Consider the following 113,522-nt stretch of genomic DNA (forward strand, 5'->3'; position numbering starts at 1 on the left):
ATGCGCGATCTGGCTCGGGCCATGATCGACGATCCGCAACTGTTGCTTCCCGCCCTGGTCGACAGCGCCATGGACCAGTGTGAAGCCGCGTCGGGCGGCATCAGCCTGTACGAGCCGGACCCCGCACCCGGAATTTTCCGTTGGCGCCACGTCCGAGGCGAGATGGAGCGGTTCGCCGGCACGACAACGCCGAGATTCTACAGTCCGTGCGGAATCACGCTCGACCAGCGGAGGCCGATCCTCCTGGCGCGACCCGAACGCGCTTACACCTGGCTGCAGGAAGCCAATATCTCCATTCCGGAATGCTTGCTCGTGCCTTTGTACCGGGGAGCGGACGAGCCGCTGGGGACCCTGTGGCTGATCGCGAAGGCCGAAGGCCACTTCGACGCGAACCACGCCGAGATCGCCACGGAGATGGCCTCGTTCGCCGGTTTGGCGCTTCGGGTGGCCGAGCATGATCGTCAGATCGAACAGTCCCTCCGCCGGCAGGAGATGCTCGCCCGCGAAATGAGCCACCGATTGAAGAACGTGCTCGCCGTCGTCCAGGCGCTGCTCAACATGGGCGCAGAGCAGCATCTCACGGGCCGAGACCTGGCGGACGCAATGAGGGGCAAACTGCAGGCGCTTTCGCTTGCGCATGATCTGGTGCAGTCAAGCCGAGCGGAAGAAACCAATCGGGTGACCAGTCTGGCCGTCCTTCTCCGCACCATCCTTCGCCCTTACCCGGTTGAGACGGTCCGGCTCGAAGGGCCGGAGATCCAGCTTGGCAGAAGAGCGACGAATTTCCTCGCGCTAGTGTTCCACGAATTCGCAACGAACGCTGCGAAATATGGAGCGTTATCGACGGCTGGCGGCAAGCTCGACGTCCTATGGCGCCAGGAGGCTGATCGCGTTTACCTGCAATGGGAGGAGAGTGGTGGCCCTGTCGTCCGGAACATTCCGAATTCCGCCGGGTTCGGGTCTCTCCTCGCCGCGAAGAGCATAGATGGGTTGAACGGCTCCCTGTCCCGTGACTGGCCGGAGAGCGGTTTGATCGCAAGGCTCGAGCTGCCGTTAGATCGGCTGACGTCCTAAGTTATCGCATGGGGTGAGATCGCCGGGGACGCAAATTGCCCTTCAGCAAAGTTGCGGTGCGTCTGACCGGGGTCCGGTCATCGGGGCAGAACGGACCGGATTTGGTTCAAACCAAGTTCTTCGCATTTCATCCATTGCGAAAATACCACCGCCCGGTCAATGCGGTGTCCCTGAGGGAGTGCGACGGAAGCCCTGCGAGGATATGATCCAGTATGGACCGCACCTTACTGGAACGGCACCTTGCGTTGGCCGAGCGGCATGCGGCCAACGGACTGCGCCTCATTGAGCATCAAGAGCGACTGATCACAGAGCTTGACAGGTGGGGACACGACACCGGGGCGGCCCAGTCGGTGCTGGCCACCTTACGCGATACACAACGAATTCACGAGCAGGATGTCGAGCGCCTTCAACTTGCGCTGGCCAAGCCGCTGTCTTGAGAGAGTGTTGGCGGCGCGGGTTTCCGGTTTCTTTGGAACTTTGTGCACTTTTGCACTTTTCTATCCCGCCGCGATGTCGCGCAGTGAGGATGGGGCCGGTGCAAAACGAAATGCTGCTCGTCCTCGTTCTTGAGGATGACGTTCTTGTTCAGGATATGGTTCGAGACGCCCTGTCCGACGGTGGATTTGAAACGCAGGTTGTCCCCTCAGGAGAGGAAGCGATTCAACTCCTCGAAGCAGACAGCACCAAACACCGCGCTCTATTGACCGATATCAACGTGCGCGGTTCGCTATCAGGCTGGGACGTTGCCAAACGCGCCAGAGAGCTTAATCCAGAGTTACCAGTGATTTACATGACCGGGGCCGCAGCAGACGAGTGGCCTTCTCACGGCGTGCCGAATAGCATTCTTTTGCACAAGCCATTCGCGCCTGCCCAAGTCGTGACGGCCTTAGCTCAACTGCTCAACCAAACGCCGCCCCCGCATGCGTAAAGCCATCGCAAAAGCCTCCCGCTCGCCGACCATCGGCCGCGGCCCAACGGCCGCGCTGGCGCCTTAACGAGATAGCGACTGCTTCCAATCTCTCGTGTGGTGTGCCCCAGCTTAGCGGCATCATGACGGACGAACCCTCGCTGCCAGCCGTGGTGCGAAGCACGCGCTAGTTTTGTTTGACGTCATTCTCTGGATTTAGCTGTCTTCGATATTCTCGCGCGATCGTGTCGTAACAGGTGCAGGAAACTTGCCGCAGCGCTTGAGAGTTGATGATGTTTACGAGCCCGCGCGAACTGTGAATCAACCCGTCCTTCTCGAGGGCATCAAGGCATTCGGTCACGCTTGCTCGTCGAACACCAAGAAGATGACCCAAGACTTCGTGGGTGAGGGGTCACTTTTCATCATCGAGTGCGTTGCTGGCAACGAGCAACCAACGTGCCAGCCGTTGTTTGAGGGAGTGCACCGCATTGCAGACGCCCGATTGCGAGGTCTGCAGTAAAACGACATCCACATATCTGAGAAGAGCCTTCCTTAAACTCGGGAGCGTCGGCATCATGGAAAGAAATTCAGGGGCGGACAGTCGTATTGCCGTCCCACCGACCTGCACTACTCTGCGATGAGGAGGGCTCTGATCGATCTCCGTCAGCACCAGCGGAGCGCCAATCATTCCCTCGGAGCCAATGAGCCAGGCTTCGATGAACCGGTCCTGCTCCACTCGCGCTGAAACGGAGACCAGTCCGTGCTCTACAAAGTACACGTGCTCCATCGGCAGCCGCCAATGATGCAAGATTTGGCGCGGCGAAATCCGGACCGTCTCCGATCTCGACATGACTTCCAAAAGCTCATGATCCGGGATGAGCCGTAGAAGCCTGTTGCGAACCGGGGTGCCACGAAATGTCCCTTGAGCGTTGGTGTGGATCATCTCCTGTGCGTTCCTGGTTCGTCGGCGAGTCAAACGGAACCAGCCACTGGAAGTTCCATCCAGCGGTCAGTGCAGCGATTCTATTTGCTGTGAAGGGCTCGATAGCACTCCAGCCCCATCTTCTGCTACCCGGGAAAGAAACTCTCACCGCAAAAGCACCGTTACACTCCACCCTCGCGCTGAGGGGATCGCTCGTGCTCCTCGCCTCGATCTGAAACCTTCGCGCTGAAGCGGAGCGCCGTGCGTACCAGCGCGAGGTGACTGAGCGCCTGGGGGAAGTTGCCGGCAAGCCGTCCCGCATGCACGTCATATTCCTCTGACAGCAAGCCGAGATCGTTCGCTGCATCGAGTAGGCGCTGAAAAGTCCTCTCGGCCTCGGCCTTCCTGCTCTGCATCAGTTGACAATCCGCGAGCCAGCCGCTGCAAGCGAGGAAAGCGGCTTCCCTCACCTCTTTCTTCGGTCCCCAACGGTGCACATAACCTTCCTGAACCAACTCCCGCTCGATCGTCGCGATGGTCTTGCGGACGCGTTCATCCGTCACCGGCAGGAAGCCAACAAGAGGGAGATTCAGCAGGCTGGCGTCGACCTTCTCGCTGCCGTAGAACCCGACAAAAGTGCCGAGCGACGGATCGAAGGCCCGATCGCAAATCTCGCGATGCATCCTGTCCCTCAGCGCGCGCATCCGTTCGAGCTGATCTAGAGCCGAGCCAGAATGAAGGTCTTGGCGTCTGACGAAGCGGTCGACGGCTGCCCAGGCAGAGACCTTTGAATAGGTGTAGTGACGCGGTTTTCCCCTGAGCTCCCACAGACCGTGATCCGGAAGCTCCCAAACCCGCTCGTCGTGTTCGACGACAGAAGTGATGAGCATGACCTCGCGGCCGGAAGGGCTGATCCCAGCCTTCGCAGCTGCGGAAACCGAATCCACCAGCTCTCCATATACGTCGAGTTGGAATTGGGAGGCTGCAGCGTTCCCAATGCGGACCGGTTCAGCCCAGTTGCATCCCGGCAGCCAGGATGCAACCCACTCTTCGAGGCGCCTTGAACCATCGACGCGATACATAATCCGCATCTTGTCCGGCTCGCCGGCGACCGCTCGGAGAAGCCAGTCCCGAAATGATTCAGCTTCCTCGTGATAGCCGGCGTCCAGAAGCGCACTCAGAGTGAAGGTCGCGTCGCGAAGCCAGCAATAGCGGTAGTCCCAGTTCATATCGCCAGCCATGGCCTCAGGAAGAGAAGTCGTCGGCGCTGCGATGATGCCGCCCGACGGGCGAAAGATCATAGCCTTCAAAGTCAGGAGAGAGCGCCGGACTGCGTCCGGCCATTTCGTCTGAAACCGGAATTGCTGGATCCAGGTGCGCCAATATTGCTGCGTTGCGGACAAACTGCTCTTGACCCCGAGCGGCGGCGGCGGATGGGCATTGGAGGCACCGTATCGCAAGCAGAAATCGACCTGTCGTCCTTCTTCCACCTCGAGCTCCGCCACAATGCTGGAGCCCTCACGTCGGAGCGACGTCGGTGAATGCAGCACGACCAGGTCGGGTCCGACGAACGCGATTGCCCGCACATCTTCGACTTCGATCGAAGGGCGCAACGATCCGTAATCGAACCGAAGGTCCAGCTCGCTTCGGACTTGCACCTTTCCTCGAACCCCCTGCACCACTCTCATGATGGCGCAAGCTCCATCGTGGACGGGCATGAAGTCCACCAGCCTGATGCACCCCGAAAACGTTTCGAGTTCGGTCTCAAGGATGAGCGTATCAGCCTGATAGCGTCGACAGCTACAGCGGTATGACGCGCTTGGCGCCACCTTCCAGCGGCCATTCGCGGGAGTACCCAACAGCGCGGCGAAACAAGCATCGGAATCGAAACGAGGCCAGCACAACCAGTCTATCGAACCTTTGCGATCGATGAGCGCAGCCGTCTGGCCATCTCCGATCATCCCGTAGTCTTCGATCAATCTTGGCACGATCAGCGCGCCTTCAGCCGGTCAGTGCGCCGCTGTTCCGCACGCGCGGCACTCGAGCCGCTGCGCTTCGTGCTCCAGACAAACAGCACCCCAAGCAGCGTTCCTGCTAACAAGGTGGCGGCATGAGGCACCCATCGGTCGAGCGTGCCGAAGGAAATCGTGGCAGAGGACGCGGATTCAGCGCTGAAGCTTCCGCGCGTGCGGTGAAGCGAACGCACTGGCTCGTACAGATTATCGATCCGATCGGGACCGATCGGATCGTCGGTCTGCTGGCCTTCGACGCAAACCTTGGCTAGATATCGATCCAGCAGCCCCGGCATGAGCATATTGCCGAGGATGACCTTCAGAGTGCTCAAGCCGATCCAATACTCGCGGGCCGGCCTGCACGCCGCCCGGAAGACGGCTTCCGCGATGGCTTCTGGCTCCACCACCGGAGCGACAGGCCGTGGAGCTCGCGCCATGTGCGCTCTCGCCCAGTCGAACTGGGGGGTATTGACGGCAGGGAGCTGCAGCATTGTGAGCGTGATCCGGCTCCGTTCGTGGATCAATTCGGCACGGAGCGAATCCGTGAAGCCTCTGATTGCATGCTTTGCTCCACAGTAAGCTGATTGCAGGGGAATGCCGCGATACGACAGCGCCGATCCAATCTGGATAATGGATCCTCGATTGGCCGGCCGCATGTGGCGGAGCGCCGCCATCGTGCCGTGAACGAAGCCGAGATAGGTAACCTCGGTCACGCGCCGGAATTCATCCGGCGTTATCTTCCAGGTGGGTGAAAAAACGGTCACCATCGCGTCGTTCACCCAGACGTCGATGTGTCCGAAAACCCCGGCCACTCGGTCCGCCGCGGCAAACACCGCGGCCGCATCGGCCACATCCAAGGAGAGGACGATAGCCGATCCTCCAAGCTTTGCGACCTCGTCTCGCACTTCTTCGAGAGCCGCCGGGTCGCGGGCGATGAGTCCCATGGAGAAGCCTGCCCGCGCGAAGCGGTGGGCGACCGCGCGACCGACGCCTGCGGACGCACCGGTGATCACGACCACCTTGGTCGGCTTGACCGGCAAGTCATTCATGCCTGGGCTCCCTCTGTGCTGGTGGTCGATGTCTCGACGGCAGGAAATGCGATGGTGGTAAGCAGCGCCATCGCGGGCTGGCGGGAATCGAGCCTCGTATGTTGAACGACCACGGGCGCACTCGCCTCGATGAGAGACGCATAGCTTGTGTCGCGCGGCACCGGTGCCGGATCGGTCAGATCGTTGAAACGCATGTGGAGAGTGCGTTTGGCGGGTACCGTGACCAGATATGGACCGACCGGCTCCCGCGTCTCGAAGAACAGGGTGATCTTCACCTCGACGTCGCGGTCCCCCGTGTTCAGGAAGCACGCCGCTTCGTGAGAGACGAGATCATGGGCGTCGCTGACGCTGTCGCTTGGAATGTAGCCTTCCGGGATGGCCCAGACCGCGGAGCCAATCTTTCCCATCCTAGTTCTCCAGCCGGATCAGGGCCAATCCGCTCTCGGGATCGTGCCTCTTTCGCAGATGTGTTGGGCTTTCCTCGATAAGGACCTCGAGCGTCGGCCGCACCACGGCCGACCCCAAATGTCCGGCAAGTGCGGTCCCGTCGCGCCTGCCGACCACCAGATGAACGTGAACGGAAGGCTCGCCCGAGGGATCAAGGGCGACATCACCGATCAAAGAAGCGACCTCGACCTGTTCGTCAACCCGGTTGTCCAAGTACTCCTTCCTTTCCCAGTCGAAGTACTTCAGGACGACCTCGCTGAAGGCTCCGATGCCGGTGATCTGTGCCGCAGATATCCGTTGCTCCTTCGCGAAGGACGACAGGCAGCTCATCGCTTCTTCGCCGGTCTCGAGCACTACAGCCAAGGTCCGCTGGGCTCCGTTCTTGCTCAGAACTTTGTGTCTCATGTCATCCCTCTTTCGATCCCCAAGATATTCGCGCGCATCAGTGCCGCATCTCTCCTTGACGGGCCAAAGCACGGATGCGATCAGCCGTCCGGCACGCGATCGCCTGGATCGTCAACGATGGGTTGGCGCCCCCCACAGTCGGGAAGACAGAGCCATCGCAGATCCATAAGTTTGGAATGTCCCAGCTCCGGCAGTCCGCATCGACGACGCTGGTGCTGGCATCGCTGCCCATGCGCGCGGTGCCGTTCAGATGGCAAGTGTCGTCGTCTTGGATCCAGATGTCGGTTGCGTCCACCGCCTCGAGCGCGCGCCTCATGAATTTGAGCGAGTGATCGATCAGACGTTTGTCGTTGTCGCACCAGGAATAGGTGATCCGGGGAATCCGCAGTCCATACTGGTCGACCTCGTCGGCCAGGGTCACCCGATTCGATTCCTGCGGCAGCATCTCGCCGACGATCTTGAGACCGACCACGTGATTGTAGTCCTTCATGGTCTCGACGAGGCTGTTCCCCCATAGGCCGCGAGCACTGAACAAGGTGTTGGCCCAGAGTTGCGGCAGCGGACCCTGGCTCATGTACGAATAGCCGCCGAAAAAATCCTTGCCCTTGTCTTCATAATTCCAGTGCTCGGTGATGGCGAGCGAGGGCGGCCCCTTGTATGAACGCACCTCCTGCGCGAGCCGCCCCCACACAGCCTGATTGGACTGCGCCATCAGGTTCTTCCCGACCAAACCCGAACTGTTGGCAAGGCCGTCCGGATAGCGAGGCGTCGCAGAGTTCAACAATAGCCGTGGCGTCTCGATCGCGTAGCCGGCGACAACGACGTTGCGCGCGCGCTGAAAACGCCAAGCGCCTTCCCGGTAATAGTGAACCCCGGAGACGAGGCCCGACGGCTCAACCTCGATGCGGCCGACCATCGCGAGATCGCGGATCTCCGTGCCAGCGGCGATCGCGCGCGGAATCCAGGTGACCAACGCGCTCTGCTTGGCGTTCGTCGAGCAGCCGGTGACGCAAAACCCGCGATAGACGCAAGGATGAGCCGGCCCTCGCGGCGCAGACAGCGTTGCGAGCGGCGTCTCCGTCCACTTGATGCCCAGCGCCTCGCAACCCTTCGCCATCGCCCAAGCCGCGCCGTTCAACGGGTGCGCGCGATACGGGTATCGCGGACGCGGCGGGCCCCACGGATAGGTCACTGGGCCGGCTATTTTCAGCGCCTGCTCAACTTCGGTGTAGTAGCCCCACATCTCGCGCCAATCGAGTGGCCAGTCGGCGCCGTAGCCAAGCACGGTGCGCGACTTGAACCATTCCGGCCGGAAGCGCAGCGAGACCATGGCGAAGTGCACCGTGGAGCCGCCCACGGCCTTGCCGCTATTGTTGCTGCCGAGCTGCAGCGGATTGGCGCCGTCGACGATGCGATCATCGGTCCAATACAGCTTGGTCTGCTCGGATTCGTCGGAAGCAAAATCCTCAAGCGGCCTGAAATAGGGACCAGCGTCGAGCGCAACGACCGAGAACCCGTATTCGGCCAGCTTGCAGGCGAGTGTGCCCCCGCCCGCGCCCGTCCCGACGATAACAAAATCGACCGGCTCGCTTTCCCGGTGTTGCCGCATCGGCACCCAGCCGCCAGGACGGAAGACGTCCGGCGCCCGGCCAACACATGCTCGCGGGTGATGCAAGGGATCATCGGACATGGCGATTGCTCCGGCGCGCTGCAGCCTCGTTGCCGTCTTTCGCCTCGGCGGCTTCCCAGGGGTCGCGCTCGTCCATATCGAGGCGCACGTAGCCGCGTGGGCTCGCGGGACCGCCCCAGCCGACCTCGCTCCAGGCGGTCGGGTGGGCGTAGTAGGCAAGCACGATGTCGCGGCCCAGGCGATGCTTGAAGAAGACCTCGCATCGCATTTCGCCCCATTCGCCTGAATTCAATTCCCCGGATTGAGCGGCATGTAGCAGCTTGGCCTGCAAGGGCTCCGGCAGCTCCGTAAAACGCTTGCCGTAAGCCGCTGTGGCTTCCGCGTTCAGCGCTCGCAGGCCATGACGCCATGCCTCGCCGTCCCTGGGCATGCCGGACCTGCGGTATCCGTCCATGACCTGATCGATCAGCTTGCGATCGACCAGCGCGGCGATCGGCACCGGCGGACGGTCGCACGGCTGCGGAACGATGCGATCGGCGATCGCCACGACGGCCTTGTATTCGTCCGCTGTGAAGAAGCGCGGCTCGGGCACGATCGCCAGCCGCCGTCTGATGACCTCACGCGTCTTGTCGTTCCAAGATGGACCCGACCGTTTGGCGAGAACGTCATATCCTGGATACCGATCACTTCGTTCATGCATCGGGTTGCACCTTCATGAGACCGAGTGCGGCCAGACCCGCAAGCGCGAGGCCTGCAAAGCTTGGCGGCGCCGGCAGCGGCGGTCCGTTCAGGATGTTCTGGCTCCAGTTGCGCCAGCCGCCCATATTTCGCGAGACGCCGTACGCGTGGAAGCCGACACCGGCCACGCCCATGGCGGTCAGCAAACGCATCCACCAGCGGGTGAACAGATGCGTTCTGGCCGCCCCGCTTCCAGCGGCCCACAGCAGAAGAGCTGCTCCGATCGGCGGCAGTGTCACCGGCAAAAGCATGAAGGGGTTGTGATAGGCGCCGCGAAAATGGAGCAATCCTGCCTCACCGGTCGTGCCGAGCAGGCCTGCGCCCGCGACCGCGGCGATCGTACGTCCCGCCGGTAGACCGAAGATGCGCGGGCGCGTCCGCCTCGCTCCACGCACCCGTTCCGAACAGAAGCCGAGCAGCCCCGACAGCAGAATCGCCATGGGTGCGCCGAGCGGCGCGCCGTAGAACAGATTTTGCCAGCTGAAGCCACCCACGCGCTTGCCGACGTTATAGAGATGGAATCCGGAGCCGACCAGGCCGGTCGCCGCCGCAAGCAGATAAATGGCATCGCGCGCCTTGTGCGCGAAGGGGCGCATGTCAGCGGTGCCGTGCAGGCTCGTCGCCATCGTGAGCGCCGAAACCAGCAGCGGCGTGTACATGGCCTTATTCTTGAACGAGCCCCGGTAATGTTCGACGCTGGAATCGGCGAGCACCGAGGCTGCGAGCGTTCCTGCAGCCCGGTTGAGCTTTCGCGCCGTTTCCACGGTTTGCCCACAGCTGGAGCGATTGCGACGCGGGGCCAAGCGGGTTTCGGATCTGCCAGCCGGCGCGGATGCGGCCGACAACAGTGAGACAAGGACGACCCCGGATGCCGCGATTCCGGCCATCACCATCAGGTCGCGTTCTCCGGGCGACCTCATGCGGCCTCCGGTACGGCGTAGGCAGCGGCATCGGCGCGCTTGAAGATCAGCCCATTCCCCGGGACGGTCAGATCGGGGGTAATCCGGCCGTCATGGGGCCGCGCCGCGCCATCGAAAAGCATATGCTCGATGCGGACGTGATCGTGAAACCATTCGAGGTGACGCATGCGGGGCGCGGCACAGGCGACAGGCAGATGCAGGGCCGGCGCACAGTGAGCAGAAAGGTCGACGTGAAAGGAATTGCACAACGCTGCGATCTCGAGAAAGCCGGTGAAGCCGCCGCATCGCGTCGCGTCCGCCTGCTGCACATCCACCGCACCGCTCGCAAGCATGGTGCGCACATAGTCGACGGTGTAGGCGTACTCGCCGGCGGCCACATCCATTCCGAACGGCGCATGTTGCCGCACCATCGCCAGTCCAGGCAGGTCGTCAGACGAGACCGGCTCCTCGAACCATCTGACGTCCTGCTCGGCGAAGATGTGCGCCAGCCGGATCGCCTGCCTGGGGGTGAAGGCGCCGTTAGCGTCCACGAACAGTGCGGCATCGCCGATCGCGCGCTTGGCCACCGCCACGCGATGGGGATCCCGCTCAGGCTCGGAGCCGATCTTCATCTTGACGAATGCGCAGCCGTCCTTCGCAACCCAGCCTCCGAGCTGCTGCTCCAGCTCCGCGTCGGAATAGGTGGTGAAGCCGCCGCTGCCATAGATCGGTATGGAGGTGTGGCGCGCGCCGAGAAGCACGGCGAGCGGCAAATCGAGTAGGCGCGCCTTGAGGTCATGCAGCGCGGTATCGATCGCGGAGATAGCCGTTGCCGCGAGGCCTGCGCGGCCAAGGTTGCGGACAGCCCGCTGCATGGCCGCAAAACAGGCTTCGGGCGCCAGGGCATCCTTTCCCGCGATCACAGCACCGAGCTTGTCCCGAATCAACCCGACAATGCAGGCGCTCGCATAGGTGTAACCGAGGCCGACCCGTCCCCCGCCCTCGACCTCGACGAGCACGATGGTAGTGGAGTTCCAGGCGATCGTGCCGTCCGCCTCGGGTCGATCGGTCGGGACCGTGTACGCCTCGGCGCGCACGCTACGGATTGGGACGTCGGATCGCATCAGTCTTTCCCAGGCAAGACACTCGTCAACAATTCCTTCGCGCTGTTCTTGAGCACGCTTCCCAGCTCCGGCTCTGACGGGATCATGCTGACGAAGTTCTTGGCATCCTTCAGCGTGATGTGCGGAGGCAGCGGCGGCACGTTGGGATCGGTATACGCTTCGAGGATCACAGGCCGATCGGCCGCGAGCGCCTCGTCCCACGCCGCACCGACGCGATCGGGATTGTCCACAAAGATGCCTTTGAGGCCGAGCAGCTCGGCGTAGCGATGATAGGGGAAGTCAGGAATGCTTTGGGTCGACTCGGTCTTACCCGCGCCGAGCTGGATGCGCTCTTCCCAAGTCACCTGATTGAGATCGCGGTTGTTGAGCACCAGCACGATCAGCCGCGGGTTCGACCAGCGTTTCCAGTATTTGGAAATGGTGATCATGACGTTGAGGCCGTTCATCTGCATAGCGCCGTCGCCCATGCACGCGATGACGGTGCGATCGGGAAAAGCCATCTTTCCTGCAACGGCGTAAGGCGTCCCGGCGCCGAGCGAGGCAAGACCACCCGAGAGCGACGCCTTCATGCCCCGCCGCATCCGCAGATCGCGCGCGTACCAATTAGCTACTGAGCCGGAATCCGCGGTGATGATGGCGTTGTCAGGTAGCCGCGGCGACAACTCCCAGAACACCCGCTGCGGATTGAGCGGCTCGGCGGAATTCATCGCTCGTTCCTTCAGCGTGTCCCACCACTCGGCCATGCCCTTCTCGGTGTCGCGGCGCCAGGACGAGTCCTTCTTCTGCGTGAGCAGCGGCAGAAGCGCGCGCAGCGTCGTCGCGCTGTCGCCAACCATGTTGACCTCCATGGGATAGCGCAGGCTCAGTCGGCCGCCATCGATGTCGATTTGCACGCCGCGCGCGGCCCCTGGCTTCGGCAGAAACTCACTATAGGGAAAGGCGGAGCCTACCATCAGGAACGTGTCGCAGTTCTTCATGAGGTCCCAGCTTGGCCGCGTCCCCAACAGGCCGATGGATCCGGTGACGAACGGCAGGTCGTCCGGCACCGCGGCTTTGCCGAGCAGCGCCTTGGCGACTCCGGCCTGCAGGCGCTGGGCGACTTCGATCACCTCGTCCGTTGCCTCCAACGCACCTGCGCCGACGAGCATCGCCACCTTGCTGCCTGCATTGAGAACATCGGCAGCGGCGCGAAGCAGCGCCTCATCCGGCAGCTTGGCCGGACCGGCATAACCGACGCCGGTGTGAGTTGCGCCGTGCGCCATCGGCGGATCCTCGTAGTCGAGCTCCTGGAGATCGTTTGGCAGGATCACGCAAGTTACGGCGCGCTTAGTGTGCGCGATGCGCACCGCGCGGTCGATCAGATGACGGACCTGTTCGGGCACGCTCGCCATAGCCACATATTCGGTTACGCCCTGAAACAAGGTCTGGAGATCGACCTCCTGCTGATAGCTCGCACTGATCGCGCTGCGTGCCTGCTGCCCGACGAGAGCAACGACCGGGACGTGGTCCATTTTGGCGTCGTATAGGCCGTTCAGAAGGTGGATCGCTCCCGGTCCGGAGGTCGCGTAGCAAAGACCGACCTCGCCGGTGAACTTCGCATGCGCCGAGGCCATGAAGGCGGCCATCTCCTCGTGGCGAACTTGGACGTACTCGATCGTGTCTTTGGCCTTTTCAAGCGCCACGTCGAGGCCGCCCACTCCGTCACCGGGATAACCGTAGACGCGCTTCAAACCCCACTCGGACAGACGATGCCAAACGAATTCGCTGATGTTCATTGGAGGATCCCGATGAAAAGCGCCGCACGCGGCGAAGTCACACGAGAGCCAACGTGCACTGTGCTCAAACGTTGCAGCCTTGCGCGGATTTCAGGTCGTGCAGAGCGCGAAAAACGCTGCGCATTGTACGGTACCGCACAGATGGTCAATCCCTTCGGTCCGCTTGCTCTGCGTTGAAGACACTGGGCGTGCGACCGTCTGACGCCCACCTCCCAGAATGCGCAATCGGAACGCAAGGTGGCGAGCCGCCGTTTCATCGCACACGACAACTCAAGGAGTCATGCATGAGATTGCCACGTTCTCTTCTGTCACTCACCGCCATCGCGGTCTCGCTCACCGCGGGCTCCGCCGCGCTCGCGGCGCCCATCGCGCCTTCCTCGCTCGTCCCTCCGAGCGCACCCGTAGAACAGGTGCAGTACAGACATTGGCACCATGATTGGCACCGCCCGTACTGGCATAGGCACTACGGTCCGGGCGCTGCGGTCGTGGGCGGGCTTGCCGCTGGAGCTCTCATCGGGAGCGCGATCGCTAACAGCGAGGGGAGGGCCGATGCGAGCGCATACTGTGCACAACGCTACGAATCCTATGACCCGGCATCGGGCACTTACCTCGGCTACGACGGTGCCCGCCACCCGTGCCCATAGCGGCGACGCGGGATAGAGGGCCTGGGGCTCTCCGTGGTGTCAACTGCGCGCCTTCGGTGTGCGACTTCAAGGAGGCGATCGGAGGCGCGCGAATGGACAGAGCGGAATTCACGAAGCGGGTTGCGATCGTGGTGGGGATCGCGACCGTTCCGTTTTTGCTGTGGTACTTTCGATCAGTGGTCCTAGTCGCGGTGGGTGCCGCGCTGCTGTCGGTCGTCCTGGATCTCCTCAGCCATCCCTTGCGCTGGTGCGGACTTCCGAGGGCCGCCTCCATCGCCGTGACCCTTCTCGTCGTGTTTGGATTTCTGGCGGCGGGCGGGTACGTGTTCGGCACCACATTGGCCAACGAGATGCAAGACGTGATCGATCGCGCGGACACCGCCGCCCGGGCAATCGCGGGCGACCTGCAGCGATCGGCATGGGGCACAACACTTCTGAAGCATATGGGCGACAGCCAGCTGTCGCTCGCAAGCTGGGCAGGCAACATTGCAGCCGTGAGCAGCAGCGTATTCGGCTCGATAGTGGTGATGATCGCTGCCGCGGGATATGTCGCCGCTCAGCCCGGGCTGTATCGAGCGGAACTGCGCAGGCTTCTTCCAAGAACAAGTGCCGAGCAAGGCGAAGCGACCGCGAGGCGAATCGTGCGGACGCTGAAGCTGTGGTGCATTGGGCAAGCACTTCAGATGCTACTCGTTGGTGCGCTGACCACGTTTGCCGTATGGCTGATCGGCTTGCCCTCGCCGCTCGCGCTGGGCGTTATCGCCGGAGTTGCCGAACTTATTCCCTACATCGGCCCCTTCATCGCGGCAGTCCCCGCGCTGCTCGTGGCGACCGCCCAAGGCTGGTCGACCTTGGGCTGGACCCTGCTGGCCTACATTGCCATTCAGCAGATCGAAGGAAATCTGATGCTCCCGATCGTCCAGCGGCGCTTGGTGGCGATCCCTCCCGCAATAATGCTGTTCGGCATTCTCGCCGTAGGCACCTTGTTCGGTTTGCAGGGGGTGGTGTTCGCGGCGCCGATCACCGTCATGATCTATACCGCGATAAGTCAAACCTACTGCAAACCGAGCGGCGCTTGTAATCACCACTGAGGCTGGCGCACCAAGGCCGCGGTTCCATGCGCCTCGTCCGCCGGAGGTCACCCGATGTCTCAAATTAGCTCCGACATGACCGAGTCCGACAGGCAACCAACGATCCTTTTCGGACTACTTGCCCTCGTTCCGATCTCCTTGGGGCTCAAATATGCGGATGCGCCCGAGCTCGCGACCTTCGTTGCGAGCGCGGGCGCAATTGCGGTGCTTGCCGAGTGGATCCGCCGTGGAACGGAGCAATTGGCGCGGCACGCGGGCCCGACGATCGGCGGTCTCGTCATGGTGAGCTTTGGCAGCGTGGCGGAACTCGTGCTGGCTCTGTTTATCCTTGTAAGCGGCGAGACATCAGTGGTTCAGGCCCAGATCACGGGCTCGATCATCGGGACAAGTCTTTTCGGCTTGGGCATAGCCATTTTGGTGGGCGGGGCGTCGCGACGGCGCCAAAAATTCAGCTCCAGCAAAGCGAGCCTACTCTCGACCTTGTTGATTCTTGCTGTCATCGCACTCCTATTGCCTGCAATATTTGACTATACCGCCAGGCAGGACCACCTGCACGATGTCCGTTTAACGGACGAGGAGCTGAGCCTCGGCGCGTCTGTCGTGCTGCTCGTCCTCTACGGCGGAAACCTCGCTTATACTTTGATCACCCATCGCGACGCCTTCGCCGATGACGAGGCTCATGGCGAGCCGGCGTGGGGTCTTGGGATGTCCATCGGTGTTGTCGTGGGCTGCACTGCGATCATCGCCGTCGAGGCGGAGATCGTGTCCCGCGTGCTGACTCAGACTGCGGCGGCCCTGAGGATCTCGACCGCGTTTCTCGGCGCGATCGTGCTCGCACTTGTCGGCACCTGCGCAGACCTCTTCGCGGCAAGCTGGTTTGCCCATCGCGACAGGATGACCATCGCATTGAGCATTTGCATCGGATCCGCGATTCAGCTGGTACTTGTCGTGGCCCCTGTTCTTGTCCTGATCTCAACCTTCATGGACGAGCCGATGAGCCTCGTGTTCGACAACCCGCTCTATCTCTTTGCCATCGCGAGCACGGCATTCATCGTCAATGCTGTAGCGCGCGATGGCGAAACCACGTGGTTCGAGGGCCTGCTTCTGCTCGGCGTGTACGTTCTTTTCGCGCTCGGATTCTTCTTCATCGGCCCTGGTTGACGGCTGCGCGGCGCCAGGTCGTCTCAGGCCCGTCGGAAGGCGTCGGAAGGTACATCGGGTATGGACCGCTTCCGCGCTTCCGCTTCTTGTGTTCGCTCCGGAGAATGTGTCGGCTCGCGGTCCCTTTTGAAGGCGCCTTTCATCGCCTGATAGGCGCAATCGCAGGCGTCTCCTTCCATTTGTCAGCGCCGTAGCATGCCGAGCGAGGACCAGGACGCCCGCGCACGTCAGCGGAACATGGGATCATTTTGTTTCTCCTGTGCCCTGCGCGGCCTCACTTGCAATCGATTTCCGCACATCGCCGACTTTAGATGCAGAGACCGGAGGCGCCGAATTTCCCCAGGCGTTCCTGATGTAGGTGGCGAGATCTGCAATCTGTTGGTCCGAGAGCTTCCATTTGAAGGCGGGCATCGAGACCTGCGTAGGGCTCGCATCGGTCGTTGCCGCATGAGCTCCGTTCAAGATCAGCCGCACGATGGTGGTCGGATCTCGGTCTTGGACGGCGCTGTCACCCTGGAGCCGAGGAAACATCGCCGGCACGCCCTGGCCTTCGACCTGATGACAGCCCGAACAATTGTCGACATAGAGCGCTTTACCGGCGGTCGCAGCCTTGGGATCAGGCCGGGTTTGGCCCTCGTTGTGCTCTCCGGCACCTGAAGGCACGTCCTTGAGGTAGGTCGCGATCGCCTTCAGATCTTCATCATTCAGTTTCGAAGTCGAGAAGGTGATGACCTCTGACATCGGACCGTATGCGACCGTGCGCGAATTTCGCCCCGTTTTGAGAAACGCCACGATCTCATCCACCGACCAGTTTCCCAAACCGGAGCGAACATCGGCGGTTAGATTGGGAGCATACCAATTTTCGAGCTTCCCGCCCTGCAGGGCGGACTGCTTCTCGGAAGCTCCGAGCACGTTGTTTGGCGTGTGGCAGGCCCCGCAATGTCCGAGGCCCTCAACCAGATAGGCTCCCCGATTCCATTCAGGCGATTTCTGGCTGTCGGGCTTGTAGGTACCTTCACGGAAGAACAGCTCGTTCCAGCCCTTCATCACGACGCGTTCATTGAGCGGCCACGCGAGCTGGTTCGGCGGGGGGGAGTTGGAGACGGGATCTAGCGAGCTCAAAAACGCCTTTAGAGCGTCGGCATCCTCACGCGTGACTTTAGTGTACCAGGGGTATGGAAAGGCGGGATAAAGATAGCTGCCATCGGCCGATATGCCCTGATGGAGGGCGCGGTAGAACTGATCGTCTGTCCAGTCGCCTATTCCATTCTTTCGGTCGGGCGTGATGTTCGCGGAGTAGATCGTCCCGAAGGGTGTCGGAATGGCGCGTCCGCCGGCGAACGGCTTGCCCCCTGGGGCCGTGTGGCAGGCCTCGCAATCTCCGGCGGCCGCGAGATAGCGGCCTCGCTCGACCTGGCCGAAGGACTGTTGCTCGCCGCGGGCGGGAAATACGCAGAGTGAGGCAAAGGCGCAGGAGCAAGCCAACGCGAACCTTACGAGCGCAATCATCGCGCCTCTCCTACGCTTGGACCAGCGGCCCGGGATTCTTCAGATATTGCGTTCTGATGGCCTGCGCGGACCAGAGGGCCAGTGCGGCTACGGTACCAGTCGGGTTGTAGCCCGGGTTCTGCGGGAAAGCCGAGGAGCCCATCACGAACAAGTTCGAGACATCCCAATGCTGCAGATATCGATTGAGGACGCTCTCGGCGGGATTTGAACCCATGATCGCACCACCAGTATTGTGTGTCGTCTGGTAAGGCGTGATGTCGTAATGTCCCTTCCGGAAATTGCTCCTGATCTCGCGAGGCTTCATGGCGCGCCCGATCTCCTCTGCCTTGCGAGTGAGGAAATCCGACATCTTGTGCTCGTTGTCGGTATAGTCGAACGTCATTCGCATTAGCGGCCGACCGAGGAAGTCGCGGTAGGTCGTATCTAAATCTAGGTGGTTTCCCCGGTGGCTCATGACCGCCCCATGCGTGGAGATCGACATCGAGCGCAGGTAGTTTTGCACAACGGCCTTCTTCCACTTAGACCCCCATTTGGGCGTTCCGTCCGGAACGAGGTGGGTCTCGATAGGACGACCATTCGTATTCCAGCAGGCGATGTAACCGCCTCCGACGAAGCCTAGATTCGTATGGTCGAAATTGTCTCCGTTGAACTCGTCGACGACCGTCCCCAGCGCGCCGGCGCCGATGAAGGGGTTCAGGATCTTGTCGTCGTAGAACACGTCGACGCTCGAGACGATCTGATAGGCGTAGTTCTTGCCGAGCGTCCCGGCTCCTGAGTTGGGGTCGTACGGAGTGCCGATTCCTGACAGGAGCAGAAGATGGACGTTGTGCAAAACGAACGCGCTGAGAATGATCAGGTCGGCCGGCTGCTCGTACTCTTCGCCTTGAGTGTCGACGTAGGTGACGCTGACCGCCCTCTTCCCATCGCTGTCCAGGTTGATCTTGATGACCTCACACTCGGTCTTCAACGTGAAGTTCTTCTTGCGAAGCAGGACCGGGAGGATGGTCGTCTGCGGACTTGCCTTGGAATAGTTACCGCAACCGAATTTCTCGCAGAAGCCGCAATAGGTGCACGGTCCGAGCTGCACGCCGAGCGGGTTGGTGTAAGCGCGAGACATGTTCGCTGATGGCGCGGGGAACGGCGTCAACCCGATATCCCGTGCCGCTTCTGCGAAGAGTGTCGGACCATAGGTCATCGCCATGGGCGGGTTCGGATAGTCTCTGGCACGGGGACCTTCGAACGGATTTCCTCCGGGTTGGGTCTGTCCCCTGATATTGCCGGCCTTGCCCGAAATCCCGCAGAGATATTCCCACTTGTCGTAATGGGGCTCCAGATCGTCGTATGTGATCCCCCAATCCTGGATCGTCATGTTTTCGGGTATCGCCGCTGCGCCATACCGGCTGCTGTTGTGGCTGCGCGCGACGAAGTCGCTCGGCAGGAAGCGCCAGTTCTGTCCATTCCAATGAATTCCCGCCCCGCCGACGCCTGTCCCGGGGAGGAAGGAGCCGAGTTGGCGCATCGGCAGAGCGGTTTCGTTTGCCGAGTTTCGGAAGGTCAGCGTCTCGCGTGCGGGCTCCTGGAAAAGCTCATGGCGGTAATAGTAGCGGAGTTCATCTTGGATGAACGTAGTGGCGAAATCAGTGGTGGTGTCGCGCCATCCTCCCCGCTCCAGCGCCAGTACGTTCAGCCCGGCATCGGTCAGCTCCTGACCCATCAAGGCGCCGGTCCAGCCGAAGCCCACGAGAAGCGCATCGACGGCCGGCAACTTGGTGGCCATATCGATCTCCTATGCTTTCGACGTCCAGTCGGGCCGGCCGTAGATTGCAACGGGCGGCAACGGGTAGCGCTTGCCGTGTTGGTCGACGAAATCCCGATAGTCGTATCTCGCACCGGGAAAGCCGATCATCTTCCAAGCGGCCATGTCCTTGTTTCCGCCGTACATGGGATCGGCGAAGTAACCTTCCTGCGTGTTGAGGAGGAATTGTTTGAAGAATGCCTTGGCATCCACGTTCTGAAGCTTGGCTTTACCTTCTTCGAGTTCCCCGAGGACCGTGTCCTGCTGCTCCATGGAGAGCTCAACAAAGGGCTTCCCGCCGAATTTGTCCCTGCAATAGGCGTCCATCGCCTTGATCGCCGCGCGGTACATCTGCGCCGGCGTCATCCTCGACTGGTAGCCTTGACTATCCGTGCCCTTTGACCAGGGTCCCGCCATATACCAGCGCTCAGCTCTGCCGTAGGCTCCGGCGAGCTGGCGATCGATAAAGAGTGTGACCCCGAGCTCTCGCGCGCCGGGACCCGTCTCATCTTGTGGTATCAGTCGTGACACGGCAGCATCCAGCCAAGCCGCCTCGTCCGCTGACAAGAACCGATATTCACTCCCTGCGACCGGAGATGGTTTGTTCGCCTCGCCCGGCGCCCAAGGGACTTGCTGCGCGATTGTATCTGCCGTTACAGGGGCGGTGGGAAGGGCCAAGGAGCCGGCAGCAAGCCCGGCGGTAAGCAGGTCGCGTCGATTGACTCCCTGCTTCGTCCCTCTTGATGTGGACATGATCGGAACCCCTGTGTGGCGGCGTCAACACTTTGAAGAGGCCGAGGGTTCAACCTGCTGCCCGCGGACTCCAAGGAAAGTTGGTACGCTTCCGCACCGACCCGACGGCCTATGTCTCCGTCAGCTCAGTTGCGGCGCAAATCGGCCTCAAGCAGCCGTACGAACTCAAAGACGTTCTGCGCTTGCGCTGCCTTGAGAAGACAGCGATCCCGTTCTTCGCCGGGCGGCAGCTCTTGCGCCGCTTGCTTCGCTCTTTCGGCGAGCTGCTTCAGTCGCTCGGGGAGCGGCAGCAAGGCTTCGGTGTGGCGACGGCGCCGCCGCTTTTTTGGACTCTTCTGGCGACCTCGCCACGCCAACCGCCTCATGCCGCTCTCCGATTGGACTAGGTCATCAAAGTACGACGCCTACTTGGAATTCCCTTGGTGGGATGAAGTAGAGCCGGTGGTGTTCTGAGATGAGCTAGGCGATTGACCGCCTTTGCTGTCGACGTTCATGGCCTCGAAGACCGACATCCCGTGAGGGCCGATCGTCATCACCACCGGATTTCCGTCCTTGCTCTTGGCCTGGACCACGAAGGACTCTGCAACCACCTTCACGTCCGTGAAGCCCGCCTTCTGGAGGTCCTGCTGAATCTGCTGCGCGGCTGCGAGATTCTGATTGGAGGTGCTCGACTGCTGGGAGGAGGTGCTGGGCTGTTGTGATGCGGCTTGAGACCCTTTCGAAGCGTTCTGAGCGAGCGCGGGGCTTGCGAGAGCAAGTGCTGCGAGTGCCGAGGCAGTGATGATTGCGTGTTTCATTTGGGGCCTTTCTGGTGGGAGAACAGATGCCTGAATAGTGATCGAGATGGCGATACGTTCCGACAGCCGGCCTCTGTCGCAAGTGAAGGTCGGTACGTCAGCGAACGGTGGCCGCCTCGCCCGCGGCCACTGCGGGAATTGTACGGTAGCGTGCCAACATTCTGATGCTCTGCCGCGGGCGGTAGGCACGGAGCAGTTTCGAAATCGTTGAGCGTCACCGCGGCTGCGGGCCGCAGCCGCCAATGGGGGTTTCAGCTCATGTCATCCAAAAGAGCCGTCGTCCAAACTATCGTCGGTGCAAACGCCATCTCGGCACCATTTGCGCGCGAGGGTCATGGATGCATGCTTCGCCGATTCGACGTCCCGCACCGACAAGATGGCCGACGGGCGCACGCGACGTTGAGATGTTTTCAGCCGGGCCAGGTGCATGCAGATTTTCCGCCCAGGCGCTGACACGATCGCGAAAGTTCTCCTGGCCTCGTGCGGCGCCATCCCGATCATTCTAGTTGGACTCGCCTACAGCATAATGAGTTCGCCCTACGCCACCGGACAAGATGTAACGCTAAACCAGCCCGTTCCCTTCAGCCATGAACATCATGTGGGCGGTTTGGGTCTCGACTGCAGATATTGCCATACCTCCGTGGAGAAGGCGCGGTTTGCGGGCCTGCCGCCGACCGAGACCTGCATGACTTGTCATTCGCAGCTTTGGACGAACGCCGAGATGCTCGCGCCGGTAAGGACGAGCCTCGCGCGCAACGCACCGATCGCCTGGCACCGGGTCAACCGACTGCCGGATTACGTCTACTTCGATCACTCGGTCCATGTGACGAAGGGCGTCGGATGCACCACCTGCCACGGTCCCATCGACCAGATGAGACTGACGCGCCAGGGGGCGCCGTTGACGATGCAGTGGTGCATTGATTGTCACCGCTCGCCTCAGAAGGCACTGAGGCCACGAGACGCAGTGTTCGACCCGAAATGGTCACCGCCGCAAAACCAGGAGGCGCTCGGTCGGAAGCTGATAGCAGAGTATCACATTCGCATCGATCACCTCACGGACTGCTCGGTATGCCACAGGTAAACGAGCTGCCCATCAAAACTGCCGCCCTCTCCAGCCCAAGGATCGACCGTCGGCGCGCCTTGAGCCTCTTGGCTGCTGGGATCGCGGGAGGGCTGAGCGCTTGCAGCCGGCCCGACGAAGAGATCGTGCCCTATGTGACGACGCCGGATCGCCTGGTGCCCGGAGAGCCGATGAAGTTTGCGACCACGCTGGCACTGTCGGGCTACGGGCGCGGGGCGCTGGTCACTTCGGTAGACGGACGACCGATCAAGATCGAGGGCAATCCGAAGCATCCAGCGAGCCTCGGTGCAACAGACGTCTTCATGGAGGCCGCCGTACTCTCCCTTTACGATCCAGATCGGTCCCGGGCTGTACTGCACGAGGGAGCCATCGCTGCGGCTGAGGCCTTTCGCCGAGCTCTGCTCGAGCAAATCCAATTGATGAAGCAACGCCAGGGAAAGGGACTTCGAATCCTCACAGGTAAGGTCACCTCCCCCACCCTGTTGCGGCAGATCGATGATCTGCTCGGTAGATTTCCGGAGGCTTCTTGGCACGCCTATGATCCGATCGACGATGCATCGGCGCGCGCCGGAACCCTCTTGGCTTACGGGCGGGAGCTAGACCTCGTGCCGCATTTGGAGCGCGCGAAGATCGTGGTCGCTCTCGATTCGGATCCGATCGGCCACGGTCCCGATCAACTGCGAAACGCCAAGGGATTCGCGAACGGCCGCAAGCAGCCGGCAGGCGGCTTCTCGCGTTGGTACTGTTTGGAGTCCGCTCCGACGCTGACCGGGGCGAAGGCCGATCATCGTCTCGCCCTTCAGCCTGCCGTCATCGAGGAAGTTGCGATCGCGATCGCCGGCGCACTCGGTGCGAGCGCGCGAGCTCCCGCGCTACCGGAAAACGTACAGCGACTCGTGCAGCAAATCAGCTCCGACATCGGCTCAGCGTCCGGCAGATCCGTTGTTCTCGCCGGGCGAACCCTTTCAGCCGAAACTCACGCCCTTGTTCATTGGATCAACGCCCGTCTCAACGCGCCTCTCGATCTTGTCGAGCGGATCGATCGCACGCCATCGGGTCGCCAGGGGAGAACGCTCGCGGAACTTGTTCGCGATCTAGATGACAGCGCGGTCGAGCAGCTCCTCGTCCTCGGCGTCAACCCGGCTTACGATGCTCCCGCCGACCTTGATTTCGCTCGTGCGGCTCGCAAGGCGCCGTTTCGCCTGCACATGGGCTGCTATGCCGACGAGACGGCCGCGATCTCGAAGTGGCACATTCCGCAAACTCATCCGCTCGAAGCCTGGTCGGACCTGCGCAGCCCAGACGGAACCGCGAGTCTCGTCCAGCCGCTGATCCGGCCTCTCTATCATACTAGAACGGATCACGAGCTCCTCGCCCTCCTCACGGACGGCCTCGACGCGAGCCCGCGTGATCTGGTGCGTCAGACTTGGCAGCCGCACGCCGGAGTCGATTTGGAAGCCTGGTGGACGCGCGCGCTGCACGACGGAGTGATTTCCGGCAGCGGCAGCCCACCTGTGGCGTCGCATGAGCCCAACCTACCCGACCTGCCGAGAGCGAGCGCAACGTCGGTCTTTTCTTTGGTGCTGCAGCCCGATGCGGCCGTCTGGGACGGATCATTCGCGAATAATGCTTGGCTGCAGGAATGTCCGAGACCGCTCACGAAGCAGGTCTGGGGCAATGCTCTGGCGCTCAATCCGCGCGACGCCGAGCATTTTGGCGTGTCTGCGGGCGACGTCGTCTCGATCCGATCCGAACACGGCACGGCGGAGGCGCCGGTGCTCATCGATCCGGCCGCCGCTGCGGGGGTCGGCAGCCTTACACTCGGGTACGGCCGGACTCGAGCGGGTGCGATCGGCGATGGAATTGGCGCCGATGTGAACCGGCTGCGCGCCGTCAAGGCCCCGTGGATGGTGGCGGCTGCCTCCATCAACAAGACGGCTCGAAAACAGGAGCCGCTCACCACCCAGAATATCGTGCGCGCCGCAGACCACGTCACCGAACTCTACCCGGTGCGCAAGCTTGGGCAAATCGCGCGCCCGGTCGGATCCCCCGATGCGGAGCACGCTTCCAGCCTGCTGCCCGCGGCGCCGCCCCGAAGCGGCGATGGATATGCGTGGGCCATGGTGATCGACACTTCTCTGTGCATCGGCTGCAACGCATGCGTCGTTGCCTGCCAGGCCGAGAACAACGTGCCCGTTGTCGGGCCAGAAGAAGTTGCTCGCGGCCGGGACATGCATTGGTTACGGGTCGATGTCTACGATCACGGAACGGCGCATGGTCCAGCACTCGGTTTCCAGCCCGTCCCGTGCATGCATTGCGAACATGCCCCGTGCGAACCGGTCTGCCCAGTTGCTGCCTCCGTGCACGACAGCGAAGGCCTCAACGCGCAGGTGTACAACAGGTGCATCGGCACGCGCTTCTGCGAAGCCAATTGCCCGTACAAGGTCCGCCGTTTCAATTTCCGCGGTTACGCCGACGGGCAGGAATACGCCAATCTCGGTCTCGAATCGTACCGCGCGCAGAAGAATCCGGAAGTGACGGTCCGGGCACGCGGCGTAATGGAAAAATGCACCTACTGCGTCCAGCGGATCAGCGGAGCAAGGAGAGCGGCCGAACGCGAGGATCGCCCCATCGGTATCGATGAAGTGCGGACCGCCTGCCAGAGCGCCTGTCCGACGAACGCGATCGAATTCGGCGACCTCAATCAGAGCGGCTCGGCTGTCAATCGACGAAGGTCTGATCCACGGCATTATGCGCTGCTTGCCCATTTGGACACTCGCCCGCGCACAACTTACCTGGCCGATGTCCGAAATCCTTCTCCGCGTTCCGACGGGGATGGCGAATGACCGCCGTTCTGGAACCCAACGAGGCGGCAGCCGCGCCCTGGATCTCCGCCGATCGCGCGAGCGATGTGGAGATCACGCAGGCGGTAACTAGCCCCCTCTTCAGGAATCCTGGCAAGATTTGGTGGATCGCCCTTCTTCTCAGTGCGCCCTTCATGGCCTGGTTCGTGGTGGCCCTCGGCTGGGTCTTTTACCGCGGCATCGGCGTTTGGGGCGTCAACTCGACGATCGTGTGGGGCGTCGCGATCGCGGATTACGTATGGTGGATCGGCATCGGTAACGCTGGGACGCTGATCTCAGCCATGCTGCTGCTCACGCGGCAGAGATGGCGCGCTTCCATCAATCGCTTCGCCGAGGCCATGACGTTGTTCGCGGTGGCGATTGCCGGGCTGATGCCGATCGTGCATCTCGGCCGTCCCATCTACGCCTACTGGCTCGCTCCTTACCCCAACACCATGTCGCTCTGGCCGCAGTGGCGGAGCGCGCTGGTGTGGGATTTCTGGGCGATCATCAGCTATCTGCTGTTCTCAGTGCTGTTCTGGTACGTCAGCCTCATTCCCGATCTCGCAACGATGCGGGACAGAACGAGATCGCGGACCGGGCAGTTGTTGTACGGCGCGTTCGCTCTCGGCTGGTGCGGCTCGGTGCGGCAGTGGCGCGCCATGAAGATTCTCCATACGACCATGGCCGCTCTTGGCGTACCACTCGTCTGCTCGGTGCATTCTATCGTCGGCCTGGACTTTGCAGCCAGCCTAATGCCGGGTTGGCAGGAAAGCATCTTTCCACCCTACTTCGTGGTCGGCGCCATGTACTCCGGATTTGCCATGGTGGTCGTGCTGGCCCTGGCAATCCGCTGGGGCTTTGACCTTCAGGCGATCATCACACGCGAGCATTTGGACGTGATCGCGCGTGTGCTGCTGATGTCCTCGATCGTGATGGGTTATTCCTACGCGACCGAATGGTTCATGGGGTGGTACGGCGGGGCGCGTAGCGATCGGAGCCTTGTGGCGTTCGAGTTTGCCGGCACATACGCTCCGCTGTTTTGGGCATTGCTCGGCTGCAATGTCGTGCTGCCTCAAGCGCTGTGGTTTCCGCGCGTACGCGGATCTCTCCTCGCTTTGTTCGCGATTTCTGTCGCAATCAACGTTGGAATGTGGCTCGAGCGCATCCTGATCGTCTGGAACACGCTTTCGCACGGCTATATGCCGAGCCTTTGGCGGACCTTCCACTTCACGATCTGGGACTTGGCCTTCGTGATTGCGCCCCTCGGCTTCTTCGCCTTCCTGTTCCTGATGGTCGTGCGGCTCATCCCTGCAGTCTCCATGTTCGACATGCGCGAGCTCGCGCACAGGGAGGACATGGCATGAGGGGGCCTCTCCTCGCGGAATTCTCTGATCCTGCCACCCTGCTCGCCGCTGCCCGGGGGCTGAAAGGCAGTCCGCGCTTCACCGTCCTCGATGCCTTTACGCCTTTTCCGGTGGACGAACTCGATAAGCTCATCGACCTCAGCCGCCCAAGAATACGGGTCGCTATGTTCTTGGCCGGGTTCTCTACCGCCGCGTTCGCCTTCGGCCTGCAATGGTACAGCGCGGTGATCGACTATCCGATCAACAGTGGCGGCCGACCTCTGAATTCGTGGCCGGTTTTCCTCCTTGTTCCCTTCGAGGTCGGCATATTCGCTGCAGCTCTCGCCGGATTTATCGCCCTGCTCTGGACAACGGGTCTGCCCCAACTGCACCACCCGCTGTTCGACGTGCCGAGCTTCGAACGTTCGACACAGGACCACTATTTCCTGCTCGCAAAAGGAGAGAACGAGGAGACGTCGCACGCTCTTCGGGAGCTTCTTCGAACTTCCGGCGCGCTGAGAGTTACCGAGGTACGAGTGCCATGATCGAGCGGCTCGCGATCCCGTTATGCGCCGCGTTGCTGCTGTCCGCGTGCGATGACATCTCGATGACCCAGCAGAAGCGCTACGGAACGTTCACCCGCGCCGCGCTGTTCGGAAACGGCACTGAAGCACAGCCGCTGCCGGAGGGGGTGGTCGCACAGGGCGACCTGGAGCGGCAAAGCAGGACTCTGCAAAGACCGCAGATCAATGCCGAGCTGCTCGGGCGCGGCCGCGAGCGTTACGACATCTACTGTTCTCCGTGTCATGGTTTGTCAGGGAACGGCGACGGAGTGGTCGTCCAGCGCGGCTTCCCAGCGCCACCTTTATATCACACCAGCCGTCTACGGGCCGCACCCGCCCAGCACTTCTTTCATGTGATCACCAACGGTCATGGTGTGATGTTCTCGTATGCCGCTCGCGTCGATCCGAGCGATCGATGGGCCATCGTCGCCTACATACGGGCGCTCCAGGAGTCTCAGGGGGCAAACGTTGCGGACACGCCCGAACTGCGGACAAGATTGCCATGACTGCGCGAGCCGCCACCTTTCATTTGCAGAAGTTGCGCCGGCGGCCCGCGGTATGCGGACTTCTGCTGCTGGGCGGCGCCGTGATAGCGACGGTCGCCTGGCAAGGTCCAGCTCTCTCGCGTGGCTGGCTCGTTGCATTCGCCGTCTGGAGCTGCGTGCCGGTCGGAAGCATGATGCTGCTGCTGATACATTCCCTGACCGGCGGCCGGTGGGGCGAGGAGACGGCAGCGATCTTGAGACCTTCGGCTGCGCTCACATCCGTTGTCGCCATCGCGTTTCTTCCCGTCCTGGTGAGCTTCGGTCAGCTTTACCCATGGGCACATGCCGCCTCATCGGTCGCGCAAGACGTCGCCCATCAGTATCTGAATGGGCGAGGCTATGCCGTCCGCGCCGCTGTTGCGCTGTGCGGATGGGCGGTCCTGGGGATCACGTTCTCACTGGGCGAGCGGCGTCCTCTGCTGGCGGGCCTGGGACTTGCCTTTTATGGCGCGACGATCAGTCTCGTTGCCATCGATTGGTACCTTTCCGTGGAACCGCGCTATGTCGCCACCGCATTTCCGGCGACGATTGCCATCCAGCAGCTTGCTGCGGCTCTTGCCTTCGTCGCAGTATTTGCCGCCCCATCACTGGATGAATCCGTCGCATCCGACATCGGGGCGCTTCTTCTCGCCGCCCTAGTCGGCGTCGTCTACCTGGAATTCATGACTTATTTGGTTGCGTGGTATGGCGACCTGCCGGACAAAGCGGCCTGGTACCTGAAACGGAGCCCATCCATCTGGACGGCGAGCATCGTCGTTGCATTCGCGTTTGGAGCCGTTTTGCCATTCTGCATCCTGCTGCTGCGCAAAGGACGCCGGAGCCGTCACGGTCTGCGGTCGGCCGGGATGCTCGTGCTGTTCGGCACGGCCCTCCACTTCTGCTGGCTTCTCGTACCCGCATTTGAAGATCAGCTGGACGTTGTAGTGGCGGGCGCCGGTGTCCTCGCTATCTTGGGCGTCGGGTCGATGCTCGTCGGAAGCGCCTTGATCCCGGAGGCCGGTCATGTCCGATCGTGAAATGGCAGACCGCGCGCTTCCGCGATCGGCGGACGTCGCCACCGGGCGTATTCTCCTCGCTGTCGGGGGTTACCTCGGCTTCGTCGCCCTCGGCATGATCGCGATGTTCTTTTACGTCAAGGCGGACGCGCCGGCAGCTTTCACGCCTCCGCTCGAACGGCGGTTTCCGCAACCCTCCCTGCAAACATCTCCGCAACAGGATCTAGCCGAGATATTGCTGAAACAGCGACAGCCTCTGTCGGAATACGAGTGGATGGACAAAAGCAAGGGTCTTGCCAGAATTCCGATCGACAGAGCGATAGACATTGTGATCGCTCGAGGCGAGCGGGGCTATGATCCACTCGCAGCTTCTCCCGCGCCGACGGACCAGACTGCTCCGGGAGCGCAACAATGAGGCTGCTTGCGCTCGTTGTTGTTCTGACCACCTGGTCGTCAGCCGCTTCGGCGGGACTGACCGAACAGCAGCTCAGCGGCTTGGGACTTGCACCGGCTCCTCGAGGGCAGGTGCCGATGGAGCTCGAATTCAAGGACATCGAAGGCAACGGTAAATCGCTGGGCGAGGCTGTGGGCGGGAGGCCGGCCTTGTTGCTGCCTGTCGACTTCACCTGCTCGCAGATCTGCGGGCCCGCGCTAACCATTGTTGCGGGCGCGCTGCAGGAGACTGGATTGACCGCTGGTCGGGACTACAGCCTCGTGGTGTTCGGGATTGATCCGCGCGATGATGCGACCGCGGCCAGGCGGTTCGTCGCCAGCCAGGTTAGCGGACCGGGAGTGTCCGTTCTTATCGGCGACGACGCTGCCATCGAGCAGCTCACGACATCCATTGGTTATCGCTTCCAGACTGATGGGCAGAACGAGGCCATCGCCCATCCCGCGGCCTTCGTCACCCTGACGCGTGACGGTCACGTGTCGCACGCCTTCTCCAGCCTTGGCCTGCAACCGTTCGATCTCAGGCTGGGTTTGTTGGAAGCTGGACGCGGCGCGATAGGAGGCCTTGGCGGGCGCATAGCCCTGCTTTGCTATGGATTCGACGCGGTTCACGGTGTCTACAGCGGGCAGGTAGGGTTCGCACTGAAGCTCGGTTGCGCCGTCACCCTCGCGATTCTAGTCGGAGCGATAGCCATGATGTGCCGTCGCTCGCGCAGCGGGGTGGCCGCATGAACGCGATATTCACGCTGCCAGAGGCCAGTACGCAGGCGGTGCGAGTGGATGGCATTCTCGCCGCTCTCGTGATCGTCTCGGCACTCACGCTTGCGCTCGTCTTCGGCCTGCTCGTCTCCTTCGCCATCCGGTACCGGCGCGGCTCCAAGGCCACACGGGGCCGATTGCCGGAGATTGTCAATCGCGAATTCGAAGTGGGTTGGACGGCCGCGACATTCTTCCTCTTCGCATTCCTGTTCTGGTGGGCTGCCTCGGCCGATGTCGGCGCGTTGACGGCGCCGGCAAACGCGCTAGAAGTGCATGTGCTCGCGAAACAATGGATGTGGAAGACCCAGCACGCGAACGGCGCCCGTGAAATCGACGAACTGCACGTTCCGGTCGGACGGCCCGTTCGGCTCGTCATGACCTCCCAGGACGTCATTCACTCGTTCTTCGTGCCCGCGTTCCGCATCAAGCAGGACGCCCTGCCAGGGCGTAACACCGAGACCTGGTTTCAAGCGACCAAGCTCGGCGTCTTCCCCCTGCTCTGCGCCGAGTATTGCGGCACGAACCATTCGGCCATGCGCGGCCGGATCACGGTGATGCGCGAGGAAGACTATGCCCGCTGGCTGAGCGCACAGCCGGAAGGCGACGACCTCGCGCATCTCGGCGCGAAACTCTTCGTCTCGGAGGGCTGTTCCGGTTGTCACGCCCCATCTTCAGCCGTGCACGCTCCCAAGCTTGAGGGTCTCTACGGCCGAACCGTCCAGCTATCAGACGGGCGGCAGGTCAGGGCCGACGACGCCTACATCCGCGATTCGATGCTCCAGCCGAAGCGCGACATCGTCGCCGGTTTCGACCCGATCATGCCCAGCTTCGCCGGACTGCTCGATGACGGCGAGATACAAAGCCTGACGGCATACATCCGCTCTCTTGGACAGGAACAAAGCCATGACTGATGCGGCTCTTGCAGGCGAACTGCCGTTTCCGCCCCGCCCCGACTACCTCCGCGCCGGGAGCTCTCTCCTGTCCTGGTTGACTACCACGGATCACAAGCGCATCGCCATTCTGTATGCGCTGACCATCACCGTCTTCTTCTTCATGGGAGGCGCCGCGATCACAGCTGTCCGCCTCGAGCTGTTCGTTCCGAACGGCTGGCTCCTGACTTCCGACACCTACAATCGGCTGTTCTCGTTCCACGGCATCATCATGGTCTGGTTCTTCCTGGTGCCTTCAATCCCGAACACGTTCGGCAATTTTCTCATGCCCCTGATGATCGGAGCGCCCGATGTCGCCTTTCCGCGCCTCAACCTGTTCAGCTGGTACTTGACCCTGGTGGGCGGAATATTCGCCGTTTACACGCTCATCGCCGGAGGCGTGGATACGGGCTGGACGTTCTACACGCCGTTCTCGACAATGTTCTCCAACACGCATGTCCTGACCGCAGCTGCTGCCGTGTTCGTCGTGGGTTTCGCGAGCATCGCGACTGGCGTGAACTTCATCGCGACTACGCATATGTTGCGCGCGCCCGGGATGACTTGGTTCAGGCTGCCGATGTTCGTGTGGTCAATCTACGCCACTTCGATCGTGATGGTGCTTTCGACGCCCGTGCTGGCGATCTCCCTAATGCTCGTCATAGCCGAGCGTTGGCTGGGGCTGCCCATTTTCGATCCCGCGCGTGGGGGAGATCCCATCCTGTTCCAGCACCTATTCTGGTTCTACTCCCATCCTGCAGTCTACATCATGGTGCTGCCCGCCATGGGCGTTGTTTCCGAGATCATTCCCTGCTTCGCCCGGCGTCGGCTGTTCGGCTATGATTTTATGGTCTATGCCATCGTCGCGATCGCCGGCATCGGCTTCTTCGTCTGGGGACACCACATGTTCGTGTCCGGACAGTCGCCCTACGCAAGCTTGATCTTCTCGTTTCTTTCCTTCGTCATCGCGGTACCCTCGGCGATCAAGGTCTTCAACTGGACCGCCTCGCTCTACCGCGGTCAGATCAGTTTCAACTCGCCGATGCTGTACGCGCTAGGCTTTGTCGGCTTGTTCACCACGGGTGGCCTCTCCGGATTGTTTCTGGCGTCCATCCCGGTGGACGTTCACGTGACCGACACCTACTTCGTCGTTGCGCATTTTCACTACATCATGGTCGGCGGCTCGGTGTCCGCCTTCTTCGGCGCCTTGCACTTCTGGTGGCCGAAGATCACAGGAAAAATGTATCCGGAATCCTGGGCGCAGTTTGCGGCCATCATCATGTATTTCGGCTTCAACATGACTTTTCTGCCGCAGTTCGTGGCCGGCTATCTAGGCATGCCGCGGCGGTACCACACCTATCCAGCCGAGTTCCAGGTCTACAATGTGATGTCGTCAGCCGGGGCAGCCGTTCTGGCGGTCGCATATCTTCTTCCGTTGCTGTATCTCACGTGGTCGCTTTTTCATGGCATGCGCGCTTCCAACAACCCTTGGGGAGCGACTGGATTAGAGTGGACGACGACCTCGCCGCCACCACCCCATAATTTCGACCTCCAGCCGCTGGTCGACCGCGCTCCTTACCAATACCACGCAGAGGGGGAGTCGGCGGGGACCGACGCCCCTGAAGTCCAGAACGCGAGGTCCCTGCGATGAGCGATGCATCCTCGCTGCTTCGAGAGCCCTGGGACCGCTTCGAGCGCCAGCGCCAGGCGGGCAAGTTCGGGATCTGGATCTTTCTTGCGAGCGAAACCCTGTTCTTTGGAGCTCTCATGCTCACGTATGCGGTCTGCCGGATCGAGCACCCGGACGCCTTCGCTGCAGCAGGTCGAGAGACCAATGTCTGGTACGGGACGATGAACACCGCCATTCTGCTCACGAGCAGCCTTACCATGGCGGTTGCCTCCCAAGCTGCGGCTCAGAGCGGACGCGTCAAGCCTCTGATCCTGTCCTGCCTCGGTGCCACTGTTGCGCTCGGCTTGGCCTTCATCGTCCTAAAGGGCTTCGAATACAAGGAGGACATCGATAAGCATCTTGTGCCCGGCGCGGGTTTCGCGCTGTCGCAGCCGGCACAGTTGTTCTATGGCTTTTACTGGCTGGTGACAGGCGTCCACGCTATCCATCTCACGATCGGCATTGCGGTTGTCGCCAGGCTCGTTGTGCTTGGACTCGCGAGGCGAATTCAATTACGTCGTAATCCCGAACTGGAAGTGACCGCGCTCTATTGGCACCTTGTCGACGTGGTCTGGATTTTTCTCTATCCCCTCATCTATCTGCCTGGGAGAGCCTGATGAGCACGGGAGGCGGGCGAAAAGAAAGGGGGTCCACGGGTTTATGGGTTAGGAATGCCTTCGTCTGGGCGGCATTGCTCGCGTTGCTCCTGCTCAGCCTCCTTCTGGCTTACGTCCCGATGGGATCGATCACGGTCGCTTCTGGGGTGGCCATCGCTGCCATCAAATCTGCCCTGGTGCTCGCGTTCTTCATGGAGCTGATCCGATCACGTGCGCTGGTCAGGCTTGCCGCCCTGGCCGGGTTGGTGTTCGTGGGGGTGATGTTCGCGCTGACACTGGCGGAGGTGCTGACGAGAACCGGGAAGATCTAGGCTCGCCGAACGGTCCGGCAGCGTACAATGCCTTGAACTCCCGCCGCGCAACCGCGTTGTACTCGCTAAGATGCCGCTCGGTGCAAGAGTCAAGCATGAACCTGCTATCGAAAAAGGATTCCCAGCTGGATGGTGGCTCTCTGAGAGAGCTCGCCGCGCTCGGGCAGCTGCGGGGCGCACTGACGGTCGACGAAATTCGGCACGCGCTCCCCGTCGATCGGATGAGCGACGAAGATATGACATTGGCGGTAGCTTACCTCGAGGAGAGAGGCATCGACATTGTGGTCGAGCCAAGCTTGCTGCGCGGCCCCGCATTGGTAAGGCAACCATCAGCGCTGGATCGTACCATCGGGGTGGAGCCACCGAGGACTATCGCTAAAACTACCGAATTAGACCAGCAGCCGGCGCATGGCGAAGCGGCGCAAGCCGCTACGCCAGCGGACGTTGGTCGCTCCGTCTCCCCGACGCTCTGTGTCTTGTTGGCGGCCATCGTGGTCGGCATTTTGGCTGCAATCCTCTTCTCGACGGTCTGGTGAGCCGCCCTAAGCCAAGCGCTCGACGTTGAAAATGCACGGGATGTGGATGGAGTAGCGTGTGATCCCAGTCTGGGGAAGCGCGGGCCTCTGGGGCCTGCTCGGAGCGTCTTCGTTGGTCGCCGGTGCAGCCGTCGCCTATCTGGTCTCGCTCCCAAGATGGCTTACAGCCGGCATCATGTCATTCGGATGCGGTGTCCTGATCTCGGCCGTCGCCTATGATCTTCTCGAAGACGGTTACCAGGAAGGAGGCATACTGGCGATAGTTGCGGGCGCTCTCGTTGGATCTGTGGCGTACGCAATCGCCGATCACATCGTCTCCAAAAAAGGAGCGCATCATCGGAAGCAGTCCGGAAATCAACAGCGACAGGCCAGCAAAGGAGGCGGTATGGCAATCGCTGTCGGATCGCTCCTGGACGGCATACCCGAAAGCGTCGTCTTGGGCCTCTCGCTGCTCAGCGGAAAAGGGGTGAGCGTGGCGATGCTCGCCGCAATCTTTCTCTCCAATTTTCCTGAAGGCCTATCTAGCGCGGTCGGTATGCGCAATGCGGGGCGAAGTGCTTCGTACGTGTTCGGGCTCTGGATCACGATCACTGCTTTGTCGGGCCTAAGCTCTCTTTGTGGTGCAGCATTCCTTGAGGGCGCCTCTCCGCAGCTGACAGCTGCGGTGAACGCGGTAGCGGCCGGCGCGCTTCTTACGATGGTGGTGAATACGATGATCCCCGAGGCGACCGAAGTGGAGCAGAAGATCACGGGCGTGCTTGTGGTGATCGGGCTTTTGGTCGCTTTTTCGCTTTCCAATCTTGGCGGCTAGGGGTTGGCGAGCACGGGCCCGCGGCCGATTCTGCGGGAAACAGAAGAGCGATGCGACGTTGCGGATTCTCGATGTAGCGGGTGCGGCGAGCAGCGGTCGAGTCGCACCAAACCCAGCGACAGTCGGTAGACGAACTCCCGCCGCTCGATTTGCAATCGGGCGCGAAGGGCACCCAGCAAGCCGTTTGCGTCGCGGCTCTCGCATCCTCACTTACAGGACTGCTGCCGGCGGGCGTCCGCGCATATGCGGAGCAGACCACCCTGCGAAGATGCCGAGCAGGTCGGGGGCACCGCGGTCTACGTGCGGCTCTCTGGACATTGGAAGCGATCGCGGGGTCGCCATCCCCTTGTCGTGGATAGGTCCTGGATGGTGGAGGAGGTCTCCGATTGCCATCCGTCGAGGACCGACCCGGCAACGCACACGCGACGGGGGCTCGAAATTCCCAGCCGGTCTCGCCGGTTTGGCGCTTAGCCAGCTATATCCCTACGAGCGCCGCGTCTCCGGCTTCGTTTCTCAGCTACAACCGCCTTCGCTCTTTCCTCGCACCGGGAACGCAACTCCTCCAATTCGTCGGCTGAGAGGTGCTCTATACCGACGAACGAGTTCTGCACCGTTCCGGTCCGAATGAGTTCGTCAAGCTTCACCTGTATTGCAGCGCTATCCCGGTTCTGCGAGTTCTGTATCAGGAAAACCATGAGGAACGTGATAATCGTAGTGCCCGTGTTGATGACCAGTTGCCATGTATCGGAAAACCGGAAAATGGGCCCCGTAACAGCCCATACGATCACAACAGAGCAAGCCAGAACGAAAGCCGACGCGCGGCCGGCTGCTTGAGAAGCTTTGTTGGCAATAGTCGGGAACAAGCTGCGACTGGGTCGATTCCTCCCCTGATCGGTCTCCCACATATCTGCCTCCTGGTCGTCGTTGATGGTCGTTGAAATACACTGCGCACAACAACGGTCTAATCGTGTGAGTTCCCATCCACGGGCGTCAGCAATCAAGCGCTCACCTTCACGCGGAGCGCGAGCGACGCGCATAGCTCACCCGGCTAGGGCCGTTTGGCGATCGAGCGGTGCAGGCCGCGCTTGTCGACGAATAGCGCGCTCGCATCCTCCGTTTGCGATTTCGTCTTCGACGGCGAGAACCCCGATGTGGTGAGCCATCTGCGTGACAATGACGGGGCGCCGCACCTGCTTTCTGCTTAAACGTCGGGGTCAGATTCTATGGAGCCTGCCACTCAGTCTCACCCTGCTCTTTGCCTCGTGAAGCGCTCTTGGCCCGGATGGGGCGTATCACTGCACCTTCGTGGAGGTGCCGTCTCATGCTGAGCGAGCAGCATCCGAAAGCGCCACGCGCAGCGAATTCGCCGATGGGATCGCAGGAGCAGTGTCTGCTGGCTCGGCTGCTAGACGTTCACCAGGAAGAAAGAAGCCGACGTCCTTCTATGCATCACGTCCCCTCCCCGCGTCAACTTACCCGTGGCTGGGACATGCAGCGCCGATAGAACGCCCGCGTTGACAGCGATCTGCACCGGCCCAGAAGCCAGCCCCTTCTGTTCAGTCCGCTACTGTACACAGAACGAAGAACCACCTCAGGAACGACCGTTGTAGAGCGTGATTGTGTTCCTGATTGGCGCGCCACTACAGGATTTGCACCGTGCGCACTCGTCGAAAATGCAGTGCGGATTTGGACCGCACTGCTGTTCGAATTCCCAAAGAATTCGGATGAGAACGTCTGCTCAAATCACCCGCTGGCGTGACAGTTCGCTTCAGCTTCGGTTGCAACTAGCTCGATGTAACGCCGCGCGGCTCCAAAAGACCGTAAGAAACCGCAAATGCAAGACTCCGTCAGAATCAAATCACCTCAAGATGGAGCAATGGCTCCCACCTTGAGTTCGGCCGACGATCGAATTGTTCTTACAAATTGGCTGCCGCCGCGGGTAGGGATCATTCCGCACATTCGCTTCGGTCAGCGGTGGGTGAATCTTCTCTGGGTCCTTCCAATTGGAGCTGCGGCATTAGTCCTGCTGATAGCTTTGGCCCAAAACCTGCGGGAGCTCTCGTCGGTCCAAGATTTCATCAAGCGATATCCCGGCATCGCGCAGAACGCACCATCCGTCGATACCGGCTTCCCCTGGTGGCTGCAGCTGCAGCACTTTCTCAATATGCTTTTCATGATGCTGATCATGCGAGCCGGCATCCAAATCCTGGCCGACCATCCCCGCCTCTACTGGAATCGAGACTGTACGCCCGGCACAGAGTGGTTTCGGTTTCAACACCCCGTTCCGAAGGGCCGGATCTGGACGGCAAAGGACGACGCCGTAACACTCCCCGGATGGCTGGGAATTCCTGGGCTACGCCACACAATCGGACTCGCCCGTTGGTGGCACTTCTCGGTCGATCTTCTCTGGGTTCTGAACGGCCTCGTGTTCTACATTATGCTTTTTAGCACGGACCAGTGGCTGAGACTTGTTCCCGTAACGTGGGATGTTTTGCCGAATGCGTTGTCGACGGCGATCCAATACGCGTCGCTAAACTTCCCTACGGAATCCAGCTGGACTCGATACAACGGGCTGCAGCAACTCAGCTACTTTGTGACGGTCTTTATCGCCGCACCGGTCTCGATTATCACGGGATTATTGCAGAGCCCCGCAATATCCAACCGCTTGGGTTTGCTCGGCTCAATTCTGAACCGGCAGGTCGCCCGTTCCATTCACTTCATTTCATTCATGTGGTTCGTATTGTTCATACTCGCGCATGGCATCATGGTGTTCATCACCGGCCTCCGGGAGAACACGAACCACATGTTCGCCGGAGTAAACAGCCGTGGATGGATCGGCTTTCCGATGTTCGTACTAGCGCTGGTGGCGGTCGGCTTGGCCTGGTGGGCCGCCTCGCCGTTCACCATCACGCACGCCCGTCTGGTGCAAAAGACGGGGCGGCTCATCGTCGGCTGGATGAAAGGGTTGTCCGAGTGGTGGGAACCGACCGCGGAGTTGAAAGAGGCCGAGATCTCTCCGCATCTTTGGCCGAACGGCACTATGCCGAGTTCGGCTGAATACGAGCGTCTACTCGCAGGTAAATTCGCCGATTACCGGATGCGCGTTGATGGAATGGTGGAGACACCCCGCGAATTCTCGTTAGCCGATCTCAAGAGCATGCGAAAGCAGCAGCAGATCACCACTCATTTCTGCATTCAAGGCTGGTCGGGCGTTGCCGAGTGGGGCGGCGTTCCTATGAGCGATATCCTCGAGCTCGTGAAACCCTTGGCTGGGGCCCGCTATGCCGTCTTCTACTCGTTGGCGGATGGATCGGACGGCGGCCGCTACTACGATGTCCATGAACTTTTCAACATGCGACACCGCCTGACCATTCTCGCTTACGAAATGAACGGCGAGCCTTTGAGCGTCTTGCATGGCGCCCCATTACGGCTTCGCTGCGAGAACGAGCTCGGCTTCAAGATGGTTAAATGGATTGCAGCCATCGAGTTCGTTCGCGACTTCAGTCATCTCGGCGCAGGACAGGGCGGCTACAACGAGGATCACGAGTTCTACGGCTACCGGATGCCGATTTGACCGCAGTCGCGCGCTTCCGGCGTTTTGTTCTGCCCGATTGAAGATCACGCCGCCGACGGACGAGAGAAACTGAGGGATATGATATGACGCAAACACCGACTCCGTCCAAGCAGTATGGGCTTTGGCTGCTGCTGGCCGGCAGCATCGCTGGTTGCATCGCCGCAGCAGTCGCCGCTTTCGATGAGGGCAATGGGATCGCCCATTCGGCAGGCGCCTATCTCGTGCTCGTCATGACGGCGCTTCTAGTCGTGGCCTCGGTGATACTCGCCCTGAGGAAACGCAAGCAGCGATGGCTTCTGGTCGCCCTGTCTGCCCTGACGTTGTTCGATCTCGTCGGCACAGGGTTTGCAGCCTACTTCCTGGAGACATTCCCCCTCGTGGCCTTCATGGCGGTCTGCCTGGTTGGTTGGCTCATTTATGTCGTCACGGGTCTGGTTGAAGACGATTTGACGCGGCACGCCGTAGGGAGGACCACATGAAAAAGCACGAGGGATTAGCTCTTGTCTTCACTGCTTCGATCTTGGTCTCAACGGTCCCGTTGACCCTCGCAAAGGCTCAAGTCGGGGGCGCCGCGGTGGGAGCATCTGCTGATCAGCAAGGAGGCCAACCGCAGGGAATTGGCAGCGGCTCTGGACAGGACCGGCAGCCCGGCCAGGCGACACACGGCTCTGCGAACGCCCCGTCTCCGGATGGCGCGGCAGAAACCACAACGACCACCCCAAGCGGCGGCACGATCAATACTCCTGCCGCCCAAGGGGCGGCCGACGAAGGCCCCTCTAACGCGTCCGCGGCGGTAGAGAGCTCACGCCGGCAGCCCGACAAATGGATGAGCGCGCCAAACACGTGGGCCACATTCAACGGCGACCTGAAGGCCCAGAAATTCTCGGATGCTGGCCAGATCACGCCAGACAATGTCAAAAAACTGCAGAAGGCCTGGGAATACCACACGGGTGACGTCTCGGATGGCAGCGGCGACAAGCCCATGTCTGTGTGGTCGGCCACGCCGCTCTTCGTCAACAACACGCTCTATGTCGGAACACCATTTTACAAGATCATCGCGCTCGATCCCGGCACGGGAACGCAGAAATGGAAATTCGACCCGCACGCCGTTCTTAAGGCGCTCACGCAACCGGATCTGAAGAACCGCGGTGTGGCCTATTGGCAGGCCGAGAACGTGCAAGCGGGCGTGCCGTGCCAAAAGATGGTCTATATCGGCACGATGGACGCGAAGTTGTACGGTGTCGATGCCGATACGGGCATACCCTGCTCCGATTTCGGCCGGCATGGCATGGTCGACGTCAATCAGTGGAACACGGTCAACTCGAAATGGCCGCTGTCGCTCTTGCAGCCGCCGACCGTTTATCACGATACCCTCTATCTCGGCTGGGCCGGAAAGGACTGGGCGAACGAGGAAGCACCGCCCGGCACTCTATTCGCATTGGACGCGCGCAGCGGAAAGCTGAAATGGACTTTCCACGCCCTCGCCCCCGAGACCGCCAAGCATAGCGGAACGGCGAATGTCTGGGCATCGATGTCGATAGACCCCGAAAGGGGCATTCTCTTCGTACCGGTGAGCTCGCCCAGTCCGAACTTTTACGGCGGAGATCGGAAGGAGAAGATTCCACTCGCGACGTCAGTGACCGCCCTAGACGCCGAAACTGGAAAGGTCGTCTGGAGCCGTCAACTGGTACATCATGACATCTGGGATCTCGACACGAACGCAGCCCCGACCCTTGTGGACGTCGAGAAGCACGGAAAGAAGATACCAGCCCTCGTGCAGACGACGAAGCAGGGCTTCCTGTTCGTTCTCAACCGCGAGACTGGCGAGCCGATCTATCCCATTGAAGAACGGCCGGTGCCGAAATCTGACGTTCCGGGCGAAGAGGCCTCCCCCACCCAGCCCTACGTGGCCACGCCGGCTCCCACGATCCCTGATGAATGGCCGGGCGTGTTTCCGCTCGCGGATTGGATCAGCTTCGGGGCGTGCAGCAGAGAGGCCAAGAAGCTGCGATACGAGGGCCGGTTCACGCCCCCGAGTTTGCAAGGCACCATCACGTACCCACCGACGACCGGAGGTACCGAATGGGGTGGCGGTGCAGTCGATCCGCGCACCGGCGTCTTTGTGGTGAATTCAAGCAGCGTTGTGCAGATTTACCGGCTTATCAAGCGCCAGGAGTTCCAAAAGCAGGCGCAACACGGAGAAAGCTCGGGGTATTATCCTCAGGAGGGTGCACCTTATGGATTTCAGCTCGAAACCTTCCTCAACTGGGCCGGTATGCCTTGCTGGAAACCACCTTATGGGACGATCGCGGCTTACGATCTCAAGACAGGTGAGCGCTTGTGGAACGAGCCGTTCGGCGAGGTTCAAAAGTACGGGTTCTACATGCCGGAATCATGGGGTTCAGTTACAATCGGAGCACCCGCCATCACCCAATCAGGCTTGATCTTTATAGGCGCTTCCATGGATTCCCGCGTGCGCGCACTTGACTTGAAAACTGGCGCAGTCTTGTGGAGCAGCCTGGTAGATGCACCAGCAGTCTCCATGCCCGCCATCTATAATTACAACGGCAAGGAATACGTCACCTTCGTTGTCGGCGGAAACTCTATTCTTCTTCCTAAAGTAAGCGATCAGGTTATCTCGTTCGCTTTGCCGCACTGAGAGAGCCTGCTGAGCGTGCGTGAGGGTAGCGAACGCTACCGGCCGAATCGCGTAAAGTGCCGCGATCGCGCACAGCGCCTCCGGAGAAAACTTTGCTCACCAGCAGGCCTTTGACTGCCTAACCACAGCCTTCCACGCCTGCCACAGTACTCCAAGGGCGTAGAACTCCTCGATCTGCGTCCGAGCAATCTCTCAGTACCTCCGCATGCCCGACCAACTTCTGAACGCAAGGAAATGAGGAGTTGGTAGCGACGAACGTCTGGTGCGCAACAAGCTGAGAAGGGCTTCACTCATGGGCCGACGACTGCGACCGTTCGACTGTATCGTCATGCGAAATTCCGAGTACAATTCCCATTGCGATTATGCCCAGACCGGCGAGCAGCAGAAGCCGTCTCTATAGCTGCCCGTGTGGTCTCTGAGCCAGCCCATCGCGAAGGGGCCGGCGAAGCCCGCTAGATTCCCTATGGAGTTGATCACGGCAATGCCGGCGGCGGCCGCTGCTCCGGACAAGAAGGCCGTCGGCAATGTCCAGAACACCGGCAGGCAAGCGAAGATGCCAAAGCCGGCAAAACAGAAGGCCAGCATTTTCAGGCTTGGATTACCTAAAAAAGCAGCTCCTACGAGTCCGGCAGATGCCATGAACAGGGGGATCGCCGCATGATAGCGCCGCTCCGCAGCCCAATCCGACCGTCTTCCCCACCAGATCATGGCGATCACGCCAACAACGTAGGGGACTGCAGAGACAAGCGTGGTCAGAAAAGTATTGAACCCGAATGCCTTGACGATTTGCGGCAGAAAAAAGCTGAGCCCGTAATTGGTCGCGACCGCACCAAAGTAGACTAGACTGAGACCGATTACGCGCGAATCAAATAAGGCTTCGGCTACCGTGTACATGCGCACAGCCTCCCGGCTGCGACGTTCGGCCATAAGCCGCTGGCTGAGCCATTCCCGTTCGTCGCTTGCCAACCAGCCGGCGTCTTGCGGGCGATCGGTTAGGTAGAAGAACACGACCACGGCCAGGATAATCGCGGGTATCGCTTCGATCAGAAAAAGCCATTGCCACCCGGCAAGGCCAAAGCCGCCGTGGAGATAGAGCAGGAGCCCTGAAACCGGCGCGCCGATCACGGTCGAGAGTGGGATGGCAGCCATGAAATATCCGACGATCCTGGCGCGATACTCCGCCGGGAACCAAAGAGTGAGATAAAAGATGATCCCTGGAAAGAAGCCAGCCTCCGCCGCACCGAGCAACACGCGCAAGAGATAGAAACTATTCTCATTGCCAAGTCCGGAGACGCGTGCGATCCAGGGAAGGCATGCCATCAATCCTGATAGGATGCCCCAGCTGAGCATGATGCGGGCAATCCATGTGCGCGCACCTAGACGTTCGAGCAACAGGTTGGACGGCACTTCGAAGATGAAATAGGCGATAAAGAAGATGCCGGCTCCGAACCCGAACGCCGTCTGGGACAATCCGAGATCCGCGTTCATGGTGAGCGCGGCAAACCCCACATTCACCCGATCTAGATAGGCAACAAAATAGCAAACCACGAGAAACGGCACGAGACGTCTGGTGACCTTGGCGATTGTTCTGGTCTGGAGGTTTTGCAGCATGTGAACCGTCCTCTGAGGAGCAATTCACAGTTGCGACGCACGTTCCTGGCTGCCAATCGACTCCCAAATTGGACGGTGGGTCAATATCGTGGACCGAATGACACCTGATATGAACTTCGTAGTCCTGTCCCTTGGCAACACGGGGGCGATCATGGCGGCGCATGGCGCGTGAGACGGTGATCCTGCTTTCAGATCGCGATGTCGCGCGTAAGTCATGGCCAGATCGAGATTGGGGCCACGTGTGGACAGCTCCTGGTTAGCAATCATTGCCTCGAACCATAGCAGATCGAGGGCAAAGTAGATCGAGCGGTCCTGGTCGCCTCTGCCGAGGTCTGCCTGCAGCTCGGTGAAATCGGTGCGGCCCTCATGGGTGACGACGACTTCGCCGTCGACGATGGCTTGTCCCTCAATATCGAAGGCGGCAGCGATTGTCGAGAATCTGCTGACCAAATTATAGCCGTTGCGGGCGTAGGGCGGCAACCGTCGCCGTTGATCCGGAGCTTGATGCGATACCCATCGTATTGACTTCGTGAGTCCATGTACAATCCGGAGGTGCGTTCATCTTCAGGGCCGCCAGTTGGGCGCTGATGAACCCCGGCATCTGCTGGCTTCTCGACGGAGGCGTCGCTCTTGGACGCATCGCCACGCTACGCAATTCACAAAAAACCGCCGCCGGGTTGGGGCCGGCGGCGGGCAGTCTCCTACCTTACTCAACGAGTCTCGCAACTTCGAAGGCGGCGAGGAGTTCCTACGGCCTCGCTGGTTCTCAAGCTTTCCAATATGAGCGACCCGGCCCGTGTTTACTGCAGTGCCAATAAGGCCGGTCCCCCGCATCGAACTCCGGACCTCGGCCCGCGTTGACTGGCATCATGTCAGACGCATTCGACTACTTCCGCGCCTACGCCGTTCGCGCCCTCTGCAAAGCGAGAGCGATGCCGCGTGGCAAGATGAAGCATCTGCAGCTGGTGGCAGGTCGGATCTTCAATCTCCTCAAGAAAGAGGCGGCCTACGGTCCCAATATCCACCACCTGGACGATTTCCGTGTAGCTCAGAAGCTCGAGCGCTCTCTCGATCGACGGCGAAGTAACCGCGCGGGCCGCCCTACTCCGGCGCCGCCGCACAGCGTGGACCGGGAGGCTCGCTGATGCCTTCGCTCGACGCTCGCGGTGTAGCAAGTCTCCTGCGAGAGTACGCGCAGCGCACCGCCTTGCGAGGCGGCAATCCCTACCGGGCGAAAGCCTACTCTCGGGCCGCTGACAGCCTGGCGTCTCTGGTCGTTCCTCTGGACGTGCTCATCGCCGAAGATCGTCTTACGGAGATCCCGGGCGTCGGCGATGCGATCGCCGACATCATCGCTAAACTTTACAAGACGGGCACCCATCCCAGCCTGGAAAAGCTCAGGACCGAAATACCAGCTGGCGTGCTCGAGCTGCTTTCTGTACCGGGATTGCGACCCGAGAAGGTGCTGCGGCTCTACAGGGATCTCGGTATTGCCTCGCTCGCGGAACTGGAGGCCGCCGCCAAGGACGATCGCATCAAGAAGGCGAAGGGACTCGGTGCCGCGCTGCAGAGCAAGATCCTGCAGAACCTCGCCATCGCCAAGAGCGCAGAAGGCCGCCTCCACCTGCACCGCGCCGCCGCCCTGCTCGCGCACGCGAAGAACTCCATCCGGAGGGCTCGGCCCGAACTCAAGCGCGTGACGATCGCCGGCGATTTCCGTCGAGGCTGCGAGCTCGTCGCCGACCTCGCCATCGTTGCGGAGTCTGACAAATCAGACAAGACAGCGATGACATCGTCCGAAGGACTGCAAGTCCGGGTGTCCGACCGCAAACATTTCGGCGCGGCCCTTCTCTTCGCCACCGGCTCCGCCGCTCACATCGCGCAACTCCAAGCCTTGGCCGCCGAGAAGGGCATGCGGTTGGACGCTCACGGCCTGCACAAGGGCCGCGCACTGATCGCCGGCGAGGAGGCTGACATCTACCAGGCTCTCGGGCTGCCCTTCATCGATCCCGAGCTAAGGGAAGGCCGCGACGAGGTCGAGCTGGCCTTGAAGGGCAAGTTGCCGAAGCTGGTCACCGACAAGGACCTGCGCGGAATCCTGCACTGCCACACCGATGCTTCCGATGGGACGGAGACTCTGGAGACCATGGCGAAGGCAACGCGCCAGCGCGGCTTCGAGTACTTCGGGGTCGCCGACCATTCCAGGTCTGCGCACTATGCCGGAGGTCTGTCGGTCGAGGAGATTCGGCAGCAGCACCTGGAAGCCGACCGGCTGAACGAGCGCTTCGGCAATGATTTCCGGATCTTGAAAGGCATCGAGTCCGACATTCTGGTGGATGGGTCGCTCGACTATGACGATGAGGTGCTTGAACGTTTCGACTTCGTCGTCGCCAGCATCCACGGCCGTTTCAAGCTGGACCGCAAGGCGCAGACCCAGCGCCTGCTGCGGGCCATTTCAGATCCTCACACGACGATCATTGGCCACATGACGGGGCGGCAGCTTCAGCGGCGGCCGGGCTACGAAATCGACGTCGAGAAGGTGCTGCGGGCCTGCGCCAAGCATGACGTTGTCGTGGAGATCAACGCCCACCCATGGCGGCTCGACCTCGATTGGCGTTGGCACCAGGCGGCCCTCGAATTTGGCTGCATGCTGAGCATCAATCCGGACGCGCACTCGATTCCTGAGCTCGACCACATGCACTGGGGCGTCGAGATGGCCCGCAAGGGCGGCGTCCCCGCTGACCGCATCCTGAATGCGATGACGCTTCCCGAGATCACGCGCTACCTGCACCAGAAGCGGCGCTCGCTCGCCCGCGCTGCCTGATGTCGCACGCGCTCGACCTTTCGCGCGAGGGAAGGGTGATTGCGGTGGCTGCCGATCGCGGTCACCACTTCAGAAAGCCGCCACGGGATCAGATCGTTCTGGTGGAAGGCCACGGTGTCGAAGGCGACGCCCACGCCGGTCCGGCAATTGGAAATGGGATACGCCGTCCTTCCCGATCGCGACGACGTCGCCCCGGCATCGCCGCCGAAGTCGGCGGTGGCGAGTACGCTTCGATCCCAAAAAGTCGTGCTGGACGTCGCGACTACGAAAGCTTGGTCGAAGGCCATCGCATTACCAAGATCCGCGCCGTGAAGTAGTTGCCGATGGCGCACACCTCACGTGAAGCGCCTGGCTGGCCTACTTCGCACCCCGGACGGCGCTCGAATATCCAAGGGATCAAACCATAGGAACGATGGTTCAAGGCGAGACTTGGCTTTGCATGCGTTTTCGACGCATGAGGCTCTCCCGTGGATAGCCTGAGCGGCCCCAGCCCTGGACCAACGTCCAGGCCTGGGGTCGTTCGTTCTAGACGGGGCCAAGATCAGCCGCCTCTTGTTACGCCTCGGCGCCTGGGAACGGCCCTGGCTTTGGGGACCTCGCACGTGCGCAGGTTCGTTTGGAGCGGGCTTGGGCCGGCTTCGCCAACCGAGGTCAAGCCTGGTTGTCACTGACGTACGGGTCGCACCAGCTGGACGGCCCTTTGAAAAGCTCGCCTGGTACCTCTAGCTCGCCACTTCGGGTCGCCCACCACTTCTGCTTGTCGGCCGACGGCGAACCGCGCTGGCTTGCGCAGTGCATTTACTCCGGGGATCGTGTTTCGCTCCATGCCGTATGCGAAGCGGTACATTGATCACCGTCAGGTCTTCATCTCCCATTCGGAGGAGTCGTGAGCGCAGACGGGCCGCCCGATGCGTATGCAGAAGGTGCTGGTACCAGCGATCCTTCACCACGTCTGGAATCAAGACTGCAATGCGCTTGCCCGGATGGTCGGTTTTGATCTCGTTGATCAACTTGACCATGGGGACCTGCAGGTTTCGATACTGGGATTGCAGTATTACGAGACGGGGCGGCGACATCCCTGCCCGGCTCAGAGGCTCTTCCAGTTGAGTCCGCCAGCGCTCCTCAAGTCTCCGCCGCTCTTCTTCCTGATCCGGCCCAGATAGCTTCAGAAGATGGATCGCTGTCACGTTCGGCGAGATGCTCATTGCGAAGGTGAGGGCATTTTCGCTTAGCTTGGTCCAGCTCTCGAACGCGACCACGGCAATGGGTGCGCTCAACGTGCTTAGCTCGATGGGCGCAGCGGCACGAAGCTCGTCGAAAAGCCGATCGTAATAGCTTCGTATGCCCTTGAGCAAAACGATGACGATCGGAAGCACCAGAATTGTAATCCAGGCCCCTTCAAGAAATTTTGCAGCCACGATGACAATCAGAGCTAGGCCTGTCGTGAGCGCTCCCACCGTGTTCACGGCAAGATGGGTCTTGTTTTCCCTGGTTGAATGTCCGGCTGCTATGCTCCTGCGCCAATGCCAAACCATCCCAGCTTGGGACATCGTGAACGTCAGGAAAGCACCGATCGCAAAGAGCGGGATCAACCTGTCGGTAATCCCTCCGAATGCAATCAACAGAATTCCGGACGTCACTGCCAGGTAGAGGATTCCGACGTCAAAGACCAGCCTGCGGCCTGCGATGGCGAATGATTTTGGCAGAAATCCATCTTCGGCGACGACCCGGCAGAGGCGAGGGAAATCTACGAAGCTGGTATTGGCTGAAAAGGCCAGCACGCAGAGGAGCGATCCGATTGTCGTGTAATAGAGAACGCCTTCCCCCACCACCGCGGCTGAGATCTGAGAGAGGACGCTGCGATATCCGTCTTGTTCTTGAGACATCGCAGCGATCCCATAGGCGCGAGCGAGAAACGCGATCCCAAGCAGAAGAATGCCCAGAATGCCGACGATGGCAGTCAGAGTTCGATGCCCGTATTTCACTGCGGGCTCCCGGAAGGCCGTCATGCCGTTAGAGACAGCTTCGACGCCAGTCATCGCGGTGCAGCCGCTGGCGAAGGCGCGCAAAAGCAACCATAGCGTCGCCGCCTCCGTCGACTCTCCCATTGGTGGCGGCGGCACGATGGCTTGTGGATGACCGCCGGACGAGAGCGCTCGATAAATTCCGAGACCAATAACACAGCCGAAGCTCACAACGAACAGGTAAGCCGGCAATGCGAACACGCGTCCGGCATCCAAGGTGCCGCGCAGGTTGACCAAGCTGACTATGGCGAGGATGGCCAAACAAAGAGGAAGGATATATGGATGCAGCGCAGGCGCGGCGGATACCAAGGCGCCCACCCCTGCGGCAATCCCAACCGAGACGTTGAGGACATAATCCACCATCAGCGCAGCCGCAGCCAGGAGACTGGCGTTCGTGCGAGATTGTCTCTCGCGACGATGTACGCGCCGCCGTTGCTGGGATAGGCGCGGATGGTCTGCCAGTAGGAAGCAAAAAGAATCGCCAACAGGGCCACTATCGGCAACATGACCCAGCCGGTATAGGATGTCGCACCTGCTCCCAGTGGGATCAGGATCGAAAGCGCGGCTTCGGGTCCATATGCGGACGAGCCAAGCCCGTCCAGTCCCATCGCCGGCACCCCTTCGAAGGCCCCGATTTTCCGCTCGCTGAACTCGCGATTGGCTAACCGTCTGCCGAGAATAAAGTCGAGTACGCTCACAGAAGTATCCAGAAATAAGAGACGAAAGGAGGTCTCTTAAAAACGACTGTCTATTGTTCTTTCGCCAGTCTCGCGTCTCTGTATCCGCCTCCTTCAACCGGCAGCCCCCTGCTCGCTCGCCCGGTCGCAGGCATGCGGAGCTCCCTCCTGGGTGGTTGGACTGCTAACCAATCTGACGCAGTGGTGAATATTCCTCATTTTGGAGAGGCTCGCGGACGGGCCCAGCTGGTGCCCGCTACGGAGCAGGAGCTATCGCCATGGCATGCAAACGTCGATGCGTCATCAAGGCGGCGGTTGCCCTGCGGAGCCAAGACATGCCAGCGTTCATGTCGCCTGGGAGAAGCAATGCGGCGGGTGAGATCTTGTGGACCGAAGAGGATCCTGGCCGGCCGCAAGCGACGACATCTTGATCGGTGCAAGGCAAACCGGCGATCTGGTGCTCCCCTCCTACGATGCCGCATGCCGCTGATGGGCCAGAAACTCCATCGTCACCTTCTCGACGTTTGAGTCGATCCACGTCGCCATACGCTGCTCTTCCTTCAAAGATGCCTCCAGTTCCGCCTTGGCCTCGCTGACTCCGGCGGCGCCGCAGAGCGCAATGAGCGACTTGTAGGCCGCGATCTCGAAGTTCTCGAATGCATTGTTCGCGAAGGTATTCTTGAGGATTTCGTCATTGGCAGCCGAGTGGGCCATCGCCTGCATGTTGGCCATGACTGACTGCGCGGTGTCCTTGAGGCTGGACGTGCTCTCGCGGCAGAATTCCAGGCACCGCTCGAGCCGTTTCAGCTGCTCGTTGGTCTCCTCAAGGTGAGCTGCAAGCTTCGCCTTGACCTCCGGATACTCGTCCAGCCGTTCCGACTGCCTTTCCATCAACTCCCTCGCCTGCACCTCCATCGCATGTGCATTGCGTAGTCCAACCACGAATGTGTCGCGCGCGGCATTCGTCATGTACTGTCCTCCTTTTGACTGTTTCCTTGCGCAACGGCGGCCCGCAGTGATCGTTCCAAAGCCGCACAATCCGCCTTTTAGCTTCCGCCTTTCCGAAACAGGACAAGCGCTTAACATGCGATAACCGAACATCAAACACATAGGCCCATGCAGGAACGCTCCTGTAGAACGCCTGTTCTCCGCCGGCTGACTTTTCGTTTGAGCCGACGGCGTCCCGAGGGCCCAATGAGTAACGCTCCTCCGCAGACCGATATTCCCCACGATCTGAGGCGACCTGGCAACGGCGCGCCAGCGAATTCGTCAGATCCGTACTTCATGCAAATTCGCGATGATCTCGCCGACAAGGGGTTTTTCACCGCCACGGCGGAGGAGCTGATCACCTGGGCCCGCACCGGATCGCTGATGTGGATGACGTTCGGGCTCGCCTGCTGTGCCGTCGAGATGATGCAGATGTCGATGCCGCGCTATGACGCGGAGCGCTTCGGCTTCGCACCGCGAGCGTCGCCGCGGCAATCCGACGTCATCATCGTGGCGGGCACGTTGACCAACAAGATGGCGCCCGCCTTCCGCAAGATCTACGACCAGATGCCGGAGCCTCGCTACGTCATTTCAATGGGCTCCTGCGCCAACGGCGGCGGCTACTATCACTACTCCTATTCCGTCGTGCGCGGCTGCGACCGCATCGTACCCGTCGATATCTACGTTCCGGGCTGTCCGCCGACTGCCGAGGCTCTGCTCTATGGCGTGATGTTGCTTCAACAGAAGATCCGGCGGACGGGCACGATCGAACGATAGCTGCAGGCAGGACATGACGCAGATCCCTCTTTCTTCCAGCGCAGAAGCCGAACAGGCCGGCTTCGATCTCGATCGAAATGACGACACAAGGCAGATTGTAGCCGATGTCGCCTACCGGCAATTGGCCATCGTCAACGTCATTTTCGTCGGCTTCGAGCATGCCGGCGACGGAAATTGGGTACTGGTCGATGCGGGCATTGCGGGATCTGCCCGGGCGATCCGCTCCGCGGCAAGCGCACGGTTCGGTGGCAGCGGTCGTCCCGCCTGCATCATCTTGACGCATGGTCATTTCGACCACGTCGGCGTGCTCGAGACGTTGGCCAAGGAAGGGACGTACCGGTCTATGCGCATGCGGCCGAGCATCCCTATCTGGACGGAACGCGCGCTTACCCGCCGGCAAATCCTGGCGTCGGCGGAGGCCTGCTCGCATTGATCTCGCCGCTGTTTCCCACCCGGCCCGTCAATGTCGCATCACGCCTCTACGATCTTCCCAGCGATCACAACGTGCCGTTCATGCCGGAGTGGCAGTGGATTCACACGCCGGGTCATACGCCAGGACACGTCTCGCTCTGGCGAGAGCGCGACCGCGTCTTGATCGCGGGCGACGCATTCATCACCACACGGCAGGAATCGGTCTATTCAGCGGCGACGCAGGCGCCTGAGATGCATGGACCGCCGATGTATTTCACGCCGGATTGGAAGAGCGCGAAGGAGTCCGTGCGGGAGTTGGCGGCGCTTGCGCCGGAGATCGTCATTACAGGCCACGGCGCTGCGATGCATGGGCCTAAGATGCGAGCTGCGTTGGAGACGCTTGCCGCACGTTTTGATGATGTCGCCGTTCCCCACAAGGTATAGCCGCGACCCTGGCCTGCACCTCGGTCTGCGAATTTATGCCCAAGGAGCGGGGTCGGCGCTGTGGCAGCGCGAGCTGGTGCCCGATGCAGGCGGAGCTGGCCCGGCGGCGGCATCTCGCATGCAAAGCGCGCGGCAGACGCCGCATCGATCCGCCTCAACATTTGCAACGGATTGACGCCGCTGATGTAATCGACCCCGCCGACGTAATGCGCTTTAACTTGGGCACTAGAAGAAGGCCTCCGGGGTCGGACCAGAGGCCTTCTGGCTCACTGGGTTACATCCGCCCTAGTGAACTTCACTGCGATTGCCGAAGCTCTCGCTCGATTTCCAAGGCTTGCTCTGGGTTGCGGACCTTCTTGAGAAATTCGTTCTTCTCAGTGCCGACCGGTTTGGCGGTCAGCTTACTCCTCATGAGCTCCGCGAATCCAACCAAGCGGTGCTCCAGAGAAGTTGTCTGCCTGATCCGCCTGCGCTTCACCCCCATAGCATTTCCTTTTCTTGATTTGATGAGGATATGCAATTGGGCACTAGGCCCCCACAACACAGGTTAATCTTAGGCGACCGCTTTATCTGAAGCGAGGATGCAACCACTTCATAACAAATGTTAGTAGCTGGCAGTCGATATCGAAGCGGAGCAACCATTCTGCACAATTGCTGTTTTACAAAGCACAGACGCACGAATAGAGGCAGCCGAGACATTTGCACGAGCCCCGTCCCACAATCGATCCGCACGACCCCGCCGCCTGCACTAAATGGGCGCTTCGCTTGGGAACAAACGTCAGGGAGCTCAAGGCTGCGATTCATCAATTCGGCAGCGCCGCGGATGCGGTGGCCTACGGGCTCCAGCAGTGGCGACAGCGCGCCTCGTCCCGGCAGTGGCAAGCGCGCACTGGCGCGCCGCAGGTGGGCATTCTCTCCGACACGATGGTTGCACGCGGCGAGCATCTGTCGTCAGTTGCGATGATTTGCGTGAATGCCATCGGGCTCGTCGCCGGAGCCGTGCCGCGGATCCTGCCCGCGTCTCGCGAAGCCGACATCGACGCCTATCTCGATGGTCTTGACGGTCTCTTCGTGGGCGGCGGGCAGACCAACGTTCATCCATCCCGTTACGGCCAAACGGTTGACGAGGCTCGCGACGGCCCATTCGATGAATTCCGCGACGAAGTAGCGCTGCATCTGATCCCGCGCGCGCTGGCACGGGGCATTCCCGCACTCTTTGTCTGCCGCGGCATCCAGGAGCTGAACGTAACTTTTGGCGGTACGTTGGCGAAGGAGCCAGATGGCCTGCCCGAAGACCAGCGCCACGGCACGCCCGATGCGGACAATGAAGATGCGCGCTACCGGCTGCGGCAAAAGGTGAGGCTGCGCAAAGGGGGGGGCTTGCAACAGGTCTGCGGCGCAGACGCCATCACTGTGAACTCCCTGCACAGCTTCCTGATCAAGGATCTCGCACCGGGGCTCATCGCGGAAGCGGTGGCGGAGGATGGCTCGATAGAGGCCGTTAGCGTCGCAGGCGCCGGCGCTTTTGCGCTCGGCACGCTGTTTCATCCCGACTATTGGGCAAGCACAGATCACGCATCAGCGCGGATCCTTTCCGCCTTCGGAGATGCGGCTAGCCTGTACGCAAAGACAAAGGGGACAGCTTAGGGCTATGCACCGCTACCGCTTCGGCATCGAGGAGGAATACTTCCTGGTCAACCGGCAATCCGCAGCCCCTCGGTCCGAGCTGCCGAAGGCCTATATGACGGCAGCTCAGAAGCGCCTCGGCGAACGACTGACCACCGAGATACTGCAATCGCAGATCGAGGTCGCAACTCCGCCGCTGACCAATTCCGCCGATGCCTTGGCTGAGCTCGCGCGCTACCGCTCCGTCCTCGCCGAAGTCGGTAAGGACCACGGTATCCGCATCATTGCCGCCGGCACGCACCCGCTGGCGCAGCCGCAGCAGCAGCGCATGACGCGCAAGCGCCGTTACAGTAAGGTTATCAGCGATCTCGGGATGGTCGGTCTCGGCAACCCCATCAGCGGGCTACATGTTCATGTCGAGGTGCCGGAGCCTGATCTGCGGGTCGAGATCATGCACCGACTGGTACCGTTCCTCCCGCTCCTGCTGGCGCTGTCGACCTCCTCACCGTTCTGGTGTGGCTACCCAACGGGGTTGCTGGGCTACCGCAATGCCGCCAACGACGCCCTGCCCCGGACCGGCTTTCCCGAGATGTTTCGCAACCTCGCCGAATACGAGACTTACGTGAAGACATTGGTCGACGCTGGCATCGTCCCTAACGCAACCTATGTCTGGTGGGCCTTGCGGCCATCCCTCCAGCACCCCACCCTCGAGCTGCGTATCACCGACTGTTGCACGGCGATTGCGGACTCGGTCGCGATCGCGGCGCTGTTTCGTGCGCTAGTCAGGCACGCCGTCCATCATCCCGATCTGAATGCGAACCATTCGGCAGTCCACCGCGCGCTGATCGAGGAAAACCGCTGGCGGGCGCAGCGCTACGGGACCGATGGCACCTACATCGATCTCGTGTCGTTGGAGCCGATCTCGTTCAGAAGCTGGCTGGACGCAGTGACCGCCACGCTGGCGCCCGATATCGAGCATCTCGGCGTCGAAGACGACATCCAGCATCTCAAAACCATTCCGAAGCGAGGCACCTCGGCGCATCTTCAGCTCGAATATTTCCGCAGCTTAAGGAAGTTCGGCCGCTCGCCGCGGGAAGCAATCGGCGACGTGACGAAATGGCTAAGGACCTCGACGGAGATCGGCAATTTCACTGCGAGGAATGACGAGCCGAAGACGGCGCGGGAGCGTTTCGCAACACCGGTGTCCTTAGGATTGGAGACAGCTTCAGGTGATATCGTGTCCAAGTAAAGGTCAAAGCGATCTATTCGACATGGCACTGAGTAAAGACCTGGGGTCTAATGTTACACGACTCTCACCGATCGACCTCGCCGAACACGATGTCCAATGAACCCAGAATCGCCGAAACATCGGCGAGCAGGTGCCCCCTGCAGAGAAAGTCCATCGCCTGGAGGTGCGCAAAGCCCGGCGACCTGATCTTGCATTTATAGGCTTTATTCGTGCCGTCCGAGACCAGGAAGACGCCGAACTCGCCCTTGGGAGCTTCGACCGCGACATAGATCTCGCCGGCGGGAACGTGGAAGCCTTCGGTGTAGAGCTTGAAATGATGGATGAGGGCCTCCATCGAGCGCTTCATCTCGCCGCGCCGTGGCGGCGCGACCTTGTTGTCCTGCACGAGAACCGGGCCGCCTCCGCCTGGAGACTTCAGCTTGGCGATGCACTGCTTCATGATGCGGACTGACTGCCGCATTTCTTCCATGCGGATGAGATATCGGTCGTAGCAATCGCCGTTCCTGCCGATGGGGATGTCGAAGTCCATCTCGGCATAGCAGTCATAGGGCTGGGCCTTTCGCAGGTCCCAGGCGGCTCCAGAGCCGCGCACCATGACGCCCGAGAACCCCCACGCCCACGCCTGCTCCAGCGTGACCCTGCCAATATCGACGTTGCGCGCCTTGAAGATGCGGTTAAGCGAGAGCAACCGGTCGAGATCGTCGACAACACGCAGGAACGGATCGCACCAGGCCTCGATGTCATCGATGAGCTTCGGAGGGAGATCCTGGTGAACGCCGCCAGGTCGAAAATAGTTCGCATGCATACGGCTGCCGGACGCGCGTTCGTAGAACACCATGAGCTTCTCGCGCTCTTCGAAGCCCCACAGCGGAGGCGTCAAAGCGCCAACGTCCATGGCCTGGGTCGTGACGTTGAGCAGGTGCGACAGGATGCGGCTGATCTCGTGATAGAGCACCCTGATGAGCTGCCCGCGCCGCGGCACTTCGATGCCGATCAGTCTTTCGATCGCAAGGCAGAAGGCATGCTCCTGGGTCAGCGGAGCGACGTAGTCGAGCCGGTCGAAATAGGGGATGGCCTGAAGATATGGTTTGGCCTCGATCAGCTTCTCGGTGCCTCGGTGCAGCAATCCGATATGGGGATCGACGCGGGCGACGACTTCGCCATCGAGCTCGAGGACGAGCCGCAGCACGCCATGCGCCGCGGGATGTTGAGGACCAAAATTAATGGTGAAGTTTCGCAGGCTGGCAGACTGTTCGGGCATCCTGATTCCGTTCGAGCTGACGCGGGCCTCACCCTAGAGGAGATCTGCACCCAGCGGCTTCACACAGGTTAACGGATCGCTCTATTCGCGCGCCTGCGTGCCGGATCGGCATGTTGGAACGCCGATGCGTGCGCGACGTTCAATCGACATGGGTGCGGACCAACCTCTCACGGCCATCGTCTTCGCCGGGGGCCTGGGGCTTGGCGCCTACCACGGCGGTGCCTTCGAAGCGTTCGCCAGCCTGTCCCTGCCGCTCGATTGGGTAACCGGTTCATCGGCGGGCGCGATCACGGCGGCATTAGTCGCCGAGAGCCCCCATGCCGATCGACTGCAGAATTTGCGCAGCTACTGGCATGCCGCAGGCGGTCCGTCCCATGGGCCGAATATCAGCCGGCATCCGTTTGCGTGGCTTAATGCCATCAACACGCGCCTGTTTGGCCAGGCTGGTTTCTTTCATCCACGCCTGCCGATCCCGGCATCTCACTTCGGCGGTCTCTACGATCTCGGCCCGACGCGCGAACGCCTAAGGGCCTGATTGATTTCGGACGCCTCAACAGCGGCGATCCCCGCATCACCATCTGCGCCACCGATGTCGAAAGCGGCGACGCTGTCCTGTTCGACTCTGTTTCAGCCAGGATCGAGATGGATCACATCCTGGCCAGTTGCGGCTTCCTCCCCGAATTCGCCCCGGTGCAGATCGCCGGCAGATGGCTCTGTGACGGCGGTTTCTCGCTGAACGCGCCGTTCGATCCGGTCCTGGAAACCGCAGGCTCGCTGCGCCTCTACGTCATCGACCTGTTTGCGCGCGACGGGAAGGTCCCCGACGGCCTCGAAGCCGCGGCCGAGCGAAAAAGCGATCTGACCTTCGGCAACCAGACTTTTCTGCGCCTTCGCCTTGCCCTGGAAGCCCGCAAGCTTCGCGCCAAGTTGCAGAATCTCGACCGCGACGACGCCCTCTTTCTCCTCAGCTACCGCCCCGGCGCCGAGGAAGCCGGACCAGAAAAATCCTTCGACCTCTCGGCAACAGCCATGGCGCAGCGATGGCAGGCAGGGCTTCTGGACATGCAACAGGCCGCGACGATGACCTGCATTCCAAATGGAATCTGCAGCGTCCGCCGGCCATGAATCCCACCGCGGAGCAACACGGCTTTATGCCAGACGTTGGCGGATATCCAGCAGGAAGCGGTTGAGACCTTCGTCGGCAGCCATTCCCTCCGGCGGCGCAATCGTCGTGATTCCCCAATTCGCCAGCACGGCCTCCTGCACCGGGTTGCGCTGCGCGACGAACACAAAGGATTTCGGCCGATCTTGGCGATGCCCGGACTCCTCCCATGTCTGCCAGATCCGGTGCAGCAGCAGCCGTATGTTCGGATCCGACATGCTGTATCCGATGAACAGCAGAGTGCTTCCCAGGGCATCAGCGCGAAAACGGACGTCGAGCGGAGAGTCGAACGCGAGGCGGTTGAGGAAGTCGGTCTCGGTCAGGACCAGCGAGGCATCATCGTCGAAGTCGCCATGAAACTTGATGATGTGGGTGACGCCGGTCGCCGCACTCGCGATCTCCTTCGCATTGCTGATCTTCGCGTAGGGCTTTTGCAGCACATCGAAGGCAGTCTCGAGATTGCAGTCGTAGTTCGTCGTGTAGATGACGGGAAAGTCGAGCTCGACAATAGTCCGGTGGAGCTCTGACGTCGCGATCCTGTTTGGATCGACGCGCCAGTTGCGGTCGAGCCAGCTGCGGAGCGGGCCGATGCCGCCGCGCTTTAACCGGTAATACTCCGCCAGCATCTGATATCCGCCGTGCATTCCCTCGATGACGTCGCCTTCGAGACCTAGATCATCCAGCAGATGCTCGATCAGCGTGCCACGATGGCAATCCCACCGCCATCGAGACTCCGGCGCCGACGAACAGGATGGCGCGGCGCCGCCGGATGGCAGCGGCAAGCACGTCATGCGGCGACTGCTGCTCAGCGACGAGTCCTGCTAATGGCTTGTTCATCCAAAGGGAATGAATGTGCAGGCGGCGCGTTCCTATAACAGGGGTGCCTCTCACCCCGCCAGGATGGGCGTGCTCTTCCCGGTCTGCGCCGCGAAGCGGTTGATCAATCGACGAAGCTGCGCCTTGTGCACCAGACGGGCGGCCGTTTCCGCCGGGACCCGGATAGCCTCCCGCTCGCCCTTCTCCGGCCACCAGCGCTCCTGACCATGCACCTTCATGGGAAAGACTGCGACGTTCAAGGTCCACTTGCGCTCACCCTTCCGCTTGCGATGCTTGAAGCTGCCAAGCGCGCGCTTTGCCACGACTCCGATCAGGCCGGCCTCTTCACACGCCTCCAGCGCAGCCGTATGATGCGGCTCCTTGTTGCGCATAGGCGATCCCTTCGGGACACTCCACCGCCGCTTCCGCCGTGTCGTGATCAGCATCACGTGCAACTCGGAATTGTCCACACGAAACGGCAAAGCGGCGAATTGTTTCTTGCCCATTGAGCGCCTCCAGTGAAGTGATAAGCGATTCGCAGAAGCCGTGGTTCCTTTGCGCCGGTCAGAAGGCGGCAAAGCAATGCAACTGCAGGAGATCGTCCAGCGACAAGCCGAACATGACGATGCGAAGCGCCGGCGCTATCGCAATTGCGAGCAGCAGCAGGAAGATCAGGTATACCGCCACTGGTGGTGTGTACTTAACGAACCTGTAGGCGACCTTCAGCATGCACGCCCTCCCGTACGCCAGCTCGCGCCATGGCGGCGCCTATCACCATCATCGCCGCCCCCCACAACAGGAAGCCGATATCCCAGAAGATACGCTGTCCCTCGGGCACCGCTTCGTTCACCCGATGCAGCCCGAGGATCTCGTGATCGACCACGCCTTCGACCAGATTGAAAATTCCCCATCCAAGCAACACGGCGCCGATACACTGCCCGCTTGTCCACCGTGGCTCGCTGCCGCGCGACCGCTGCCAAAGCGAATAAAGCCCTGCGAGCACGAAAACGTACGCCGCGCTATGAAAGATGCCATCCCAGGTCGTGTTCAGCCTGACGTTGTCGAGAGAGTTAAGGGGATACCAGCCGCTTAACATATGATGCCATTGCAGCAGCTGATGGAAGACAATGCCGTCGAAGAAGGCGCCAAGGCCAAGTCCGAGAAGGACGCCTGCGGATGTGGGAAAGCCGGCTGGTCTGCTGTGTAGCATCTGATGAACTCGTCTGGGACCGCGATGTGAAAGCAAGGACAAGGCGTTCTTCACGCCGCCGTTCCTACGGCAAGCTACATGCGTTGCGCAGACGATTGAAATTCGTGACCCTGCGGGCTCGCCACTAACATGCGTTAAATGGAGGAGTGCTCCACGGTGAGAGCCAGCGCCGCGCCGTCATCTTGATCGGTCGATAGGAACGTTCAACGTAGCGAAGCGTCTGTCGCTCACACGCGGAGATGAACATGCTGAGAAGATCATTCCTACTTGCCCTCGGAGGGCTCGGGCTTTCGACCTGCGCCGTTCAGGCCCGGACAAATCCGCAGAGGATTTCAGGACCGCCGACCTCATGGGCGGCGCGTTCGCCATGCAAACGAGTCAGCTCGCGCTGACCCGCACTGGCAATCCCGGCGTTATCAACTTTGCGAACGCGGAGATTGCAGAACAGGTGCAGGTGGCAAGCGCGCTCGGCGCCGCCCCAGGCTCCGCGCCCCTGCGGCCGGACCATGCATGTTGACGGCTTCAGGCCACGCCCTCGGGCCCGTTCGACCGGATGTATGTACAAGGACAGATTCGGGGCCATCACGAACTGCTGGCGCTCAACAATTCCTACCTGAGGTCTGGCGGCAATCCGAAGGAGCAGCAGGTCGCGCAGATGTCCCTTCCGATCATCCAGCGGCATCTCGCCATACTGAGCAGTCTCAGGGAAATGGCCTAGCGGGGGACAGAAACGAGGCTGCCATGGCATACGCTTTGTTCAAGGACGAGGAAAAGCTGAGCCGGACGTTTCCAACCAAAAAGGAAGCTCTGGAGAAAGCGGAGCAGGCCGGGCTGGTCGAGCACCCCGGGGGCCAGCCCGCGCTGCCTTGTTCGGCCGACCCAATCCCCCACGACTATGCAGATCTCGACTGGACGCCGGACAAACCGGCATCCTGATCCTGAGCGACGTTAACAACCCTGCAGCCGTGCGGCGTGTGGAGACGATGCTCTGCCAACGTCCTCCCAAGAACTTCGACTCTTCTTTCTTTCAGAAAGAACAAATTTCTTTGAGAAAGAGCAAAAGAACAAAAAGGGAACTGAGAGCCGAGACCAACGTTGGTAAGGGAGATTTGTAGAAGGAGATTCGTCATGGCTGACAACACGCAGAAGGACCCGAAAGATTGGGTGTCCGGCGACGATCCGATGACGGGCGCGCAGGAATCCTATCTCGCCACGCTGGCGGAGCAGGCCCACAAGCCCGTCCCAAAGGAGAAGCTGACCAAGGCCGAAGCCTCCGAACTTATCGAGAAGATGAAGCATGCGGCGGGCCTGGAGCGCCCTTCACGGCGCAGAGCTGGCGGGTCGTGACCAGAGCCGCCAGCATCCGGCATATCGCTGAATCAGGCAGCGCCTGCGCAGATCGGCGCAGGATGAATGCAAAATTGATTGATACGCGAATTGATGCACGCGGCAGGCTTGCCGATCACGCGGACCGCTTGCGCTTGCGCGCAATCCAATGCGAGTGCCGGGAAGGCAAAGCCCAAGCTCGATGGCACGGGACCTGATCGACGCAATTGGCCGTTTCAGCTTCACGATCATCAACGTCAGGCTCTTTCCGGTTTCGCACATGGTGCGAAGCAGGCGGTCGTCGTCTTCCGACCAGCGTTGGTGGTCATAGGTGCGGGCAGCCATCGTCAGCGCCTCTGAGGCCGGTGAGGCAAGGCCAGATCATAAGGGAATAAGAAGGGCCCGGTCTGGGGCTGTTGGCCGGGTCAGTTGAAGGGCGGCTTGTTACGCTGCCGCCTGTCACAGAGATAGTTCACGCACATCGCGTTTCAATCATTTTGCGGATTTGTAATCGTGAGCCTTGAGATGCACAGGGTCATCGCACATTGGCGATGATGGCGGCGACGCGCCGGGAATGCTGATCGACGATGACGAGATCCTTGCCCGCAAGCAAATACTGATCGCCCCAGAATCCGTTGAGCACCTGCGTGGCTTCAGGCGGCAGGTCAGCGGTCTTGGTCTGTTGCGGGACGGATGTGCCGACCATCATCTCGAAATTGGGACGATCCATCGCGGGCCCTTGCGCGGACGAGATGATCGAGCGAAGCTGCTGGCGCTGCTGATCGGAGACTGTCGCAGGCGCAGTGCTCTGTTGAATTTGCCGCGCGCGCTTGCCCGACGACTCCTCGACGCCGGCGGGATCCTGCTTCGCAGTTGTGCTGATCGCCTCGCGCTGCGTCGGAACTCCCGTACCGACGGTGGTTGCGGGCGCGTTGCTGTCTGCGCCCGTCGGTGGGCGGCCGAGATAATCGGTCATCCCGAATATCTGGGGCACTGCAAACCAGACCGCAAATCCGACGAACAGGATCGCGGCGAGCGCCGATCCCCACATCATCACCTGGCGGGTACCATCTCTCTGCTCGTCGCGGGGAAGATTTGCGGCCATCATGCATCGCTCCGTTGCGACTGGCCAACCCGTGCGTCACGCCGCCGTTCCTATCGGCTGTCTGGCGGAAGCCAAACAACATCGCCGGTTACGGCAAGGCGCCGCTTCTCGCCCCTTCCATCGAATGCGGCTTGTCGAGAAAATACTTGCGGTTGCCGGTACGGCTTCGGCGTACTGGTCAAGGGCAACGACGATGGCCTAGACGGGCGCGTGGCACCACCTTCCTACGTTGCCCCGTGGCGGACGTCCTGAAGAGGCGCTAACTAAGCCAACCGGCAGCTGATGAAGAGAGACGGAAGTCTGCGGAGCGACAAAGAGACAGTAGCGATAGCAATGGCACCCGGGGTTCCGCTATTCAGGGCAAGAACGTGACCTATGCCCGAGCTCGCTAGCCCCGCCTCCCATATGGCGGCGGTACCAGCCCGAACTATATGTCATTGTACGTCCCACCGCGCATTCCCCTTGAAGAAGCCATTGCTCATCTTTCTATTCCTCATCTTCGCGCCGATTGCAGCATCCGCAGCGCGCTACTTTTGGCTGGGCGACGGCCGGGGGAACTGGCAGACAGCCGACCGCTCGAGCGCCGGACTGTTGCCTTCAGCGGCGGCGCATCCCCAAGCGGTTATCCGGGTCTTTGCTGCACGAACTGTCCGCTGGCGCAGCATCTTCGCCGTCCACACCTGGATTGTTGTGAAGGAAAAGGACGCAAGGTCCTACACCCGTTACGACTACACGGCATGGGGTGAGCCGATCCGAACCAATGGCTTTGCGCCAGATGGCCGATGGTTTGGCGCCGTGCCGGAAACGATCGTGGCTGTCGACGGCGAGCGCGCGGAAGCGCTTATCCCCAAAATCCGGTACGTGATCGAAAACTACAAGTTCCGATCCTATGGCGATTACAGCGCTTGGCCAGGTCCCAACTCGAACACTTTCGTGCAGGCGGCTCTGGATTCCGTCCCGGAGTTGCGAGCAGTCTTGCCCCCCACCGCGATCGGCAAGGACTTCCCTTATGACGGCCGTTGGGTCGGGATCACCCCATCGGGAACGGGTATTTTCGTCACCCTCGCGGGTTATGTCGGCGTTACCGTTGGCTGGGTCGAAGGTGTCGAACTCAACTTCTTCGGCGCAGTCCTCGGCTTCGATCTGCGGCGCCCGGCACTCAAGCTTCCTGGCCTCGGCCGCGTCGGAGTTACTGCCGGGCTCTGAGCAGAGGGTCCGCCAGTTGATTGCTAAAGCCCTAAAGACAAGCAACGAGCGGCTCGATGCCTATTACGAATCCGCGTGCCGTTAGCCGGCGGCTCCGCCCTGCTTGAAGCCAAGCTGGTCACGCGATGCGCTTGGGCCCTCACCGTTGACCAACCCCTATGCCGCGCGCTCCCGCGCCTCCTCCCAGAGGTCCGGCAACATATTCAAGACGCGGGCCATCCCCGCTGGCGCGCAAATAATTTCTGCCTTGCCAAAATCAATCGCAGCGCTCGGCATCTCAAAGCGGCGAGAACTGCGATCTTGAGCCATGGTGACTCCGCCGCCCTGCCTGACCACGCGAATGCCTTCGATGCCCGCGGGGAGCATCCCGCTAAGCACGATGGCAGCTGTGCGGCTGCCGAAGCGAGCGAAAATGCTTCGGATCATCTGGTCTCCGGAGGCCAACCAGCTGGCTGACGGTGCGGGAAGCACGTCGATTTCGATACCGGTGAGAGTCAGGAGAATGCCTGTTCCAGGCGGAGCGAGATAAATGCCTTTGAGGCTCGTCAAGGGTCCTGCCTCAGCCCATCGCACCGGCAGGCTTGTGTAGCACGCCAGGGTCTTATCCAGCGGTAGCGGAACGCGCGGCAAGTGCTGCGCGATGAATAGCGGGATTGGAAAATCGGTCCCGAGGGCGCCGATGATTTCGATCAGAGCTGGAATGCCGCCGGCCGACGCAATCATACCCACGGCTCCTGGACAGGAACGATCTGGGAATGCGCTGCTTGGGACAGAGACCATTGTAATCCAGATTACATAATCAATCCTGTCGCGAGGAGTTCCGCTTTGGACAACAAGCTTCTGGCAAAGCTTCCCGCGCGGGAGCTAGATCTGATCAAGCCCCATCTTCAATCTGTGGACTTACGCTACATGCAGGTGCTGGCCGAGACCGATGAACCGATTAACCATATGTATTTTCCCACCCGAGGTGTCCTCTCCATGGTGAACGAGCCGGAAGACGGAGACATCGTCGAGTTTGCAACAGTCGGCAATGAAGGGATGTCCGGTGTTCCCCTCCTTCTCGGCACATCGACCATGCCAAGCCGTGTTTTCGTGCAAGTCGAAGGCGCTGGCTTTCGCGCGGACGCCAAAAGGATGCTCGACGTCCTGAAGGAGACGCCGATATTTCACGCCCGGCTGATGCGCTACATCATGGCGCTTCTCAACCAAGTCGCTCAGGGAGCGTCGTGCAACCGACTTCATGAAGTCCAGGAGCGGTGCGCGCGTTGGCTGCTGCATACCCACGATAGGGTCAACGGCGAGAGCTTTGTGCTGACCCAGGAATTCCTGAGTCAGATGCTCGGGGTACACCGTCCTACAGTGACAATCGCCGCGCGGATGCTCCAGCAAGCTGGGTTGATCCGATACAGCCGTGGCCAAATCGAAGTGATCGACCGGCCCGGTCTCGAAGCCGCGGCATGTCCATGCTACCGCTTGATTATTGATCAATATGCTCGGTTATTGGACGAGACCTGACCTGCTCGAGCGACGATCGCAGAACTTGGTAGCCCTCCGCAGCTGCAAGCCATGAGGCTCGCAGCAGGGGATCCCTGGCTCCCTCTGCGGCCATGATGCAGCGCATGTGAAGGCGACGAAATCGCAGGGTGTCATTCAGGAATCTCTCGGTGGCTGCAGGCCCGAAGAATTGATCCATCCTTGTTCCCGCCGTTGCCAGAGTGTCTGCCCCTTCTTTTCAAGCAACAGCCGGCTATCCGGTTTGAGCATCCGTGAGAGCAGGCGGTACCAGAGCAGAAGGCATTTCATGCCGTGGGTTAGCGGGAAATCGGCACAGCGTCGGTCATGTACCGAACGGATGACTGGAAGATAGTGGCGAATACAGCAGTCGCGCCGCGCAAACCTCTGCGTTTGTCAGTCGGCTAAGTTGCGGAATCGCGCCGCCGCGAATCGGCGTATTGCCGGAGAGATCCGACCTCGTCGGGGTAATCGGCTCGCTGCTTACGACCTCCGTTACTTAACATACTTAAATACCCGTAACCCGGGAAACGGCTACATTGATTGGTCAACGGGCAAGAGATGAGCGTGCTCCGCCTGCGAGGCGAAGGAGCATTGCAATGCCACACAAGAAGCTGATCGAGCGCTTGCTTGCCATAGGTAACCTCTCCAACAACGAGCAGGCAGCGTTAGCCGGTCTTCCCTACACGGTGAGCAACCTGGCGAACGGGGACATTGCCGTGCATCAAGGTCGCCAATCGTCGGGGTGCACGGTCGTGATGGCAGGCTTCCTGTCACGCCAAAGGGTCATTTCCGATCGAAACCAAATTTCGGCGTTCTACGTGCCCGGAGATATTCCTGATCTTCACACGTTGCACTTGCCGATGATGGACCACGATCTGTGCAGCACCGGGCCGTCGACCGTCGCCTATGTTAGCCATGCTGCAATCAGACAGGTGTTGCGGGACTTTCCTGGGCTCACCTACGCCTTCTGGGGGGAAACCGTTGTTCACGAAGCCATATATCGCGAATGGGTGGAAAACTTGGGCGCGCGCCAGGCGCTTCCCCGTGTCGCTCATCTGATCTGCGAGATGGCCACCCGACTGAGGCAAGTTGGCTTGGCGAGGGAAGGCCGAATTGAACTCCCGTTCACACAGGCTGATATCGCCGATGCCTGCGGCCTGTCGATTGTGCATGTCAATCGAACCATCCAGGAACTTCGTCGTCGCGGGCTGTTGGAGTGGGAAGGGAAAGCAGTCAACCTGCTTGTGCAAGACAACCTTGAGCTACTTGCCGAATTTGATCGCAGGTACCTACGTTGCACACATCGACCTAATTCGTCCGTGCTTGATTCCTCCACCACCATCTAGCCTTGGAGCCCTTCAGCGACATCGGAAGGCTGAAGCTTCTCCGCCGCTGTGGGCCTCTACAGACATCGGTCCGCCAGCCGCTTAGACGTGGCGAGCTCGCGATTATTCGCATGATGAAGCGGACGTACGACGAGCACATATCCAAGTGCGACAGAGCTCAGTCAGTGGTCAGGCATGATGCCGGTTTTGGTATTCCCTAAATCCTGTACAGCTTGGTTCATTGTACTGTCGTTGACAAAACCACTTGCCGCCGATGACGAGCTCGGATTTGTCCGCTCGTTAGGGGTATTGCCCAGCCGGCTTCCTGTCGTTCTATGACTGAGAGCATTGCTCGTGTTTGGTCCGGGCGACCCTCCACTCCCGTTCACCGATCCAGGAGTCGACATCGACCCAGCGGCCGTGCTGCCCGAGCCAGCACCGCCACCGGCCCCGCCGCTGCTTTGTGCATGGACGATGGTGTTTAATGCGCTGAGGAATAGTACGGCCACTCCAGCCCGAGCTCTCATGGCAGGACCCTCATTGTGCTACGCTGACAAGTGCGAGGGTTCGCGGGCGTTCCAAGGAGCGAGCCGATGTTCGCCGAAGACGTCCCTTGCTGACAATCCGACGGCCGTTTCTCAGCGACAGGGACGCGTCGTCTGCATCAGGGTTCGATATGCGGCGAGTGTTGCCCCCGGGGTCCTAGTGCTCTGGCGTATTCGCACTGATGCGCCACACCGCGTTGCCTGTATCGTCGGCGACGAGTAGCGCGCCGGTACGGTCAAGTGCGACACCCACGGGCCGGCCCCGCACCGTGTCGTTGTCGTTGCCGAGAAATCCTGTGACGACCGGGACGGGTTTGCCCTCCGGCCGCCCGTTCACCAGCGGCACGAAAATAACCTGATAGCCGTTGACAGGGCTGCGGTCCCAGCTGCCGTGCTCGCCGACAAAGATGCCGTCACCAAATTTGGGTGACAGCTTCTCGCCTTTGCTGAACGCAAGACCAAGGGCGGCCACGTGCGAGCTTAGGCCGTAATCGGGCTTGATGGCCTTGGCCACGAGATCCGGCCTTTGCGGATGGACACGTATGTCAACATGTTGGCCCCAATAGCTGTAGGGCCAGCCATAGAAGGCGCCCTCCTGCACCATCGTGAGATAATCGGGCACCAAGTCCGGGCCGATCTCGTCCCGCTCGTTCACGACCGCAAACAACCGCCCGGTGTCGGGATCGATGGCGAGATTGGTCGGATTCCGTGTGCCCGACGCAAAAATGCGTTTTGCACCCGACGAGCGATCCACCTCGTAAATCGCTGCCCGCCCCTCTTCTGCGTCAAGGCCGTTTTCGGTGATGTTGCTGTTCGAGCCGACGCCGACATAGAGCTTGGATCCATCCGGACTGGCGACCAACGATTTGGTCCAGTGGTGGTCAATCGGTCCGGCTGGAAGGTCTGCAAGCTTCGTACCTGGCTCAGTGATCTTGGTCTCCCCGAGCGTGTACTTGAAAGCCATGATCGCGTCCGTGTTGGCCACGTAGAGCGTGCCGTCCACATAAGCCACGCCATAGGGCGAGTGAAGGTGGTCGACCAGAATCGTCTGTTCTTCCGGCTTTCCATCTCCGTTGGCATCGCGAAGCAGGGTGATGCGGTTGCCGCCCTTGCCGGCTGTGCCGGCTCGCGCTTTTACCTTGCCTTGGATGAAGTCCTTGGGCCGGAAGGGTGTGGTGCCGGGACTGTTACCCTCCACGACCAGGATATCGCCGTTCGGCAAGGGATAGACGATACGGGGATGCATCAGCCCCGTCGCCATCGCCTGCACTTTCAACCCATCAGTGGCCGTCGGCGTCTCCCCTGGCTTCCAGCCAATTTCCTTCGGGACGCTCATGGGCGGCAGCAGATAGTTCTGGGGCCCCGGGAGATAGGGATCAGCCCCGTATTGCCGCATGGGATCACCGCCCTGGTCGCCGCAGGCGGTCAGCGCGAGCAGAGTGCAAATGGCTGGCAAGGCACGAAGTGCATGAGTCACGGTCTCTCTCCGATCTCGGTCGTGCGAACCGTGCTCACCTTCCATCCGTTGAAGGCGGCCATCAGCAGCAGAATGGTCACAATTCCGGAGATCGAGATGCCCTGAGGCACGACTGAGGTCCAGGCGTCACGGCTGTGAATGAAAACGTTCAAGAGCGAGAGAAGTGCGGCCAGCGCGACGAGCGCGAAGGCGATCCAGTCGATCCGCCCCGCCCGGCCTGCGATAAAATCGACTATCAGGGCAATTGTCGCGACGAGAGCCAGAACCAGGCCAGCAGTAATGAGCCAAGCCGACAAATTGGCCCACTGCCCGTTTGAGGTTTCCCAGTACATGAGGTCGGTGACCAAGGCGGCAATCAATAGGGTCGCTCCCGCGCAGATGAAGCCGGGGTGCAGCAGCGATTTGGGACTGATTCCGGGCGATCTCGCCATGTGGTCTCCTCAACTTCCCTACCGCTCGCTGGCGACTGCCGTTCGTTCAAAGGATCGCGAGGATCGAATTCCTCCCCGTCGATCTGCCCACCAACGGAACCGGAAGGGGTGCGTTCCTAACGGAAATGAGCCAGCAAATGTTGCGCGGCGACCCCAGGTCGACCGTGACAGTCACGGTTGTCCGCAGCAAGCAAGAGCCCTTCGATGTCACACTCACCCGCCAAATCATTACGGTCGATTCGATCAAGTCGAAGCTCGAGCGCGGCGACATCGGCTTATATACGAATTAGCCAATTCGGAGACGACACTACGGACGGATTCAAAAAGGCGTTGTCCGGACTTAAACATCGTGCGAACGGCCGGATTGCTGGTCTCGTACTTGATCTGCGCGATGATACCGGCGGTCTTCTCGATGCAGCCGGTTGACGTGGCCGGAGATCTCCTCGACGGCGCCGCGGTCGGCATCCATGGCAGAGAGGCAGGTGAGGATCACGCTTTCGGACTACGCGCAGCTGAAGGCTGCGCTCGCGTATCTAGACCATGTGGCCAGCACGAGAGCGGATTCACATTGATCGGCTCCTATGGCCTTTCGCCGAAAGTCTATACCGCCGAAAGCCCGCAGCCGGAACCCAAGGGCGAGACGCCCATTGTCCACTGGGTAACTTGAATGGCTCGGATTGAAGACTACGCGTTCATCGGCGATTGTGAGACCGGAGCCCTGGTTGGGCGCGACGGATCGATCGATTGGCTCTGCCTCCCTCGTTTTGATTCCGATAGCTGCTTCGGACGGCTCCTCGGCAACGAGGAGAACGGGTACTGGAAGCTTTGCCCGGTCGATGCACATCCAAGCGAGCGCTTCTACCGGCCGGGCACCCTGATCCTCGAGACGGTGTTTACGACCGACCGGGGGCGTGTCCGCCTCATCGATTTCATGCCTCCGAAGACAGACGTTTCAAAGGTCGTGCGGGTCGTCGAGGGCCTGGAGGGCAAGGTCGACATGCGCAGCGAACTGGTCGCGCGCTTCGACTACGGGATCAGCGTGCCCTGGGTCAGTCGCATTGAAGACGGGGCGCTCAGCCTGGTTGCGGGCGATTCGATGCTGCTGCTCAGAACCGAGGTGCCTGTGCGCGGCGAATCCATGAAGAGCATCAGCTCGTTTTCGGTCAGGAAGGGCCAGCGCGTCGCGTTCGTTCTTTCCTACCAGATTTCGTACGAGGAGCCTGCGGCTGCTGAGGATCCCGACGCGCTATTGCACGCAGCGGAGCGTTTCTGGCGTGAATGGTCTGGCCGCTGCGAAGCGGCAGGAGCGTACTCCGAGGCCGTTCAGCGCTCTTTGATCGCCCTGAAGGCGCTGACGTTCGCACCAAGCGGCGGTATGGTTGCCGCGGCGACGACCTCCCTTCCTGAGCAGATCGGCGGCCCAAGAAACTGGGATTATCGGTTCTGCTGGGTGCGCGATGCCACGCTGACCCTCCTGGCCCTCATGGGAGCGGGCTACTACGACGAGGCGCGGGCCTGGCGAGATTGGCTCGTCCGCGCGGTGGCGGGAAGTCCCAAGCAACTCCAGATCATGTACGCGGTCACGGGAGAGCGCCGGCTGACCGAGTGGGAGGTGCCGTGGCTCTCGGGATATGAGAACTCCAAGCCCGTGCGCATTGGAAACGCGGCGCATTCCCAGCTTCAGCTCGATGTCTATGGCGAGTTGATGGACGCTCTCTATCAGGCGCGCCGCGGCGGGCTTCACGAAAACAAGCGGGCATGGGCGATCCAATGCGCCCTGCTCGATCACCTCAAGGGCATCTGGACCGAACCGGATGAAGGCATTTGGGAGGTCCGCGGCGGCGCCAAGCATTTCACCTACTCGAAGATCATGGCGTGGGTCGCCTTCGATCGTGCCATCAAGTCGGCGGTTGAATTCGGCATGCATGGTCCCATACGGGAGTGGGAAGCACAACGCGCCGCGATCCACGAAGATGTGTGTCGGCACGGTTACGATGAGCAGCGGCAGAGTTTCGTCCAGGTGTATGGCGAGCCGCAGCTCGATGCCAGTCTACTGCTCATTCCAGCAGTCGGCTTCTTGCCGCCCGATGATCCACGCGTGACCTCGACTATCAAGGCGATCGAGCGGGAATTGCTTCAGGACGGCTTCATCCGGCGGTACGACACTGGCGCGACGAACGACGGCCTTCCACCCGGCGAGGGCATGTTCCTCGCCTGCAGCTTTTGGCTTGCTGACGCCTATCACCTCACTGGCCGCGACGCCGACGCCAAGGCCTTGTTCGAACGGCTCCTGGCGCTGCGCAATGACGTTGGCCTGCTCTCGGAAGAGTACGACGTCCAGCGACGGCGCCTCGTCGGAAATTTCCCGCAAGCCTTCTCCCACATCGCACTGGTGAATACCGCGCACAACCTCACGCACCGCGAGAAACCGTCTGAGCACCGCGGCGGCAAGAAGCCGGTTCCCAGCAAAGAACGGCAAGCGACGAACTCGATTTAGGAGGCAAGCATGGCCGACACCGCGACCGCCCCCACATCACCGGCCCTCCCCACCGAGCGTCGTCGACCCGCAGCCCGCTTTCCGGTCGTGCTGGAGGGCCAGCCAGCCCTCGTCACCGGCGCAAACTCGGGCATCGGCCGCGCGGTGGCCTTGGGTCTCGCCGCCTCTGGTGCCGATGTCGTCGTCAACTACATCGTCGAGCCGCAAGCGGCTGAAGACGTCGCGCACCGGATCGAAGCGTTGGGCCGGAAGGCGATCACGGTCAAGGCGGACGTCAGCAGCGAGGAGGACGTACGTTCTATGTTTGCCAGAGCGGTCGAGCACTTCGGGACGCTGCACATTGTGGTGAACAACGCCGGACTGCAGCGGGATGCCCCCTTCCACGACATGAGCCTGGATCAATGGAACAAGGTTATCGGCGTCAACCTTACCGGTCAATTTCTCTGCGCCCGGGAAGCTATCCGCGAATTCAAGAGGCGAGGTGTCGTGAAGGACGTCTCTGTCGCAGCCGGCAAACTCATCTGCATGAGCTCTGTGCATCAGGAGATACCTTGGGCGGGACACGCGAACTATGCCGCCTCGAAAGGCGGCGTCATGCAAATGATGCGAAGCGTGGCTCAGGAGGTGGCTCCGTTCGCCATTCGTGTCAACGGGATTGCGCCGGGCGCCATTCGCACGCCCATCAACCGGCCGGCCTGGGAGACCAAAGAGGCCTACGAAAGCCTGATGACCCTGGTCCCCTATAAGCGCATAGGAGAGCCAGACGACATCGCTCAGGCCGTCGCCTGGCTGGTGTCGGATGCTGCCGACTACGTGACGGGCGCGACCCTGTTCATCGACGGGGGAATGATGCTCTTCCCTGGCTTTGCGACCGGAGGCTAGGTCGTGCCGCTGATGCGCGTCTCGGCCGCCTCGATGTCTGAGTTCCCCAACATGCCGGCAGCAACCGGCGACCGCTTCGCGCGTTACGCATCTGCTCCCTGCGGATCGCGTAGAGGGACATTCGGCTATTCCAACTGGCAAGCGCTTGCACGATAAACGAGGCAAATGACTCGAGCGGTCGTCAACATCGTCGATCTTTGCGTCCGCCGCTGGCGAGTCACCATCCTCGTGGGAGCGCTCTTGCTAGTTGCCTGCGCGTTCTACGCCGCAACGCGGTTTTCCATCAACACCGACATCCAGACCCTCGTATCGCAGAACCTTCCTTGGCATCAGCGCCAGGTCGAGCTCTCGAAAGCGTTTCCGCAAAAGGGAATCTCCGTCGTCGTGACCGCGACGACGCCGGAAAATGCTGATGTTGCGACCGATGAGCTTGCACAAAGGCTGAAGGAAAACCCAGAGCTGTTTCGCGACGTCGTCCAGCCCGACAGCGGCGAGTTCTTCGAGCGCAATAGCCTGCTGCTTGGCTCGACAGCAGATGTGCAACGGACGGCCGACGGGCTGTCTCGCGCCCGCCCCTTCCTGGAGGCCCTTGCGGCCGATCCAACATTGCGCGGCGCAGTCGAGGTACTGGGCTCGGCTGCGCAAGCCGTCGCGGCAGGTCGGCTGAAGCTGGAGCAGCTCGGCTGGCCACTTTCGCTCACGCGAAAAGTCTTGGATGACGTCCTCGCCCGCAAACCTGCATTCTTCTCCTGGCAGGCGCTTCTCCAAGGGCACGCGCTTGCCGATCGGCAATCGCGACACTTCATCGAGATTGCTCCGAAGCTCGACTTCAAAGCACTTCAACCCGGCCGGGCGGCAACCGACGCAATCGGGAAGGCAGCCTCCGATCTTCAGCTGAAGCAGCGTTTCGGAGCTGAGATCAGCCTCACGGGCGAGGTCCCGATGAATGACGATCAGTTCTCGGTGATCCGCGCCAGCGCGGTGCGCGACACCTTCACGGCGTTGATTGGCGTGCTGGTGATCCTTTGGCTTGCACTCCGTTCCTTCAGGCTCATTGCCGCAGTGTTCTTCAGCCTGGCTGTCGGGCTCGCCGCAACCGCCGCTCTGGGACTTCTCATGGTTGGCTCCTTCAACCTGATCTCGATTGCGTTCTTCGTGCTGTTCGTCGGGCTGGGCGTCGATTTCGGCATTCAGTTCAGCGTGCGTTACCGGACCGAACGGCACGAGCTGGATAACCTCCGTCACGCGCTGCGCTGCGCCGCGCACAAGGCGGGAGCGCCACTCGCGCTCGCGGCGGCCGCCACCGCGATTGGCTTTTTCGCTTTCTTGCCGACCGACTATCGCGGTCTGTCCGAGCTCGGATTGATTGCCGGGTTCGGTATGCTGATCGCTTTCGCCTGCAGCGTTACGTTAGTACCGGCGATGCTGACCGCGCTCAATCCGCCAGGCGAACCCGCCGCGGTGGGCTTCAAATGGCTTGCGCCCGTCGACGCATTTCTGCAGCGCCACCGCATCGCGGTGATCGTTGGCACTATTCTTGTCGTCTTAGCCGGCACGCCACTGCTGTTTCACCTCCCGTTCGATTTCAACCCCGTCGACCTTCAGAACCCCAATTCTCCATCGGTGGTCACCTACCGGAAGCTGCAATCGGAGCCCGAGACCAACGGAAACGATGCCGAGGTGCTGGCGGCATCGCAACAGCAGGCGGATCAGATCGCTAAACGGCTTTCGTCGCTTCCGGAGGTCGCGCGCGTGATGACGCTGACGAACTTCATTCCGACCGATCAGGAGCAGAAGCTCGCTGCCATCCATGCCGCCGACCGCGCGATCGGGCCGGCGCTCAATCCGCGCGGCAAGAGGCCCCAACCGAACGACGAGGATACCGTGAACGCGCTTCGCAACACGGCACAGGCGCTCTTGAAGGTGGCAACCGGCGCCAGTGGCACGGTGGGGGACGACGCACGCGCCGTCGCTTCGCAGTTTGATCAGCTGGCAAGTGCCTCGGCCGACGTTCGCCGCAAGGCCGATGCGGCGGTGGTTCCCTCCCTGAACCACGATCTGGACCGCCTTCGCAAGACCCTTTCGGCTCAACCGGTGACGCGGGAACGCCTCCCTGCCGACCTGGTCCGCGACTGGCAGTTGCAGGACGGTCGCGCGCGGGTGCAGGCGCTAGCCAAAGGCGATGCCAACAACGTCGATGTGCTGCGAAAATTCGCCGAAGCCGTTCTTACCGCCGAGCCTGCCGCTGCGGGGGCCGCGGTCAGCTACTACGAGTCCGCCAGAACAGTAACCCGCGCTTTCGTGGAAGCTGGAATCATGGCTCTGGTTGCGATCGCCATTCTCCTCGCGATCGCTTTGCGACGTATCACCGACGTCCTGCTCACTCTGATCCCATTGCTTGTCGCGGGGGCGCTCACGCTGGAGCTGTCCGTCCTGCTTGGTCCGCAGCTCAATTTCGCCAATATCATCGCACTTCCGCTGCTGCTCGGCGTTGGGGTGGCGTTCAAGATCTACTACATCATGGCCTGGCGGGCCGGCAAAACCGGACTGCTGCAATCGACATTGACGCGTGCCGTGGTGTTCAGCGCCATGACCAATGCGGCGGCTTTCGGCAGCATGTGGGCCTCCAACTACCCGGGCATGTCGAGCATGGGTAAGATGATGGCGCTGGCCCTCGCCTGCACCATGGCCGCCGCCGTGCTATTTCAGCCGGTTCTGATGGGGCAACCACGCCAGATCAAGCCGCATGCGGAGGTGCCTCCGTTGCGAGAGGCGGCGGAATAGCAGTCCGGTGAATGGATTCCCGTGTGGACAGCGTTCATCGCTGAGCCAGCTGAGAGACGTCAGCGATGGACAACTTGACGCTGCGGATTTGTCCTGCGCGGTCGAGGGTCAATTCGATCTGCTTGCCGATGCCCTCATCCTCTAGGATCGAAGTCAATTCCTCCATGCTGTGGACGGGCTTGCCGTTCACTTCGGTAATGACATCCCCGATCACTCCGTCCTCACTCACGCCTTCAATCCCAGCTTTAGCGGCCGGAGAGCCGGGCAAGGTTCGGAGGACTATGACGCCGTCAATTCCGAGGCTTGTTGCCTCGCCTTGCTTGGCCGCCACGATGCCGACCCCCGGCAAGGGAACGTGACCGCTACGGATCAACTCGGCTGCGACGCGATTGACGATGTCGACTGGAATGGCGAATCCGATTCCGGCCGATGCGCCCGAGCCGGAGATGATAGCGCTGTTCACTCCGATTAAGCGACCGCCACTATCGAGCAGCGGACCGCCGGAATTTCCGGGGTTGATGGGCGCGTCGGTCTGGATCATCCCCTTGACCTCGCGCGCAGTCACCGACGGCAGTGTTCGAGCAAGCGCACTCACGATCCCAGAGGTCAGAGTCTGGTCGAGCCCGTAGGGGTTTCCGATCGCAAATGTGCTCTGGCCTACCTGCAGATCAGCCGAACGGCCGACGGCAATCGGATGCAGGGCTGACCTTGGCCGCTCCAACTGAAGAACAGCGAGGTCGTAGTTTGGAGCGGCGCCGACGACATGCGCCGCGACGAATTCGCCTGACGTGAGTCGAATCCCGATCTGGGCGGTGCCGCTGATGACGTGATTGTTCGTGATTACATGCCCCGCGAGATCCCATATGATGCCTGACCCAGATTGCACAACACTGTCCTGTTCACCGGAAAATACGGACGCGCTGGGCCTGCCACGGGCAAACACATGCACGACCGACGGAGAAACCTCCTTGAAGAGACGGACAGTCGCCTGCTCGCTGGCAGCGAGCTCGGCGCGAGGTGTTACAGTCCTGGGAGTAGAGGCGGAAAACCAGAGCGCCGACAGGTACGGCTGCATCACCCAGACGGTTGCCAATACGAGCAACCAAACGATCGCCGCGCGCAGGAAACGAATGGGCATGTGACGCCTCCTTGCAGGAGCCCTCCCTTCTTGCGACCGTTTAGCGCGCCTAGCGATGGCTCAGTGCCTCTCGCAAATGACGTAACGCGCTTCGGGGAACAGGAAATGGGTGAGGCCACGCGTATGCCGCGGCCTCACGCGACCTTACTTTTGCGCTCCGGAACTGTTGGTATTGCCGGGCCCGGCGCTGCCCGCACCCGATCCCACAGTGCCTGATGAGCTGCCGGAGGTCATCGCCTCGAAAACCGACATGCCATGCGGACCAATCGTCATGACTACCGGATTCCCGTCCTTCGATTTCGCCTGCACGACGAAGGACTCGGCCACGACCTTCACATCGGTAAAGCCCGCGGCTTGCAGATCCTTCCTGATGCTCTCGATCGCCGACTTGTTTTGGGCACCGCCATTGAACTGGGCAGCATCGGCTGGGCTCTTCTGATCGTGGCTAGCGGACGCTGCGTCCATTTGCGAGCTGTTGGCGGGCGCCGTGGTTTGGGCAAAGGCCGGGACCACGAAGCAGGTGAACAGCGCAGCTGCCATAGCGAGTGTTTTCATGGAGCTTCTCCTGAATTGATGCGCGTGGCGCTTATGCGACTTTGAGCCGCAAATCAGAGAAGCAAGCTGCCGGTCCGATCGTTCCAAACATTCCACACTCGATAACTGGGTTGTTCGCCGCGAGAGATCGAGGCGACCCCAATAGGAACGCTTCTTTTCTCCTCGCCTTCTGATATCAAGGAGGAATTGACATGACCTATCCGAACGACAATCGACCTGTCGGCAATCTGAATCGGCGGAACAACTGGGGAGGTTGGGCAGCTTTGGCCATCTGCGCGATTCTGATCATCGTGGGTGCGTTCTACTATTCGGGCCGGCACAACACGACCGCATCGAACCAAAGCACTTCGCCAGCAACGACGACAGGATCAAACGCGACTGGTCCAGCAGCGCCGAAGAAATAGCGGCCCAAGGCCGGCCCCCCAGCCGCAGAACTAGTCGAGCCTAGCAGCACTGGGAGGCCGAACGGCTCAACAAGTGCTTCGGAAAGGCCGGTGCCGACGTGGCCGATGTACCGCCAGGCGTCGCTTTCGTGTAAACGCTGATCGAGTTCGGGCCCACGGCGATCATCGAGTTGAGGGGCCTTCGGACGCCCTGTCTCGTGATCGAACGTCTTCGAGCCGGCCTGAAAAGGCACGTGCTGTCGTCGGCGGAAACGGGGCCTCCATTCAAGTGCGGGGTGCTGGGAGTGGTTCGGGCCGGTGGAGCGGTAGCGGCCGGCGACATCGCGCGGGTGCGCCTCCCGTCCACCTCCTTTGAAACCTTGCCGGCGCTCTAAGAGCCCGGTGTACAACTCGGCCAATCGATGGCCGAATCGAAAAGCGCTCGGTAGATCGGGCTGGCATGGCCGCAAACAAGGTAACGGCGGTACGCTTGGGGCTGGGGAAGCAATCGACGGTCCGGGACTATCAAGCCGTCCAGCTTCGCTGGCGGCTTTTTCTTTGGCTCGACCGTCCCTCAAGAGGCATTCGCCCTCGCTCGTTCACGGGCCCCACGGCGACGCTCCCGGCGCTCGCGGCGACGCTTGGCACGATCGGCGGGCTGCGGCAGAGGAGGAACTTCGCGACCTCCATTGCAGCTGTAGTCTCCTCGACCACCGACGTCTGGCTCGGCTCGGGTGCAGCAGGGTGGGCCTCCATGAACTCAAGCGCCGCCCGTCCTTTGGACGTGATCTTCCAACCGCCGCTGGTGCGTTCGACGAGCCCTTGTGACCAGATGTCGAGATCCGGAACCCGCGCCGCGAGGCGTCTGGTCCGGTCCGCCCAATCGCGTCCGCTGGTCGCCAGGATCGCCATGTCCCTCTTGAGGTCCTCCATCACGGCAAACCCATCCGGATATGCCACCAGGATCTTGAGGACGGTCACCTGGAAGTTCACGTCCGCTCCTCCGGATCAGCGCCACATCGTGGGCGCGCGCGAGAGGGCATCGCGACCGCCCTGCTTAAGAGCCGCCGGAGAAATCTCGCCCCTGGTAGCGGCCTCCAGAATCTTCGAGCCGACGTGGGTACGAGCACCGATCTCGCGCTGCGAGACGCATTCGCAGACTTCATCGAGGACCGCGCGCAAAAGCGCGGTGGTTGCCGTGTCGAACATGAGGTGCCCCCAAGAGGGAAACGCCCATCCTAACCGGTCTTGCCGGCTTGTGGATTCAGGAATGTTAAGCTTCGCGGCAAGTACAGCTTCGAATTGGCGAGCAGAATTGTCACAACGGCCGCTCAGAACGTCGGCAGCGCACGCTGTGATGTTGCACGCCCGAGCTTTGGGACCTGGGCTCGCCATCTTCTTCGAGTGTCGCACGGAACTCAGGATACATACCACTCGTTCCTCCCGATCTCTCGTCCCGTCGTCCAGCCATGGCTCGAAAATCAGCCCTGCCTCGCCGCCTGCAGCCCATGCTGGCCACGCTGACCGATTCACCGTTCGACGATCCCAATTGGGTCTTCGAGGATAAATTCGATGGTTTCCGCATGGTCGCAGAAATCCGGGGTGGTCGGGTCGCGCTCTATAGCCGCAATGGGAAGATCATCAGCCACTCCTATGTCGAGGTCGCGAAAGCACTTGAAGGCGTGAAGGCGGACGCCGTCATCGATGGCGAGCTGGTTGCGATCGGAAAGGATGGCGTATCCCATTTCCAGTTGCTTCAGAACGCCCTGCGCCATGAGGCCAAGCTTTTGTACTGTGCGTTCGACCTCATGTTCGCAGACGGGGAGGATCTGCGTGCGCTGCCGCTCCTCGAGCGCAAGAAGCGGCTCAAGGCCATCCTCCCGCGCCACAAGCTGATCGCATTCAGCAAGCACCGCAAAGGCAGCGGCACGAAGTTCTTCGCAGAAGCCGAGCAGAGACATCTCGAAGGCATCATGGCCAAGCGGGCCGACAGCCCCTACGCGTCTGGACGCCGGACCGCCGACTGGCTGAAGGTGAAGACCGCGCAGCGGCAGGAGGTCGTGATCGCCGGCTTCACGGCGCCGAGGCGAACCCGGCCGTTCTTCGGCGCCCTCGTGCTGGCTGTACGCGAAGGCGATGCATGGCGGTACATCGGGCACGTCGGCACCGGCTTCAGTCACCAGGTTCTGGAACAGCTTCACGGCAAGCTCATGAGGCTCAAGACTGCCAAGTCGCCCTTTCCTGCCAAGGTAAAGGATGAGCAGGTTACGACCTGGGTGCGTCCTGCGTTGGTCGCAGAGGTGAAGTTCGCAGAGTGGACGAGCAAGGGCGAGCTACGCCAGCCGGTCTATCTCGGACTGCGGTCTGACAAAAAGGCCGCGGACGTCGTTCGCGAAAAGAGCTGGTCGCGAAAATAACTCCGAGACAAAGCGGACGACTTGGAATTCAGCCGGCTTCGCGCTCGGATGTCGAAGGCCACGGCGGCAGGGGCGGCAACCCGAGAGCCTTGCGTACCGGTCCGAACGACCGCCGGTGAGCTGCGCATGCGCCAAGTCTGGCGAGCGCATCATAATGAGCGGGCACCGGGTAGCCCTTGTGATCCGCAAATCCGTAGCCGGGGTGACGCACGTCGAGCGTCCGCATAACTGCGTCGCGCTCGACTTTCGCGAGAATGGAGGCGGCGGCGATGCTGGCGGACTTGGCGTCGCCTTTGATGATCGCCTGCTGAGGAATGTCGATTTCCTTCAACCGCTTCGCATCGATCAGCAAATGCTGCGGCGTCAATCCCAGTCCCCGGACCGCACGCTGCATAGCCTGGATGCCCGCCCAATAGATATTGATCGTGTCGATCTCCTCGACCTCCACGAACGCCACGCACCAACTCTCAGCCTTTTCCTTGATCTCCTCCGCGAGTGCTTCGCGAGCGGCGGCATCGAGTTTGTTCGAGTCGTCGATTCCCACTATCCGCGTGCCGGGTTTGAGGATCACGGCGCCAGCGGAGACCGGCCCGGCGAGAGGGCTCATTCCAGCCTCATCCACGCCTGCCACGGCATGATGGCCGCTCTCCCAGAGAGTGGTCTCGAAGCGAAGCATCTTGCGGAGGCGCTGCCCTTCGGACCGATTTTCGAAGCGCCGTTTATCGATTGCAGCCAGGATCGCACGCGCTCCCGCGCGGCTGTCGGCCCGCAAGATCTGCTCCACGCTGGCCTCGAGCGGTCTTTTCTCGATGACATAGCGCTGACGCAATACATCGAGTGAATACTGGGACATAACGGCCTTCGTGAAGACTGATTGTTGAGGAGCGTGTCGGTGAACTTTGTGGCGATTGTCTGAAGCACCGATGCCGCCTGGTTGCCTGCGCAACGCCCTCTCGAAGGAACCGGCCGGCTCTCATCTGGGCCCGATTTCGCGCCACCGGCACCGCGTCCATCAGCCTCAGAGGAACCAACTCGTGTGTTCATCCCGAGCGAGGCCAGTACGTCATGCAAGCGACGGAGAAGAGGCGATCGCGTGGTAACCGCGCTAGTTCGAGTGCTCGCTTAACCTCTTCCACGCCCCTATGCGCCGTTGCTTCGGCTTCGCCGCCCTGGCGCCGCGCACCCCTCGCCGCGCCATCTCAGCCTGCCGAATGATCTCACGTGACATAATCGGGTGGGATTTGCCATCCGCCAGAGCCTGGCGCGAGGACGACGTAGTGGCCGTCCGGCGTCACCAAATGCTTTACGACATACCTAAGCCGATTTCCGCTGCGGCTTGACCGCCGGCTTCTTGGCCGCGGCCTCTTTCGCAGGCTTCTTGCCGGCAATCGGCATCAGCATTTCCTTCTGCCCAGCTGCGGCCTTACGTGGCTTTTTGCCTGATTTTTTGGGCGCCTCCGTCGCGGCCGCAGCCTCTCGTCCGATGCTCTTGCGCAACGCGTCCATCAGGTCCACGACGTTCTCACCTCGAGGACGCGCTTTCGCAGTGATGGGCTTGCCGGCGCGCTTCTGATTGATGAGATCGATGAGGGCGGTTTCGTACTGGTCTTCGAACTTGTCCGGGTCGAAACGGCCCGCCTTTTGATCAACGATGTGTTTGGCGAGATCGAGCATTTCCTTCGTGACTTTGACGTCCTGGATTTCGTCGAAATACTCCTTCTCGGAGCGGACTTCGTAGGGATAGCGCAGCAGCGTTCCCATCAACCCTTTGTCCAGCGGATCGAGGGCGATGATGTGCTCCCGATTGGTCAGTACCACCCGCCCGATCGCGACCTTGTTCATCTCTCGGATGGTTTCGCGGATGACGGCGAAGGCGTCGTGGCCAACTTTCCCATCTGGCACCAGATAGTAGGGACGGATCAGATACCGTGGGTCGATCTCGCTCCGATCGACGAACTCGTCGATCTCGATGGTTCGCGTCGATTCCAGCGCGACATTCTCGAGTTCCTCCTTCGTCACCTCGATGTAGGTATCGGTGTCGACCTTGTAGCCCTTGACGATGTCCTCGTTGTCGACCTCTTCGCCGGTGTCGGCGTCGACCTTGGCGTACTTGATTCGATGGCCGGTCTTTCGGTTAAGCTGGTTGAACGAGACTTTTTCGGATTCCGAGGTGGCCGGATAGAGCGCGACCGGACAAGTGACGAGGGAAAGACGCAGGAAGCCTTTCCAGTTAGCGCGCGGGGGCATGCCGGGGGAACTCCGATACTGATACCGGATTCAAGACGAACGACCGGGCTTGGTTCCGACATCCCGACGCGCCTCATCGGAGGATTTTTCTCAGCGGCTTCCTGGTTGGACTCGACATTTGTTCTTGTTATGTTCTAATTCGGGCATGACCGACCGACCCGCGAGCTGGCGCATGCCGACCCCGAAACAGATGGAAAAACTGGCCGCTGAAGCCGCCCGTAGGCCGAGCCCCTCCGCTGCGGGTCCAAATGCTCCCCTCCCGGCCGAGTATTGGGAAGCTGTCCTCAAAGATCCTCGCGCCGGCACGACCGTGGCCCAGGCCCGACAGAGACGTCTTTCGGAAATCAAAGGCCACGTGCTGCGCGTCTCCTGCCGCCGCTGCGAGCGGACCGTGGAAATCCAGACCGCCGATGCCGTCCGCTTGTATGGCGCCAACGCAGCCTGGAAGGACGTGGCGCAGCGATTGCTCGACAACACCTGCCAGCAGCGCACCGGTAGGCATGAAGAAGACGGGTGCTGGCCAGCGTTCGAGACGCCGTAGTCGCTCTTGATATGCCGATCCGATCTCTTTGCGCCTGGATGTCCGGATGGCCCCGAAGTATCACCCTACGCCCCTGTCGGGCGGCGATCGCAAGGCTCTGGCGAAAGAGCTCGGCAAGGCACGCGCGATGACGAACATCCTGGCGACCCGATCGGCGGAGATGCGGGCCAAAGGCGAGGCAATGATCCAGCAAGCCGACAGGCTACTTTGCGAAAGCTGGAATGAGCGAATGTGGAGTGATGGCGAGCCAATCAATCCGTCGCCAACCATCGACCAGGCCGTGAACGGGGGATTCGCCTGGCTGGAGATCAGATGCGCGCGTTGCAAGACGCCGAGCGACGTAGACCTCGCGGCGATGAAGCACCCGCCGACCACCTTCGTGCACGATCTCGCCAGCCGACTGCGCTGTCGCAAATGTGCCAAGGCGGGCCGGCGTCCATCCGCGACTCTGCTACAGTTGACGTGGCAGCCGCGCCACCCTCGAACCGAATCCTGACCGATGTGCTGGTGTGGACGGCCTCTCATCCCCACGGTTCTATGGCGCTGTCAGCGTCACAGCTAGATGAGAGGAAAGTCTGATGAATCTTCCTGTTCGCATCGGTATGGACACTTCCAAGTCGGTTTTCCAGCTTCATAGTGTTGATGAGAACGAGGTGGTGGTGGTCCGCCGCCAGTTCCGGCGAGCCGAGATGATCCGCTACTTCGAGCGGCTTCCACCGGTTCTCGTCGCCATCGAGTCCTGCGGCAGCTCGCATCATTGGGCGCGCCTGCTGCAGTCGTTCGGTCACGAGGTGAAGCTGATCCCACCTCAGTACGTGAAGGCTTACGTGAAGCGCGGCAAGAACGACGCGGCCGATGCCGAAGCGTTGTGCGAGGCGGTCACCCGGCCGAATATGCGGTTTGTACCGGTCAAATCGAAGGAACGCCAAGCGGCCTGCATGTTAATGACTGTGCGGGAACGCCTGGTCAGCGTGAAGTCGCAGCTTTCCAATGCTTTCAGGAGCTATGCGGCTGAGTTTGGCATCGTCGGCCCCGCCGGTCGGCAGAATGTCGCGCAACTTATCAAGCGGGTGCTCGAGGATGATAGCTTGCCGGAAATGGCAAAAGATCTCTTCCGACTCCAAGCAGAGGAATATGCCGCGGTCGAAGCCCGCCTGGCAAAGATCGAAGCCAAGCTGATGAGGTGGCACCGCGACGATGATGTCAGCAGGCGGATCGCGACGATTCCCGGCGTCGGTCCGATTGGGTCGTCCATGCTAAGCATGAAGGCGCCGCCGCCGGAGACGTTCAGGTCAGGCCGCGACTTTGCCGCTTGGCTCGGACTGACACCCAAGGATCATTCGACGGGCGGCCGGCAAAGATATGGCGGAATCACAAAGGCCGGAGACTCAATGCTCCGATCGACGTTGATTGTCGGCGCGACCGCGCTGCTAAGGCACATTCGAAAGGGCCGTCATAGGCCGACACCCTGGCTTGCATCGCTACTGGAGCGAAAGCCGCCGAAATTGGTGGCGGTGGCCTTGGCTAACAAGTTCGCCCGTATCGCTTGGCGATTGATGATATCGGGCGGAGTATACAACCGACCGGTAGCCGCCATGCCCGTCTGATCTGAAATCGGCACCGCGAGCGAGGTTGCTCGGCGGATAGCCCACGAACTTGCAGGACGCAGTAGATGGAAGGACCGATCGGTCGATACGCGCGAGCTTCCGTAGATTACACTGGCATCATCAAGGTCGCCTATGTGCTTGGAGCGTGCGTAGCGAACACCATCTTGGCCAGCGGACTTTGTCCGCGCAAACAGGCCGGACATCTGATAGCAAGCGATCAGGTCAAAAGTCTGCTACCATCCTGACAAGTGGGGGGCCGTCCACATCTGCAATCTTTATTCGATCACGACCAACCAAGCCGCGATCACCGCGCTGTTCCGCGTCGTGAACCGATACGTTGGAAATCTGGCGCCGATGCCCGGCGTATTTCCCGACTACAAGGCACCGATCGTGCGGAACGGAGCCGAGGGCCGCGAACTCGCTACGGCGCGATGGGGTATGCCATCATCGTCAAAAGCGCTGATGGATGCCACGAAGAAACGAGCCGTAAAGCTGCAGGGCAAAGGCAAGGAAGTGGATTTTAAGGAATTGCTCAAAATGGAGCCGGACAGCGGAACGACCAATATCCGCAACGTGACGAGCAAGCACTGGACTCGCTGGCTCGGCGTCGAAAACCGCTGCGTGGTGCCGTTCAACTCCTTCAGCGAGTTCAACAAGGCCGAGGGTGGCGATATCTGGTTCGCGCTCGACGAGACCCGTCCGCTCGCCTGCTTCGCCGGCATCTGGACGAATTGGACGTCCGTCCGGAAGGTCAAGGAAGGCGAGACAACCAACGACCTCTACGCGTTCCTCACGACGGAGCCGAATGCAGAGGTCGGCGCCATCCACCCCAAGGCGATGCCGGTGATCCTGATGACGCCCGAAGAAGTCGATGCCTGGATGACGGCGCCTCCGGAGGCGGCGCTGAAACTGCAGCGGCCGCTGCCGGATGGATCGCTCCGTCGCCCGCGGCGTGAAGGAAGATCCAGCCGCGTCGGAGGAAAAATTTCGGTCTTGAAAGTTGAGGCGTAACTCCCTCGGGCGCAACACGCTGATCAAATCGCCAGCAACACGCCGCGAGCCGGCAACCCGGTCGACGCACTCACGGCCCTCGAATACAGTTGCACCTGCCGAACGTAACGATCACGGGCCTCAGAAAGCTCCCGATCCGTCTTGAAGTCCACGACGGTCCATCCGGCGAAATCGGGCAGTTCCTCTCGAAAAGCGAGGTCAACGACCCCTTCGATGAGGACTTCGTCTTGCAATAGCATTACCGGGATTTCCCGGCGTAATCGGCCGACTTTCGCCGCGGCCGCAGCTCGTTGCAATAGCGGATGCGTCTTGGCACGAGAGACAGTCGCAACCGCGGCGTCGATCTCTTCCTTCGTCGCGCCGACTATCTTGCCCTGAACAGCGGCAACCGCCGCTAGGTCAACACTGGACGACTGCAGGTCGATCAACGCCAGCACAGCGTGAACGAGTGTTCCAAAGCGTCGCCCCCCAGGACGATCAGTGCCATCCCTTGCCACCACGTGCACCTCGACAGGCTCAGCGTGCGGCTCTTGTGCTTCCCCGTCTTGAGCCAACGAAGTGATTGTTCGCATCCGCAATGTAGGCAGAGATGCTTCTGCCAACATCGTAAGACGTTGCGCCTTCCAGGTATCATGTCTCCGAACGCTGTCAGTGGCAGCAATCTCGCCGGGATCCGCTTCCAGAAGTCTCTGATGGCGAAGCGGCGCCAATTCTTCGGTCTGGAGACCGAGGGCAGCGGGGTCCCACCATGTGACCGGCACGTTACCAGGCTCCCGCAGATGCAGGCCCGGCCTCACCGATCCCGATAATGGCGGTTTGCCCTTTGGACCGCGGTCGAGGACGCTCTCTTCTCCGAAAATTGGGCATCCAGCCGCCGGAAGTGATCTCCGGCGCGTGGCATCCGCCGGATACAAAAGAGGGTTGAGGCTTTCGAACCATCCATCGATCGGTCCATCGCCGCAGGTCGGGACGACTAGAAGATCGCGGGCCCGCGTCGCAGCCACGTAAGCTACGCGCACAGCTTCAGCCCGATCACGCTTCAGCTCGAGATCACTAGCTTCCAAAAGTTCGACTGGCGATGCCCCGCAGATTTGCTCCAACCAGATAGAACGGTTGGCATCAATGTGTCGGCTTGGGCGATCGCGCGAGGAGGGACAGGTTGGATCGCCAAGAATCACGACAGGAAACTCCAATCCTTTAGCCTTGAACACGGTCATTACGCGAACGCCTTCAGTCCCCTCCTCTACGATGGGAGCTTCGTCAACTCCACCACGCTCGGCGTCGGTTTCGATGCTCTCGACGAACGCGCGGAACGAGGACGCGGTTCGCTCAAATCGCCGGGCTGTGTCTATCAGCCGTTGGCAATTTGCGAGCGCCTGTTCACCATTCTGCCAAAGAGCAATGCCAGCCTGCGCCCGGACTGCTTGCAAAAGCATCGTCAACGTTTCCGCAATTGGTCGGCTGTTACGGCCAGCATGAAGTTGCCGAAGGAGATCAAGGGCGTCGGCCACCTCCAGCGCCGCCGGCCGGAGAGTGGCGCGATCGGCAACGCGCGTTGGATCGAGCCGCCGAATTATCAGGTTCCCTTCTTCGTTGATTGACTGGCGATAGAGAAGAAGTGACTCGTCGCTCAAGGCGAACAGGGGGCCCCGGAGAGTCGCAAACACTTTGAGTTCATCGTCCGGCCATTCGATCGCTGTGACAGCATTTCGCAGCGCGACGACCTCCTCGCGGTCATGGAACGACCGACCGCCCACCAGCACGTGGGGTATGCGTCGGGCTTCCAGTTCGCGCACATATGGTCGCGTCACGTCAGTCCGGAAATTACGGAAGCGGCGGAATAGAATGGCAATATGGCGAGGTCGGATCGCGGTTTCCTGGCCTGCCTCTTCGACCGTCCACCCGCTTTCGTTGACTAACCAATCAACGAAAGCACCCACGGCGCCCGGTAAGGATTCATTGATGCGCCAGTCGGTAACTTTACCGAAGTCGCCGTAGGGTCGTGGGGCAGGCAGTGCAACGATCGTCGGGCGGCCGCTCACCTCGGCTCGCGCTTGTTCGAGCGCAACGTACCCGTCAGCCTCTTCATCTGCGGCGATGGCGGGCGCGAACGCCGAGTTGATGAATGCCTGAATCGACGGCGTCGCGCGAAAGCTCGTAGTCAGATGAAGCAATTCAGCGCCGACACCGAGCAGGAGCCTCTTGATTTCTGCGTACAGAGCGACGTCCGCGCGTCGAAACCGATAGATGGACTGCTTCGGATCGCCGACAAGAAAAAGCTTTCCGGGCACCGGCTTGACCGCCCGCCAATCCGTTGCCGCGTGATCGTCAGCGGCAAGCAACATAAGAATCTCCGCCTGAAGCGGATCGGTGTCTTGAAACTCGTCGACGAAGAAGTGAGAGAAGCGGCCCTGCAGTTCCTTTCGGACCTTCTCGTCGTCGCGGACGAGATTGCGCATCTTGATGAGTAGGTCCAGGAAGTCGAGAGAGCCCGTCTTCGACTTCAAGGACTCATAGACCACGATCGCCTCTTGCAGGGCGTCATGCACCAGAGGAGCAAGATCGGCGTCACTCGAGGCTACGAACGCCTTGAGCTTAGTCCGCACACCGTCCCGGCGCGCCAGCACCTCGTCGCGGGACAAACGTCCGAATGTCGTCCTCGGTGCGCCCTTGTAATCCCAACCCTTGAACCGTCGTCGGTTCGTGGCAAGGTCGCGGAGATCCGCTTCGAGTCCGTCGTAATCGCGTCCGCGGACAGCTTCGAGACGCGTCGCCTCCCTGACGAAGGAAGCGATTTCAGCCAGATTGCGCGTGAGATAGTCGTCCGTCCACGAGCTCAAGGACGCCAGCTCGCCAACTTCCGCCAACTCGTCGAGCAAAACGTCGATTGCCTTCTGGCGATCGAACGCATCCCGCCGCCAAGCCTGCGCGAAATCACGATGGTTGCACAGCGCGTGCATCGCCGTCCGGAGCTGCTCGTGCGGAGGCTCGCTGCCGGACCTCCTTCGCAGGATTCTCCTCGGGCCCTCCGGCGGATCCGCCAGGATCCTTTGCAGCCATCGTTCGAACGCCTGATCCGCGATCGCTTCGGCCGCCGTGTCATCGAGCATCTTGAAGGCAGGATCTACGCCTGCCTCCACCGGCCGCTCGCCCAAAAGGTCCCCGCAGAACGCATGGATCGTCCCGATATGTGCGAGCTCAAGCTCTTCGAGTGCTTTATCGAGGCGATTCCGCTCCGCCGGGTCGGCATGGAGCCGAGCCTTTTCGAGCTCGAGCCGAAGCCGCAGCTTCATTTCGCCCGCGGCCTTTTCCGTAAACGTCACCGCGACGATGCGGGCCAACGTCCCTTTTCCGCTACGGATCAGGCCAACGATCCTGCCGACCAAGACTGTCGTCTTCCCCGTCCCTGCCGCAGCTTCGACGAAGAGGGTCGTTTCGTAGTCATTAAGAATCCGATCGCGCGCCTTCGCGTCAACTAGTTCGGTCATTCCCAAGCCCTCAGCGTCTGCAGCGTGTCAAGGTCGCTTTGAGGCTTTCGTGCCGAGCGAATCTCCTCATAGGGACCGCAAACGGCCCGATAGTCACACTGCCCGCACTGCCCTTCAGCAGGCGCCGCCGGGAGGAAAGGCCTTTCGATGGCCCGTCCGATGATGGTCGCGACATCGAGCGCAGCGTCGCGCGCGCGCTGGTCGAGAGCAACGATTTGCTCAGAAAACTGGCCTGCCGACGTGCAGAAGTACAGGCGGCCCTCGGAAACCTTGTCGTCCTCGAACATTTTCTCCGCAGCTAGCGCGTACAGGACGGGTTGCAATGACTTCCCGCCCTCGATGACCGCCTCGCCTACCCCGGCGTTCCTGCCGGTCTTGTGATCTACGACCCTGAGCAAGCCGCTCGGATGGCGCTCCACGAGATCGATCGAGCCGCGAAGCCGTATGCCGCAGTCCAGCAGAACAGCGTCCGATACCGATTTCGGGTCTGCCTCGCCCCGGTCGGCACGCCGAGCGAGCCCGAACGAGAGTTCGAAATGCTTCGGAACGAAGCCTGACGTATCCTCGCTCATCCGCCGCAGCCACTCGCGGAGATCGGCCCGGATTTCGGTCACGGCATTCTGCCAAACCTGATCGATGGCCGGCGCTAACTCGTCCTCGTAGCGATCGGTCACCCCTACCATGACCTCTTCGAGCAAGGCTCCCGCCCGTTCGAGATTGCCCGGGCGTACGGGCAATAGCCTCTCCGCAGTCAAGCGGGCGAACAAGGCGAATTGGACGTCATGGATCAGGGAGCCACGCTGGAGCGGATCAAGATCGTCGATCGCAAATGCGATATCACGAGGTGCGATTCTCTGAATGGCGTGAAGAAAGAAGCTGTATGGGCAGCGCGAGAAGGTCTGCAGCGCAGTCGGCGAATATCCACGAGCGTTGAGCGCGTGCTTGGCCATCAGAGATCGGACATCGGCCGAGGAACTGAGTAGCCCGTCCGCGACCGTCCAGCCCCGATTCCAACGCTGATAGCGATTGCGCAAGGCTCGGGCGAGATACGGATTAGCCCCCAAGAGATAGCGCGCGCGGCCCGCGCCCCCGTCCGTCAGACCCATCAGCCCGCCGAGGACCGCGAGATCGTGCTCCGCGTCGTCGATTGCCTCGTTCGGATCGTCCGGTGCCGGCCAACCGAGCCGGCTCGCAGCAACCGTCTCCGCTCGGCGCGTGAGTTCCGCGAAATCCGGAAGCCTGCCCTCCGCCGATCTCACAGCTTCCAGCGCGTAGAAGGAGGGAACACGCGGACGCGATTGATCGAGATCGACGCGTGGGTAGGAGAAAAACATGCGCCGTTCGGCGGCGCCCACGGCAAGCGCCAGCGCAAGCCGCTCCTGGTCGAGTCGGGACCGATTGGTCGCCAGACCGCTGCCGAGCCGCGCGCGGACGACGTCGAGCAGGATCGGCTCCTCGACGATTTTCTTGGGAAACATCTTTTCCGCCAAGCCCGGGACGAAAACCGCCTCGAAGCTCAGTCCTCGGGCCGATTCGATAGTTCCAACAAAGAGCTTTCCGTGCCGCTGCGAAGACGGCGGCTCAGCCGCCTCCAACAGAAGGCTTCTGAGAACGGCAAGAATCTCGTCTAACGTCACCGGCCCCACCGACGCCATCGGCTGTAGCTCTGCCAGCACGGCGAGCACGCGCTGCGGCCGCCTGAGGCTTCGAGCCGCGAGGGCGCTCAAACGGTCGAGCCATTCTCGCCAAGTCGCGGAGATCGGCAGGTTTTCAAGTTCATCGATGAGCGGGAGGGCAAAGCAGGAAAACGCTGTGAGGTCGTCCAACTCACGGGAGATCGCAGCGGCTTGCGCGTCCTCCTGTCCTTCAGTCGCATCGAGTCTACGGCGTAGATCATTCGCGAGGCCGTCAAGTCGCCTCCGCCAACGATCGCTGCCACCTATTACCGCGGCCTCCACGAGCAGCCGTTCCCATCGCCGTGGCGCTCTGAGATGCCCATCCCGCACGGGCCGGTCCGACGGTTCCGAGACAGCTCGGCTCTGCGCTGGCACCGTCGTTGAGTCGCTCGTGCCAGCTATCGTCGAGATGGGAGCGGTCTCGGCGTCGGGCGCGACCCACAGATCGCCCTGGAGCGGCGCCTCGGGAGGTTCACCCGCGACCGCATCGGGCACCTGGCCTAGCGAAAGGTATTCGGCGAATCTTCCCGCCGAAAGGCCTTCGCTGGCACAATCGAGCAAACAGCAAAAGGCTCGCCCGGCGGGCTCCGGCCTCACGGCTCCGCGCGCAAAGTGAACGGGAATCCCTGACCGCGAAAACGCCTCCGCGAGATGCGAACGATAGAGATCGGCCGACCGCAATAGAACGGCCATCCGATCGAACGGAAGACCGTCCCGAGCAAGCAGTAGAATGCGGCGCGCGATCTCGACGCATTCGCGCCCCTCTCCCGGCGCCGAGAAAATCTCGATCTGATCGCCACTCTCGATCTCGGGCGGCTTCTCATGCTCGTTGAAGAGATGACGTTGGAGCCGCGCCAGAGCATCGTTCGGTTCGCCAGCAGACAGATCCAGATCGTTGACTTTGAAGCCCAATCGATCGCGAAATTGATGCAGAGTTTCCATATCGCCTGCAGGTACCGTTGCCAGCGTTTCCCGCGCGGCCGAGATGAATGCGGAAAGGAATCCGAATTCCGCCTCGTTTCGTATCGCGACGTCGAGCAGCAGCGTCGGCAGCCCGACGAGTCGATGCCTATCCTGTCCAGCGATCGCACTCGTCGCGAGCGCGAGAGTGCCGGACCAATCGATGAAGTCACCTTCCGCCAATTCGTGCTCATATTCGCGAACGATCGGCGCCAAATCCGGAGCGGCTGCATTGAGCTCGCCCGAGCGGACGCCGGCCAAGCGCAACTCCGCTATCACGCCGGCTATCGCTCGCGGAAAGCCGGGCGTTTCGCTCACGGAAGCGTACCGGCCGAGCTTGCGCTCGCCCCTCAGACGATGGATCAACCGCGTTGTGATCGCGTCCGCCCCGATTCTGGTGAGCGGCACGACCCCGCGGTGCGCGAGCTCTCGGGCCGCCACGATGGAGACGAGTTGCGAGAGACCGATCCGATGCCAACCGAAAGCCGCGCCCTTTCGAGACACAACCTGGCGCGCGAGTTCATTGGCGGCGTCGACCGTGGCGCCAACTACGAGGAGTTCCTCATCTGGCTCGCGCGCCTCAAGCCAAGCGCGTGCGCCCTCTAACCGGCGACGACTGGAGGCGGAAGTAACGGCAAGCAAGTTCATCTGAACAGGACCACACTTCAATGAATCAAAACAAGCAGTCCGATGCCACCTGAAATCCGGAGCTATTGCAGGGCACGCAGCATTTCGATCCGGTCGACAAGCCGCGCGAATTCCCTTTCTGGGTCACGATACCAATCCGTCGACCAAACCCGGTAGATGCGCCAGTTCAGACCTTCGAGCACGTCCTGCCTCAATCGATCGCGATCGCGCGCAGATTTCGACGAATGGTATGTCGCTCCATCGCATTCCACGCCGAGGATATAGCTCCCCGGCTTGTCGGGATGCACCACGCCGATATCGATCCGATATTTCGCCACGCCTACCTGCGGATGAGCTTCATAATTCGCCGATTTTAGTCGGAACAGGAACCATCGCTCGAAATCGCTGTCCGGCTCTTCCCCGGATCGTCGTCCAGGCGTAAACGAACCGCGACTTGCATATTCGAGGAACTCCTTGAGTACCCGCACCCCACGTCGGCTTCCATCGGCGACGATGCGCGCATGGTCGAGCGAAGTGAATACGGTCAGCTTACGTTTCGCACGGGTGAAAAGTACGTTCAGACGTCTATGGCCGTAGGCACGATTAAGGGGACCAAAATTCTGATGGAACACTCCCTCCGCCGTCGGACCATAGACCGTCGAGATCAGGATGATGTCGCGCTCGTCTCCCTGGACGTTCTCCAGGTTCTTGACGAAGAAGTCCTCGAGATTATCATCCCATCTTTCGCGATATGCCTGAATATCGGGATCCGCGGCTGCACGTTCGTCCATGAGCGTTTCAATGAGGTCCCGCTGAGCCTGGTTCATCGCGACGATGCCAATCGAACGATCGGCACGCGCACGCATCAGTCCGGCCGCCTCTTCGACAACTGCACGCGCCTCTTCCAGATTGCGGCCCTGCCCGACTTCGTAGGCTCCTTCGACCTTTCTGCAGGACACGCCGAAATCCGGGTCCTCGAGGACTGGACTCGGGTAAACCAACAACCGCTCCCCGTAGAACTCGCGGTTCGAATAGGCGATCAGGCTCTGATGACGTGAGCGATAGTGGACTTCGAGCATACGCATCGGGTGCCAGCATCGGCGGCCGAGCTCGAGGATGGATTCCTCCGGCGCGTCTTCCGCCTTTTCATCGTTCGCATCGACGGAGGTACTGAAGAAGTCCGTTGGCGGCAACTATTCCGGATCTCCCACGATCACCGCCTGATCGCAACGTAGCATCGCACCGAGCGCGTCCTCCGGTCGCATCTGGGAGGCCTCGTCGATCACGAGCAGGTCGAACTTATGACGACCCGGTTCGAGATATTGTGCAACCGACATCGGGCTCATCATCACGCACGGAGTATAAGCGCGAATCGCATTCCCCGCGTTGGAGAATAGCCGACGCAACGCGATCCGAGGCTGTTGCAGGCCGGTCTGATGCGTGAGCATCTCGTTCTCAGTGTAGTCGCGCGTAGAACCCGCACGTCGGCCGGGCGGAATCGGACGGGCATGAAGCTGGGCCGCGATCACTTTGCGATTGAGTTGCAGCATCTCGCGATCGAGGTCTTGGAAGCGTTTGCGTACCTGATCGTGGGTATTTCCCGCGTGCCGCGTCAACACCGGATGTTCCCGCATGAGCTTCTCCGCAACCGAGCGATAGAACGCGGCTTCGACGGCCTGCGCGACGCCAGCGTACCGAAGCCCCGCCGCGGGCCAGCATCGGACGAGATCGCTCAATCCGAGGTTGGCGGCTTCGAACTCCATCGATAGGAGCGTGATCTGCTTTTCGAGAGCATCGGGGGCTTGGGACGCCCGTTCGCACTTCTGCAACTGCAAGCGGATTGGCGCCGCATCCTGTGGCCCACCACACCATTCTTCAGGCCGCAGCATGAGAAGTTCGTCCGCCTTCCGAGCGGCCCCATCGACTTCGTCGATAGCGATCTTCAGAATTCGTGCGACTTGCTTCAACCCGGACAGCCGGTCGGCGTAGCCTTCTTGCAGAAGATAGCGCTTCACCGATGGCGGGAGCTCGCTCGCTTGAACTTTTCCGACAAAGCGGGTGGTAGCCAGAACACTTCCGGCACACTCCAATTCCGATCTCCCCGCCAGCGTAGCGCAGGCGTTCGTCGCCATGATGTCGGTTGCCATTTGTTGCCGAAGGCCCACTCATCGAGGGATTTTCGAGCCGCTTCGCCGGTTGCGAGGGCAAGGAGTCTCTCCTCGACCTCCGGTCCTGCCTCGGGCAAGCCCAAAATAACAGCCGCCGCGGCGAACGCCTCCGCTGGGGAGCTAAGTTCCTCCCACGAGCTCGTTGCAGAGAGCAACTCCATATTCTGGAGAAGCCGCTTCAGCGCCTCCGACCAACCCGCAACGACTTCGACCGCCTTGGCACGATCAAACCGGTTCAGATTGAGATTGCCAACACCGCGCCATGGCTGATGCGCCGGGTCGGCAGCATCCCCCATGGAAGCCGCCCAGTCGTCTAAAGCCTTGCCAGTTCCGACCAACTCACCGAGCTTGAAGCGGTCGATATCCAATGGATTCTGAAATCGAAATTCCAACGTTAGCTTTGGCGGCGCCGGATCTGGTGCGGCCCTGGTGAAATCGCCCCAAAGAACCTGATGCACGCTAAGGCCGGTGGAGCCCGCTGGGCTATTCATCAAGCCCGCATACTCAGTAAGGCGTTCTCGCGCCTGTCGGAGTGCTTCGCGGGCGCCTTCCGCCTCTTTGACGTTTGCGGCGCCACGCGGAGTTTCCATCCGCTCGCGTATCGACTTGAGCACCGAAGCCTTCGAGGCCTTAGCCGAGTGCACTTCCAAACAATAAAGACCAAGGCCCATGTGATCGAGCCGATCCTTAACCACCTTCAGCGCGGCCATCTTTTCGGAGACGAACAGGATCGTCTTCCCGTGCCACAAGGCGTTCGCGATGATGTTGGTGATCGCTTGGGATTTACCGGTGCCCGGCGGTCCCTGAACCACGAGATTCTTTCCGGCCGTGGCGTCGATGACCGCACTGAGCTGCGAGGCATCCGCTTCGATCACCAGTGCCGGCGCTTGCCGCTCGAGCTCCGGCTGATCGACGTCGTAGACCGGCGCGACGTTGTCGGTGTGTTCGCCTGCAACGTCGCCATACACGTGCCCTAGTAGCGCGTGCGCTTCCGGACGAGCATCTGCCGGCCATCGAGCCGAATCGAGATCGCTCCACATCGCCTGGCGGGCGAATGAGAAGAGGCCTATGGTCGCGAAACGTCGCACCTTCCATCGAGGCTTATTGTTGAGGCACCCTTCGACGCCGGAGAGATACGCTTCTACCCCCGACTCCGGATCGTATTCTGGAAGATCGATTGCAAAACGCTTCAGCTTTTCGCGAAGGGCGACGTTGCTGGCTTCGTCGTCGTCCCGCCCCATGATCGAGTAGATGTACTCGCCACTCGCTATGCGCTTCTCCATGTTGACGGGCAACAATACGAGAGGTGCGTAGGCCGGATCGACGGAATCGTCCTGTTCATACCACTCGAGAAAGCCGACGGCGATATAGAGGGCGCTGAGACCGGCGTCTTCCTGAAGGGCCCGCGCCGCGCTATGAACGCTTGAAAGCTTCGGTTCGAGGCGGTCCGGAAAGAAGAGGGTCTGCAGCGAATTGTCAGCATGGTGCCCTCGGCTCGCGCCCTTCGATGGCGAGAGGTCATATGACGGATCGATCCCAAGCTCGCGAGCCCGAGAACGCGGATCGGTCGCGACCCGCCACTCCGGCATTCCGAGCTGAGTACGCAACCGGTCGCGGAGCGCCCTTTCGGCCGCCTTGTCCTTCGAACGACGCCGATTACCAGCGGCACGGCGCGCGTCCTCGGCCGCCAACCATTCGGGATCGGCTTTCTTGGCGAGTTTTAGCGCAGCCCGGAATCCGTCGGTCTCTTCGTCCCGCGGGACTTGCTCCACAGGTGGGATCGGAATGATGTCGAGCGACTTGCGGGAGGCGAGCGCCCCCACCAGGAGCTCCAAGTCCTCGTCGACGATGCGGACGTGCTTCGCCGAAGTTTCTGAGTGCCGAAAGTTCAGCATGGTATTACGCATGCTGAGATCGATCAGCTTCTCCCGCGCTTTGCGAACGCCTTCCCGCACCAGATCGGCGACGGCCGCACCGTACTGACCGGGCGCGGTCTCATCAGAACGAAACGAAGTTTGCTTATTTGCTCCGAACGCTGCCATATCCCGAACTACCACCACAACTGGTCGGTCAGGCATGCCGCCTCGTTCTGCGCGAAATTGCCGAGTTCGGCCCCTCAGAACAGCGATGCCCCTTGATTTCACGTGCATAATGCATTGCCGACAACCGGCCTGCAAGTCAACGCGCCACCCCTTTTAGTTCAATCAAGGCTCCCAGACCTCCAATTTGGAGCCGGTGACGGGTAGAACTCCCGGACTCCCCTCGGGCCACCTATGCGCGCACTATTCCCGACCTTGGAACGCAGAACACCGCTTGCCGAGCTAAAGCCGGGAGCCCTATCGTCAATGGTTATGTGCTACTTAGACCGAGAGCTGAACTATCGGCCTGTCCAGTACATCCCTAAGCGACAAGCCCCATTAAGCTGTGCTGGTGATACAACGCTCTTTCTTCGCCTACTCGAAGCGGTTGTTACGATCCCTGTCCTCGTCCCGCTCGATCAATCGCTCAGCGTCGATGGTTTTTTGGACCCGCGCGTTTGCGGCTCGAACAATAGCGGCTAGCGCTGGGGTGGTTGCGCCCGGCAAGGTATTGAGCAGTTTTTGCCGTTTCTCCAACACGGTCGCAAGCGATCCACTCCACATGGACGGGTAGAGGCGCTGCACGATTTCATTCATAACCAATGTGGGATCGGGGGCTTTCTTGAGCAATTCACCAACAAGGGGCCGCCACTCCGTCGCGGCGTTCTCATCGTTACCGCTGAAGAGGATTGCCACGGAGGCCATGAGCGGATAGCGCAACAACGGCTCGCGATCACACCACTGCAGGATGGCCTCGTCGGTAACGCCGTCAAAAATATTCTGGCGGTGGCGCGAGAGGTTCTGAAAGAAGCCGACACTCCGCTTGATCTCCGTGGCCGTACCGGAGAAGAGTTCATCAAACACTTCCATCGAATGCACCCGCAACAGTGCGTTCATCAAATCATCATTGTCGTAGGCGCGGAAATCGCGGCTTGTTACGGCGGCGATCAACTTGCGGCTCAGTTCCCGCGCGACGCGGGCGCCTTCAGGTCCGCCGAGGGTACCCCGCACCACCACGCCGAGCTCTTGATCTTCGCGGCGAGCCCGGCCCTTTACCGGATGGAATTCGAATTTTTGAAGGATAAGACGGCCTGCCTCGCGCACCTCGCTCGCCGGCGGTCGCTTTGCTTCGGCATCAGAATGGAGCCGCATGGAAATGATTTCCAACGCAACGAGGATGCCGTCCGGCCGACGCGATATGGCAAGCAGCAAATCTCGGAACTCAGGCCCGGGAACGTTTTCGCACGCGCGGCCATAGGCTAGGCTGGTGAATGCTTCAATCGGAGCTTGGCCGAGCTCGAGGGATTTATGCAGGCGGCCAAGGGCAGCCCCATTGATCGGCGCCGACGCTTGGAGCAAGGGAAAGGACGCACCGAGCGTTGGGCTCGATAGCACTTCGTCAAGAATGACGTTCCCAAGCGCTTCATCGCGCTTCAACAGGCCCTGCAAGAATCCTCCGACCAGAGTCAGCCGCGCGTCCTTCATCCCTCCATACTGCTTGACCACCTGATCCCACATCGCTCGCGGGTTTTCCGCGTCCTCGGCAAGGGCCGCACCAAACATCCGCTCCTTATCGTTGCCGTTCATGAGCTCCGGCAGAAGGGTATGAAATGCATCTTCATCCGCGGCAACATCGTGAGCCAGTTCCCTGATCGCCTTGGCCGCGCGCGCCGCCCGCGCTTCATAGCTCTCTCGGGGTTTGCGAGGACTAACGGCCGCGCCTTGGGCGCCAGACGCTTCATCGTCTTCCTCATCCTCGAAATCTTCGAGATCGAGTGCCCCTCCGCGTTGCCCGCAAACGAGGCCTCGCACCCGGTTAACAAGGTCCTTCGGGCGAAGAAATTCCTCGAGATCCGTGAGCCGCTTTCGAAGCTCGGGCGTCATGGCGCTCCCGTCCAACCGGCGCGCCTCACGCGCCGCGACCCATCCATCGCGCCAGAACGTTGCGCCAGCGATGTCGCGGGCGAGATGATCAAGCTGCTCCGCCCGCCCCGAACGGCTCCACAGATCCCGAAACTCTTGCGTAAACGCCTTCTTGATGGCTGGTGCAACGGGACTGTTTGAGAGAGCCACGCTGCGCACCAACTTCAGCGTTGCATCAAACCAGGACCGGACTTCCCCGCCATTGGCCGGATGATAACCGTGATCCCGCGAACGAGCTCCGAAATCAAAATCATAGCTCGACATGAAATGATCGGTTTTTAGCAACGCCTCCAAGGCTGCGACGCCAACTACGCGCTCCTTCTCATCGGGGGATGACAAAAGCTCCCGAGCGACTTTAATCCGCATATCGATTGGCGCGTGGGTTCCGGACAGAACGATACAAAACAATGACGCGACTACCCGGTTGGCGTCGCTCTCGTTTTCGCTGTCGGGGTTGAGGGCCGCGAACCTCGTCAAAACAGCGATTGCGCGTTCAAAGAACCTTGGCTCGTACGCCAACGACCGCAACAAACGCACAAAATGCTTGCAGCGATTAAGCGTCTCCTCATCGCCTGACGCGACCGTACGTTCGATCGCCGTTAGAACGGCCTCGGGCGCGACAGGCGCGATATTTGCGAAAATAGCGCGACCGAGTTCATTGAGGTCGCTCACGTCGCCGAGAAGCCCGCCCGGTGCCAACCAGCCTTCCACGATGGCCTTTGCCGGCTTGCTGTCATCGAGATAACCGAGCCGCCTCGAGAACGACCGCAGCAAGCGCTCGGACGCATGATCGACCAGCAGCGACGTCACCCGGGCCTGCGGAAAGCTTTGAAGCGCCATTTTGGCAAGGCGGTTCGCAATGGCGTGCGGCAGAATCGCGCGCCATTGTGCACGCGCCTGAACAAGGTCGCGGTCAAGCAACTGGGCAACACCCCGATAGACCTCCTCGGCGGTTTTGCCAACTAATTGCCCGAGGATAGGAAGCTCGGCTTTGTCGTCATCCAGAGCTTCACCATCGAACGAATAGACCAACGAACATGCTTGCGCGATCAGCAGCAGCGATGGATCGGGGTCATGGCGCTGCTGGAACAGGCGCTTGAACAGCTCTTCATCGCTTAACTCAGAGACACGCTCGGTCTTTTCGATACGCGAGGCGAGTGCAAGCGCGACGCGCGCGTTGCCATCGGAAAACACGGCAATGGTACGCGCATCGACCTGGGAGAGGTCGGGATAACGCCGCACAACAAGCTTTTCGATCAACTCGATTGACGAGGTGTCGAGGCGGAATACATCGGTGCCTTCAGGCTGGTCGTCGCGAATGTCGTATTCGATCGTAATGACGCTGATGGAAGATCCCTGCGCGCGCGTCGCTTCCGAGAGCGTTCGGTGCAGCTCCGGCGGGCAGTTGTCGACCACGAGGATCGCACGGGTCTCATTGGCATTCAGGTCCGATGCCAAGCCAACCGGCGGTGGATTCGGCTCGTCGGCGACGTTAGTGTAGATCGCGAGGGACGGATCGAGAGCGGTATCTCCCACCGATGGATCGAACAACGCCTCTGCCAAACGGGTCTTACCCACGCCCGACAAGCCGGCCAGCCGGACTACGCGCCCTGGTCTAGACAACACCTCGCGGATCTTGTTGATGCCGTCGATGGCGGAGATGCCATCGCCTTCATCTTTGTCGCCTGTACGAATACGCGCGTGCGCGTCGAAGAGGTAGCTGCTCTCAGCACCCTCAGGCGCAAGTGACCATGACCCGAATGACTTCCATCCCGGCACGGCCTTGCCGACTTTCGCGCGTACCCATGGGATAACGCCGGCGTGGTCACGAACCCAGGTCGCCATGCGGTCGCGGTCGTAGAAATCAAGAAATAGCTTCCCCGTGGCGGATGTGCCGGCAAGTGCATCTACCATCGCGTCCCGGCGGTCGGTCAAGGCATTGTCCGTCACCGACCCCTTGGAGCTGACAATGACGTAGGCCCCGTCCATGTCGGCCAGCTCAATAATCGAGGGGCGCAGCGCCTTCCCAGGCTTAGGTTTCATCTCATTGAGAATATCGCCTCGCGCCATATCCTGGGCCTTTACCTGAAACCCGGTCTGGGCCTTGGGAATGAAGCCGCCAACGGTCGATCCGGCTGGTGCCGCCACCCGAACATCCAAGCCGCCATCCTTGGCAGTTTGATTTCCGCCGTAGGTTACCGCGGAGACCGGAAGGCCTCCTCGGCGCAACTCGGCTTCACACAGGCGACCCACGAGTGTGCGCAGGTCCGTGTCGTTCAAAGCCGCAATATCATCGCCGGTGATTTCGAACATGGTGCGAAGCTAGAAAAGCCATTCGATGTCGTCAATTGGAGATAGAAAGCGGCGGCACAGCTCAAGAGATTAAGCGAGCGCTCGCGGTTCAACTCCCTCAAGAGCCCGGCTACCCGTCGTTCAAGTCCCTACATTGCGACAGGCACATGCCCGAAGGCATACGGATCGACCTGCGTCGCTACGGTCTCGAAGGCCTCCAGCGCCGAGGCCGATCCAGCCGCCAGCTCGAGCGCGATGCCGCCGTGAAGCCGCCGCAGGAGTTCAGCGATCACCAAGACTCCAGCGATCAGCCCCACGAACGGGACGCCGACGGTCCGCGACGCAAGCTGGGTTAGACCGCACGCGTCCGCACCGGCCTTCTTCATAGCCCTGTAGGCCGGCATATCTTCGACATTTGCCGTCGCCGCGCCAATATCCTTGGACCAAATATCTTCGGCTCGACGCGACGCCGGGAAGGTGTGTACCGACAGGCTGCGGAAGGCCTCCGGTCCCGCACCGAGACCCGCTTCAACCACCAGCCCAAAGCCCGGATAGTCGAGCGCGGCACGCGCGATCGGATTGTCGACCCCGCACAGGGTCACGGCCGGATCCTCAATCGTGCGCGTGGTCCACTTTCCAAAGCGGCTCTCCAGCAAGTAGGTGTCGAACCCGCGGGCATCGAGCCATGCACCGATCTTGCGCGCTTTGCGATGGCCGACGTCGCCGACGAAGGACAGCAACGACGTGCTGTCGTTCGACCTTGCGAGCCGGTCGTCGTCCTGCAAGAGTAGCTTCACCATCTTGGGGTCGGCGTAAGGAAGCGCCGCCAACACCCAGGCAAAGGCCTGCCCAAGATTGCCAAGGCCAATAAGCCAAAGCGACGACGGGAGCCAAGCAAGAGCCGGCTCCGAACCGTCCGCTTCCAGCCAATCGGCACCGGGATTCCACAGCGAAAGGCCCAGGGGCCGATGGCCGGCCATCACGTGGTCCTTGGCGTGCCAGGCGAAGGCCTCGGCGGCGCAGCATGCCGCCGCCAGCACGGGTGCCAACGCAATCGCGGCATGGTTCGGCTCTGTGTCGCCCGCATCCGCCGGCACAACCCCGCCGCGCCAACCCGACCACCGGAGCCGCCAGGCGGGACGCTCTGTCTCCGGCTTCGATCTACGGCCAATGATGGCCACCGGCCATGCAGGGTTGGCCTGTGTTACGACGCGCCCCTTGTAGTCGGCGACGGCTCGGCCGAGCGAACGAGCCCGCGTCAAGCGCGTCAGCGGCTTGGCGTCCGGCAGGCCGACGACCTCGACGCCGCCAAGAAAACTTCTTCGTGCGACATTGACGAGCGTCAGCAACGCGATCTGCTCCTCGTGCGACGACGCGATCGACGCGTCGACCTGGATGGTGAGGCCGAAGCTTCGCAGCATCGCCATGGCTTCGTCGTGTGTGGCAGCGCGACCGCTGTCCATGAAGTATTTCGCGCCGCGATGAAGGGTTGAGGCGTCAAGCATCGTATTCCTCCATTATGCCCAGAAGCCGCGGTAGAAATACCGCGATGCCACAAGGCCACCCCGGTCGTGCCAGGTGTGGTCACCGACGTATTCGTAGACGCCGAGCTTGCCCGGCCGGATCGGCCAGCGCGCGAACTCAGGCACGATGATCGCGATATGGCCTGCGCGCGCGACCATCGGGTTCATACGATCGGACTGGCTCTGGAACGCCGCGCCCGGATGGGTGTGCGCATCCCCGACCACCGTCAGTTTCTTCTCACGGCAAAGGGACCAAAGCCGTGCGAATGCGTCGCCGTGCAGCACGCAGACGCCGGTGTCGTAGGCGTGAGCGTCAAGATCATCGTAGTAAACCACCTCCCGCACTTCCTTCCGGCCCCGGTCGTCGACGCCCAGAAGGAACGCACCGGCTTCGTGGCGACCTTCGCCGCGGCGTTCAAGTTCGGAAACGATCCCGCGCCAGAGCTGCGGTGAACACCGCAGCCGGTGGCTAGGCGCCGCGAATGCCCGAATAATCGCTTTCAAAGAAAAGGCCATTGAGTTGCTCCAGGTAACAGATGATCCCGCGATCCGGTTGCCAGAGCCGGCTCGGGTGTTCGTTGCGCCAGTTGTCATGTCCCTCGATCGACATGCGGTCGCACGGCAGATAGAGGCACTGCCCCTGCTTCCAGTCCGGCCGGAACACGGCCGAGACAAATTGCAGCCCCGTCGGCCAACGCGCCGGCGGCAGCGGCCGGCTGGCCGCGATATCCCAGGGCTGCGCCGTCACCGGCGTCCGGCGATACCCCGAACAGTTGAAGCGGAAGCCGAACTCCCGGGGCGCCCCGGGCCGCGGCGGAGCTGCGACGGCGATCACGACGTGTGGCCACTGCGTCGATACGTGGCAAAAGCGGCCTTCGATCTCGCCGCACCGGAACTCCGGTGCGACCAGATCAAGCTCAAGAAGAACGCGATCGGGAGGCAGCGGTGCGTTCATGTCAGCCCTCGACCCGCTTTTCCGGCACGAGATCGAAGCAGAGGGAGCAGCCGTGCCCTTCGACCAGCTCGTGCAACGGCGTGTCCGCCGCAGGGCGCTTCCTGGACTGGCAGATCTGGAGCACGTGCTCGGCCGCGTCTTTCGGAGTCAGCTTGAAGGTATGCACCGCCCACGCCTTCACCGCACGCACGCGCGCGCCGGGCGCAAACTCATGTTCGCCCGACCGTTCGAGATAATGGACGGTCGCCTTGATGCGCTTGCAGCGGCTGACATGCACGCGCATGCCACGCTTGAGCTCCGGCACCGCATGGTGATGCTCGCCGAGCAGGGGCTCTTCCGCCTCGTCGATGAAGATGTGGGTCTCGGCGTCGAGCGCCACGCCCACCGCTTCGATAGTGGCGCGCAGCTCGCCGATCGTCGCGGCTTCAATGACCTCCGCCTCGATGATCCCGGGCCGTTCCTGGACCTGAATGAAAATGATGTGCTTCGTCATGGCTTTCCTTTCTGGGGCCGATTGGCCCTCTTAAGGAAAGCGTCGCGACACTCAAAAAAACGGAAATCGCCTTAGGCGCCCGTGCAGATGAAGTAGCTGGGACAGTTCGGGCAGCGCCGCGCCTCGGGCACCGCGTGAAACTCGCCGCGCTCGATACCAGCGATCGCATCGGCATACTCGGCAAGAAGCTTGTCGTCGTTCCTAGCAGGTACCGGCGTCACTTCGCCGGTCGCGAGATAAAAGGCTTCGACAGACACCCGCCGTCCGCGGAACTCCTGAGCGGCGCCTTTGCGCAGCAATGCGTAGATGCGCTTGTCCGCCTCCGACTTCGTCTTCTTGCCGGTGCGGATACGCTGGACCCGAACCGATCCATCGGGATTGATGAAGACCCGGTCCGGCGTGATGAGCACGCGCCGCTTGCCGACCGGGATCGACCACTCACCGCGCGCATAGGTACCTTTCTCTGCGGCGATCGTCTCGGCCATCTTGCGCACCATGTCCTCGCCGTTGCGCCGATGGAACTTCTCGAAGGCATGACCGACCGGGCCTTCTTCAGCCCATACCTCGTCCAAATGCTGCAGCGCGCCGGCCACCGTCACGGGGTTTCCGCTTTCGTGCTGCTGTTCCAGCCAGCCGACCGTTATGTACACACAGCGATGAAACCGGATGTACGCAGATTCATCTCGGCCACCACGTAATCCGTCGATGAATTCGTTCCGATACCGTGCGGGGCACTGCACATAGATTTCGAGTTCACGCTCCGCGTAGGCGTCCTTCGCCTCAACCGGCGTACGCTCGCGTTCAGCGCCATAGTATTTGCCAGAGCCCGCAAAGGTCCGGGTCGATACGAAGCCGTTCAGCGTGTCGAGAAACTTTGAAGGCTTCGCTCCCCGGCTTGCCGTGTAACGCTCGGCCCGCGTCAACGACAACGCATCCCGCGCGCGGGAGAGCGCGACAAAAAACAAACACTCCTCCTCCGCCTCGTGTCCGCTCGGCTGAACCGCCAGCCGCTGAAGCGTCGGCGGAGGTTCGATACGCGCACCACGTCGGGGGCTCGGCATGTAACCCGTCGCGACGACCGCAAGATGCACCGCGCGGAATTCAAGCCCCTTGCTGCCGTGGATGGTCATCACCCGCACCGCATCAATCTCCGAGGCTTCCGATGATATCGCACGATACGCCGTATCCTCATTCAACGCCTCGATCCGCCGTATGCGATCGAGAAATCGCTTACGATTGGTCTCGTTCGTTGCGGCATACTCCCCGCACACCTTCAACAACTGATAGATCGCGATCAGTTGTTGCTGGGCGATCGCAGGTTGGCCTCCAAGCAGCCGGTGGAGGTAGTTACTCCGCTCGAATAGCCATGTCGTTAGAAGCAACCACGGCGAGGCGTGCTGGAGCCCATCGAGTTCGCTCCCCAGAAGCTTCAAGCCGTTTCGGCTTTCTTCCGAGAGTCCCTCAATCTCGTCTGTACGCTTCAGTGACTCGAAGATCGATTCTTTATTCTCCCGCGACCAGGCGATGACCGCCAGGGCGTCTGCCCTGGCAACGCCATAGTCAGGAAGGCCTGCAACACGGACGAGACCGATTCCCCCGCGCTCAGCATCGATGCTGACCAGCGACAGCAAATCGCGGACCTCTGCGCGCTCAAACAAGTCACCAAGATAAAGAAGAGGGACGCCGAGCTGCTCCAGAATGCCCGTAATGCGTCCGAGACTAAGGTGCGAACGCGCAAGGATTGCCTGATCGGCATAGGGAATGCCTGCTTTCCGCAACTCCTCGATCCTGCTACGGATTGCCTCGCCTTCAGCGGAGAGTGTTGGGGCTGATGTCATGGTCACTGCACCACCACCACCGCGGGTAGCCGTCCAGGCCCCTCTCATAGCACCACCGCCCATCGAACCCGAAAAGCGGGCGAAGGCGTTCACGATCGGCGCAAGCGAACGATAGTTGTTGGCCAGCGCTTGACGCTTGCCACCGAAGGTTGCCTCGAACGTCGACACGTTCGATGGCTCGGCGCCGCGGAAGCGGTAAATCGACTGACGCGGATCGGCAACCACCCAGACGTCTACGCCCGACTTGGTCAATGCGCGGAGGAGCTCGGCGCTCGCGAAGTTGACGTCCTGAAACTCATCGACAAGAATGTGTCTGAAGCCAGCAACGTAGGCCTGGACTTCGGGATGCTCCTTTACGAGTTCAGCCGCCATCGCGACCAGATCGCCGAAATCAACGGCATCAGCGTTCTTCAGCTCATCTTGATAAATGCGATAAATCGCCGCAACCTCAAGTGCGCGGTCGGCATCTTCATGCTCCTCTTCGGTGCGCGCTGTACACTTGAACGCCTCCGCGGCCGCTTCGTACTGATCGGGTGAGATCAATTCATCTTTGCAGCGCGAAATAACACGAAGCACCGGCACGAGTTCGTAGGCCGGTTCATAGAGGTTCTGAAAATGCTTGAGCGGCAACTTTTCAAGATTGGCTTCCAGCAATTCAAGCTGGCCCGTCTGATCCAGCGTCCGCACATTGCTGGTGCGCCCAAACCGCAATGGCCACTTCGTTACCAGTTCCAGCCCGAACTGGTGAAACGTCCCGACCCACATTTCGATAGAAGCATCGGGATTCATCCCAGCAATACGTTCGCGCATCTCTTCCGATGCCTTGCGGGAGAAGGTCAGCGCCAGAAACGAGGCCGGGTTCGGCTCTTTCTCTAGCTTGTGCTGAACCCGGCGGACAAGGGTACGCGTCTTGCCGGTACCGGGGCCTGCTTCTACGAGGAGCGGCCCACCGCTCCATACGACGGCTGCTTGCTGGCTGGCATCGAGATCGTGTACCACGGCCGGCGCAACTTCCGGAGCGGGTCCGACCGGCGGAAGCAAAACCGCGCGCACCATCTGGTTCAGCACCAGCGATACCGGCACGCCGAGTTCTCTTGCAATCGCCTTGGGCCGCCGGTTCTTCCTAACAAATTCCTCGCGCAACCAGTCACCGGGGCAAACGAGCTCGCCCGCGAAGATATCGGCTTGCACTTCCTTGCGCTCGTGCGGGGAATAGCCTTCGACTTTGCCCGCGCCGCTATCCACTGGATCACCACCCAAACCGTGCGACCGCGCGGTCACTTCGTTGTGGGGATCGCGGTGCAGATGGAAATGACCGATCTCGTGTGCGATCACCACAAGCTTTTCTGCCTCATCAAGGCCCTTCTTGACCTTGACCAGACGGAATGCGCGATCCAGCGCGCCCAGCACACCGGGCTCGAAGTCATGTCCCTCGACCTCAAGATCATCGAGTTTCAGTGCAGCGGCAATGATTTTGCCCGCCCGGCGGTCACCGTTCGTCTCTTTCAATGCCTTCGCATGGCATTCGCGCGCCTTGCGCCGTATGTCGATCCAGGCGTCCAAGAATCAATCCTCTTCCAGCCAATATCGCTGTCGCTCCGGGGTCATTGGACTGTCCCGGATTATATCATCGCAGTGCCGGGCACGAACGGTTGGCGCCGCGCTCGCCTTGGCGTGACCAAACCTTGGCTGGCTCAGGACAAGTGCCAGCGCCGCATCAAAGGCATCGCGCGTTATCGCAAGCAGACGGCAGACATGCTCAACGAGCCGCTGTCTGATGGGCGGCAACATCAGCCCGTTAAACAACGCCGCCAAAACACCGCGTGCGATGTCCATCTCGCGCGCCATCTGAACGACATCGATGTTGCGCGCCGCCGCCAAGTCCTGAAACGACTTAACATTTGCCTCGGCCTTTGCCCTCTGTTCGGCGCCGTAAAAGGCGTTCAACGCATTACTGAAGCCGCGGTCAAGCAAGGACTGGCTGACCTCAACTTCTGCGTCCGTCTCGCGCGCCGCCCAATCGAGGCTTACCGCCGCATGAGCCCGGATATCCTCGGCGTAGTCCGGGTACCGCTCAACCCAAGCGATGATCTGCTCCGTGGTCGGCCTCTCGCACTCCCGATGAAAGGCGATCAGGATGGCATCCCGTTCTTCCCTTTTCGCACTTTCGTTCATGATCTCTCTCCCACCTTCTTGCCTGTCAGTTCCTGGACCTCCCTCGTTTGCTTGAGGATGTCCTGAATCTCCTTGATCCATTTTTCGACGGTCTTCGAGCTGCGCCCGACGGCCTTAGCGATCGAGTAACCCTTCGTTGACCCGGCCGGGACTTTCTCCATATGCAGCCGAAATGCGAGGCGCTTGCGCCAATCCAAGTCCTTGATATGAGCGAGGACCCGCTCGACGTCCATGGTCTCTTCGAAATGCGTCAGCCCTTCGAGCAAGGCGGCACCGGGGTGGCCCGTGTTCGATACGGGGTCGTCGCCTACAAACCCGCTTACATCCTCCGCTTCTTCGTCCTGCTCGCTCGGTCCAACGAGCTGCCGGACCTCGGCCGCTTTCTCTTCGTCAAGCGGCACCTCGTCTTCGTTGGCTGTTCTCTTCTTCTTCGGCTCGTGCGTCAGCGGAATCCGGCTGTCGCGATATTCCTTGGCAATCGCGTCCTTCGCCCGGAACGACACGCGCGCCCAAAACTCGACGCGCAGCGCCTTTCCATCGGCGGACTTCTTGTCCAGCATTGCGACGAAGATATCGTAGTGGGTGCGGAGGATCACATCCTCGCCGCCGGCCGGATGGTTCTGGCCGATATAACGCCGCAGCCACCGCATCAGCATGAGGTTCAAATGCTGCGCGATCGGATTCCGGACCGCGGCGTCGAGACCCGGCCCAAGGTCTTGCAGCGCCGCCACCAGAGATTCGGGGGAAAACCGCGCGACCCGGCCGGACTCAGCCACCTTCCTCCAGCCGTCCAGATCACCCGGATCTGGAGGCGGCGTATCCTCGCCTTGTTTCGCCATCGCGCGATATACCTCGCTGTTGAACACTGCCTCTCAAGGAGAGCGTTCCAACACAGAAAAAAACGGAAGTCGTCCTAGAAAAGAATGCGGCGAGCTTGATACCACTTACAATCTGACGAAAATAAATCCCAATATATCAATACTTTAGACGGATGTCGCAGTTCAATACATTTTCTGTCGAAGCGCTTTACGCAGGAGGGAAATTCCGGCCCACCGCCCTCGTCGCGCGCTCGAGACCTCGTCCTGCACGGTCCGGTACTCCCCTTTCGAAGCGCCGTCAGACCCGGTCGAAGCTGATCCGCCCTTCCTGGTCCTGCTTGGCCTGAAACACCGCAATCTCCGGGTTGAGCGCCTTAGCCGTGGCGATGATCTCCTGCTTGTCGGCATCCGTCATGGCCGCACCGAGATAAAGCTCAGTGATCTCCTCGGGATGAAAGGGCTTCCCCGAACTCAGCAACGTCAGCATCCGCGAGATCGAGTCGATCACCGGCCACGGAGGGTTGCGCATCGAACGCGACATCCACTTCACGCGGACAAGTTTCTTTCACGCCTATGCCGAGGAAACGCGTCTTCATCAACGCACCGTGTCTTGAAGGGGCAACCATGACGAACACCGACCGCAAACCCCGTCGCGACATCTATCAAGAGATCACGACCCAGATCGTCTAAGAACCCGAAAAGGGCGTGCCGCCCTGGCACCAACATGGAATGCACGCGGGGCAACCCTTCCGCTGCGGAGACGAATTGCATATCGTTGTGGAGGTCGCTGCCGTTCGAACTGTGAAGGAGGTATTTCCGCGTGTGCGAGCGGATCGCGCTCTCAGAGTGTCGAAGGCACTGAACTTTAGCCGGCGATGGAAGCGAGAATAAGCTGCGGCTGCGCCAACTGATTAGCGTGACGGAGTTCGCAATTGTTCGCCGACGTTTATTCAACGGATATTCGACGACTTCTTCAGAACGGATCTAAGTCATTGAAATTGCTGGCGCTCCCTAGGGGAATCGAACCCCTGTTTCAGCCTTGAGAGGGCTAAGGATCTTATGCTGCCTTGCCGCGACTGATCAGAGCGGAACGGCAAAAGCCGCTGATGGCCATCTAGGCGCGATGCAGTGAATCCGAACTCGCTAAGGTCGCAGCCGTTCCGAGGATTAGATTACAATCCGAGTTCAAACGCTGCGAAAACTCGCTACAGCACGGCCGCAAGGATTCAAGCAGGTGCGGCCGCGCCATTTAAATTGCTTTAACTGACGTTTTCTTGGCGGAGAGGAACTCGCCCTCCGTCCCCACTTTTTATGATTCCCGCGCTCGCCTATCTGGTCGGCTCATCGCCTCGTGTTTTGTCGCGCCCCTCTTTACTGACGCCCTGCTCCGCGCCGCGCCGCCGCGTATTGGTAAGCTCCGAAAGCTCTCTCTTCAGCGCATGACGTCGGGTTTCGACAGCAGGCATGTCGTTAACGAATTGCCGAACTTGGCGAGCCAACTCGTGGTCTGCTGCCACTCCGGAGCGCTGTAGCTCGGCGGCATAGTCGAGATAACGCTGCCGGATCGCGTCTTGACGTGACTTGATCTGTTCGTCCCAAGGGTGTTTGGCAACCCTGCCCCTCACCTCCGACAGTACCTCCTTCCGGGCGAGCCGGTCGACATCGGGCGTGATCTTTCGCTTGCGCATAGCGAGGACCGCCCCGCGATCGGCTTTTCGAACCCGTCCGCGGGTTCGTCGAGGCGTTGCCTCCGCCGCGATCCCGCGAAGCCGGAGTTCGCCGGCGAACCGCTCCCGCCAGGCCTGAAGATCCGCCTTGCGGGGGTTGAGGCGCTTGCCGTCGTGGCCCCGCGACCGAACCGTCAAGTGCACGTGGGGATGTTTGTCGTCGAGGTGCTGGACGAAAACGTAGTCGTGATTATAGCCGAACGTCTCGACGGCAAATGCCCGAGCTGAATCCTTGACGGCGACAGCATCGGTACCAGCCGGCATCGACAGAATGATGTTGACCGAGAGCGACCCATCGCGGCGGCGCTTATCGTCGAGACCGGCATCATCCTCCCAGCGTTGCTGCAGATCTTTCAACCCTAAACGACCCGCTAGCGTCGCGCCCTGCTCTGTTTCCGCATCGAGCTCGCCATTTCGCGTGATGTATTCGAGGTGCGACTTGAGATGCGCCACGCTCTTGGTCCGACCGGTAATCTTGACCATCACCTCTGGTGCTCGACGGACGATGCGTTCGAGCTTTGCACGCATCGCCGGCGTAAGGCGGCCAGGAGCGGCCGGATCCGGGATATCCCACTCGGCCCGTCGCGGGCGCCGATTGGGCGTTTCCCAGACATACGAGATCGGCGGAAGTTCGGAGGCCAGGTCGGTCGGCCGCGGCGAGCGCCGGGTCATGGCCTTCCATCCCAATAATCCGCGTTGGTGTGCAGCGCACTGCGCAATTGCGCGAGCTCTCTTTCGATAACCGATTTGGCATCTTGAATTGCGGATAGATCGGGCTCAACCGCCCTGCCCTGCAGCACACTGGTGTTTGCGGCACGCGCGATCTGGTTGATGTTGCCGCCGATCCGGTTGAGCTCGCGAACGATCGCCCGAAGGGCGTCATGCTCATCCGGGGAATGCGGTACTGGTGACCCCAGTCGCGAGCGCACTAGTGCAACGATCCAGCCGGTTCGGGTCATGCCACGCTGATGTGACACTTCCGCGAGCTGCCGCATCTCGCTCTCGCGAAACCGCACCGTCACCTTTTCCGGCCGTCCGACCGGCATCGCCACGATGCGCGGCGCCGGCGCAGCGAGTGCATCAGCAATGAGACGCCGCAGCAGCGCGGATTTCCCGCCTTGGGTAGCTGCAAGAACTGAGAACTCCGCCGCGACTTCGTCGGAGACGCGAAGCGAGATCAGAGCCATGCTCTCCAATCCCAATCGCGAAGTAATACATCGCTGGCGCGAAGCCTATCCTGCACTAGAAAGCAAAAAAACTTGTCCCTCGATGTTGGTTCAAACCAACGCTCTCTGCATTCAGCGCTCGCCACTGTAAGGCGATCGAGGGCCCCTGCCCTCTGTGCCGAACTCCGCTCGCGGCGCTCGCTTGGCGGAGTAGGCATCGCGAATACCGATCCGCCGGCAACCGAGGAGACGAAGGCTCTAACTAACACCGGCACTGTCGACCGCGACTTTCCAGCAGCCTGCGGCCTCTCTACGGCGCTGTGGGGAGCGCGTTCGGCCTTCGGCTGCTGCGCTAACGCGCCATCCTTCGGATGGGAAAGTCGCTCCGCCGGCGCACACCGATGGTCTGCCGCCGCGGCAGCGAAAGTGTCGAACGAGTTCATCTCGACAGGATCTCCTCGATTGTAAGCGCCGATGCTGGAACTTCTTCTTCGTGGTCCGCGCCGTCGACCAACACCACAGCGTGACGGGAGCCTTGCGTCGCGAGCCGATCGACAACAAGCTGCCCGGTCCGATCCTGATACCGAACCCGGATTGCCAGAGATGCTGCCGACCTCGATTGCGCAACGACGCGAGTTTTTGGCTGAACCTCCGTTGCCGCTTCGCGGTCGTTCACAGTGTTCCGCGGGAGAAGTGCTTCCGGGAGGGGATCGGAGTTTTCGGATCGAGGGTACCCAACCGGTAATTCGTTCCGGGGATTGGCGCGGCCACCCTGCCCGCGAACGTCCCGGGCCAGCTGTCGAGCCTGTGCGTCGGTAAAGCTGTCCTGCGTCGCGCATCGCCGTTCGATCTCGTCGGGGTACGTGCGCCAGGCCTGATAGAGTTCATAAAGCGCACGGATCGAACTGCCCTCAAGTCGCGCCCGAAGGAATTCTGGCATGCTTTGGACCGAGGCGTAGCGCGACACCCAGTCTTTTGGCTTGCCCAGCTTGCGCGAGATCTCCGCCTGGGTATCGCCGGCGTCCAATCGGTCTGCGATGAACGTCGCGATCTCAGGCGCGCGCAGATCATCACGCTGGATATTCTCGATCATCTGAGCGTATCGGTCTGGCAGACCGAGGTCTTGAATGAACGCGGGTATTTCACGCAACCCCGCGCGCTGCGCGGCGCGGTAACGGCGCGCGCCCATGGCGATGACGTAGCGTCCACCCTCATTCGACCGGCGAAGCACGATGGGTTGCAGCACGCCATGTTCGGCAATGGATTGGGAGAGCTCCTCCAATTCCTGTTCGCTGAAGCTGCGGCGTGGTTGATCGGGATCCTCGTCAATGCAGTCAATCGCGACCAAAAGAGGCCGTCCGGTTGCGCCACCAGAGTTTGCAGCGACGTCGACGAGCTCCTTGAAGCTGAGATCAAGCGTCATTCGTCGTCTCCTGATCGAGCCGTTCTACGATCTTGGCGAGAACCGCGCGGATTTCCCGACCGGCTTCTTGCGCGGAGCGACGCTTCAAGCTCCACACCGGCACCCGTTCAGCTACGGCTTCGGCATAGCCGTCCCGTGCAACAATCTGGCCCGGGAACACGTACTTGCCGGCTTCGCGCAACAACTGCTCCAAGTGCGTTCGTTGACGCGGCGATTTAGTGTTGAAGTTCGACGGCAGCAGGCCGAGGAATTGCGTGTCCTGGCGACCGTAGCGTCGTTGCACCCCGATCACGGTCTGCATCAGGGCTTTGACGCCCTTTACAGAATAATCTTCCAGGTAAATCGGTGCCAACACATGCGAGGCGGCGACCAAGCAGGCGACGCTACGAAGGCCAAGCGATGGCGGGGTATCGATCACACAAACATCGAACCGGTCGGCGGCCTCAGTGAGATTCTGCTGCAGGGTCATGACAGCTGCAGCATTACCGCGATCGATATCCGTCAATGAGCTGTCGGCCGGCGCCAGTGTGATGCCGTTGTTTTCCGCAGCGACAACCCGGGCGGCCGGCTTGAAGAGGTCGGCCGCAGAAATCGACCCTGTATGGTGCTTGAGCGTGTCGGTCGCGTTGCCCTGCGCATCAACATCGATCATCAGAACCCGGCGGCCCGCTTCCGCCATGAACCAGGCCAGATGCACGGCAAGCGTGGTCTTGCCGACGCCGCCCTTTTGGTTGTTGATGACGATCGTGTTCACCGGGTCGACCTTGGTGCAACCATCTGCGCCCGCTTCATCCATGTTCCTCCAGACCGTGCCTCGCCTACCGGCTCGATCCTGATTTGACCGGCCTCTTCATCCTGGGTGTTGGTTTGAACCAACGCCCACTGCGAACCAGCACGCGGCAGAATCTTGAAAGCCAGGCAAAAAATCCCCTGCCAGAAGAGTCAGGGGGCAGCCACTAGGAACGAGGCGCTCAGTCGAAATGAGTTCGCATCGGTTGGGCAGGCGCACACCGGAGTTGAAGCAAGACAGCGAAAACCAAATGCGTGTGCCGCTAACCGTGTTGGTTCAAACCAACACGTTCTGAGGCAGCGCCACCTCGCAATCTCGTATAGTGTGGGAAGACGAGACGGAGCCGACGCCCACCAAACCTGGACGACGGTAAGAACCGCGCGGTGCTCTCGGGCGCAAATACAGCATCAACCTGCTGATGCTCTACCAGTTGATCGGATGCGCGAAGCCTCTGGCGACCGCGATGCGACGAGCAAATGGTTCGAAAGCGGCGTCCTGGATCTCGTTCTTGGCGATCAACGATTCCGAGACAGCGGACTATATCTCGAAGCGCTGTGGCGATACGACCGTGGAGGTCGATCAGCTCAGCCAGCCCTCGCAAATGTCGGCTTCGTCGCGGACACGATCGAAGCAACTCGCCCGCCGCCCGCTGATCATGCCGCACGAAGTGCTGCGCATGCGAACCGACGAACAGATCATCTTCACGGCCGGCAATCCGCCGCTGCGATGCGGTCACGCCATCTGGTTCCGACGCGCCGACATGCAGGCGTGTGTCGGTGAAAACAGGTTCTACCGGAAACAGGCTCAGGGACTTGAATGAGGATCGAAAGATGTGTCCACGGCCCGCGAGAGGATCGTCACGCGCATGCGCGGAGACCGCGCGCGGACTCCGGGAGCGCCGCGTTGGCGGCGCGAGTAGAGCCGTCCCCGAAGGGGCTCGCCCGATGCCCTCGGAGCGGTTATCGCGAGGAAGACGGTTCTGGGAAATTGGCGCGCAGGTACTCGGTCGCCGCCTCCGCCGTCGCGAACGAAGCGAGTTCAAGCATCTCCTCGTCGGGCCGCTGCGGCTGCCGGACCACCATCACCTGGCCTTCGTCAAGACAGGTACGCGGCTGCTCGCGGAACCGCAGCCATTCGGCCTGCTTGGCTTCGGCCAATGCGCAGGCAGCATCGTAGTCATCCGCAATGCCGAGACCCAGGCTCGGCCGTTCAGGCGCCGAACCTCGATGCGACCATCCGGACGGGTGAGGCCGTAGGGACGATCCCACCATTGCTCGAACTGTGCCTTGCTCCGCGCTTCGTTCGGCATCGCGTCAAAGGCCTTGGGCAGTTTTTCATGGTTGCCTTCATGGCAGCCGGCCTGTTTGCCTATCTTCAGCTGGAGCGTCAGGAGCATCCCAACTTCACCATCAAGACCATGGTGATCCAGGCGCAGTGGCCCGGCGCCGAGGAGATGACGCGTTAGGTCATCGACCGGATCGAGAAGAAGCTGGAGGAGCTCGAATCATGCGGAATGCCGCAGACCGATGCAGGCTCGGCTCTGACGGGGCTGAAGATCACGGCACACACGGCTGCAACGACATTGGTCCATGTCCGCATGTCAGGCCTACTATTCCCCATGACGACGTTGCAAGAATGCCGTTCTGTGTGACCGTTTTTGCGGCGTTGCAGGTGCCGGAAAAGCCTTCATTTCAGGCAGACGCTGAATGCAACACAGTCCGTCAGCGCGAGCTAACGGGTTGCCGCCACGATCGCACGCAGCAGTTTTGCGTTGCTGAAGCCGATATCCTCGCGCGTCATCCCCATGCGCAGGATCACCAGCTTGCGCGAGGGGATGATGGCGATCACCTGGCGGAGATGCCCTTCCATCATGAAGGTGTCGGCGGGAAGATCATAGCCCAGGCCCTTGGCCAGCCAGATCTGTCCGCGGCCGTAGACCGGCCCGTGGCCCTCGTCGGACACGGGAGATGGTGAGCGCATATAGTCGACGAAGCCCGCCGGCAGAAGCTGCTGGCCGTTCCAATTGCCGCCCAATCGCAGGAATTCGCCGAACCGCGCCCAATCATGCGCGGTGGCGAAAAGAAAACCTTCGCCGCGAAACGTGCCGACCTCGTCAGCCTCGAGCACGGCGCTGGTCATGCCCAACGGATTGAACAACCGCTCGCGCGGATAGGAGGGAGCGCCCTCGCCGACCGCGTCCTGCCAGAGCCGCGTCAGCAGGACGGTCTGGGCGCCGGAATAGTTGAATCGCGTTCCTGGCGGCGTGTCGAGCGGAAGGCCCCGCGCGAAAGCTGCGGCATCCCGCACCAGAAATTCCATGCGCCCGGGATCGGTGATGCGACCCTCGGCTTCGCTCCATTTCAGCCCGGCGGTCATGGCCATCAGATCGGCGATCGAGATCTCCGCGCGTCCGTCTCCGGCCCATTGCGGAAATAGATGCTTCTGCTCGAGCGACAGTTTTCCATCCTTGATGGCCATGCCAACCAGAGCCGCGGTGACGCTCTTGGTCATCGACCAGCCGTGCAGCGGCGTTGTCGCGCCAAATCCCTCGCCATAAGTTTCGGCGATGATACGCCCGTCATGTACGACGACGATGGCGCGCATGCCCGGCCCTTGCAGGGCCGGATCGTTCACCGCCGCTTGCAAGCGGGTATTCTCGGACACCTCCACCTTCTCGCCGGCGGGCCAGAGCGCATCCGCGCTCGCCCTGGGCGGAAGCGGCTGTGCCGCGGGGCGCTTCCAAGACTGGTCGTCCATGACGTTAGTGCAACCCCGGCCCTCGACATATTGGGCGTGACGTTTGGCGATGAACCCGAGAAGGGCGGCATCGACGCGGTGTTCAGCGGGGCTGACGTCGACCTTCACCAGATGAAAGATCTGATAGCCGAGGGCCAGCAGGTCGGCTTGCACGATC

The 113,522-nt window shown here is 61.1% G+C and carries 107 protein-coding genes, 1 tRNA gene and 7 pseudogenes (1 of these 115 running past the window's edge); 54 read left to right on the plus strand and 61 right to left on the minus strand.

Annotation, left to right across the window (positions count from 1 at the left end; translation table 11 throughout):
- The 3 genes from P6U28_RS39355 (at window position 1) to P6U28_RS39365 (ending at window position 2,002) form a co-directional block, all read left to right on the plus strand.
- The gene (locus tag P6U28_RS39355) at window positions 1-1,074 is read left to right on the plus strand and encodes an HWE histidine kinase domain-containing protein (protein WP_407123356.1); all 1,074 of its coding nucleotides are present in this window, start codon (window positions 1-3) and stop codon (window positions 1,072-1,074) included.
- Window positions 1,075-1,286: 212 nt separating this feature from the next.
- Window positions 1,287-1,511, plus strand: coding sequence for a hypothetical protein (locus P6U28_RS39360; RefSeq protein WP_407123357.1), 225 nt, complete (start codon window positions 1,287-1,289; stop codon window positions 1,509-1,511).
- An 89-nt stretch (window positions 1,512-1,600) separates the two neighbouring features.
- Complete coding sequence (locus P6U28_RS39365) at window positions 1,601-2,002, plus strand: response regulator (RefSeq protein ID WP_407123358.1); 402 nt, start codon at window positions 1,601-1,603, stop codon at window positions 2,000-2,002.
- A gap of 166 nt (window positions 2,003-2,168) precedes the next feature.
- Here the strand turns inward: P6U28_RS39365 and P6U28_RS39370 are convergent.
- The 11 genes and pseudogenes from P6U28_RS39370 to P6U28_RS39420 form a co-directional block, all read right to left on the minus strand.
- Window positions 2,169-2,381 (minus strand): annotated as a pseudogene (locus P6U28_RS39370) (helix-turn-helix domain-containing protein); the annotation flags it as partial.
- A gap of 12 nt (window positions 2,382-2,393) precedes the next feature.
- Complete coding sequence (locus tag P6U28_RS39375) at window positions 2,394-2,924, minus strand: Crp/Fnr family transcriptional regulator (RefSeq protein ID WP_407123359.1); 531 nt, start codon at window positions 2,922-2,924, stop codon at window positions 2,394-2,396.
- A 161-nt stretch (window positions 2,925-3,085) separates the two neighbouring features.
- Entirely contained in the window at window positions 3,086-4,891 is a 1,806-nt protein-coding gene (locus tag P6U28_RS39380; protein WP_407123360.1) for a glycoside hydrolase family 15 protein, read from the minus strand.
- Between the two features lie 2 nt (window positions 4,892-4,893).
- Window positions 4,894-5,955: an SDR family oxidoreductase gene (locus tag P6U28_RS39385; protein ID WP_407123495.1), complete on the minus strand. Its 1,062-nt coding sequence runs from the start codon at window positions 5,953-5,955 to the stop codon at window positions 4,894-4,896.
- Window positions 5,956-5,960: 5 nt separating this feature from the next.
- The gene (locus tag P6U28_RS39390) at window positions 5,961-6,371 is read right to left on the minus strand and encodes a sensory rhodopsin transducer (RefSeq protein WP_407123361.1); all 411 of its coding nucleotides are present in this window, start codon (window positions 6,369-6,371) and stop codon (window positions 5,961-5,963) included.
- A gap of 1 nt (window position 6,372) precedes the next feature.
- Window positions 6,373-6,816 (minus strand): PPC domain-containing DNA-binding protein, encoded by a 444-nt coding sequence (locus P6U28_RS39395; RefSeq protein WP_407123362.1) that lies wholly within the window; start codon window positions 6,814-6,816, stop codon window positions 6,373-6,375.
- A 37-nt stretch (window positions 6,817-6,853) separates the two neighbouring features.
- Complete coding sequence (locus tag P6U28_RS39400; protein ID WP_407123363.1) at window positions 6,854-8,506, minus strand: GMC family oxidoreductase; 1,653 nt, start codon at window positions 8,504-8,506, stop codon at window positions 6,854-6,856.
- Complete coding sequence (locus P6U28_RS39405; RefSeq protein ID WP_407123364.1) at window positions 8,496-9,146, minus strand: gluconate 2-dehydrogenase subunit 3 family protein; 651 nt, start codon at window positions 9,144-9,146, stop codon at window positions 8,496-8,498. The genes P6U28_RS39400 and P6U28_RS39405 overlap by 11 nt, the downstream gene beginning before the upstream one ends.
- Entirely contained in the window at window positions 9,139-10,077 is a 939-nt protein-coding gene (locus tag P6U28_RS39410) for a hypothetical protein (RefSeq protein ID WP_407123496.1), read from the minus strand. Before P6U28_RS39410 ends, P6U28_RS39405 begins: the two co-directional genes overlap by 8 nt.
- 23 nt (window positions 10,078-10,100) lie before the next feature.
- Complete coding sequence (locus P6U28_RS39415) at window positions 10,101-11,207, minus strand: enolase C-terminal domain-like protein (protein WP_407123365.1); 1,107 nt, start codon at window positions 11,205-11,207, stop codon at window positions 10,101-10,103.
- Entirely contained in the window at window positions 11,207-12,982 is a 1,776-nt protein-coding gene (locus P6U28_RS39420) for a thiamine pyrophosphate-requiring protein (protein WP_407123366.1), read from the minus strand. The genes P6U28_RS39415 and P6U28_RS39420 overlap by 1 nt, the downstream gene beginning before the upstream one ends.
- A gap of 284 nt (window positions 12,983-13,266) precedes the next feature.
- On the opposite strand from P6U28_RS39420, the gene P6U28_RS39425 reads away from it, so the two are divergent.
- From P6U28_RS39425 to cax, 3 genes are all read left to right on the plus strand, one after another.
- Complete coding sequence (locus tag P6U28_RS39425; protein ID WP_407123367.1) at window positions 13,267-13,626, plus strand: BA14K family protein; 360 nt, start codon at window positions 13,267-13,269, stop codon at window positions 13,624-13,626.
- A 92-nt stretch (window positions 13,627-13,718) separates the two neighbouring features.
- Window positions 13,719-14,717: an AI-2E family transporter gene (locus tag P6U28_RS39430; RefSeq protein WP_407123368.1), complete on the plus strand. Its 999-nt coding sequence runs from the start codon at window positions 13,719-13,721 to the stop codon at window positions 14,715-14,717.
- Window positions 14,718-14,771: 54 nt separating this feature from the next.
- Window positions 14,772-15,878 carry a calcium/proton exchanger gene (gene cax, locus P6U28_RS39435; RefSeq protein ID WP_407123369.1) on the plus strand — a complete coding sequence of 369 codons (1,107 nt, stop codon included), beginning with the start codon at window positions 14,772-14,774 and terminating at the stop codon, window positions 15,876-15,878.
- Between the two features lie 243 nt (window positions 15,879-16,121).
- On the opposite strand, the gene P6U28_RS39440 is transcribed toward cax, so the two are convergent.
- From P6U28_RS39440 to P6U28_RS39460, 5 genes are all read right to left on the minus strand, one after another.
- Window positions 16,122-17,387 (minus strand): c-type cytochrome, encoded by a 1,266-nt coding sequence (locus P6U28_RS39440; protein ID WP_407123370.1) that lies wholly within the window; start codon window positions 17,385-17,387, stop codon window positions 16,122-16,124.
- A gap of 10 nt (window positions 17,388-17,397) precedes the next feature.
- The gene (locus P6U28_RS39445; RefSeq protein ID WP_407123371.1) at window positions 17,398-19,164 is read right to left on the minus strand and encodes a GMC family oxidoreductase; all 1,767 of its coding nucleotides are present in this window, start codon (window positions 19,162-19,164) and stop codon (window positions 17,398-17,400) included.
- A 9-nt stretch (window positions 19,165-19,173) separates the two neighbouring features.
- Window positions 19,174-19,935, minus strand: a complete 762-nt coding sequence (locus P6U28_RS39450) for a gluconate 2-dehydrogenase subunit 3 family protein (RefSeq protein ID WP_407123372.1) — start codon at window positions 19,933-19,935, stop codon at window positions 19,174-19,176.
- Between the two features lie 125 nt (window positions 19,936-20,060).
- A complete protein-coding gene (locus tag P6U28_RS39455; protein ID WP_407123373.1) occupies window positions 20,061-20,228 on the minus strand; it encodes a hypothetical protein in 168 nt (55 codons plus the stop codon).
- Between the two features lie 111 nt (window positions 20,229-20,339).
- Window positions 20,340-20,732 (minus strand): hypothetical protein, encoded by a 393-nt coding sequence (locus P6U28_RS39460; protein ID WP_407123374.1) that lies wholly within the window; start codon window positions 20,730-20,732, stop codon window positions 20,340-20,342.
- A 427-nt stretch (window positions 20,733-21,159) separates the two neighbouring features.
- Between P6U28_RS39460 and P6U28_RS39465 the strand changes: the two genes are divergently transcribed.
- The 14 genes from P6U28_RS39465 to P6U28_RS39530 all read left to right on the plus strand — a co-directional run bounded on the left by P6U28_RS39465 (window position 21,160) and on the right by P6U28_RS39530 (window position 34,184).
- Entirely contained in the window at window positions 21,160-21,813 is a 654-nt protein-coding gene (locus P6U28_RS39465) for an ammonia-forming cytochrome c nitrite reductase subunit c552 (RefSeq protein WP_407123375.1), read from the plus strand.
- On the plus strand, window positions 21,801-24,659 hold the full coding sequence (locus P6U28_RS39470; protein WP_407123376.1) for a 4Fe-4S dicluster domain-containing protein: 2,859 nt from the start codon (window positions 21,801-21,803) through the stop codon (window positions 24,657-24,659). Before P6U28_RS39465 ends, P6U28_RS39470 begins: the two co-directional genes overlap by 13 nt.
- Window positions 24,656-26,023, plus strand: a complete 1,368-nt coding sequence (nrfD, locus tag P6U28_RS39475) for an NrfD/PsrC family molybdoenzyme membrane anchor subunit (protein ID WP_407123377.1) — start codon at window positions 24,656-24,658, stop codon at window positions 26,021-26,023. The genes P6U28_RS39470 and nrfD overlap by 4 nt, the downstream gene beginning before the upstream one ends.
- Entirely contained in the window at window positions 26,020-26,547 is a 528-nt protein-coding gene (locus P6U28_RS39480) for a DUF3341 domain-containing protein (RefSeq protein WP_407123378.1), read from the plus strand. The genes nrfD and P6U28_RS39480 overlap by 4 nt, the downstream gene beginning before the upstream one ends.
- On the plus strand, window positions 26,544-27,071 hold the full coding sequence (locus P6U28_RS39485) for a c-type cytochrome (protein WP_407123379.1): 528 nt from the start codon (window positions 26,544-26,546) through the stop codon (window positions 27,069-27,071). The genes P6U28_RS39480 and P6U28_RS39485 overlap by 4 nt, the downstream gene beginning before the upstream one ends.
- Window positions 27,068-28,126 carry a hypothetical protein gene (locus P6U28_RS39490; RefSeq protein WP_407123380.1) on the plus strand — a complete coding sequence of 353 codons (1,059 nt, stop codon included), beginning with the start codon at window positions 27,068-27,070 and terminating at the stop codon, window positions 28,124-28,126. The genes P6U28_RS39485 and P6U28_RS39490 overlap by 4 nt, the downstream gene beginning before the upstream one ends.
- On the plus strand, window positions 28,113-28,520 hold the full coding sequence (locus P6U28_RS39495) for a hypothetical protein (RefSeq protein ID WP_407123381.1): 408 nt from the start codon (window positions 28,113-28,115) through the stop codon (window positions 28,518-28,520). Before P6U28_RS39490 ends, P6U28_RS39495 begins: the two co-directional genes overlap by 14 nt.
- Window positions 28,517-29,287 carry an SCO family protein gene (locus P6U28_RS39500; protein ID WP_407123382.1) on the plus strand — a complete coding sequence of 257 codons (771 nt, stop codon included), beginning with the start codon at window positions 28,517-28,519 and terminating at the stop codon, window positions 29,285-29,287. The genes P6U28_RS39495 and P6U28_RS39500 overlap by 4 nt, the downstream gene beginning before the upstream one ends.
- Complete coding sequence (gene coxB / locus P6U28_RS39505) at window positions 29,284-30,225, plus strand: cytochrome c oxidase subunit II (protein ID WP_407123383.1); 942 nt, start codon at window positions 29,284-29,286, stop codon at window positions 30,223-30,225. Before P6U28_RS39500 ends, coxB begins: the two co-directional genes overlap by 4 nt.
- Window positions 30,218-31,891, plus strand: coding sequence for a cbb3-type cytochrome c oxidase subunit I (locus P6U28_RS39510; protein ID WP_407123384.1), 1,674 nt, complete (start codon window positions 30,218-30,220; stop codon window positions 31,889-31,891). Before coxB ends, P6U28_RS39510 begins: the two co-directional genes overlap by 8 nt.
- The gene (locus tag P6U28_RS39515) at window positions 31,888-32,526 is read left to right on the plus strand and encodes a cytochrome c oxidase subunit 3 (RefSeq protein ID WP_407123385.1); all 639 of its coding nucleotides are present in this window, start codon (window positions 31,888-31,890) and stop codon (window positions 32,524-32,526) included. Before P6U28_RS39510 ends, P6U28_RS39515 begins: the two co-directional genes overlap by 4 nt.
- Complete coding sequence (locus P6U28_RS39520) at window positions 32,526-32,837, plus strand: cytochrome C oxidase subunit IV family protein (protein WP_407123386.1); 312 nt, start codon at window positions 32,526-32,528, stop codon at window positions 32,835-32,837. Before P6U28_RS39515 ends, P6U28_RS39520 begins: the two co-directional genes overlap by 1 nt.
- A 95-nt stretch (window positions 32,838-32,932) precedes the next feature.
- Window positions 32,933-33,373, plus strand: a complete 441-nt coding sequence (locus tag P6U28_RS39525) for an RNA polymerase sigma factor region1.1 domain-containing protein (RefSeq protein ID WP_407123387.1) — start codon at window positions 32,933-32,935, stop codon at window positions 33,371-33,373.
- Window positions 33,374-33,434: 61 nt separating this feature from the next.
- Window positions 33,435-34,184 carry a ZIP family metal transporter gene (locus P6U28_RS39530; RefSeq protein WP_407123497.1) on the plus strand — a complete coding sequence of 250 codons (750 nt, stop codon included), beginning with the start codon at window positions 33,435-33,437 and terminating at the stop codon, window positions 34,182-34,184.
- A 467-nt stretch (window positions 34,185-34,651) separates the two neighbouring features.
- Here P6U28_RS39530 and P6U28_RS39535 read toward each other — a convergent pair whose 3' ends face one another.
- On the minus strand, window positions 34,652-35,089 hold the full coding sequence (locus P6U28_RS39535; protein WP_407123388.1) for a low affinity iron permease family protein: 438 nt from the start codon (window positions 35,087-35,089) through the stop codon (window positions 34,652-34,654).
- Window positions 35,090-36,060: 971 nt separating this feature from the next.
- Between P6U28_RS39535 and P6U28_RS39540 the strand changes: the two genes are divergently transcribed.
- The 3 genes from P6U28_RS39540 (at window position 36,061) to P6U28_RS39550 (ending at window position 40,417) form a co-directional block, all read left to right on the plus strand.
- Window positions 36,061-37,758 carry a molybdopterin-dependent oxidoreductase gene (locus P6U28_RS39540; protein WP_407123389.1) on the plus strand — a complete coding sequence of 566 codons (1,698 nt, stop codon included), beginning with the start codon at window positions 36,061-36,063 and terminating at the stop codon, window positions 37,756-37,758.
- Between the two features lie 83 nt (window positions 37,759-37,841).
- Window positions 37,842-38,237, plus strand: coding sequence for a hypothetical protein (locus tag P6U28_RS39545; protein WP_407123390.1), 396 nt, complete (start codon window positions 37,842-37,844; stop codon window positions 38,235-38,237).
- Window positions 38,234-40,417: a PQQ-binding-like beta-propeller repeat protein gene (locus tag P6U28_RS39550; protein WP_407123391.1), complete on the plus strand. Its 2,184-nt coding sequence runs from the start codon at window positions 38,234-38,236 to the stop codon at window positions 40,415-40,417. Before P6U28_RS39545 ends, P6U28_RS39550 begins: the two co-directional genes overlap by 4 nt.
- Before the next feature lie 286 nt (window positions 40,418-40,703).
- On the opposite strand, the pseudogene P6U28_RS39555 reads toward P6U28_RS39550, so the two are convergent.
- Together P6U28_RS39555 and P6U28_RS39560 are read right to left on the minus strand one after the other, a co-directional pair.
- A pseudogene (locus P6U28_RS39555) lies at window positions 40,704-42,028 on the minus strand (MFS transporter).
- A gap of 24 nt (window positions 42,029-42,052) precedes the next feature.
- The gene (locus tag P6U28_RS39560; RefSeq protein WP_407123392.1) at window positions 42,053-42,508 is read right to left on the minus strand and encodes a hypothetical protein; all 456 of its coding nucleotides are present in this window, start codon (window positions 42,506-42,508) and stop codon (window positions 42,053-42,055) included.
- A gap of 389 nt (window positions 42,509-42,897) precedes the next feature.
- On the opposite strand from P6U28_RS39560, the gene P6U28_RS39565 reads away from it, so the two are divergent.
- Both P6U28_RS39565 and P6U28_RS39570 read left to right on the plus strand, forming a co-directional pair.
- Entirely contained in the window at window positions 42,898-43,173 is a 276-nt protein-coding gene (locus P6U28_RS39565) for a hypothetical protein (RefSeq protein ID WP_407123393.1), read from the plus strand.
- On the plus strand, window positions 43,173-44,852 hold the full coding sequence (locus P6U28_RS39570; protein WP_407123394.1) for a helix-hairpin-helix domain-containing protein: 1,680 nt from the start codon (window positions 43,173-43,175) through the stop codon (window positions 44,850-44,852). Before P6U28_RS39565 ends, P6U28_RS39570 begins: the two co-directional genes overlap by 1 nt.
- Here the strand turns inward: P6U28_RS39570 and P6U28_RS39575 are convergent.
- From P6U28_RS39575 to P6U28_RS39590, 4 genes are all read right to left on the minus strand, one after another.
- Window positions 44,810-45,139 carry a hypothetical protein gene (locus P6U28_RS39575; RefSeq protein ID WP_407123395.1) on the minus strand — a complete coding sequence of 110 codons (330 nt, stop codon included), beginning with the start codon at window positions 45,137-45,139 and terminating at the stop codon, window positions 44,810-44,812. The two genes, P6U28_RS39570 and P6U28_RS39575, sit on opposite strands and share 43 nt — an antisense overlap.
- A 435-nt stretch (window positions 45,140-45,574) precedes the next feature.
- Window positions 45,575-47,239 (minus strand): APC family permease, encoded by a 1,665-nt coding sequence (locus tag P6U28_RS39580; protein WP_407123396.1) that lies wholly within the window; start codon window positions 47,237-47,239, stop codon window positions 45,575-45,577.
- Window positions 47,239-47,574, minus strand: coding sequence for a hypothetical protein (locus tag P6U28_RS39585; RefSeq protein WP_407123397.1), 336 nt, complete (start codon window positions 47,572-47,574; stop codon window positions 47,239-47,241). The genes P6U28_RS39580 and P6U28_RS39585 overlap by 1 nt, the downstream gene beginning before the upstream one ends.
- Window positions 47,575-48,021: 447 nt before the next feature.
- Window positions 48,022-48,522, minus strand: coding sequence for a ferritin-like domain-containing protein (locus P6U28_RS39590; protein ID WP_407123498.1), 501 nt, complete (start codon window positions 48,520-48,522; stop codon window positions 48,022-48,024).
- Window positions 48,523-48,747: 225 nt separating this feature from the next.
- On the opposite strand from P6U28_RS39590, the gene P6U28_RS39595 reads away from it, so the two are divergent.
- Window positions 48,748-49,317: a NuoB/complex I 20 kDa subunit family protein gene (locus P6U28_RS39595; RefSeq protein ID WP_407123398.1), complete on the plus strand. Its 570-nt coding sequence runs from the start codon at window positions 48,748-48,750 to the stop codon at window positions 49,315-49,317.
- A 13-nt stretch (window positions 49,318-49,330) separates the two neighbouring features.
- Window positions 49,331-50,172, plus strand: a pseudogene (locus P6U28_RS39600) (MBL fold metallo-hydrolase).
- Window positions 50,173-50,467: 295 nt separating this feature from the next.
- On the opposite strand, the gene P6U28_RS39605 reads toward P6U28_RS39600, so the two are convergent.
- Entirely contained in the window at window positions 50,468-50,656 is a 189-nt protein-coding gene (locus P6U28_RS39605; protein ID WP_407123399.1) for a hypothetical protein, read from the minus strand.
- Window positions 50,657-50,871: 215 nt separating this feature from the next.
- On the opposite strand from P6U28_RS39605, the pseudogene P6U28_RS39610 reads away from it, so the two are divergent.
- The 3 genes and pseudogenes from P6U28_RS39610 to P6U28_RS39620 all read left to right on the plus strand — a co-directional run.
- Window positions 50,872-50,994: pseudogene (locus P6U28_RS39610) on the plus strand (DUF3606 domain-containing protein); the annotation flags it as partial.
- Window positions 50,995-51,075: 81 nt separating this feature from the next.
- Entirely contained in the window at window positions 51,076-51,819 is a 744-nt protein-coding gene (locus P6U28_RS39615; protein ID WP_407123499.1) for a gamma-glutamyl-gamma-aminobutyrate hydrolase family protein, read from the plus strand.
- A 4-nt stretch (window positions 51,820-51,823) separates the two neighbouring features.
- Window positions 51,824-53,047, plus strand: coding sequence for a carboxylate-amine ligase (locus tag P6U28_RS39620; RefSeq protein ID WP_407123400.1), 1,224 nt, complete (start codon window positions 51,824-51,826; stop codon window positions 53,045-53,047).
- A gap of 64 nt (window positions 53,048-53,111) precedes the next feature.
- On the opposite strand, the gene P6U28_RS39625 is transcribed toward P6U28_RS39620, so the two are convergent.
- The gene (locus P6U28_RS39625; RefSeq protein WP_407123401.1) at window positions 53,112-54,308 is read right to left on the minus strand and encodes an NADH-quinone oxidoreductase subunit D; all 1,197 of its coding nucleotides are present in this window, start codon (window positions 54,306-54,308) and stop codon (window positions 53,112-53,114) included.
- A 124-nt stretch (window positions 54,309-54,432) separates the two neighbouring features.
- Here P6U28_RS39625 and P6U28_RS39630 point away from each other — a divergent pair, with 124 nt between their 5' ends.
- Window positions 54,433-54,843, plus strand: coding sequence for a patatin-like phospholipase family protein (locus tag P6U28_RS39630; RefSeq protein ID WP_407123402.1), 411 nt, complete (start codon window positions 54,433-54,435; stop codon window positions 54,841-54,843).
- A 107-nt stretch (window positions 54,844-54,950) separates the two neighbouring features.
- The gene (locus P6U28_RS39635; protein WP_407123403.1) at window positions 54,951-55,433 is read left to right on the plus strand and encodes a hypothetical protein; all 483 of its coding nucleotides are present in this window, start codon (window positions 54,951-54,953) and stop codon (window positions 55,431-55,433) included.
- Window positions 55,434-55,457: 24 nt separating this feature from the next.
- Here the strand turns inward: P6U28_RS39635 and P6U28_RS39640 are convergent.
- The 4 genes and pseudogenes from P6U28_RS39640 to P6U28_RS39655 form a co-directional block, all read right to left on the minus strand.
- Window positions 55,458-56,307 (minus strand): annotated as a pseudogene (locus P6U28_RS39640) (SIR2 family NAD-dependent protein deacylase).
- A 50-nt stretch (window positions 56,308-56,357) separates the two neighbouring features.
- The gene (locus P6U28_RS39645) at window positions 56,358-56,792 is read right to left on the minus strand and encodes an NUDIX hydrolase (protein ID WP_407123404.1); all 435 of its coding nucleotides are present in this window, start codon (window positions 56,790-56,792) and stop codon (window positions 56,358-56,360) included.
- 58 nt (window positions 56,793-56,850) lie between these two features.
- Window positions 56,851-57,015 (minus strand): hypothetical protein, encoded by a 165-nt coding sequence (locus tag P6U28_RS39650; protein WP_407123405.1) that lies wholly within the window; start codon window positions 57,013-57,015, stop codon window positions 56,851-56,853.
- Complete coding sequence (locus P6U28_RS39655) at window positions 56,987-57,496, minus strand: DUF2243 domain-containing protein (RefSeq protein ID WP_407123500.1); 510 nt, start codon at window positions 57,494-57,496, stop codon at window positions 56,987-56,989. Before P6U28_RS39655 ends, P6U28_RS39650 begins: the two co-directional genes overlap by 29 nt.
- A gap of 349 nt (window positions 57,497-57,845) precedes the next feature.
- On the opposite strand from P6U28_RS39655, the gene P6U28_RS39660 reads away from it, so the two are divergent.
- The 4 genes from P6U28_RS39660 to P6U28_RS39675 all read left to right on the plus strand — a co-directional run bounded on the left by P6U28_RS39660 (window position 57,846) and on the right by P6U28_RS39675 (window position 58,843).
- Entirely contained in the window at window positions 57,846-58,013 is a 168-nt protein-coding gene (locus P6U28_RS39660) for a hypothetical protein (RefSeq protein ID WP_407123406.1), read from the plus strand.
- Window positions 58,014-58,049: 36 nt separating this feature from the next.
- Window positions 58,050-58,214: a hypothetical protein gene (locus P6U28_RS39665; protein WP_407123407.1), complete on the plus strand. Its 165-nt coding sequence runs from the start codon at window positions 58,050-58,052 to the stop codon at window positions 58,212-58,214.
- Between the two features lie 23 nt (window positions 58,215-58,237).
- Window positions 58,238-58,432 carry a hypothetical protein gene (locus P6U28_RS39670; RefSeq protein ID WP_407123408.1) on the plus strand — a complete coding sequence of 65 codons (195 nt, stop codon included), beginning with the start codon at window positions 58,238-58,240 and terminating at the stop codon, window positions 58,430-58,432.
- 192 nt (window positions 58,433-58,624) lie between these two features.
- Window positions 58,625-58,843, plus strand: coding sequence for a DUF3072 domain-containing protein (locus P6U28_RS39675; protein WP_407123409.1), 219 nt, complete (start codon window positions 58,625-58,627; stop codon window positions 58,841-58,843).
- Here P6U28_RS39675 and P6U28_RS39680 read toward each other — a convergent pair.
- Both P6U28_RS39680 and P6U28_RS39685 read right to left on the minus strand, forming a co-directional pair.
- Window positions 58,817-59,167 (minus strand): hypothetical protein, encoded by a 351-nt coding sequence (locus tag P6U28_RS39680; RefSeq protein ID WP_407123410.1) that lies wholly within the window; start codon window positions 59,165-59,167, stop codon window positions 58,817-58,819. The genes P6U28_RS39675 and P6U28_RS39680 overlap by 27 nt on opposite strands.
- 190 nt (window positions 59,168-59,357) lie before the next feature.
- On the minus strand, window positions 59,358-59,930 hold the full coding sequence (locus P6U28_RS39685; protein ID WP_407123411.1) for a DUF1236 domain-containing protein: 573 nt from the start codon (window positions 59,928-59,930) through the stop codon (window positions 59,358-59,360).
- A 471-nt stretch (window positions 59,931-60,401) separates the two neighbouring features.
- Here P6U28_RS39685 and P6U28_RS39690 point away from each other — a divergent pair, with 471 nt between their 5' ends.
- Window positions 60,402-61,133, plus strand: coding sequence for a DUF3750 domain-containing protein (locus P6U28_RS39690; protein WP_407123502.1), 732 nt, complete (start codon window positions 60,402-60,404; stop codon window positions 61,131-61,133).
- 156 nt (window positions 61,134-61,289) lie between these two features.
- Here the strand turns inward: P6U28_RS39690 and P6U28_RS39695 are convergent, their stop codons facing one another.
- A complete protein-coding gene (locus P6U28_RS39695; protein WP_407123412.1) occupies window positions 61,290-61,856 on the minus strand; it encodes a chemotaxis protein CheB in 567 nt (188 codons plus the stop codon).
- A 102-nt stretch (window positions 61,857-61,958) separates the two neighbouring features.
- On the opposite strand from P6U28_RS39695, the gene P6U28_RS39700 reads away from it, so the two are divergent.
- Window positions 61,959-62,648, plus strand: a complete 690-nt coding sequence (locus P6U28_RS39700; protein WP_407123413.1) for a Crp/Fnr family transcriptional regulator — start codon at window positions 61,959-61,961, stop codon at window positions 62,646-62,648.
- Between the two features lie 596 nt (window positions 62,649-63,244).
- A complete protein-coding gene (locus P6U28_RS39705) occupies window positions 63,245-63,994 on the plus strand; it encodes a Crp/Fnr family transcriptional regulator (protein WP_407123414.1) in 750 nt (249 codons plus the stop codon).
- Window positions 63,995-64,675: 681 nt separating this feature from the next.
- Here P6U28_RS39705 and P6U28_RS39710 read toward each other — a convergent pair.
- Window positions 64,676-65,995, minus strand: a complete 1,320-nt coding sequence (locus P6U28_RS39710; protein ID WP_407123415.1) for a PQQ-dependent sugar dehydrogenase — start codon at window positions 65,993-65,995, stop codon at window positions 64,676-64,678.
- Window positions 65,992-66,426 carry a DUF2231 domain-containing protein gene (locus tag P6U28_RS39715; protein ID WP_407123416.1) on the minus strand — a complete coding sequence of 145 codons (435 nt, stop codon included), beginning with the start codon at window positions 66,424-66,426 and terminating at the stop codon, window positions 65,992-65,994. Before P6U28_RS39715 ends, P6U28_RS39710 begins: the two co-directional genes overlap by 4 nt.
- 137 nt (window positions 66,427-66,563) lie before the next feature.
- Here P6U28_RS39715 and P6U28_RS39720 point away from each other — a divergent pair, with 137 nt between their 5' ends.
- The 5 genes from P6U28_RS39720 (at window position 66,564) to P6U28_RS39740 (ending at window position 72,589) form a co-directional block, all read left to right on the plus strand.
- Window positions 66,564-66,716, plus strand: a complete 153-nt coding sequence (locus tag P6U28_RS39720; protein ID WP_407123417.1) for a hypothetical protein — start codon at window positions 66,564-66,566, stop codon at window positions 66,714-66,716.
- A gap of 40 nt (window positions 66,717-66,756) precedes the next feature.
- Window positions 66,757-66,852, plus strand: a complete 96-nt coding sequence (locus tag P6U28_RS39725) for a hypothetical protein (protein ID WP_407123418.1) — start codon at window positions 66,757-66,759, stop codon at window positions 66,850-66,852.
- 241 nt (window positions 66,853-67,093) lie between these two features.
- A complete protein-coding gene (locus P6U28_RS39730; RefSeq protein ID WP_407123419.1) occupies window positions 67,094-68,923 on the plus strand; it encodes a glycoside hydrolase family 15 protein in 1,830 nt (609 codons plus the stop codon).
- A 9-nt stretch (window positions 68,924-68,932) separates the two neighbouring features.
- Complete coding sequence (locus tag P6U28_RS39735) at window positions 68,933-69,805, plus strand: SDR family oxidoreductase (protein WP_407123420.1); 873 nt, start codon at window positions 68,933-68,935, stop codon at window positions 69,803-69,805.
- 165 nt (window positions 69,806-69,970) lie between these two features.
- A complete protein-coding gene (locus P6U28_RS39740; RefSeq protein ID WP_407123421.1) occupies window positions 69,971-72,589 on the plus strand; it encodes an MMPL family transporter in 2,619 nt (872 codons plus the stop codon).
- A 34-nt stretch (window positions 72,590-72,623) separates the two neighbouring features.
- Here P6U28_RS39740 and P6U28_RS39745 read toward each other — a convergent pair whose 3' ends face one another.
- Together P6U28_RS39745 and P6U28_RS39750 are read right to left on the minus strand one after the other, a co-directional pair.
- Complete coding sequence (locus P6U28_RS39745) at window positions 72,624-73,727, minus strand: S1C family serine protease (protein WP_407123422.1); 1,104 nt, start codon at window positions 73,725-73,727, stop codon at window positions 72,624-72,626.
- A gap of 144 nt (window positions 73,728-73,871) precedes the next feature.
- Entirely contained in the window at window positions 73,872-74,267 is a 396-nt protein-coding gene (locus P6U28_RS39750; RefSeq protein WP_407123423.1) for a hypothetical protein, read from the minus strand.
- 206 nt (window positions 74,268-74,473) lie between these two features.
- Between P6U28_RS39750 and P6U28_RS39755 the strand changes: the two genes are divergently transcribed.
- A complete protein-coding gene (locus tag P6U28_RS39755; RefSeq protein ID WP_407123424.1) occupies window positions 74,474-74,686 on the plus strand; it encodes a hypothetical protein in 213 nt (70 codons plus the stop codon).
- Between the two features lie 504 nt (window positions 74,687-75,190).
- On the opposite strand, the gene P6U28_RS39760 is transcribed toward P6U28_RS39755, so the two are convergent.
- Window positions 75,191-75,658, minus strand: a complete 468-nt coding sequence (locus P6U28_RS39760) for a hypothetical protein (RefSeq protein WP_407123425.1) — start codon at window positions 75,656-75,658, stop codon at window positions 75,191-75,193.
- 15 nt (window positions 75,659-75,673) lie between these two features.
- A complete protein-coding gene (locus P6U28_RS39765; protein ID WP_407123426.1) occupies window positions 75,674-75,874 on the minus strand; it encodes a hypothetical protein in 201 nt (66 codons plus the stop codon).
- Window positions 75,875-76,134: 260 nt separating this feature from the next.
- Between P6U28_RS39765 and ligD the strand changes: the two genes are divergently transcribed.
- Window positions 76,135-77,082, plus strand: coding sequence for a non-homologous end-joining DNA ligase (gene ligD / locus P6U28_RS39770; RefSeq protein ID WP_407123427.1), 948 nt, complete (start codon window positions 76,135-76,137; stop codon window positions 77,080-77,082).
- Window positions 77,083-77,110: 28 nt separating this feature from the next.
- Here the strand turns inward: ligD and P6U28_RS39775 are convergent, their stop codons facing one another.
- Window positions 77,111-77,935 (minus strand): ribonuclease HII, encoded by an 825-nt coding sequence (locus P6U28_RS39775; RefSeq protein ID WP_407123503.1) that lies wholly within the window; start codon window positions 77,933-77,935, stop codon window positions 77,111-77,113.
- Window positions 77,936-78,396: 461 nt separating this feature from the next.
- A complete protein-coding gene (locus P6U28_RS39780) occupies window positions 78,397-79,329 on the minus strand; it encodes a Ku protein (RefSeq protein ID WP_407123428.1) in 933 nt (310 codons plus the stop codon).
- 145 nt (window positions 79,330-79,474) lie between these two features.
- Here P6U28_RS39780 and P6U28_RS39785 point away from each other — a divergent pair, with 145 nt between their 5' ends.
- From P6U28_RS39785 to P6U28_RS39800, 4 genes and pseudogenes are all read left to right on the plus strand, one after another.
- A complete protein-coding gene (locus P6U28_RS39785; RefSeq protein WP_407123429.1) occupies window positions 79,475-79,870 on the plus strand; it encodes a hypothetical protein in 396 nt (131 codons plus the stop codon).
- Window positions 79,871-79,916: 46 nt separating this feature from the next.
- Entirely contained in the window at window positions 79,917-80,366 is a 450-nt protein-coding gene (locus tag P6U28_RS39790; RefSeq protein WP_407123430.1) for a hypothetical protein, read from the plus strand.
- A gap of 82 nt (window positions 80,367-80,448) precedes the next feature.
- Window positions 80,449-81,477 (plus strand): IS110 family transposase, encoded by a 1,029-nt coding sequence (locus P6U28_RS39795; RefSeq protein WP_407123431.1) that lies wholly within the window; start codon window positions 80,449-80,451, stop codon window positions 81,475-81,477.
- A 264-nt stretch (window positions 81,478-81,741) separates the two neighbouring features.
- Window positions 81,742-82,474 (plus strand): annotated as a pseudogene (locus P6U28_RS39800) (SOS response-associated peptidase).
- A gap of 37 nt (window positions 82,475-82,511) precedes the next feature.
- On the opposite strand, the gene P6U28_RS39805 reads toward P6U28_RS39800, so the two are convergent.
- Complete coding sequence (locus tag P6U28_RS39805) at window positions 82,512-85,976, minus strand: UvrD-helicase domain-containing protein (protein WP_407123432.1); 3,465 nt, start codon at window positions 85,974-85,976, stop codon at window positions 82,512-82,514.
- Window positions 85,973-88,873 (minus strand): PD-(D/E)XK nuclease family protein, encoded by a 2,901-nt coding sequence (locus P6U28_RS39810; protein WP_407123433.1) that lies wholly within the window; start codon window positions 88,871-88,873, stop codon window positions 85,973-85,975. Before P6U28_RS39810 ends, P6U28_RS39805 begins: the two co-directional genes overlap by 4 nt.
- 156 nt (window positions 88,874-89,029) lie before the next feature.
- Between P6U28_RS39810 and P6U28_RS39815 the strand changes: the two genes are divergently transcribed.
- Window positions 89,030-89,218 carry a hypothetical protein gene (locus P6U28_RS39815; protein ID WP_407123434.1) on the plus strand — a complete coding sequence of 63 codons (189 nt, stop codon included), beginning with the start codon at window positions 89,030-89,032 and terminating at the stop codon, window positions 89,216-89,218.
- 104 nt (window positions 89,219-89,322) lie between these two features.
- On the opposite strand, the gene P6U28_RS39820 is transcribed toward P6U28_RS39815, so the two are convergent.
- The 12 genes from P6U28_RS39820 to P6U28_RS39875 all read right to left on the minus strand — a co-directional run bounded on the left by P6U28_RS39820 (window position 89,323) and on the right by P6U28_RS39875 (window position 106,031).
- Window positions 89,323-90,432 carry an AAA domain-containing protein gene (locus P6U28_RS39820; RefSeq protein WP_407123435.1) on the minus strand — a complete coding sequence of 370 codons (1,110 nt, stop codon included), beginning with the start codon at window positions 90,430-90,432 and terminating at the stop codon, window positions 89,323-89,325.
- A complete protein-coding gene (locus tag P6U28_RS39825; RefSeq protein WP_407123436.1) occupies window positions 90,433-91,254 on the minus strand; it encodes a hypothetical protein in 822 nt (273 codons plus the stop codon).
- A complete protein-coding gene (locus P6U28_RS39830; RefSeq protein ID WP_407123437.1) occupies window positions 91,251-93,485 on the minus strand; it encodes a DUF4011 domain-containing protein in 2,235 nt (744 codons plus the stop codon). Before P6U28_RS39830 ends, P6U28_RS39825 begins: the two co-directional genes overlap by 4 nt.
- A 375-nt stretch (window positions 93,486-93,860) precedes the next feature.
- Window positions 93,861-97,721 carry a hypothetical protein gene (locus tag P6U28_RS39835; protein ID WP_407123438.1) on the minus strand — a complete coding sequence of 1,287 codons (3,861 nt, stop codon included), beginning with the start codon at window positions 97,719-97,721 and terminating at the stop codon, window positions 93,861-93,863.
- Between the two features lie 128 nt (window positions 97,722-97,849).
- Window positions 97,850-99,205 carry a hypothetical protein gene (locus P6U28_RS39840; protein ID WP_407123439.1) on the minus strand — a complete coding sequence of 452 codons (1,356 nt, stop codon included), beginning with the start codon at window positions 99,203-99,205 and terminating at the stop codon, window positions 97,850-97,852.
- 12 nt (window positions 99,206-99,217) lie between these two features.
- On the minus strand, window positions 99,218-99,739 hold the full coding sequence (locus P6U28_RS39845; protein ID WP_407123440.1) for a hypothetical protein: 522 nt from the start codon (window positions 99,737-99,739) through the stop codon (window positions 99,218-99,220).
- Window positions 99,693-100,178 carry a hypothetical protein gene (locus P6U28_RS39850; RefSeq protein ID WP_407123441.1) on the minus strand — a complete coding sequence of 162 codons (486 nt, stop codon included), beginning with the start codon at window positions 100,176-100,178 and terminating at the stop codon, window positions 99,693-99,695. Before P6U28_RS39850 ends, P6U28_RS39845 begins: the two co-directional genes overlap by 47 nt.
- A gap of 1 nt (window position 100,179) precedes the next feature.
- On the minus strand, window positions 100,180-100,671 hold the full coding sequence (locus P6U28_RS39855; protein ID WP_407123442.1) for a hypothetical protein: 492 nt from the start codon (window positions 100,669-100,671) through the stop codon (window positions 100,180-100,182).
- A 71-nt stretch (window positions 100,672-100,742) separates the two neighbouring features.
- The gene (locus tag P6U28_RS39860) at window positions 100,743-104,072 is read right to left on the minus strand and encodes a UvrD-helicase domain-containing protein (RefSeq protein ID WP_407123443.1); all 3,330 of its coding nucleotides are present in this window, start codon (window positions 104,070-104,072) and stop codon (window positions 100,743-100,745) included.
- 3 nt (window positions 104,073-104,075) lie between these two features.
- Window positions 104,076-104,684: a hypothetical protein gene (locus P6U28_RS39865; RefSeq protein WP_407123444.1), complete on the minus strand. Its 609-nt coding sequence runs from the start codon at window positions 104,682-104,684 to the stop codon at window positions 104,076-104,078.
- On the minus strand, window positions 104,681-105,550 hold the full coding sequence (locus P6U28_RS39870) for a hypothetical protein (RefSeq protein ID WP_407123445.1): 870 nt from the start codon (window positions 105,548-105,550) through the stop codon (window positions 104,681-104,683). Before P6U28_RS39870 ends, P6U28_RS39865 begins: the two co-directional genes overlap by 4 nt.
- A gap of 250 nt (window positions 105,551-105,800) precedes the next feature.
- A complete protein-coding gene (locus P6U28_RS39875; protein WP_407123446.1) occupies window positions 105,801-106,031 on the minus strand; it encodes a hypothetical protein in 231 nt (76 codons plus the stop codon).
- On the opposite strand from P6U28_RS39875, the gene P6U28_RS39880 reads away from it, so the two are divergent.
- Window positions 106,006-106,116, plus strand: coding sequence for a hypothetical protein (locus P6U28_RS39880; RefSeq protein ID WP_407123504.1), 111 nt, complete (start codon window positions 106,006-106,008; stop codon window positions 106,114-106,116). The two genes, P6U28_RS39875 and P6U28_RS39880, sit on opposite strands and share 26 nt — an antisense overlap.
- Window positions 106,117-106,504: 388 nt before the next feature.
- Here the strand turns inward: P6U28_RS39880 and P6U28_RS39885 are convergent.
- The 5 genes from P6U28_RS39885 to P6U28_RS39905 form a co-directional block, all read right to left on the minus strand.
- Window positions 106,505-106,589 (minus strand) — tRNA-Glu (locus P6U28_RS39885).
- Between the two features lie 241 nt (window positions 106,590-106,830).
- Window positions 106,831-107,901 carry a relaxase/mobilization nuclease domain-containing protein gene (locus P6U28_RS39890; protein WP_407123447.1) on the minus strand — a complete coding sequence of 357 codons (1,071 nt, stop codon included), beginning with the start codon at window positions 107,899-107,901 and terminating at the stop codon, window positions 106,831-106,833.
- A complete protein-coding gene (locus tag P6U28_RS39895) occupies window positions 107,898-108,416 on the minus strand; it encodes a plasmid mobilization protein (RefSeq protein WP_407123448.1) in 519 nt (172 codons plus the stop codon). The genes P6U28_RS39890 and P6U28_RS39895 overlap by 4 nt, the downstream gene beginning before the upstream one ends.
- 418 nt (window positions 108,417-108,834) lie before the next feature.
- Window positions 108,835-109,818: a ParB/RepB/Spo0J family partition protein gene (locus P6U28_RS39900; protein ID WP_407123449.1), complete on the minus strand. Its 984-nt coding sequence runs from the start codon at window positions 109,816-109,818 to the stop codon at window positions 108,835-108,837.
- A complete protein-coding gene (locus P6U28_RS39905; RefSeq protein WP_407123450.1) occupies window positions 109,808-110,614 on the minus strand; it encodes a ParA family protein in 807 nt (268 codons plus the stop codon). Before P6U28_RS39905 ends, P6U28_RS39900 begins: the two co-directional genes overlap by 11 nt.
- Window positions 110,615-111,005: 391 nt before the next feature.
- Here P6U28_RS39905 and P6U28_RS39910 point away from each other — a divergent pair.
- Window positions 111,006-111,428, plus strand: a pseudogene (locus P6U28_RS39910) (type IV secretory system conjugative DNA transfer family protein); the annotation flags it as partial.
- A gap of 139 nt (window positions 111,429-111,567) precedes the next feature.
- Here the strand turns inward: P6U28_RS39910 and P6U28_RS39915 are convergent.
- Window positions 111,568-111,765, minus strand: coding sequence for a hypothetical protein (locus P6U28_RS39915; protein WP_407123451.1), 198 nt, complete (start codon window positions 111,763-111,765; stop codon window positions 111,568-111,570).
- A 179-nt stretch (window positions 111,766-111,944) separates the two neighbouring features.
- Between P6U28_RS39915 and P6U28_RS39920 the strand changes: the two genes are divergently transcribed.
- On the plus strand, window positions 111,945-112,073 hold the full coding sequence (locus P6U28_RS39920) for a hypothetical protein (protein WP_407123521.1): 129 nt from the start codon (window positions 111,945-111,947) through the stop codon (window positions 112,071-112,073).
- Between the two features lie 266 nt (window positions 112,074-112,339).
- Here P6U28_RS39920 and P6U28_RS39925 read toward each other — a convergent pair whose 3' ends face one another.
- Window positions 112,340-113,522, minus strand: partial view of a serine hydrolase domain-containing protein gene (locus P6U28_RS39925; protein ID WP_407123452.1) — the 3' portion only. 191 nt of this gene lie beyond the right edge of the window; the window shows 1,183 of its 1,374 coding nt (coding positions 192-1,374); its start codon lies off the right edge, out of view; it ends in the stop codon at window positions 112,340-112,342.

Source organism: Bradyrhizobium sp. STM 3561 (assembly GCF_045571455.1).
Classification (GTDB): domain Bacteria; phylum Pseudomonadota; class Alphaproteobacteria; order Rhizobiales; family Xanthobacteraceae; genus Bradyrhizobium; species Bradyrhizobium vignae.

Coding starts and splice junctions, on each gene's coding strand:
- P6U28_RS39765 (WP_407123426.1), bottom strand. CDS start 75,874: ATGTTCGACACGGCAACCACCGCGCTTTTGCGCGCGGTCCTCGATGAA.
- P6U28_RS39780 (WP_407123428.1), bottom strand. CDS start 79,329: ATGCCCCCGCGCGCTAACTGGAAAGGCTTCCTGCGTCTTTCCCTCGTC.
- P6U28_RS39750 (WP_407123423.1), bottom strand. CDS start 74,267: ATGGCAGCTGCGCTGTTCACCTGCTTCGTGGTCCCGGCCTTTGCCCAA.
- P6U28_RS39410 (WP_407123496.1), bottom strand. CDS start 10,077: ATGGTGATGGCCGGAATCGCGGCATCCGGGGTCGTCCTTGTCTCACTG.
- P6U28_RS39685 (WP_407123411.1), bottom strand. CDS start 59,930: ATGATGGCCGCAAATCTTCCCCGCGACGAGCAGAGAGATGGTACCCGC.
- P6U28_RS39595 (WP_407123398.1), top strand. CDS start 48,748: ATGAGTAACGCTCCTCCGCAGACCGATATTCCCCACGATCTGAGGCGA.
- P6U28_RS39535 (WP_407123388.1), bottom strand. CDS start 35,089: ATGTGGGAGACCGATCAGGGGAGGAATCGACCCAGTCGCAGCTTGTTC.
- P6U28_RS39565 (WP_407123393.1), top strand. CDS start 42,898: ATGTCAGACGCATTCGACTACTTCCGCGCCTACGCCGTTCGCGCCCTC.
- P6U28_RS39570 (WP_407123394.1), top strand. CDS start 43,173: ATGCCTTCGCTCGACGCTCGCGGTGTAGCAAGTCTCCTGCGAGAGTAC.
- P6U28_RS39650 (WP_407123405.1), bottom strand. CDS start 57,015: ATGCTGAAGGTCGCCTACAGGTTCGTTAAGTACACACCACCAGTGGCG.
- P6U28_RS39865 (WP_407123444.1), bottom strand. CDS start 104,684: ATGAACGAAAGTGCGAAAAGGGAAGAACGGGATGCCATCCTGATCGCC.
- P6U28_RS39830 (WP_407123437.1), bottom strand. CDS start 93,485: ATGCCTGACCGACCAGTTGTGGTGGTAGTTCGGGATATGGCAGCGTTC.
- coxB (WP_407123383.1), top strand. CDS start 29,284: ATGAACGCGATATTCACGCTGCCAGAGGCCAGTACGCAGGCGGTGCGA.
- P6U28_RS39795 (WP_407123431.1), top strand. CDS start 80,449: ATGAATCTTCCTGTTCGCATCGGTATGGACACTTCCAAGTCGGTTTTC.
- P6U28_RS39755 (WP_407123424.1), top strand. CDS start 74,474: ATGACCTATCCGAACGACAATCGACCTGTCGGCAATCTGAATCGGCGG.
- P6U28_RS39720 (WP_407123417.1), top strand. CDS start 66,564: ATGTTGCGCGGCGACCCCAGGTCGACCGTGACAGTCACGGTTGTCCGC.
- P6U28_RS39635 (WP_407123403.1), top strand. CDS start 54,951: ATGGATCACATCCTGGCCAGTTGCGGCTTCCTCCCCGAATTCGCCCCG.
- P6U28_RS39575 (WP_407123395.1), bottom strand. CDS start 45,139: ATGGCCTTCGACCAAGCTTTCGTAGTCGCGACGTCCAGCACGACTTTT.
- P6U28_RS39425 (WP_407123367.1), top strand. CDS start 13,267: ATGAGATTGCCACGTTCTCTTCTGTCACTCACCGCCATCGCGGTCTCG.
- P6U28_RS39420 (WP_407123366.1), bottom strand. CDS start 12,982: ATGAACATCAGCGAATTCGTTTGGCATCGTCTGTCCGAGTGGGGTTTG.
- P6U28_RS39835 (WP_407123438.1), bottom strand. CDS start 97,721: ATGTTCGAAATCACCGGCGATGATATTGCGGCTTTGAACGACACGGAC.
- P6U28_RS39495 (WP_407123381.1), top strand. CDS start 28,113: ATGTCCGATCGTGAAATGGCAGACCGCGCGCTTCCGCGATCGGCGGAC.
- P6U28_RS39430 (WP_407123368.1), top strand. CDS start 13,719: ATGGACAGAGCGGAATTCACGAAGCGGGTTGCGATCGTGGTGGGGATC.
- P6U28_RS39730 (WP_407123419.1), top strand. CDS start 67,094: ATGGCTCGGATTGAAGACTACGCGTTCATCGGCGATTGTGAGACCGGA.
- P6U28_RS39785 (WP_407123429.1), top strand. CDS start 79,475: ATGACCGACCGACCCGCGAGCTGGCGCATGCCGACCCCGAAACAGATG.
- P6U28_RS39480 (WP_407123378.1), top strand. CDS start 26,020: ATGAGGGGGCCTCTCCTCGCGGAATTCTCTGATCCTGCCACCCTGCTC.
- P6U28_RS39545 (WP_407123390.1), top strand. CDS start 37,842: ATGACGCAAACACCGACTCCGTCCAAGCAGTATGGGCTTTGGCTGCTG.
- P6U28_RS39605 (WP_407123399.1), bottom strand. CDS start 50,656: ATGGGGGTGAAGCGCAGGCGGATCAGGCAGACAACTTCTCTGGAGCAC.
- P6U28_RS39655 (WP_407123500.1), bottom strand. CDS start 57,496: ATGCTACACAGCAGACCAGCCGGCTTTCCCACATCCGCAGGCGTCCTT.
- P6U28_RS39735 (WP_407123420.1), top strand. CDS start 68,933: ATGGCCGACACCGCGACCGCCCCCACATCACCGGCCCTCCCCACCGAG.
- P6U28_RS39905 (WP_407123450.1), bottom strand. CDS start 110,614: ATGGATGAAGCGGGCGCAGATGGTTGCACCAAGGTCGACCCGGTGAAC.
- nrfD (WP_407123377.1), top strand. CDS start 24,656: ATGACCGCCGTTCTGGAACCCAACGAGGCGGCAGCCGCGCCCTGGATC.
- P6U28_RS39360 (WP_407123357.1), top strand. CDS start 1,287: ATGGACCGCACCTTACTGGAACGGCACCTTGCGTTGGCCGAGCGGCAT.
- P6U28_RS39415 (WP_407123365.1), bottom strand. CDS start 11,207: ATGCGATCCGACGTCCCAATCCGTAGCGTGCGCGCCGAGGCGTACACG.
- P6U28_RS39845 (WP_407123440.1), bottom strand. CDS start 99,739: ATGGCCTTTTCTTTGAAAGCGATTATTCGGGCATTCGCGGCGCCTAGC.
- P6U28_RS39670 (WP_407123408.1), top strand. CDS start 58,238: ATGGCATACGCTTTGTTCAAGGACGAGGAAAAGCTGAGCCGGACGTTT.
- P6U28_RS39395 (WP_407123362.1), bottom strand. CDS start 6,816: ATGAGACACAAAGTTCTGAGCAAGAACGGAGCCCAGCGGACCTTGGCT.
- P6U28_RS39510 (WP_407123384.1), top strand. CDS start 30,218: ATGACTGATGCGGCTCTTGCAGGCGAACTGCCGTTTCCGCCCCGCCCC.
- P6U28_RS39440 (WP_407123370.1), bottom strand. CDS start 17,387: ATGATTGCGCTCGTAAGGTTCGCGTTGGCTTGCTCCTGCGCCTTTGCC.
- P6U28_RS39775 (WP_407123503.1), bottom strand. CDS start 77,935: ATGTCCCAGTATTCACTCGATGTATTGCGTCAGCGCTATGTCATCGAG.
- P6U28_RS39540 (WP_407123389.1), top strand. CDS start 36,061: ATGGCTCCCACCTTGAGTTCGGCCGACGATCGAATTGTTCTTACAAAT.
- P6U28_RS39790 (WP_407123430.1), top strand. CDS start 79,917: ATGGCCCCGAAGTATCACCCTACGCCCCTGTCGGGCGGCGATCGCAAG.
- ligD (WP_407123427.1), top strand. CDS start 76,135: ATGGCTCGAAAATCAGCCCTGCCTCGCCGCCTGCAGCCCATGCTGGCC.
- P6U28_RS39620 (WP_407123400.1), top strand. CDS start 51,824: ATGCACCGCTACCGCTTCGGCATCGAGGAGGAATACTTCCTGGTCAAC.
- P6U28_RS39890 (WP_407123447.1), bottom strand. CDS start 107,901: ATGACCCGGCGCTCGCCGCGGCCGACCGACCTGGCCTCCGAACTTCCG.
- P6U28_RS39675 (WP_407123409.1), top strand. CDS start 58,625: ATGGCTGACAACACGCAGAAGGACCCGAAAGATTGGGTGTCCGGCGAC.
- P6U28_RS39630 (WP_407123402.1), top strand. CDS start 54,433: ATGCGTGCGCGACGTTCAATCGACATGGGTGCGGACCAACCTCTCACG.
- P6U28_RS39590 (WP_407123498.1), bottom strand. CDS start 48,522: ATGACGAATGCCGCGCGCGACACATTCGTGGTTGGACTACGCAATGCA.
- P6U28_RS39855 (WP_407123442.1), bottom strand. CDS start 100,671: ATGACGAAGCACATCATTTTCATTCAGGTCCAGGAACGGCCCGGGATC.
- P6U28_RS39920 (WP_407123521.1), top strand. CDS start 111,945: ATGGTTGCCTTCATGGCAGCCGGCCTGTTTGCCTATCTTCAGCTGGAG.
- P6U28_RS39680 (WP_407123410.1), bottom strand. CDS start 59,167: ATGGCTGCCCGCACCTATGACCACCAACGCTGGTCGGAAGACGACGAC.
- P6U28_RS39740 (WP_407123421.1), top strand. CDS start 69,971: ATGACTCGAGCGGTCGTCAACATCGTCGATCTTTGCGTCCGCCGCTGG.
- cax (WP_407123369.1), top strand. CDS start 14,772: ATGTCTCAAATTAGCTCCGACATGACCGAGTCCGACAGGCAACCAACG.
- P6U28_RS39805 (WP_407123432.1), bottom strand. CDS start 85,976: ATGACCGAACTAGTTGACGCGAAGGCGCGCGATCGGATTCTTAATGAC.
- P6U28_RS39445 (WP_407123371.1), bottom strand. CDS start 19,164: ATGGCCACCAAGTTGCCGGCCGTCGATGCGCTTCTCGTGGGCTTCGGC.
- P6U28_RS39625 (WP_407123401.1), bottom strand. CDS start 54,308: ATGCCCGAACAGTCTGCCAGCCTGCGAAACTTCACCATTAATTTTGGT.
- P6U28_RS39400 (WP_407123363.1), bottom strand. CDS start 8,506: ATGTCCGATGATCCCTTGCATCACCCGCGAGCATGTGTTGGCCGGGCG.
- P6U28_RS39900 (WP_407123449.1), bottom strand. CDS start 109,818: ATGACGCTTGATCTCAGCTTCAAGGAGCTCGTCGACGTCGCTGCAAAC.
- P6U28_RS39665 (WP_407123407.1), top strand. CDS start 58,050: ATGTATGTACAAGGACAGATTCGGGGCCATCACGAACTGCTGGCGCTC.
- P6U28_RS39660 (WP_407123406.1), top strand. CDS start 57,846: ATGGGCGGCGCGTTCGCCATGCAAACGAGTCAGCTCGCGCTGACCCGC.
- P6U28_RS39485 (WP_407123379.1), top strand. CDS start 26,544: ATGATCGAGCGGCTCGCGATCCCGTTATGCGCCGCGTTGCTGCTGTCC.
- P6U28_RS39450 (WP_407123372.1), bottom strand. CDS start 19,935: ATGTCCACATCAAGAGGGACGAAGCAGGGAGTCAATCGACGCGACCTG.
- P6U28_RS39850 (WP_407123441.1), bottom strand. CDS start 100,178: ATGAACGCACCGCTGCCTCCCGATCGCGTTCTTCTTGAGCTTGATCTG.
- P6U28_RS39645 (WP_407123404.1), bottom strand. CDS start 56,792: ATGGGCAAGAAACAATTCGCCGCTTTGCCGTTTCGTGTGGACAATTCC.
- P6U28_RS39875 (WP_407123446.1), bottom strand. CDS start 106,031: ATGCGCAACCCTCCGTGGCCGGTGATCGACTCGATCTCGCGGATGCTG.
- P6U28_RS39895 (WP_407123448.1), bottom strand. CDS start 108,416: ATGGCTCTGATCTCGCTTCGCGTCTCCGACGAAGTCGCGGCGGAGTTC.
- P6U28_RS39515 (WP_407123385.1), top strand. CDS start 31,888: ATGAGCGATGCATCCTCGCTGCTTCGAGAGCCCTGGGACCGCTTCGAG.
- P6U28_RS39355 (WP_407123356.1), top strand. CDS start 1: ATGCGCGATCTGGCTCGGGCCATGATCGACGATCCGCAACTGTTGCTT.
- P6U28_RS39500 (WP_407123382.1), top strand. CDS start 28,517: ATGAGGCTGCTTGCGCTCGTTGTTGTTCTGACCACCTGGTCGTCAGCC.
- P6U28_RS39745 (WP_407123422.1), bottom strand. CDS start 73,727: ATGCCCATTCGTTTCCTGCGCGCGGCGATCGTTTGGTTGCTCGTATTG.
- P6U28_RS39705 (WP_407123414.1), top strand. CDS start 63,245: ATGCCACACAAGAAGCTGATCGAGCGCTTGCTTGCCATAGGTAACCTC.
- P6U28_RS39470 (WP_407123376.1), top strand. CDS start 21,801: ATGCCACAGGTAAACGAGCTGCCCATCAAAACTGCCGCCCTCTCCAGC.
- P6U28_RS39520 (WP_407123386.1), top strand. CDS start 32,526: ATGAGCACGGGAGGCGGGCGAAAAGAAAGGGGGTCCACGGGTTTATGG.
- P6U28_RS39405 (WP_407123364.1), bottom strand. CDS start 9,146: ATGCATGAACGAAGTGATCGGTATCCAGGATATGACGTTCTCGCCAAA.
- P6U28_RS39390 (WP_407123361.1), bottom strand. CDS start 6,371: ATGGGAAAGATTGGCTCCGCGGTCTGGGCCATCCCGGAAGGCTACATT.
- P6U28_RS39365 (WP_407123358.1), top strand. CDS start 1,601: ATGGGGCCGGTGCAAAACGAAATGCTGCTCGTCCTCGTTCTTGAGGAT.
- P6U28_RS39580 (WP_407123396.1), bottom strand. CDS start 47,239: ATGGTGGATTATGTCCTCAACGTCTCGGTTGGGATTGCCGCAGGGGTG.
- P6U28_RS39695 (WP_407123412.1), bottom strand. CDS start 61,856: ATGATTGCGTCGGCCGGCGGCATTCCAGCTCTGATCGAAATCATCGGC.
- P6U28_RS39460 (WP_407123374.1), bottom strand. CDS start 20,732: ATGAAACACGCAATCATCACTGCCTCGGCACTCGCAGCACTTGCTCTC.
- P6U28_RS39525 (WP_407123387.1), top strand. CDS start 32,933: ATGAACCTGCTATCGAAAAAGGATTCCCAGCTGGATGGTGGCTCTCTG.
- P6U28_RS39490 (WP_407123380.1), top strand. CDS start 27,068: ATGACTGCGCGAGCCGCCACCTTTCATTTGCAGAAGTTGCGCCGGCGG.
- P6U28_RS39465 (WP_407123375.1), top strand. CDS start 21,160: ATGCAGATTTTCCGCCCAGGCGCTGACACGATCGCGAAAGTTCTCCTG.
- P6U28_RS39375 (WP_407123359.1), bottom strand. CDS start 2,924: ATGATCCACACCAACGCTCAAGGGACATTTCGTGGCACCCCGGTTCGC.
- P6U28_RS39550 (WP_407123391.1), top strand. CDS start 38,234: ATGAAAAAGCACGAGGGATTAGCTCTTGTCTTCACTGCTTCGATCTTG.
- P6U28_RS39840 (WP_407123439.1), bottom strand. CDS start 99,205: ATGCTTGACGCCTCAACCCTTCATCGCGGCGCGAAATACTTCATGGAC.
- P6U28_RS39715 (WP_407123416.1), bottom strand. CDS start 66,426: ATGGCGAGATCGCCCGGAATCAGTCCCAAATCGCTGCTGCACCCCGGC.